Origin of the sequence: Paenibacillus sp. FSL H7-0350, from assembly GCF_038593195.1 — a bacterium.
Taxonomy (GTDB): Bacteria; Bacillota; Bacilli; order Paenibacillales; family Paenibacillaceae; genus Paenibacillus_AQ.
In genome coordinates this window covers 5,996,379-6,111,721 of record NZ_CP151972.1, presented here as the reverse complement: position 1 = coordinate 6,111,721, position 115,343 = coordinate 5,996,379, and the positions used below count along the sequence as shown (strand labels likewise).

The window sequence follows — 115,343 nt, the reverse complement described above, 5'->3', positions numbered from 1 at the left end:
AATTCGCTGCTGGGGGCCATCGGGGCTTCTGAATTCACGCACGCGCTAATCGTTGATGGCCTCATCGGCGGTGTAGGCGGCGTGCTCGTATTTGTTCCACAGATCTTCATCCTGTTCCTGATGATCTCCTTCCTGGAGGATTCCGGGTATATGGCCCGTGTCTGCCTGCTGATGGACAGCACGATGGAACGGATGGGACTGAACGGCAAGGCCTTCATTCCGTTCATTATCGGCTTCGGCTGCAACGTACCGGCGATTATGGCAGCCCGGAGCATTGAACAGCCCAAGGACCGGCTGCTGACAACACTGCTAATGCCGCTGATGTCCTGTTCTGCCCGGCTTCCGGTATATCTGCTGTTCGCAGCGGTCTTCTTCCCTGCCCAGCAAGCCACAGCTGTACTCTCTATGTATGTATTGGGTGTTGTATTTGCACTGATTCTGTGTAAGTTCTTCTCCAAGTACCTGTTCAAAAATGAGACGTCTATCTTCATTATTGAACTGCCTCCTTACCGGATGCCGCAGTTCAAGACACTGAGCCGCAGCACCTGGGAAAAGGGCAAAGGCTTCCTGCGCAAAGCAGGGACCATCATCCTGGCCGGCTCGGTTCTGATCTGGCTGATGTCCTATGCCGGTCCTGGCGGTCTCAATGTGGACATGGATCACTCCTTCCTGGCCAAATTCGGCGGCTTCATCGCCCCGCTGCTGCATCCGCTCGGCTTCGGAACATGGCAGGCCGGTTCTACCCTGGTGCCCGGCTTCCTCGCGAAAGAGGTTGTGGTCTCCACCATGAACATCATCTACCATGCCCCGGATGCAGCAGGACTGGAAGGGCAAATTGCTTCAGTCTTTACACCGCTTAGCTCGATCAGCTTCATGGCCTTTATCCTGCTCTACATTCCTTGCCTGGCCACTGTCGGCGTTATCAAGAAGGAGACTGCATCCTGGAAATGGACATTCTTCTCCATGGGTTACTCTCTGGTATTAGCTTATGCGGTGTCACTGGTGATCTATCAAGGAGGACGTTTGCTCGGATGGTCGTAGCCCCGTAGCAAGTCCAAGTTATTTTGAGAGGAAGCGATGACAGCAATGATCGTTAATATTGTGATCGTGACGTTAATATTCGGATATTCCGGCTGGATGATCTACCGCCATGTGCAGAAGGGCAAGCAGGGGGCCTGTGCGGGCTGTGACAAGGGCAAGACCTGTCCTGCAGCAGCGATGGATTCCCCTCTGTCCTGTGGCAGTGCTACACTGGGCAGCAAGCGCTAGGATGCAGTTCTACCTGATACAGATTGGTATTCTTTCGTTTAGAAACCTTGGCATGCGGGTATGTTAGTTATAAGCTTTTAACAACCAGACTAGTGCCAAGGAGGAATAACCATGAACACCAAGAAGACTCTGTTTACAACGGTAGCCTTGGGAGCCGCCTACTTGCTGAAGAATAAGAATACACGGGATAAGATTATGAATGGCGTCCAATCCCTGACTGCCCAGATGAAGGCCCGTAAATAGGCTGTCATTCCGCAGTTATGAGAAGCAGGATTCCAAATACACAAAGAGCCGCAGGTCTCAGGGGACTGCACCCTGTTTGTGAGACAGGGGTCAAAACACCTTGCAAGTTTAAGCAGCCAGTCGCCGAAAATCCACCGGCGACTGGTTATTTAGTTTCGCCTGAATCCGAATTGAGTTATAGTAGGTGATGTAGTCTCGAACGGTCCGTTCAACGATTGCTGTCGTTGTACACATGAGATCTTCGAGGTAGAACGTTTCAGACTTTAGGGTGGAATGAAACGATTCGATGGGGGCATTATCCGCGGGCGTTCCTTTACGGGACATGCTCATGGTAATGCCTTTTTCTTTGACTGCCGCCTGGTACGCCTGAGACGTATACACACTGCCCTGATCGCTGTGGAGCAGCATGTTGGCCCGCTCTGGAAGTTGGCCCAGCGTATCCAATACAAAGGACGTGTCCTGCTTGTCCGCTATACTGTAAGCGACAATTTCTCCGTTGTACAGATCCAAAATACTTGAAAGGTACAACATCTTGCCGCCAAACGGCAAATACGTAATATCTGTGACCAGTTTTTGCAAGGGAGCTGCTGCATGAAATTGCCGCTTTAACAGATGTTCTGCAGGTTGTGCCGGTTGCCCCGTAGTCTTTCGTTTCTTCATCCTCACACGGCACTGTAATCCCTCACGCTGCATGATACGCTGGACCCGTTTATGGTTTATAGGCTCTTCTGCCCGAAGGAGTGCCGTGATTTTACGGTAACCGTACCGGAATTTGTGCAGAGTGCAAAGCTGCCTTATCTTTTCCACCATCCGATCTGTACGTTGAGTCCTGGCAGCCTTCCAGCGGTAGTAGGTAGCTCTCGCGACCCCAAGCCACGCACAAGCCTCCGACACCTTCACTTCTGCCCGAATGGATTCGATCCAGGCAACGACAACTTCTGGTTCCACCCCCTTTCCAGTTCCTTGTACTTTTTTAGCAGGTCCAATTGTTGCTTCAGGAATCGATTCTCTGCCTTTAGTCTCTCCAGCTCCGTAGTGGCTTCCGGACCTTTTCCAAGGCTGTATTGCTTACCTACAGGTTGCTCCATGCGATGAATTTCGCCTTCGCGATACCATTTCATCCAGACTTTTAGTTGTGTCCTATTTCGTATGCCCAACTGTCTCATAACATCGCTCACGGGTACTCCTGCCAATCTCATTTCTATAGCTTTCATCTTTATTTCTACGGGGTAACTCACTCTGGTTGCCAACGCAAAAAACACCTCCAAGGATATCTCCCTATCTTACGACAGAGTTTCATTCTCTTGAAGGTGTTTTGATTTGTCTCACATTAGGGGGTCAGTCCCCAGGAAACTGAGATTCTGCGGCTCTTTGTCTGTCAGGACGATTCGGGTTAGGCTTCAGGGGAGCGGTAATCCGGTTCAGCCGCAGCGCTCAGCAGATATTCCAGCAAGGTGCGGACCATTACGCCCGTGGCCCCCTTAGGATTCATTCCACGTTCCGCTGACAGAAAAGCAGTCCCTGCAATATCGAGATGCACCCACGGCAGTCCTTCGGCGAATTCTCCAATGAACAGCCCCGCCGTGCTGGCAGCTCCATACCGCCCGGCAGCATTGCGGAGATCCGCAACCTCGCTTGTCAGCATTTCCCGGAATTCAGGATAGACGGGCAACGGCCAGATCTGCTCCCCCGACAGCCTTGAGGCTGCCAAAAGTTCTTCCAGGAATGCTTGATCATTCGTTACTGCCCCTGTAGCCACATCTCCCAGTATCGACACCACAGCTCCTGTCAGCGTGGCTACGTCAATGATCCGCTGCACCCCCCACTCCCGGGCATAGGTAAGCGCATCTCCCAGAATGATCCGGCCCTCCGCATCGGTATTGATAATTTCAATTGTTCTTCCACTGAGAGTAGTAATGATATCACCCGGTTTAAAAGCATTCGCTGCAGGCATATTCTCTGCCGCCGGAATCAGCATGACCACATTGATCTTGGGACGCAAATGCCCCAGCGCATCCATGACCGCCAGAACGGCTGCGGCACCGGCCATATCGCTGTGCATGCTCTCCATGCCCGGTGCCCGCTTCAGAGAGATGCCTCCGGTATCGAAAGTAATTCCTTTGCCGACTATACCTACTGCGTTCTCCCATTGGTTCGTTCCCTGATAGCGGATAACAATCATGCGGGGAGCATTCACACTGCCGCTGCCGACCGCAAGCAATCCGCCCATTCCCTTAAGCTCCAGCTCCCGTTCATCCAACACTTCAGCGGGAAGTCCGTGCCGTTCAGCGATTTCTATAGCGGCCATCGCAAGCCCCGACGGAGTCAGCAGATTCCCCGGACGGTTGGTCAAATCACGGGCAAGGTTGGCAGCCTCCCCGAAAGCCTTCCCCCGCTTGATCCCTTGTCTCCAGGCTTCCCCTTCTGCTGCTTCGCTCTTGCCTTGCATACGCAGAAGTACCGTCTCAATACCTGCGTAGGCTGCCTGTTCCAGTTTATATTGTCTTCTGCGGTACGACCCCAGGACCAGCCCTTCCGCGATGGCCTGGCCGGCCTGCTCTGCCTTCAGATCCCCAGCACGCCCGCCTAGTGCCGACGGTACCTGCACAACGAGCGCAGCAGCCTTCAGCCTGTAAGCCGCCTTGGCAGTCTGTGCCATCAGCTGCCGCAGCTCGTGCATACCCATCTGGCCTTTTCCGCTTCCGGCCAGAATGACCACAGGCTGCTCGGGTTGCTCCATTACGGGCATGATATACAGTTGCCCCTGTTTGCCACTGAACAGCCCCGCTGCGGACAATAGGCGGACTCGCGCGGCCCAGTCCGCCGGAAGTCCTTCTCCCTGTGCCTGTGCCTCTGAGATCATTAGACATACAGCCTCTCCTCGGGCCATGGCTTGACTGGCATCACTGCTCCATTCAATAATCAAAATTCATCCCTCCGACAGACGCAGATAAGGCTGATCTCCCGCACTTGTTCGTGCATTGCAGGAATCAGCCCTTACATATTGATTATAACCCGTATGCACTCCACCGAGAACAACGGGCTTAAAATAAGCATTAATGAGTAAGCGGAAGTGAAATGACGAATCGGGTTCCTTCATTCAGCCGGCTGCTGACCGAGATGCAGCCGCCATGATTCTTGATGATCCGGTCACTGACGGAGAGTCCAAGTCCCGTCCCATTCTCCTTCGTGGTGAAGAACGGATTGAACAGTCTGTCAAGCGTGCAGATATCCATTCCCTTGCCGTTGTCAGAGATGAAGATGCGCACCTCTGTTCCTTCTTTACGTGCGCCTACCTCAATTCGCCCTACAGAATCATCCACCCGCTCCGAGATTGCTTCCATCGCATTTCTGATCATATTCAGCACAACCTGCTTCATTTGCTTAATATCCCCTGAGATGGCCAGGTCCTCCTGGAGCACCTGCAAGTTGATCTGGCAGCCCTTCATCAGCGCCTCGCTCTCTGTCAGCAGGACTACTTCCTTCAGTAATGCAGAGACAGGAATCATGCTGATCTGCGGCACAGAAGGCTTAGAGGAAGTCAGAAATTCATGAATAATGTCATTGGCACGGTCAATCTCCGCTAATATAATCTTCGCATATTCTTCTTTGCCGAGCAGATGCAGATGGGGATGAAGCAATTGGATGAACCCCCGGATAGCCGTCAGGGGATTGCGGATCTCATGGGCGATGGATGCCGATAACCGGCCCAACATGGCCAGGCTGTCATTCTGGTAAGCTGTCTGTTCAATTAGCTTGTAGTCGGAGATCTCTTTGAATGTGAACAGGTAGCTGCCCTTCATTTCCTCTCCGCTGGACAGGGTTGCGCGCCAGTACCGTCCATATTCATCCACAAATTCATAGCTTGGCTTACCTTTGAGCACCATTTCACGGTAACTCCTGAGCACCTGCTTCTTCTTGAAGCGGCTAAGCTGAATATGGGATAACAGATGATGCAAGGTGCAACCCAGAAGAGAGTGACGGTTAAGCTCAAGAATGCCATACATCTGCTTGTTGACAAAAGTTAGCACACCCTCATCATCAAAAAGCAGAATCCCGCTGTCGATGTGCTCCAGCACATCCTCAAATGTGGTATCCATCGGACCAGATTGAAACGTTCTTGCCGATAATAGCAAGCTTTCCTGATATTGGCTTATCACGATACGAAGTTCCCCCTTTTACTGCAATTGACGAAGACGCTTAAGCGACATCAAATTACTATGTATCTGAGTATATGACGAAGCCGCCAGAACATTCGAAAATCGTATTGTATTATCCAACCGTTTCAACTATATTCCAATCATATCCAAGAGAAGAAGACAACGCAATCAGAGAATCTGTCGAATGACAAAAATATTCCTAAAATGATTCTAAAGACACATTTAAGTAGGAGGGGAATGATTTATTTCCTGCAAATACATTGAAAAGAGCCCCCGCCATATGGCGGGAGCTCACTAATTTATAACATGATGGTGGCAGGAGCTAGACAGATATTCAAGCCTTCTGCTGGAGCCGGAGACGCCGCTGGCTCATGACAGCCAGACGCTTCTTCAGCTCACGTTCCCATTTGGAGTCGCCGATCTGTTTAGCAACTGCCAGCAGGTCCAGCGACATATCGATCTGGCTGCGTATGATCGCGAGCGGGTCCTCGCTCTCCATATTGATGACGTTCTCGAAGATCGCTTCCTCTTCCTCCATCACATAATCCTGGAAATCCACATCCGTGACGCCGTCGCCATGGGCATATTCCGCCAGAATTTCATATTCATTCTCGACTTTGTAATGTACCTCTACCCGGTGGCATACCGGACAAAAAAGCAGGGGAACATTATGGACTTGCGTGCGATAATGCTTTAGGGTCCCCTTCGTTCCAACCATACTCGCTCCACAGCAAAAGCTCATTTTTGTTCACCCTCCTTGAGTGTTGTCGTTGATTTGAATTCCTATTAGTATATTACAAAGCAGCGGGAGAGATTCCTCCCCTTACAAGCTATATATTAACCTTTATGCCCATTTTCAAACGCCTGCCCTTATCTCAAGTGGAAACGGTTTTGCCGTCCTTTTAAAGGACGGTACCGTTCCAGCGAGAACGATAAGGATAATTATAGCGCGAAGCATATACATTCTTATCTTTTTGCAAAAAACCTCCTTGAAGGGAATAATACTTCCCGCAAGGAGGTCCTCTTAGTATATCAAAGATCGCGGCTCATGAGGCCCGGAAGCTTACAGGTTCTTGTCGCCTGGTTTCCAGTTCATAGCGCACAGCCCGCCGGATTGGAGAGCCTGCAGCACACGCAATGTCTCTTCAACACTGCGGCCTACATCATTATGGTTAACAACCTGATACTTCAGTTCACCTTCAGGATCGATGATGAACAGTCCGCGCAGCGCAATGCCTTCTTCTTCAATCAGGACGCCATAATCACTGGCAACCTTCTTCGTGATATCAGAGGCCAGCGGGAAGTTGATCTGGCCAAGACCGTTCATATCCTTAGGTGTAGACAACCAAGCCTTGTGGCTATGGATGGAGTCGATGCTCACACCGAGAATTTCTGTATCCAGCTCTGCGAAATCAGCAGCTGCATCACTCAACGCTGTAATTTCTGTTGGACATACGAAGGTGAAATCAAGCGGATAGAAGAAGAATACAAGCCATTTGCCGCGATAGTCGGACAAGCTTACCTTACCGAAATCCTTACCGTCTCCTGTTACTGTCTCCATGAAGAAGTCAGGAGCGGGTTTACCTACCAAACGTTCTGCCATTGCTTAAATCCTCCTTTTGATTATGTAAGAAAAACAGCTACGGACCGTTGCCGGATGCAATATGCTTTTCTTGATTTTATGGGATGGTTACATTCTTACGGGTACAGACCAAATGTTATCATCGTACAAAATCAAAGTCAATATTACATTGATTACTTTTTTATAATAATTATAAATAAGCAACATTTTGTGAAGTTTTTCTCCGTTCTGCGTCAAAAGGGATACATGTGGTAGAACTAGGCTTTGCGGATAGCGGCTACAATCAGGTCACCCATCTCTGTGGTGCTGATCGCCTTGCTCTTATCAACTGCGATATCACTGGTGCGGTGACCGGCATCCAGTACCTCTGCAACTGCGGCTTCAATGGCAGCGGCTGCATTCTCGTAGCCGAAGGTCATGCGGAACATCAGTGCAAGCGACAGGATCGTGGCGATCGGGTTCGCCAGTCCTTGTCCGGCAATATCAGGCGCGGAGCCGTGAACCGGCTCATAGAGGCCATAGCTGCCTTCTCCCAGTGAAGCGGAGGCCAGCATACCAATCGAGCCTGTCAGCATCGCTGCTTCATCGCTCAGGATATCGCCGAACATATTCTCGGTCACGATGACATCGAAGCTCGAAGGACGGCGCAGCAGCTGCATCGCACAGTTATCCACCAGCACATGCTCAACCTCAACCTGCGGATATTCCGGCGCCACTCTGTTCACCACTTCACGCCACAGACGGGAGGTCTCCAGTACATTGGCTTTGTCTACGCTCGCCAGCTTACCCCGGCGCTTCCCGGCAATCTCGAACGCCTGGCGTACAATCCGCTCAACCTCCATGACATTATAGACACAAGTGTCTACCGCTTCTTCTCCATGCTCGCCTTGACGGCGCAGCTTGTCCCCGAAGTAGATCCCGCCTGTCAATTCACGTACGACCATCAGGTCTGTTCCTTCCAGTACCTCCGGCTTCAGCGTCGAAGCATCCTTCAGACAATCGAAGACCACTGCCGGTCGCAGATTGGAGAATAGACCAAGCGCCTTGCGGATACCCAGCAGTCCAGTCTCCGGACGCAGCTCCTTCGGATTGTTATCCCACTTCGGTCCGCCTACGGCTCCAAGCAATACAGCATCGGCGCTGCGGCAGATCGCAAGCGTATCCTCAGGCAGCGGAGTTCCGCGTTCATCAATGGCGATTCCGCCGAACAGGGCGTGCTCCGTTTCAAATGTATACCCGAACAACTCTTCCGTTCTCTTCAATACCTTTTCTGCTTCTGCCACAACTTCAGGTCCGATACCGTCCCCGGCAATTACGGCGATTTTTTTGACCTCGCTCATTCCTGTCACTCCTTAGGTAGTCCTGCTGGTCGCAGACATAGTTCTTCTGTATATTGTTGTATCATAACGAAGGACAAAGGACAAAGATATAGATTCTATCACGTTCATAGATATAGCCTATAAGTGAAGCGGAGCGTGAATTTGCCCTTGTCCCGCCAATTGATTACAATTAATGGGCAGGTGAAATTATCGGATCTCTAATCATATGGAAGAGGAGTGATCTTAAGATGCAATACGCGAAGCTTGGCAAGTCTGGTATGAAGGTAAGCCGCCTCTGTCTGGGAACGATGAACTTCGGTCCCATCACCGACGAGAAGGAAGCCTTCCGCATTATGGATGCAGCGCTGGACGCGGGAGTCCAATTTTTTGATACCGCCAATGTGTATGGCTGGGGTGAGAACTCGGGTCTGACCGAGACCATTATCGGCCGCTGGTTCAAGCAGGGCGGCGGACGCCGTGAGAAGGTTGTCCTGGCGACCAAGGTCTACGGGGCGATGAGCGACAAGCTGGATGGACCCAATGATGAAGGCGGCCTCTCTTCCTACATTATCCGCCGTCATCTAGAGGGCTCCTTGCAGCGTCTGCAGACCGATCACATCGAACTCTACCAGATGCACCATATCGACCGTAACGTGTCCTGGGACGAGCTGTGGGGCGCCTTTGAGCTTGCGGTCAGCCAAGGCAAGATCGGCTACACCGGCTCCAGCAACTTCGCCGGCTGGGATATTGCCGTTGCCCAGCAGGAGGCGAAGGCCCGCGGGTTCCTCGGACTGGTATCCGAGCAACATAAATACAGCCTGACCTGCCGTCTGCCAGAGCTTGAAGTTCTGCCTGCGGCGCAGCATCTGGGCCTAGGCATTATTCCTTGGAGTCCGCTTGACGGAGGACTGCTTGGCCGCAATGCGTTGAAAAAGATTGAGGGCAGCCGCAGCGGCGGCAACGCGGAGCGGGTAGAGCAGCACAAGAAGCAGCTTGAGGCCTTTGCGGAGCTGAGCCTGGAGCTGGGTGAGCCGCAGGATAATATCGCTCTAGCCTGGCTGCTGGCGAATCCTGCCGTCACAGCTCCAATAATCGGACCGCGTACCCTGGAGCAATTCGAGAGCGCGCTGCGCAGCCTGGAGGTTGTTCTGGACGAATCCGTGCTGAAGCGTCTGGACGAGATTTTCCCCGGACCCGGCGGCGCAGCTCCGAAGGCATATGCATGGTAATCGGGACTAACTGGCTGCAGCCCGCATAATCTCCCGGAAATCATTCCTTCTCTTACAATAAAGAGCTGTTCACCGGCATAATGTTACCGGTGAACAGCTCTTTGTGCTTGATGTCTTTTATTGCGCCGTATCCACTGTTATAGAACCATTGCTGGTGGACAAGGTGACCTCATGGGTGCCTTTGCCAAGTACAGCCGTTCCATGGTCCTCATCGTCGCCGCCCCAGTCCACATCGCCTTTAAGCGATCCGTTACTGGTATCTGCCGTAATCTTGGCATCCGTTACCGCAGGAAGGCCTAAGACAATCTTGCCGTTGCTGGATTTCAGCTCCCATGCACCCGTGATTGCCGAGTTCACTGTTATCTTGCCGTTACTGCTTCTGGCCGACACAGCGCCGTCAATATTCCCGAGCGTAATCGCACCGTTCGAGCTAACCAGATCTGCTCCGCCCTGTACATTCTTTACCGTCAGCGTGCCATTGCTGCTATGAGCCTTCACACCTCCAGAGACATCATGGATATCCATCGTTCCGTTGCTCGTATCCACATTAATGCCTGCGGCCAGTCCCCCGGCTTCGATGGAACCGTCACTGGTCTCTACCTGAGCGGCCAGATTCTGCGGAATGCTGACATTCAGATATGGCGCATTGTTGTTGAAGCCGATCTGGATATTGGAGAGCCAGCCTGAATCTCCCTCAAGCGCCATCACAAGCGTGTCGCCCTCGGTCGTCACTTTCCATTTACGCTCCAGAGCACTTGCCGCTTCATTGTCTGTATTGCCCGGCAGCTCCAGCTTCCCTTCATACGCCAGCGTGTTCCCATCCACACCCTGAAGCTTAACCTTGCCTTGGGGCAGATTAATCCGCACGTTCTTAATATCCTGCTGCACTTCTACCTTCCCGTTCACCGGCACCAGCTTGGTATTGCCGAAGATACTGCTCAGCGATCCTCCAGCCAACACCGTCTGTGCCCCGCTTGCCGCTATAAGCACAATGATCAGCAGAATGGCCCAGCCGCTTACCCGGCTTTTGACATCGGATTTGATGAAGAGCCTAAGCAGCATCTCCAGGCCGAACAGGATAAGCAGGGCCGGCCAGATATAGCCCAGCACATCGTACGTGATTGCACCATACTGAGCCATGACTACAATAACGCCTACTATTATGCACCCTATTGCGGCGGTAAAGCTGCCGATTTTCCATCTCCCCATCCTTCAATTCCCCATTTCACTATACTTTTGAATTATTCTTCAGCATCCTGAATCCATACCCGATCAAGGCAAGCGACAGTAGAATCGCTCCGATATTCATATCGCTCAGAATTTCCCACAAAGCGGGAAATGCAGTGATAAGCAGCAGCAGGATGCCCGCGATAACACACCCTATACCGACCCACACCGGATTCACATCATCATGCGGGTACATCGGGGGCGCAGACATTCCCATCGACCAGGGTGCTCCAAAGCTGTCCGGATGGAACATCATCCGCTCATGCTCGGCAGCCGATACCTTCATCCAAGCCGCCTTTTGCAGCGCATCGAATAATTGATAGAACCAGAGCGCAGCAAGCGCGAACGGAAACACGGCGGGCATTGACGGAATGAATATAATACAGAGCGATGCTCCAATCATATACTCCAGACCCAATTTTTTAAAGCCCAGATACATGTGGCCCAGTCCTGGAACCATAGCCAGGAGAAACGTGAGCCAGCGTCTTTTCTTAATCATATGTTACCCTCCCAAAAGTTTTGTTGAAATAAAATAGATAACCGGCGAAGCCGCTATGGATTTATTTATTGTTACCTTGCGGGCCGAACCAGGAACTGACCGATGTGGACATATGCCCGTTGATTTCAGTAATGCCATAGGCCAAATTCTCAAATACGCCAAGCTGCAGCAGGAGAAACGTCAGACCAACTGCCACACCGTAATGCATCCAGGAGGTTCCCCGGGTCGTGCGCCGTCTGGTCATGGTGGATTTCACGATTCGTTCTCTGCGCCCGTTCTCCAGCTGGCCGATCCTTGCCATAACATCCCCGGTCAAATCAGGGAAGTCATGCGGCAACACGGGCTCCTGCCCGTTAAGATCAAGCCCGGCTTCCATATCGCTCCACATCGCCGCAAGCCCGCGCGCCTCCTCCAGCCATTCCGCGCAGCCGGGGCAGGTCAGGGTATGCAGATAGATGGCCTGCTGGGCCTCTGGTGACAACTGTCCATCTATATAATGCGGCATCCACTCTTTTACTGTTGAACAATTCATCGCCATTCCTCCCCGCTTTTGCGCATCATCTGTCTGGCCCGATAGAGCTGCGATTCAACCGTTTTAACTGAAATCCCTTTTTGTTCAGCAATCTCCTGATACGAGTGTCGCTGAAAATAGTACAGCTGCACAACCGACCGGTACGGTTCCGCCAGACTATTCAGGTTCTCACCCAGCTCACGGGAGGCCTCCTTGCGAAGCACTGCCTGTTCAGGTGTCTGTGAAGTCACCCAGTCATTCTCTGTGTAATCTGCCGTACTCCGGTGCCGCCATTCCCGGTCATTGGCCCGTTTCCAGTCCAGACAGGTGCGGTAAGCAATCCGGTACAGCCAGGTGGAGAAGGAAGACTGTCCTCTGAAGGTGGGAAGAGCTTTATAGGCTTTGATGAAGACTTCCTGAGCCATATCCTTGGCAGACTCGGCTTCTCCTGTAATTTTGATACACACACTATATACCATGCCTTGATAACGGGTCACCAGATTCCCGAAGGTCTGATGCTCACCGCTTAGCACAGCACTGATCCACTCCGTCTCTTCCAAGTCTTTCTTCCCTCCTTCAGCTACATAACGTTAGACGCCTGGCTTTAAGGTTCCACTGCATGGTTTTTTAATTTATTTTAGAATAACAGTATTTCTATTCAAAAATCAGCCTCAAGCGCAAGCTTAGAGGGAGGATAACCCGCATCCTTGTCGAATTATCCTTAAACAGCCTATGACAAGACAACATTCCTTAATGAAGTGGTGGGATAGATATGATTCAGGCCTTGCTGGTAGATGATGAACGGCTTGCTCTTATGAAGCTGAAAAAGATGCTGGAAGAACTGACAACTATAAATGTAATCGCTGCTTATACTGATCCCTCCGAGGCGGTCAATGCAGCTCCGCTGCTACGCCCTGATGTGATTTTTCTCGACATTGATATGCCTGAGATGAATGGCGTCCAGGCTGCGGAGGCCATGCAAAGGCTGTGCCCGCAGGCAAGCATCGTATTTGTGACTGCCCATAACAGCTACGCCATCGAAGCGTTCGAGCTTTATGCGCTTGACTATGTTCTTAAGCCTGTACAGCGGGGCCGTCTGCTGAAGACCATTGAGCGGCTGGAGGAGCGTGTCAGCCAGGCACAGGATGATTCCCGCAAGCCTGCGCAGACGGTCATGATCCGCAGCTTCCAGTCACTAAGATTCGAACGCAGCGGCCAGCCGCTGCCCAATATCCGCTGGCGCACCACCAAGGCACAGGAATTATTCGCTTATTTATTTCATAACCGCAACCGGTTCGTAAGCAAAGATACCTTAACCGATCTGCTGTGGCCCGATTTCAATCTCAAGAAGGCCTCCACTCATCTTTATACAACGATTTATCAGGTTCGGCAATCCCTGAAGCAGGCAGAGATCGATCTGCAGATCAGCAATGCCAGCGGGGGAGAAGGCTACACCCTGGAGACCGGCAGCCTGCTGATAGATAACTACGAATGGGAGAAGGGCATTCTGACTCAAGATGCCATCAATAAGGACAACTATGAGGAGCATCAGCGGTTGTTCGATTTCTATTCGGGCGACTATCTGAACGATTACGATTACCTCTGGGCTGAAGGGGAACGGCAGCGTCTACGGACCATCTGGCTGCATCACGCAATGAATATCGCCGAATTCTATGTCGACAGCGGCCGGATACCGGAAGCAGTTACCGTGTACCAGAGGGTGGTGCAACTCCAGCCTTATTTTGAACAGGGGCATCTCGGGCTGATGAAGGTCTACGACAGCATCGGGGAGCGTTCAGCGGTAGAGGAGCAATATCATATTCTGACGGATTTACTGAAGCGGGAGCTCGGCGTGAAGCCGCCCGCGAGTATTAAGCGCTGGTATGACGAATGGAAGCATCTTAACCTCAGAAGTATGTGATTCTCCATAATAGAAACGGCAATGCCGACCTTTCAGGGGACGGTATTATTTCAGCGACTTTATATTTGTTACAGCAAAGACACCCGCAACCTGCTGCGGGTGTCTTTGTCTATACTGCCATATTAGCTGTTAATGCTTGATAAGGTGTTCTCTCCTACATTTTCTTGCGGGCATTGAATCTTCTGGACAGTATAACTCCCAGAATAATCAAGCCGCCGCCAGTCAGATACAGCGGGAGAGGACTTTCTTCTCCGGTCTGTGGAAGCTTGCCGGGAAGTCCGCTGTTGTTGCCTTTGTCAGTTGGCTCAGTAACCGTGCCCTTAGGCACTTCATCGACGCCAACTTCAATTGTAATCTCTTCCTCATTGCCGTCTTCATCTGTAACGACAATCGTGAATTTATCCTTGCCGGTGTAGCCTGGATCTGGAGTATACGTCCATTTGCCATCCGGTGTAATAGTTACTGTACCATGCGCCGGCTCATCACTGATGCTAGGGATTCCCCCCAGCGGAATCTCACCATCGATAGGCACTTCCTCAATCGTAGTCACCTGTGTAGCTTGCGGCGTTGGAGTGCTAACCGTTCCAGGCTGGGCCGGTGTGGCTGCTGGCGTAACTGCCGGTGTAATTACAGGTGTTGCTGTAACCCCAGGAGTACTTGAAGCATCCGGAGTCACGGTTGGTGCCGGTGTTACCGACGGTGTCGGTGTTGATGTAACAACTACTCCAGGAACACTTGATGTTTCAGGTGTAGGTGTGTAGTATACCGGCGGTGATGTTGGTACCGTTGTCGGTTCTGTTGTTGGCGCCGTAGTCGGTGCTGTCGTTGGCGCCGTTGTCGGTTCTGCCGTTGGCGCCGTAGTCGGTGCTGTTGTTGGCGCCGTAGTCGGTGCTGTTGTTGGCGCCGTAGTCGGTGCTGTCGTTGGCGCCGTAGTCGGTGCTGTCGTTGGCGCCGTAGTCGGTGCTGTTGTTGGCGCCGTTGTTGGCGCCGTTGTCGGTGCTGTTGTTGGCGCCGTAGTTGGTGTTGCTGTTGGCGCCGGTGTTGGTGTTGCTGTTGGCGCCGGTGTTGCTGTCGGCACCGGTGTTGGCGTTGCTATCTTCTGGTTTTTCACAGTCACAGTCGTTTCCAGTGTAGAATTAAAAGTTACTGGATAACGAGTAGGATTAAGGCTATAACCGGCTGGTGCAGTAATTTCCTGCAATGTATATGTCCCCGGCCATAGATTATTAAAGTTTATTTCCCCTTTAGAATCGGTAGTGAGTGTGTTAAAGGCAGCTTCAGTTCCTCCAGCTTTGCGATAAAGTGTAAACGTAGCACCACTTAACTTAAGTGAAGATTGGGCAGAATCCTCTTTAACAACCTTCAGGTTTTTTCTACTGCCTGTTCCTACGCCGTCTGCATCTGACAGTGCAACTGGAACATCCTTGCTGGTTTGCTTGGTGAACGTTGTAGAATTTTCTCCGCTTATTTTCACACTATTGGAAACTGTATCCCCATCGTTGGCCACAATCAGTGACTCATACTCCAAAATATAAGGTTTCTCTATAGGAGCCTTGAAACTGAGTACAAACTGTTGTTTACCAAGATCAGGGTCAGTAGTGATGACCAGATCATAATCCGTTCCCTTAGTTAGCGGCGTAGCCACCTTATTAACAGTACCTCCTGAATTAACTGTAGTACCATACAGTTTGAACGAGTCTGGAAGAAGGATTTGATTGTTACTTGGATCATCTACTATTTTAGCTGACTCAATGTATGACTGATTGTGGTTAATATTCACAGTCCATTTAATGTTCAAATTATTCTGTGTTCCCGACTTTGTAACATATTCGCCGGCTTTGGGAATCGTCACTGAAGCCTTGAGGTCTTTGGACTCCGGTTTTGTACCACTATACAGGTTAGCAGTGTTGTTCAACGTTGATGTATTAGTCAATTGGCCTTTAAGACTTGTTTTAAAAGTAATAACATAACCCGTTGTAATTGTTTTTGTGAAATCTATTTGCAGCAGTTTACTCACTTCATTATAGCTAACATTATAATCTGTACCCGGAGCAAGCTTAATTGATCCTTTGGAGTAACCACCATCTCCATTGACATTCATAGTGTGAATTTCTACAGAAGAAGGCACGAATTTTTGATTATCCAGAAGTACGTCTGTTACTTTAGCATTTGCTAGTGTATGCCGGTTAAAATTCACACCAACTGTCCAAGTGATCTCCTTTTCTTTTGCATTGTAGCTTCCACTCTTATAACCGTTGGCTTTCTCTGCAGAAACAAGATCAAAGTTTGCAGTTACAGTTTTTGTTTTAAGTTCCGTGGAGTTAGGATTATTCCATTCCACCGTCGCTTGATTTACGAAATCAGCATCCTTTGTAAGCCAATCATAATTCAGCCTTTTATTATCAAAATAAGTATCATAACTTATCGTATAAGGTCCACTAATTGGTGAACTAAATACAACATTAAAACCTGTAGTATTGACTAGATTCTCAATAGTATAACCTGTGGTAATCGTTGATGTACCTTGTTTAACAACAATAGTTTCGGGAATAATCTCCAGACCTTTATTGGTGAAAATATCCTTAACCACTACATTCTCCATCGGATAACTGTCACCATTAATAGCCACTGTCCAAGTAACCTTTTTACTGTTGTAGTTTACACTTGCAGACTTATTAATAATCACTTGATCAATAGTTCTTACTCCAGGTACAGTTGTAGATCCGGATGTAACCGAGTTGTTAATAGTCTCAGGTCCCTCAACTCGCTTGATCGCCTTTGTCTGATACTGAATTTGGTACGCACTGTTGATGTTTTCATTGAATTTCAGTTCAAATCCGTTCTTCTCAGGCTGGGTTGCAGGATTAACCGTATAATTACTAACCTCAGTGCTTCCAACAGTTCCAGCCGCATCTGTCAGGAAGTTTACCGGAAATACCTTTACGGAACCCTTTACCAATTCCTGTGAGTCATCAAAATAATCCTTTAACACGGCATCATCTTTAAGAACCGATGACTCGTTATAGTTATAATTGATCTCCCAGTAGGTTACCTGGGTTGCAGAATGATAATCAGATGATTTTTTGCTCAGATAAGCTCCTCTAGTAACATTGACTGTTGCCGATGCAGGGACAGCCTGTAAGTTTGTTCCACTGAAAGAAGCATTATTTGTAAAGTTTGTTTTGGTTGCATCAGTAATATCGGTAGTGAACTGAATCCGATAAGCGCCAATAATTGGCGATTCATTAAATGCGACATTCAGATTACCCGAAGGAGTTGTAACCGAATACCTGGAGTTTGAAATTTCTGACCCTTGTGTAACTGACCCGTTAAGTTTAACATTCAGATCATATACTTTAACATCCAGTGGATTAGTCAAAGTAAGACCTGCAGGAATAGTATCAAGGAGATTAGCTCCATAGACGCTATCCAATACTTTATTAACGTCGACACTCCAAACAATTTGTTTCGCATTTAGATTACCTGAGTTAGTTCCTTTAGGAACACCGCTTTTGGAGATTGTCAAGTCTACCTTAGGCTTGAAAGTAATTGTAACTGTCTGATTTCCGCCGTCAATAGGGAAGACAATCGTCTGTACTGTTGTTTCGGTGAATTTGCTCATATCAAAAGAGGTTTTAATTGTAAAGGAACCATGCACTCCGAAAAACTTATCTACATCATTGCCCAACGTCATTACAACCTTATTCGGGCTGCCTTTAATTACATCAAAGTATCCCAAATTCATTCCATCCGCCACAAGTGCCACATTTTTAATATCTGAAGCGAGCACAAATTTGTCAGGCAAATCAAAGGAGTAAGTATCTCCCCCTTTAAAATTATGGTTATCGGGAAGCTCCCAGTTATAAGTCAGCTTGACCTCAGCCCCCTGCTTGTAGACAACATCCGTTACAGGAACACCATTATCGTAGACTGACATAGTCACACTCGTAATTAGTGGATCTGTTATCTCCGTCCCATCCGCCTTAACCTTCGTCATGAACCCGAAACCGCTGGCAAACTGTGTAATCAGCATTACAACAACCAGCCAGGCGCCTATCGTCTTTTTCTTCATATAATTATAACCTCTCTCTTTAGCAAAATGATTGTTCCAGCGTCGCCATTACCCGTTCCCGCCTGCTTCTTCCCGATCGTCCCCCTGTCGCTAGTATGTATGTGGGCCTTCAATTTCGCTTGTACTGTACTTTCGTAACTTTACTTCCCGCCTCTGAACAATTTCTGAACAGATTATGAGATAAATCATAGATAACTTAAAAATAAAATATTTTTTATGACAAAAAGAGCGTTTCAAACGCAGGATATGAGGAATCCACACTGGGTTATGAACTTTTTTTCATCTTTCCGACTCATCTTGTTCATTCTTTTCATTCAAAAACTTGTTTCAAATCCTCTTCAGCTGGATTCAAAACCAAAATTCTCAGCGCAAAAAAATTTCTACAGATTTTTGAACAAAAAAAGAAGCCTCCCCGGACCAATCGTACTGGTCCGGGGAAGCTTCTTTTAAATAATTGAATTAGAGATTGGCATGCTCACGCTTGGTGTAGGTCTTGCGCTTCTCAATCAGCTTGTTCAGTGCATCCAGGTAGGCTCTGGCACTCGCTTCAAGAATATCGGTGCTAAGTCCGCGGCCCTGCGCAGCAACCTCGCCTTGCGAGAGCACCACATGTACCTCACCCTGAGCATCTTTACCTCTGCTGACGGCTTTAATCGAGTAATCGCCAAGTGTGACTTCTTCCCCTGTAGCCTGGTCAATGGCATTGTAGATTGCGTCTACCGAGCCGTTGCCTTCGGCAACCGCCACAATCGGCTGCGGGTCCTGGCCGTGAATGATTACCTTAGCGGTTGGAGTAGCCTCATTGCCATACGTAACATAGATCGTCTGCAAGCTGAAGGTCTCCGGCGTATCGATCAGCTTCTCTTCCAGAAGCGCAAGGATATCCTCGTCCGAGACTTCTTTTTTCTTATCGGCGAGATCCTTGAACTTGGCAAAAGCGGCATTGACCTCTTCCTCAGAGATGTCATAGCCCAGATCACTCAGCTTATCGCGGAAAGCGTGACGGCCCGAATGCTTGCCGAGCACCAGCTTGCTTTCTTTGAGACCGATCGTTTCCGGTGTCATAATCTCGTAAGTCGTCTTCTCCTTCAGCATGCCATCCTGATGAATCCCGGATTCATGGGCGAAGGCATTGGCGCCGACAATCGCCTTGTTGCCCGGCACTACCATCCCTGTCAGCTTGCTGACGAGACGGCTGGTACGGGAGATTTCAGACAGGACCAGAGAGGTCTTAGCACCGAAATACTCACTGCGGGTCTCAAGCGCCAGAGCGACCTCTTCAATCGCTGTATTGCCGGCACGTTCCCCGATCCCGTTAATCGTACCCTCAATCTGGTCTGCACCATTCTGAATGGCAGCGAGGGTATTGGCAGTAGCCATCCCCAGATCATTATGACAATGGGCGCTAAGCTGTACCCGCTCGATATCAGGCACCGTATCCTTCAGGAATTTGAAGATGTCTCCGTATTCCGCAGGATTCAGGTAACCGACCGTATCTGGAATATTCACCACATTCGCACCCTCGCGGATCGCCATCGCCACCATTTCGGCCATGAAATCACGTTCGGTACGGCCGGCGTCCTCCAGGGAGAATTCCAGCTTGGGAAAATACTTCTTGGCATAGCGGATCGCCGATTGTGCCGTTTCCAGCACCTGTGACTTCTCCATGCGCAGCTTATGCTGACGGTGTATCGGCGAGGTTGCCAGGAAAATATGAATACAAGGGTCCTGTGCCCCCTGCAGCGCTTCCTTGACCGCATCAATATCGCTCTCTCTGGAACGGGACAGACCGATTACAGTGACATTCTTAACCGCTCTGGCCACTGCGTTCACCGCAGCCAGATCTCCCGGCGAAGCGGCAGGGAAGCCTGCCTCCATCCGGTCAATTCCCAGCTTTTCCAGCTGATAAGCGATTTCTACCTTCTCACGCGTATTGAGGTTCACACCCGGCGACTGCTCCCCGTCACGCAGCGTCGTGTCGAACACATAAATTTTCCGCATGCTGAGCACCTCCTGAAGATTGTCCATAAACCCTCAAATGCGGCCCGCAAAATTACGGCCGCATCTGAGGGTTACCTATGGTTCATTGCAATTGTAAGTATACGACCTATTTCTTAATCCAGTGCATCATTTCACGCAGCTGGCTGCCGACTACTTCTACCGGATGAGCAGCTTCGTTGCGGCGGGTAGCGGTCAGGAAGGCACGACCGGATTGGTTCTCAAGGATAAAGTCGCGGGCGAATTTACCTTGCTGAATATCAGACAGTACTTCTTTCATAGCTTTCTTAGTCTCAGCAGTAATGATGCGTGGTCCAGTTACATAGTCACCGTATTCCGCAGTGTTACTGATGGAATCGCGCATGCTGGACAATCCGCCTTCATATACCATGTCAACGATCAGCTTCAGCTCATGCAAGCACTCGAAGTAAGCCATCTCAGGAGCATATCCGGCTTCAGTCAATGTCTCGAAGCCAGCCTTGATCAGTTCGGACACACCGCCGCAGAGGACAGCCTGTTCACCGAACAGATCCGTTTCAGTCTCTTCACGGAAGGAGGTTTCGATAACTCCCGCACGAGTACAGCCGATGCCTTTGGCATACGCCAGACCGATAGCCTTGGCATTGCCGGTTGCATCCTGTTCAATAGCGATCAGGCCGGGAACGCCGAAGCCTTCAACATAAGTACGGCGTACCATGTGTCCCGGGGATTTAGGAGCTACCAGCAGCACATCGGCATCCTTAGGAGCTACGATTTGTCCGAAATGTACATTGAAGCCGTGGGAGAACATCAGAGCCGCACCATTCTTAAGGTTCGGTTCGATATCGTTCTTATATACAGATGCCTGTGTTTCGTCCGGCATAAGGATTTGTACCACATCTGCACGGGATACCGCTTCTGCTACAGACAATACTTCAAAGCCGTCATTCTTGGCAGTATCAAATGATTTACCTTCACGCAGACCGATAACCACCTGAAGACCACTGTCACGCAGGTTCTGTGCCTGGGCATGTCCTTGGCTACCGTACCCGATTACCGCAATTGTCTTTCCTTTCAATACGCTAAGCTCTGCATCCTGTTCATAGTACGTTGTAACTGCCATTGTCAAAATCCTCCTTTAATTTGGGACCCATCGTAAAGAGCGGGTGCTTCAAAAACACGTTGCATATTAGTCTTACTATATAATGACGCGTTCCTCAAGCCCCCGCTCTTTCGCGGGCAAGTCTAAGCTAATCTTAATAAATTAATGCACGCAAGCAGTAATTCGTTAAAGCTGTAAAATGTGACGATTAGGCATTCCCGCGAATCATCGCCGTTACTCCAGTCCGGGACAGCTCCTTTATACCATAAGGCTTCAGCAGCTCGATCATTGCATCAATCTTGGTGGTATCTCCAACTACCTGTACTAGCAGGCTGGTTGAGCCAATATCTACTACAGAAGCACGGAAGGTTTCGACTACGCCCATAATCTCCGGCCGTTCTGACGGCTCTGCCTTCACCTTAATCAGTGCCAGCTCCCGGGCTACCATTGGTTTTGCGCCCAGATCAACTACCTTGATTACATCGATCAGCTTGTACAACTGCTTCTCAATCTGCTCCAGGGTATGCTGGTCGCCCAGTGTTACAATTACCATCCGGGACAATCCGACCTCTTCGGATTGTCCAACCGTAATACTCTCAATATTGAAGCCGCGGCGGCCGAATAATCCGGATACCCGCTGCAACACACCAGGCTGGTCATTTACGAGCACAGCAATCGTATGTCTCATCACTGTTATTCATCCCCCATCAGCATTTGATCAATGGTAGAGCCTTGAGTTACCATCGGGTAGACATTCTCATCCTTTGGAACAACGAATTCTACCAGGACGGGTCCAGGTGTTTCCATGGCTTCTTTCCAGGCCGCGCTGGCTTCTTCCTTGTTGGTTGCCCGCAGTCCCTTCACGCCGTAAGCTTCAGCCAGCTTTACAAAATCCGGGCTTCCCGCGAGATCAGTATAGCTGTAACGCTTCTCATAGATCAGGTTCTGCCACTGGCGGACCATTCCGAGCACCTGATTGTTGATGACAACAATTTTGACCGGAATCTTATTGATCGCACAGATGGCAAGCTCCTGGGAACACATCTGCATTCCGCCGTCACCATTAATGGAGACTACGAGCCGCTGCGGATGGGCCATTTGCGCCCCAATCGCCGACGGGAAACCGAAGCCCATAGTTCCAAGGCCCCCCGAAGTAATCCATGAACGCGGATGGTTGAACTTGTAATATTGGGCAGCCCACATCTGATGCTGGCCTACATCTGTAGTCACAATCGCTTCACCATTAGTGGTGTCATTAATCATCTGGATAACCCATTGCGGCTTCAGCTCTGTCTCCGAATCCTTGTAGCGATACGGCTGGTCCAGCTTCCACTGGGCAATCTGTGTTCTCCAGGCATCGGCCTTCGAGGCGCGCTTCACATCCGGGATCAGCATTTCCAGAACAGTCTTCACATCGCCGACAATGGGGATATCAGTTGCAACATTCTTGCCGATCTCGGCAGGATCAATATCAATATGCACGATCTTCGCTTTGGGAGCGAAGCCGTCCAGCTTGCCGGTTACGCGGTCATCGAACCGGGCACCGATGTTAATCAGCAGATCGCATTGCTGAATGGCATTATTGGCTGTGTACGTGCCGTGCATCCCCGGCATTCCCATCCATAACTCTTCGCCGCTCGGGTAACACCCCAAGCCCAGCAATGTAGTTGTAATTGGAATCTCCGTGCGTTTCACGAATTCATACATAGACTCATGCGCTCCAGAGTAGATGACTCCGCCGCCTGCAATAATAATCGGACGCTCCGCTGCATCGATAGCCTTCACCAGCTTATCCAGCTGCAGCTTATTGGGAACCGTGCGCGGATTGTAGCCGCGAAGGTTAACCCCCTGCTGTTCTGCCGGAGTGAACAATGTCATCGCCGCCGATACATCCTTTGGAATATCGATCAGTACCGGACCTTTACGTCCTGTATTGGCAATATGGAAGGCTTCATGAATAATCCGCGGCAGGTCCTCAACATCCCGTACCAGATAGCTGTGCTTCGTAATCGGCATCGTAATCCCGGTAATATCCGCTTCCTGGAAAGCATCTGTACCGATCAGGCTGGAAAATACGTTACCGGTGATCACTACCAGCGGCACGGAGTCCATAAACGCTGTAGCTATTCCAGTCACCAGATTGGTTGCTCCCGGACCTGAAGTGGCAATACATACGCCAACCTTACCGCTTGCTCTGGCATACCCGTCAGCCGCATGGATCGCTCCCTGCTCATGGCGGGTCAGAATATGGTTGAAATCATCGAATCCATAAAGCGCATCATAGATATAGAGTACAGCCCCGCCGGGGTATCCGAATACAGTATCTACACCTTCCAGTACAAGACTGCGCAGGAGGACTTCGGAACCCGAAACCACCTCTGGATTTTTCCATTTCTCACGTAACTGTTCTATCGACCGCACTTCTTCCGGTAATTGCGCGCTCATCAGTATTCCTCCCTTCGATCATTCACATGCATTATTTAGAGTGACAGGACGCCCTTATCAACAACCTTTAATATTAGCGAACAGGCCGTATTTTCTCCCTATTCAACAAAAAAACCTTTCGCCTCCCACGCGCAGAAGAAGCGCGTGAGGGACGAAAGGTTTAGCTTCCGTGGTACCACCCATGTTTGCATTACATCTCGCGATGAAATGCCTTATCAGGATACAAAAATCCATCGATGTAGGCAGGGCCCAAATCTTCGTAACCTGAAGTCCCTAACGCGGACCAAACGATTCCCCCTAATAATTCCACCGCTCTTGCTGATGGACCTTTCAGGAAAACAGCTCCGAGGTGAGCTCGTATATAAGGGATTCTGGTGGAGGTTGCAGCAATTCCTCTCACTCTCTGAACAAAAGAGCCCTTAAAACTTCGTCCTCATCATCGCCGATACATGTATGCTCGTTAAATGTTTAGACACATTATATGATTCCTCACACGGTTAGTCAATACCCCTTCGCAGGTTATACATTAAATTCTTCATAAAATCCTGTTCTATTCTTGCCGGAACGCCCACACCGCCCGGGGCATATGATGTACAACAATGCGTGGAAAGGGGGCAGTATTTATGATTCGTTACCGCAGACCCAGGCAGGATGACACGATTATTTATGACTTGATTGAAAAGCAGCTTGTCCCGTTATCTCATCTTCCGCAGACGATCATTAATCAGGTCAGGAAGGATCTGCCGCGCCGCCTGGGACAGGGAGTCACACTTGTTGCTTGTCCCGACTACGACAGCGATCCGCTGGGGTTCGTGCATTTTCTGCTGCATGGCGATCTGTTATACATTGATATGCTCGCTATTGCCCCGGGAGCAAGGCGTAAGCGCTACGGTAATATGCTTATGGATAGAGCGGAGCGGTTTGCACTATCCCGTGCATGCCATAGAGCGAAGGTCTCTGTAGATACCGGAAATACCGCCGGTTTGGCTTTTTATGAAAAACTGGGCTACAGCGTAGCCCGTTATCAACCGCAAAATTACTGTTATGAGCTTGAAAAGCAGTTCCGCTGATGGAGCAGGCAAGCTCTATGGCTTAAAAAAATCCAATCGGCGGAATGCCATAACCAGGACCTGGACCGTAGCCGCCATATGGACCAGGAACAGGGCCAGGGCCAGGTCCATGGCCATAACCGTAACCGCCCCCATACGGGTTACCACCGTAGCCTCCGCCATAACCCCCGCCGTAAGCGTAAGGGGCCGTACCGATGGCCAGCAAATCAAACAACACGAGCGGAATCAGTGCCTTGGTTTGTACTTTTTTACCACTGATGCGCTGCAGGATTAACCGGTTGCCTGAGATGCGGACCAGTTTGCCCGTCACTCTGGACCCGTCTTTTTTTACCGCCACGATATGTTTACCTATCAGTTTGATCACCTGTTGTTTCGTTACCGGGTGTGCCATAATATCCCTCCTATATTTGTTTCTTAACAGTCTATTCGCCTCACCCGGTAATTGCCTGTACATCCGCCCGCCTCCGGACTGGAAGTATCCGCAGCAGCAGCCTGCATATTTGCAAAAAGAGCGCATTCCCGGAATCCGGAAATGCGCTCTGTCTGTAATGCACTAGAAATGGTATTGCTGATCACCCTAGCGTTTGCTCGGGTCGTAAGGCTCACCAAGCGCCTTAGGTGCCGAGGAGCGGCCTACTGCACTCACCAGAACAATAATGGTTAGCACATAAGGAATCATGAAGATGAACTCCTGCGGAATGCTCTTGGACCATTCAAACAATTGTACATAGTTGCGGATCGCCTGAGAGAAGCCGAAGAATACAGCTGCCCCGAATGCACCAAGCGGGTTCCACTTTCCGAAGATCATCGCCGCAATGGCAATGAAGCCTTGGCCCGAGATCGTATTGTGGGCAAACGTACCGGTAGTGGTCAACGTAATGGTAGCTCCGCCGATACCCGCCAGAAGTCCGCTCAGCATGACACCGATATATCTCATCTTGTTAACGTTGACCCCCAGGGTGTCAGCCGCACTCGGATGTTCTCCGACTGCGCGCAGACGAAGCCCAAACGGAGTTTTGAACAGGATGAAATAAATGACAATGACTAAGATAATCGCCAGATAAGTGGTTGGATAGGAGTTAAATATCCCCTCTCCGATGACCGGAATCTTGGAGAGGCCAGGAATAGCCACTTTGCTGAAGCCGTCGATCAGTGGAGTTTCGCCTGATCCTTCGAAGAACAGCTTAACCATGTAGAGCGTGCTGCCTGCAGCCAGGAAGTTAATAACCGTACCACTTATCGTCTGATCCGCCTTGAAGGTAATCGCAGCCACAGCATGGATCAGTGAACCGATTATGCCTACAGCCATGGCACAAAGCACACCAACCCAAGGAGCCCATTCGCCCATACCTGCATCTTGAGCATAATAACCGCCTACGGCAGCTGCAAAGGCACCAAACATCATTAAGCCTTCAAGTCCGATGTTCACGACACCGGATCGTTCAGAGAAGATGCCACCGAGGGAGGCAAATATTAGCGCTGTGGAAAAAACAAGCGTCGTATTGAGCAGTTGGCCTAAGACTACGAAGTCCATCTATAACACCTTCTCTTTCTTGCGCTTGAAGTAAAACGGTTTGAGCACCCAGCGTACAATGCCTTGCGCAGCAATGAAGAATATAATCGAACCGATTACAATACGGATCAGCTCCGGCGGCACATCCGCACCAAAGCTCATCCCTGCCGAGCCGTACGTCAGCGTGCCGTATAGAATGGCAGCAAGAATGACACCCAGCGGATGGGTCAGTCCGAGCAAGGCAACAGCGATACCGTCGAATCCATAACCAGGTGAAGCTGCGAATACCGATTGATAATGGAATACGCCCAGCACTTCACCGGCGCCTGCGAGGCCTGCGAACACGCCGCTGATGAACATGGCCTTCACCACATTGCGTCCGACATTCATTCCCGCATATTCGGCAGCATGCGGATTTAAGCCTACTGCACGCATTTCGTAACCCTGCTTGGTCTTCCACAGATAGACATAGAAGAAGGTGGCTGCCGCCAGGGCAATCACAGTTCCCCAGTGCAAGCGGGCATTATCAAAGGTGGAGAAGAGGAAGGTCATGGAGAGAGAAGCCGGATTATCCTCCGACCGGTTCTGCCCTTGGAGAAGCAGGAAGGTCCGGACAATATAATTCGACAGGAAGAGCGCAATCCAGTTCAACATGATCGTTGTAATAACTTCATTAATTCCGCGCTTGGCCTTCAGATATCCGGCAATACCGGCCCATAGCCCGCCGCATACAGCAGCCGCTATGACCGCAAGCGGGACTAACAGGAAGCTCGGTAATACCCCGCCAAGCTTAATGCCGACAACAGATGCAGCCGTCATCCCGATCATGACCTGTCCGTCCGCACCGATGTTAAACATCCCTGAACGGAAGGCAAAGGCTACGGCCAGACCCGTAAGCATCAGCGGAGTCATCTCGCGGATCGCCTCACCGAAATCGTACGGGCTGCCGAACACACGCTTGAACAGCGCAGAGTAGGCTGCGATAGGATCGTAACCGCCAAACAGCATGACAATAGCACCCACCAGGAAGCCCATTAGAATCGCTACAAGCGGAACGATATAGACGTCTGTTGCGAATATTTTCCGGAGTCTAGACATCCGCATGACCTCCCCGCTTCAAACTGCCCGCCATCATCAGACCCAGTTCCTGGTCATTCGTATCCTGCGGGAATACTTCTCCGACAATCTGGCCTTCATAAATAACTGCAATCCGGTCAGACACATTCATGATTTCATCCAATTCAAAAGAAATAAGCAACACAGCCTTGCCTTGGTCCCGCTGGGCAATAAGCTGCTTTTGTACAAATTCAATCGCCCCGACATCCAGACCGCGTGTTGGCTGTGCGGCAATCAGAAGAGTCGGATTCTTGTCTATTTCCCGCGCAATAATCGCTTTTTGTTGATTACCGCCGGATAAGGAGCGGGCTTTGTTCTCTATGGACGGTGTACGCACATCGAACTGCCTTACCAGGTCTTCAGCATGCTTGTTAATCACATCTGTGTTCAAGAATCCGTTCTGGTTATATGGACTCTTATAATACGTCTCCAGAACCATGTTCTCACTCACAGTGAAGTCGAGCACCAGACCATGCTTGTGACGGTCCTCCGGAATATGGGAGACATTCATTTCAGATACCTTACGCGGTGACAGATTAGCAATCTCCTTGCCGGAGACCTGGATCGAACCCGAGTCAATCTTGCGCAGCCCGGTAATGGCCTGAATCAGCTCACTCTGGCCGTTACCGTCCACTCCGGCGATTCCGAGTATCTCCCCTGCCTTCACTTCGAAGCTCAGGCCATTCAGCACAGGCACGCCATCCTTGCTCTTGCTGCTCACATTAGACAGCTTCAGGATGCTCTCGCCAATGTGAGGTGTCTGCTTGTCCACTTTGAACGTAACCCCGCGTCCGACCATCTTCTCAGCCAGCTCATTAGGATTGGTCTCGGAGGTCTTCACAGTATCAATTACCTTGCCGCGCCGGATAATGGTGACACGGTCGGAGATCTGCATAATTTCCTTCAGCTTATGCGTGATCAGGATAATGGATTTACCTTCAGCAACGAGCCGCTTCATAATCGCCATCAGTTCCGTAATTTCCTGCGGCGTAAGTACAGCGGTAGGCTCGTCGAATATAAGTATATCCGCTCCGCGGTACAGGGTTTTCATAATTTCTACCCGTTGCTGCATGCCTACCGAAATGTCATGAATTTTGGCATTTGGATTGACTTGGAGCCCGTACTGCTCAGATAGCTTACGAACCTGCTCCGCAGCGGATTTATAGTCAATTTTAAGACCTTTCTTCGGTTCCATACCCAAAACAATGTTCTCGGTGACCGTAAAAGGATCAACAAGCTTGAAATGCTGGTGAACCATACCAATGCCAAGCTCAATAGCTTTATTGGGGTTATCAATAATAACCGGTTTCCCGTCGATTTCGATGCTGCCTTCATCGGGCTGGTACAGTCCGAATACGATATTCATTAAGGTTGATTTGCCTGCCCCGTTCTCACCAAGCAGCGCATGGATCTCCCCTTTTTCCAGCGTCAGACTAATAGAGTCGTTCGCAACGATACCGGGAAAGCGTTTTGTGATTTGCTTCAACTCTACGACAGGAGCCGCAGCACTCATGGAATCACCCTCATCACAGAATAGATATAATATTGCCTTCAAGACACGGCTGTACCGCCCCACACAAGGACGGTACAGTTGTGATTGTCTATAACAGATGCTGACAGAGAACAAGGCCAGTACTTGAACCGGCCCTGCTTCGTCGTTATGTTAAATCGGGTAAAGCTGAAGCAATGAATTACTCGGCAGGAACAACGATTGTTCCATCAATGATTTGCTTGCTGTATTCGTCAACCTTAGCCAGAATATCTGCGCTAACGTTAGCTTTGGATGTTTCAGGAAGGCCTACACCGTTGTCTTTCAGACTAAGAACAGTTGTAGTACCGCCTTTGAAAGTACCATCAACAACCTGCTGGGAAACCTTCTTAACCGCTTCGTCAACACGTTTGATCATGGAAGTCAGCGTTACATCATCACCGAATTCCAGGGATTGGTCTTTGTCAACGCCGATAACCCATACTTTGGAACCGCCGGCTTTGTTGCGGGACTTCGCTTCGTTAAATACGCCGTTGCCTGTTGCGCCTGCAGCAGGGAAGATGATGTCATTGCCATCATTATACAGGGTAGCTGCCAAGGATTTACCAGTATCAGGCTTGTCATACGCACCTGCATAAGTGATTTTCACAGTTGCATTAGGGTTAACCGCTTCTACGCCGGCTTTGAAGCCCACTTCGAAACGTTTGATAACCGGGCTTTCCATACCGCCGATGAAGCCTACTTTGTTGGTTTTGGTTGTCAGACCTGCAACTACACCTACCAGGAAGGAGCCTTCGTTCTCGGCAAAGGTTACAGATTCAACGTTAGGGGCATCTACTACACTGTCGATGATCGCAAGGTTAGCATTCGGGTTCTCTTTGGCAACCTTCAGCACTGCATCGCCAAGGTCGAAGCCGATTCCCCAAGTCAGGTCATAGCCGCCTTTAACGAACTGGTTAAGGTTAGGCTCATAATCTGCATTGGATTTACTCTGCAGGTATTTGATCTCAGCGCCAAATTCCTTCTCCATAGCCTGCAGTGCTTCCCAAGAAGACTGGTTAAAGGACTTATCGTTAACTCCGCCTACGTCAGTTACAAGGCCCAGCTTGACAGCCTTAGGAGCCTCGGTTGGTGCCGGTGCTTCTGTTGCAGCTGCGTCTGTTGGTGCATTAGTTGCTGTTCCAGCATTGGAGCCGGAGTTAGCGCTGTTATTGTTACCGCATCCTGCCAGAATGACAGTGAAGGCCATAACCATAACCAAAGATAGTTGGTAAAACTTCTTCATCGAAAGTGATCCCCCTTAGTAAATTGGATGTCTTCTGTGTTCTGCTTTGGACATACCATTAGTACAAATTATACCTGCAAAAAAAGCTAAAATCCAGTCTATTAATGACCTCAGGTCAATAATAATTTGCATTTTTCAACAAGAAATCGCTTACCTTGACACGATATGTCACTTTTATGTCTGTTATGTGTTAGAAAACCTAAAAATGTAGCTTATGGCTCCAAGTGCATTAACATTATTATTGCACAGGGAAGGCTTTTCTATTATCATGTATGATTACATCTTGTACGCAAAGGGAGTTACTGAAAATGGAACAAGAACACACACCACAAGCTGCACCCGACTTCAAATACTGTCACGAATCCCGCGTATTCAAAACCGGCCGTGTCTTCCCCAATGATGTGAACAATCACAAGACACTGTTCGGCGGCAAGCTGATGAGCACCATTGATGAAGTGGCCTCCATCTCGGCTATGCGCCACTGCCGGGTCAACGTGGTAACAGCCTCCGCTGACTCTGTAGACTTCCTCCTGCCGATCCGGCCGACGGACTCCGTCTGCTTCGAATCCTTTGTCTCCTGGACGGGCCGCACCAGCATCGAGGTATTCGTCAAGATTATCTCTGAGAATCTCTATACAGGCGAACGCGCCGTTGCCGCTACTTCCTTCTTGACCTTCGTAGCCATGAATGAAGACGGCACTACAGCCCCTGTTCCGGCCATCGTGGCCCAGACCGACGAAGAGAAGTTGATCTGCCAGTCTGCGGACGAGCGGTCCGCCTTGCGCAAGCTGAGACGCTCCAGCAGCAAGAAGCTCGCTTCGCTGCTCAGCACTACGAAATACTGGGAATAGCTGTCCATCCTGCGGTTCCCACCGCGCAAAAAAGCACCGTCACACGGGAGAACCCGCAGGCGGTGCTTTTCGATTTATATCGTCTTACGCGTTGATCTTCTCTTTGGCAACTACAGCCAGGGAGTTGAAGGCGTTCAGATCGTTCACTGCCAGATCAGCCAGCATCTTACGGTTCACTTCTACACCAGCCAATTTCAGGCCGTATACAAGCTTGCTGTAAGACAGACCGTTCAAACGGGCTGCAGCATTAATACGAACGATCCACAGTCTGCGGAAGTTACGTTTAGTCTGACGACGGTCACGGTATGCGTAAACCATCGATTTCATTACTTGCTCTTTAGCTGTTTTGAAAATGCGGTGCTTGGAACCGAAGTAACCCTTTGCCAGCTTCAATACTTTTTTATGTCTACGACGAACTACAAATCCGCCTTTAACTCTTGCCATATTAATAAACCTCCCAAAAATGTGTGATTAACTATTTCAAGTTAGCGAGTCCTTGTTTCAAACGTCTTACATCCCCTGGGGCCATTACCGGATTGCCGTTCAATACGCGTTTTGCACGTTTCGATTTGTGGGACAGCAAGTGGTTCTTGTGAGCTTTGTAACGCAATACTTTACCAGTTCCAGTGATCTTGAAGCGGCCTTTCAGGCTGCTATGTGTTTTCATTTTAGGCATGGTGTTTCCTCCTTGAATATTATGCGGCGCCAGATTGCTATGCAAGTGACTCCAGGATTATTGGGGCTTCGGAGCCAGAATCATAATCATGCTGCGGCCTTCCAGCTTAGGCTGGCGCTCTACAACAGCAATTTCTTCTACTTCGCTCTTCACGCGCTCCAGGATCTTCTGGCCGATACTAGCGTGGGTAATCTCACGGCCGCGGAAACGGACGGAGCACTTCACTTTATCGCCTTCACCCAGGAACTTGATTACATTGCGGAACTTGGTCTGATAATCATGTTCCTCAATGTTTGCACGGAACCAGACTTCCTTGAGATCCACGATCTTCTGGTTCTTACGGGCTTCTTTCTCTTTCTTCTGCGTTTCATAACGGAACTTGCCGTAATCCATGATGCGGCATACCGGCGGCTTCGCCTGCGGTGCTACGTTGACTAAATCCAGATTAAGATCGATCGCCATTTGTAACGCCTCGCGGATCGGCTTGATCCCGATTTGTTCACCCTCTGCTCCGACCAGCCGAACCTCTTTGGCACGAATTTCATCATTGATCATATGTTCCTTACTGATAATCCTCCACCTCCGAATAATTTTCAGATAATATATTACGGTTCTCCATAAAAAAGGGATGCCGGTAATTCCCCGACACCCCGTTTGATCAACGTTCATGAATTGTAACCATTCATAAAGCATTGAGATCAAAACCAGCAGGCTGTTAGCCAGTCAGGTGAGAAGCCGGTGCTTCTGCTTGCAATCCCTATGTTTTGCACACTTGAATACTATACATCATCAGACCGAAGGTGTCAACACTTTCGGAAATTATTAATTTACAGTGCGAATTATGAAACCTGCTTGCTCTGTACTTCTTCCAGCCGGACTACGCGCGTATGTTTGGTATGACTCCACTGCTTGTTGTTCTGCGTGAAGAACGCATAGAACGTAATGGGATACCACGAGAGCAGATAGACCGGGAATACCAGCAGGTACAGATAGACCTTCTTGAACTTCACCCGCTCCAGCGCCATAGCCAGCAGGAAGGTCAGAATGTTCGCCCCAACCGCAAAGTACCCGAGCCACAGTGGCAGATGTCCGTAAATATTCGCAATATGCGGACCGTCGAACACAGCATTATCCACAAACATTACGGCAGTCATCAGGAACGTAAGCAACACAATGTATACGTTCGCTCCGTACAGTGCCAGGTCGAACTTCGTCAGGCTGCGCTCCTTGATCCCCTGCCACAGCAGCGGGAAGAAGTAACGGCGGGCCACGGTGAAATGACCCTGCATCCAGCGCAGACGCTGTCTGGAGGAAGCCTTGAAGGTAAGCGGCTTCTCATCGAATACTTTGGCATCATAATTAAATCTTGGATATACGCCTTTGGAGGCGCTGCGCATGGTGAACTCCAAATCCTCCACCAGACTGGTTGCGCCCCAGCCCATTTCCTTCAGCAGGTTCGTCTCGAAGCACATGCCTGTTCCGCCGAGGAAGTTAGCCATCTTCAGATTATGGCGCGACAGCTGCCACAGCCGGTTGATGTACCAATAGGATACGCCGTAAGCAGCCGTGATCCACGAATCCTCCGGGTTCTTCGTATCGATGTACCCTTGAATGACCTGTCCGCCTGAACACAGATCGTTGTTCATCTCTGTCAGGAACTCTGTATGTGCAAGGTTGTCGGCATCGAACATGACAACAGCGTCATACTGGCGCGGCAGCGCCCACAGTTCCTTCAGCATCCACTCGATAGCATAGCCTTTACCGCGCAGGTTACTGTTGGTACGTACACAGGCATTCATGCCGTGCTCCCGTACAATCGCAGCTGTATTATCCGTGCAATTGTCACAGATGACAAATACATCGTACAGTTCCTGGGGATAATTAAGCTGCTTCAGGTTTTCCATCAGGGCGCCGACCACTTCTTCTTCGTTATGCGCGGCAACCAGCACGGCAAATGACTTCTGCGGCGCATGCTTAACCTTATTCTTCTTCTTGCGCAGTCCAAACAGTGAGAATGCAAACTGATAAACTGCAATTGCCGCCAAGATCACTTGGAGCGAAACAAATAATGCGTCTGTCATGATCTTTTGATGCCCCCTTTTTCCAAGTCTAGATGTTCTTTCTCTCTCTGGCTTGTTAACGTTCTATCTGACCCTTTTGTTGCATCCCTTACTGTAGACTTAGGAATTTCCCCTTAGTTTCGGGCAGGATTCCGATTTTGTTATGTCACGTTACACAAGATATGAATATGGATTCCAGTGTACTGGCTGGCTCCTTATTTCTCTGTTACCTTATAAACGCGATCTTCCTGCTTGAATCATTGTAGTCGCTTTGGGGCTCCCAAGTCAAAAGAGACATTTTTCGAGCGGACCTGAGCTTTTTCTTGAACGGGCTACCTTAAAAAAGTATGATAAAGACAGCTTCAGGCCGTGAAATCTGCTGCTTAAGCTGCGCCAGAACTCTTTTAGCCGGACTATCGGAGGGACATGATATGAGACCTTTATTCAAGAAACTGCATCTCCTGGAGCAGCGGGTGTTTCAATGGATTAACGGACGGATGCATAATCCGTTTCTGAACTTCTGGCTCTTCTACCTCACTCATCTCGGAGGTGCAACAAGTGCGATCGGTATCAATCTTCTGGTCTGGGCAATATGCCCGCAGCCATGGAGAACTACAGGACTGCAAGCGCTGGCCGCGCTGGCGATAAGCCATGTGCCCGTCGCTATCGCCAAAAAGCTCTACCCGCGCCTGCGGCCTTATCTGGCCCTGCCGGACACCAATACGTTCCGTAATCCGCTTAAGGATCATTCTTTTCCTTCAGGCCATACGACCGCTATCTTCGCCTCAACGGTTCCTTATATGATAGCCTACCCTGTCCTGACTGCGGTTCTGCTTCCTCTGGCCTGCACAGTCGGCTTCTCCCGGATCTACCTCGGGCTGCATTATCCGTCTGATGTCCTGGCTGGAGCGGTCATTGGGTCTGGAGTCGCAGCCGGTACGCTTGCCCTCTGGATATGATGCCTGAGGGGCGTCCGGCTAGTGAATACCTCTAGGGAACAGGTGAACTATACATTGCGCAAAAAAAGAATATTATTGCTGTCGGAGGGCTTCGGTGCCGGGCATACCCAGGCTGCATATGCGCTGTCGAGCAGCCTGCGGAAGCTGTCTCCGTAGGTGCAGACCAAGGTGCTGGAGCTGGGAAGCTTCCTGAATCCCAAGGTGGCCCCGCTCATTGTCTCGGCCTACCGCAAGACGGTCACCTCCCAGCCCCGGCTGATGGGCTACGTGTACCGTCACCAGAAATCATTCAATCGTCTTACCACACTTGCCCTGCACCACTTGTTTTATACGCATGCCCAAAATATTGTAAAGCAGCTGAAGCCGGACATTATCGTCTGTACCCACTTCATTCCCGGCGCTGTTATCTCACGCCTGAAGCGGCTTCATCCGTCGCTGAAGGCCCCGCTGATTACGGTTATTACGGATTATGACGCCCATGCCAGCTGGATCAGCCCGCAGGTGGACCGCTATCTGGTATCCACCCCTGAGGTCAAGGCGAAGCTGCGCCGCCGCGGCGTTGCCGCCTTCAAGATCCGGGTAACCGGCATCCCGGTGCACCCGAACTTCTGGGAGCAGCACGGCCGGGAAGACATTCAAGAGCAGTTCAAGCTGCTGCGTATTCCGACGGTCATGGTCATGGGTGGTGGATGGGGCATGATGAACGACGAAGTAGTGAACGCAGCTCTCGCCGGATGGCGGGACAAGGTGCAGATTGTGTTCTGCCTCGGCCAGAATGACAAGCTGTTGCAGCTGATGAAGCAAGATACGCGGTTCAGGCACCCTAACATCCGGCTGCTGGGCTTCACCCGGGAGATTGACAAGCTGATGGAGGTATCCGACCTGCTGGTGACCAAGCCGGGCGGCATGACCTGCAGCGAAGGCTTGGCCAAGGGCATTCCAATGCTCTTCCACTCTCCCCTGCCGGGCCAGGAAGAAGAGAACTGCCGGTACTTCACTGCCGCCGGCTTGGGGGAGCCGATCAGCTCCCTCGAAGTAGTTGACCGGTGGATGGAGCGGCTGCTGAATGATTATGGGAATGTCCGTGCGGCGCGCAAGGCTCATCTGGAGGCCATCTCCAGGTACAACCCGCTGCAAAGCGCCCAAAGCATTATTGATATGCTGGATAAACCGCGCGCAGAACAGGGAAAGTAGAGAACTCAAGTTAGAACGCAAAAGGCAGTCCGGTATGAACGAACCGGACTGCCTTTTGCTGTAATAACCGGTAATGCAGTCTAGAGCCGGTACTTGTCCAGACGGGTGGCCTGATATTGCTTCAGCGCCTCATCTCCGACAATCGCCTCGCAGCGGTGAATGTTCACGCCGCGTCCATAGAACTTGGTCTCGTATTCGGTCATTACATGCTCTTCGTTGATCACGCCGCCCTCATGCAGGTCAAGGGAAATATTCTTCATCTGCAGACCGTAGTCCGCAAAGGCATTAAGCGAGAATTCAAACAGGCTGCGGGAATCCGTCTTCAAATGGATTTCGCCGAGCGGACTGAGCAGTCCGCGGTATTTATCAAGAAAACGCGGATGCGTCAGACGGCGGCGGGCATGCTTGCTTTTCGGCCAGGGATCACTGAAGTTGAGATAGATCCGTTCCAGCTCCCCCGGAGCAAACACTTCCTCTGCGTAATCGATATTGGCCAGCGCCACTCTCACGTTCGGCGGTGTCTCTTTGCCTGCCGGCTCCCATACATTCCGGGCCTTCTCGGCTGCGCGCCGTACCAGCTCGTCATACATATCTACGCCGATGAAATTAATCTCCGGGTATTTGAAGCTCATTTGACTGATAAACTGCCCCTTGCCCATTCCGAATTCCACATGAATCGGATGGTCATTGCCGAACAATTCGGACCAGCGCCCCTTCAGGCTGCGTGGTTCCAGGATGACCAGATCGGTCTGCTCCTCAAGACTTTCACGTATTCCTTTTCTTCCGCGTAAACGCATAGGTATTCCTCCGCTTATCTCTTATTGCCTTATCTGTGAATAGGATAAATGCCACTTGCAATATTGTGCCGAACTTACCGGCAAAAGTAAAGGGATTTCAGCAAAAGAAAAGGAACTTCCGTCCCGCCCCTGTTAGGACTGGTCGAAAGTTCCGTGCGTGTTGTATCTGCATTACCGGCCCGCCGTTCAGCGGACTGCCATTTATTTATCGAACTCGAAGGTCTTCTCGAACGCATTGCGGATCTTCCGCTGCGCTTCTGTCTTGATCTTGTGGTTGCCGTTGAATTCTACGCCTGTCAGGGCGAGAGCTTCATCGGGAGTCAGCTGCACATCAATCGAACCTTTGTTATCAGCAAATACCGTTGGAGAATTCATCGTTATCACCTCTAAGGTTTAGTATGGACCGGACGACACGAAATTATGAATTCAAGCATATGATTGTGGTTGCTGCAGCGGCTTTTTTAACACTTTAAATATAACATAATGTGTAAGCATTTTCAAGCCAAATGGCGGTAATTCACAGCCTATTTTCAGTTTTTTTTCGGCGGATTTCCGGGAGGGATTGTTACGTTCATCACGGATTTTTGATACAATGGGAAGGTTAATGAAAGGAGCTGCACATGTCTAATCTTCAACAGGCCTCCTCTCCGCTTCTGTGGGGGGATAAACGGTTCCATACCTGGAACTACGAAATGCGCGGGCAGATGGATACCAAGGTGTTCAAGGTCATGCTCGATGCGGGCTTCACCTGTCCGAACCGTGACGGTACCATCGCCAAAGGAGGCTGTACGTTCTGCAGTGCCAGAGGGTCAGGCGATTTCGCCGGAAGCCGCCGGGATGATCTGGTCACCCAATTCAACCATATCCGCGACCGCCAGCATCAGAAATGGCCGAATGCCAAATATATCGGCTACTTCCAGGCCTATACCAATACGTATGCTCCCGTCGAGGAGCTAAGGGAATATTATGAAGTCATTTTGCAGCAGCCCGGGGTTGTCGGCCTGGCCATTGCCACCCGGCCGGACTGCCTCCCGGATGATGTAGTCGAGTATCTCGCGGAGTTGAACCAGCGCACGTATCTATGGGTGGAGATGGGGCTTCAGACCATTCATCAGTCTACCTCGGATCTGATTAACCGCGCACATGATACCGCCTGCTATACTGAAGCTGTTGCCAAGCTCCGGCGGCACGGCATCCGTGTGTGTACCCACATCATTCACGGGCTTCCGCAGGAAACGCATGAGATGATGCTGGAGACTGTAGCTGCTGTAGCTAATATGGGGGTTCAGGGAATCAAAATCCACCTGCTTCACCTCATGCGCAAAACGCCGATGGTGAAGCAGTACGAAGCCGGGTTGCTAAGGTTCCTGGAGCAGGATGAATATGTGAAGCTCATCGCCGATTCGCTGGAAATTCTGCCGCCGGACATGATCGTCCACCGGCTGACTGGTGATGCCCCGCGCGATGCCCTGATCGGCCCGATGTGGAGCCTCAAGAAATGGGAAGTGCTGAATGCCATTGACCAGGAACTGGTTGCCAGGGACACCTGGCAGGGTAAGTACTGGAGGAAGGGCTGATGGGCTTCCTGTCTGTCCTTAGCTTCGCCCATAAGCTGACCGCTGAGCGACTCTCGACGGGCGGACTGGCTATAGACGCCACCGTGGGAACCGGCGCCGACACCCTGTTCCTCGCCAAGGCGGCCGGGCCGCGCGGCGGGGTGTACGGGTTCGACATCCAGCCGCAGGCGCTGGCTCTTGCCGGCGAGCGCCTGCGGCTGGCCCGGGAGGAAGCGCCGGCTGCGCTGGCTCCCGTGACGCTGCTGCTGCAGAGCCATGCAGCCATGGCTGAAGCCGTTCCGCCAGCCTGGCGCGGAACGGTTGCGGCGGTGATGTTCAACCTCGGCTATCTGCCTGCAGGCGATGCCGATAAGACCATCATCACCGAGCCGCAGAGCACGCTGGCCGCGCTGGAGGCGGCGCTTGCGCTGCTTCGCCCGGGCGGGATCATCACGGCCGTGCTGTATCCCGGCCACGAAGGCGGCGGCAGCGAAGCCGCCGCTGTCGAAGCCTGGGCCGCCGGACTGGCCCAGCAGGACGCGCAGACCATCGTGTACCGGCAGCTTCAGCGCGAGTCTGCACCATATGTTGTAGCTGTAGAGAAGAGACAAAGGGGCTAACACCTGAAGACAGTGAGCCCCTTGTAACTGAAGATCATCTTATTATCAGGAAGGAAGATGTTGTAATGACGAAACCATATCCTCTGAAATTTCAGCCGGAGTTCAAAGAACGTGTCTGGGGAGGCCGGGCGCTGGAGAAATTCGGCCTGGATCTGCCGCAAGGCCATATCGGCGAAGGCTGGATGATTGCCGATCATCCGAACGGCACCTCCTCTGTAGTCAACGGCGAGCTGGCCGGACAAGGCCTTGATGCCATCCGTGAGCAGTTCGGGCACGAGTGGTTCGGCAGCAAGGGAATTACGGAAGAAGGCGGAAGATTCCCGCTGCTGATCAAGCTGCTGGATTGCAACGATAACCTCTCCGTACAGGTTCACCCTACGGATGATTATGCCGGACTTCCCAAGGGAGAGCTGGGCAAAACCGAAATGTGGTACGTGCTGGACGCCAAGCCGGGCGCCAAAATCATCTACGGCCTGAAGGAAGGCGTCACCCGCGAGATGCTGAAGGACGCGCTGGAGAATGGAACGGTTATGGACAGCCTGCAGGAAGTGACTGTAGCTGCCGGTGACTCCTTCTATATCCCTGCCGGGACTGTACATGCATTGTGTGCAGGAGTCGTTGTAGCAGAGATCCAGCAGAACTCTGACACTACATACCGGATTTACGATTATGACCGTCCGGGTCTGGACGGGAAGCCGCGCGAGCTGCATATCGAGGATTCCCTGAATGTGACTGCCTATGAGGGAGCAGGCGCGACTTCGATGAAGACAGATGGTGCTGTGGCCGGGGAATGGCTTAGAATTGCCTCCTCGCCTTATTTTATCGTGGAAAAAGGACTGGTGTCCGGCGAATGGCAGCTCGCCACCACGGATGACAGCTTCACCATTCTGGTAATCTGCGAGGGCAGCGGCCATTTGATCTGGGAGGGCGGCTCCCAGCCATATGCAGCGGGCGAATGCTATCTGCTTCCGTCCAGCCTCGGCGCTTACAGCATTGAAGGACAATCCACCGTGCTGCGCTCTTATCTGCCTTAAGCAGCCGGACTGCGTTACTTGGATCAGAAGCAACAGGTACTCTTTACGCTAAGAATGCTGAATTTCACTTTCAGGAGGACAGGCGATGACTGAGAACACTTTTACCATGACTGATCCCTTAGATGTCAAAATCCATGTCTATGAATGGCTTCCAGAGCCAGGAGCGGAGATCCGGGGGATTGTGCAGATCGCACACGGTATGTGTGAGACGGCTGCACGGTATGCCCGGTTCGCTTCGGCGCTCACCGCAGCCGGTTATGCCGTATATGCCAATGACCACCGGGGACATGGCCTTACTGCCGGCAGAGTCAACCTGCTCGGCGACAGCGGGGAGAACGGCTTCTACTGGATGCGGCGCAATCTCCTTGAGCTTGCAGAGCTCGCCTGCTCCCGGCATGAGCATGTGCCCATCTTCCTGTTCGCGCACAGCATGGGCTCATTTCTGGCTCAGAAGCTGATGTGCGAGGAAGGCCACGAGATCTATAGCGGCTTCATCCTCAGCGGCACCAACGGTCCCCGGAGTATGCTGCGGCTGGCGGAGTCCCTGTCGAAGGTGCAGTTAAGGCTCCAGGGAGATCACCACCGCAGCGTGTTGCTGAACGGAATGGTCTTCGGTACGTATAACCGCTCCTTTTCTCCGGTCCGGACAGCTTTTGACTGGCTCAGCAGCGACCCGGAGGAGGTGGACCACTTCATTGCCGACCCGTACTGCGGGGCGATCTGCACTACCCGCTTCTTCCGTGATTTCTTCCATATGCTGCGGGAGCTTCATACCAGGTCCACTCTTCAGCACTTATGCAGCGACAAGCCGGTCTACCTGTTCGCGGGTGAGAAGGACCCTGTGGGATCGAATGGTCAAGGGGTGAAGCGTCTGGCTGAGTTATATCGGAAGCAGGGGCTTCAGGATGTAGAATGCAAGCTATATCCGGGAGGCCGGCATGAGATGCTGAACGAGGTCAACCGGGATGAGGTCACGGCCGATGTGCTGGACTGGCTCGCCCGCCACCTGCCTGCCGAATCCATGTGGCTTCAGCCTACGGCGGATTGATTTTTACAGTCCCCACCAGGTTCAATGGCATAGAACACAATGTATGCTGTTTTTCACATATATTTGGGCCGAGTGCCTGCTTGCGAGCGTAATGTATGCTGTTTTCCACTTCCACATACATTTGGTCCATATGCCTTGTACCAGCCATTGTATTCAGTTGTAAGCACCGCCTTTTAAAGGGCGGTACCGTTTCAGCGGGAAATAGAAGGATAAGTTGTCGTGTGAAACATAGAAATTCTATATCTTAACCAAAGAGAGGCACTCCGTCAGATACGGGATGCCTCTCTTTATATTGTGCGTGCTAAGAACCTGCAGGGGGATTACACCAGGCGGCCAGCCTATCCTTTAAAACTTGCTTATAGGCCTCCAGCGCATATGCAGAATTATTTACTTTTATCTTATTCAAGCTTAACAGGTTATATATGTTATCTTCCAGCTTGCTTCTGCTCTTAAGTACCTCCAGCGTACCTTTTAGGCCCCGGTGTCCTGCGTCAGGCCATATCCCTGTGAGGTGTAATATTGGATGAACCCTTCCGACCACTCCATGGGTCTCTCGCGGACAGCTTTGCGGAAAGCCAGCTCCAGATCGTCCTGTTCAATAACAATCAGCAGCGGGTTCAATGGCTTAATAATGGCCTCCAGCTCCTGAATGTAGCTTATCATGTACTCCTCGGCTGCATCGTGCCTGATCATCCCCATAGTCACAGGATTCTGGATAAAACAGCAATCAAATACATACGTATCCGGCCCTGTCAAGGCACTCTCCGTAAACTGCCTCCACCTTGCTGTAATCAGCTTCCTGTGCTGAGCCAGCGGCAGTTCATATACATCCTTTCGGGTCAATCTGTCCATCCATTCCTTCGGAAGGAGAGGACCGTAAGCATTTATTATTTTCCGGTATCCGACCAGATAATTGTTGTCTTGACAGGTAGTGTGCGCGCTTAATTCTTCCCCCGAATTCCCGCCGCAGATTCTCGACAGCTCATCATATTCTGCTTGGGTAAGGCAAGCTACTCCCTCATAATCAGCGGGATGATCCAGATTCCCTTCCAGGACAAGCTGAGTGCCCGTATTCATCTCCGTAAGAATTTCGTAAACCAGCTGTGCCGCTGTGGATTTGCCGAAGCCGGGCAGACCCTCGATTAAGACTAATTTCGGTTGTTTCATATATCTTTCCCCCGTTCACTCATTAGGAGGATAGGCAGGTAAAGAGCCATAGAGATGCGGTTTCCGGCAACAAAAAAGGATACCCAAAGGTATCCGCAGAAGTCGGTATACGAACCATTCACCCTGCATACCCTGTAAGTTGACAGAAAGACATGCCAAATAGCATAGTGATCCCCACTATTACCGGCCCGTCCTTCAGTTCATTCACACTTACAAAGTAATCCACATGATGGTGTTTATGCTCCTTTACTGGCATCTCTTTATTGATCGTAACACTGGAGAAGGATAAATACAATTAGGTGTTCACCCACACGGTTCCTCAGCAATTCCTTAGATTCCCAAAGCTTAGTTTCACCGGGAGGATAGACTCCACGATGAGCATCATAATCGCTCGCTAGCTCTGCAAGCCGCTCCAATGAATCATATTCAAAGGTTAAGTCAGGCTGCCATTAACATCCTACTGTGGTTCACCATGGCGGATAAGATAAAATTGCGTCACTTATATCCCCCCCAACTTTACATATATTCTACCAAGGAACCACTGTAAGCTCCGGCCATTTGGACTTCCATTTCTGCGTCTTCGCTTCGTAGATCTTCTCGCTGATCAGTGCTTTGTTGGGCCGTAGAATTAAATGAAATAAATCCTCCAGACCAAATGGGGCATAAATCTTCCATTCACCATTCAGCTCAAGCCTTGCTCCCAGCGAGGTCACTGTAGTCGGCCAACTGTCGATTGCTGCTTCCAGGGAGAGGTAGGGTGGGATTTCCACACCGAACTTCTGCGGATACCACAGATGAACGCGGGCCTGATTCTTGAGATCGACCGGAAGGGGAACGCCGTCAAAAAGCTCTCTGCCCTTCGCAACCACCTTATCCTCAGCAGCATAACTCAGATCAGCTGCATCATAGTAGATAATATCGATGTCACTGATTCCGTATCCCGGCGACCGTCCGGTAAATTCATTCCATATTGTTTGCACCAGGCATCCTGCGCCAATGTAGTAAGGAACTGGAGCCAGACCTTGGGCACGCTTGAACATATCCATTAGCAGTGTATCTCGGGTGAATAGCTCCATAAGACGGTTATGCAGTACATCCCCCTCATGCATCAGCAGAAGCCTCAACAGGCTCAGAGGATAGCCCATATTGCAAAATCAGCTGTGTTCCTTTGCTTCCGCTCCGCCGCAGACCATGATCCTGAAATCCGGCCCCAAGATATAGCTGACTGGCGGCGGTATTGCGTTCATTCACAGCCAGCACAATTTGCCGGGCTTCAGGGTAGTGGCGGCGGACAAGATCCGGCAGCAGCAACATTGCTGCTTTAGCGAACCCACGGCCCTGGCTGGCATGGTCCATCAGGAAAGCGCGCAGCAGAACTGCATCGGCATAGTCAGGAAAGAAATCGGCTATGCCCTCACCAGTGTGGAGGATGAAGAAGCCCACCGCCTGTTCTCCGCAGGCAATGACCACTCCCTCCTTACCGGTATCCTCCTTGATATCCTGAAGCGTCTCCTCCGGCAGTCCAGTGAACTGCAACTGCTCCGCTGGAAGCTTAAAGCCAAGTAACTGGTCCTTGAATTGCTCCCCATACTCGTCACCGTACCTAAACAATGATATGTGCTGCTCCTGACTCAACTGTATTCCCCCCGTAGGTAACTAACTCAGAAGTCCTTCTTTCCGCAAAAGTTCAGTTTGCGCAGGTTATCGGAACACGCACCTGTAATCTCGCTCATTGTATTCAGTTTTTTGATTACATTTGGACCACGTGCCCACGCAGCGCTGAATGTGGTCGGTTTTTCGCACACATCAGCCCATGTCCGGTGCAACCAGGGTCCCTAACCTACAAAGGCAAAGCGTAATACTGCGCCCGCTGGCTCTCGTCCTGCTGATACAGAATGACCAGCAGCGTGCGGCCATCGCTTGCCCCAGGGTGCGGATCGTTAAGGACCGCCGCTGGCACACCACCAGCCACTGCTGCCACAGTAGGCAGAAGATCTGCCTCAGCAGCGGCCACGCCGCCCGCTCCAGCTCCCCCGCGTTCTGCCGGGGCCGATGCTGTAACCGCCGCGTGTATCTCCCGGCCGTTCCCGTTCCCGTTCCCGTTCCCGGCATCAGCACCCGCTTCGGCACCCGCCTCAGCGCCAAGCTCCCCGTCATAGCGAAGCCCGCTGATCGATTCCAGCACCGGCGCAAGGCGGAACGGCAGCTCATCGAGCACGATGAACTTCTGGAGCTCCCGCTCGCTAAGTCCGGCTTCCGCCAGCTTGGCCGAGATCAGCTCCGGCTGACTGGCGATCTGCTTCAGGTGCTTCGCCCACTCCGCTTTATCAAGCACATCGTCCCACCAGATCTTGCGGGGCTTGTACTTGTGGGCGAGGAAGTAGTCCAGCTTCATCAGGCCGGTGACAATGTCCATGGAGGCCGTGCCCCGGTCCGTCAGGAAGTCCTGCAGCCGGGTGAACAGATCCTCGAGCTGATGCCCGATCTTCTGCCAGCCCCGTTCTTCCCAGTAGTCCCCGAACTCCTGGAAGAAGTCGAACGGAGACGGGAACACATGTCGGATCAAATACTTGACCGAATGAGCCAGCCGCTGGCTGTTCCAGTACTTCTCCAGCACATCCTCCAGCCGCTTGAGCCGGATAATATCGGCGAACGGCATAACATGGCTGCTGAGAATTTCGTATGGTGCATGCTCCATATACGTATAGTCATATTTGGCAGCCTGGGCGCGCAGCCCGGTACCGCGCAGCATTTTGAGGAAACCTAATTGCAGCTCCTCCGGCTCCATGGCGAAGACGTCATTGAAGGTCTTGCGGAAGGTGGCGTAATCCTCCATCGGCAGTCCGGCGATCAGATCAAGATGCTGGTCGATGTTGCCGCTGGCCTTAATCTTCATCACAGTGCGCGACAGCTTGGTGAAGTTCTGGCGGCGCTTGACCAGCTCATTGGTCTCATCATTCGTCGACTGAACGCCGATCTCGAAGCGGAAGACGCCCGGCGGGGCGTTTTTCGCCAGGAAATCCAGCACCTCGGGACGCATAATATCAGCGGTAATCTCGAACTGGAACACGCAGCCCTGATGATTGTCGATCAGGAACTGGAACATCTCCATCGCATAATTGCGGTTGATATTGAATGTGCGGTCCAGGAACTTGATCACCTTGGCCCCGCCCTCAATCAGATAGAGCAGATCGGACTTCACCCGTTCGATATCATAATAACGCACGCCCACCTCAATGCTGGACAGGCAGAATTGGCAGTTGAAGGGACAGCCCCGGCTCGTCTCAAAATAAACGATACGCTTGCTCAGCTCCGGCAGATCCTCCGCGAAGCGGTGCGGGGTCGGCAGAGTGTTGAGATCGCTTTTGGGACGGGGAGGATTGACGATCAGCTCTTCACCCTTGCGGTAAGCCGCACCATATACGAAATGGTACTTATGTTCATCCCGGATCTCCTGCAGCAGATGGTGGAAGGTCTCTTCCCCGTCACCGTTCACGACGAAGTCTACTCCGGCCTCCCGCTTCATCCAGTAGAGCGGCTCATAGGATACCTCCGGCCCGCCCAGCACAATCTTGACCTCCGGCATGACCTGCTTGAGAATTCCGACCAGCTTGATGGTCTCCTCGATGTTCCAGATATAACAGGAGAAGCCGATCACATCCGGCTGCTTCTGAAAAAGGTCAGACACGATATTCATCGCGGGATCTTTGATGGTATATTCCGCCAAAAGGATATCCTTGAACTCATGCTCGCTATACGCCTTCAGCAACCGGATCGCAAGCGACGTATGAATATATTTGGCATTTAATGTGGCCAGGATGATTCTCATGCCTTATAACCTTCTTTACATGTCATTTTGAAAAAACTCCAGGAAGGCCTTGCCGTACTTCCGGTACTTCACTTCACCGACACCCTTCACCCTCAGCATCTCCGATTCCGTCTGCGGACAGACCACGCTCATCTCACGCAGCGTCGCATCATTGAAAATGATGTACGACGGCACATGCTCGCGCCCCGCCAGCTCGCGGCGGATCAGGCGCAGCTGTTCGAACACCGTCTCATTGACCGCAGACGGTGAAGTATCACGCGAGCGGCTGCGGTCCCGCGTGCCGGAGGTGACCAGCGTGCGGGCTACGCGCTGATGCACCTGGCGCTGGCCGCGCAGCACCTCTGCTGCCAGCGGCTGCAGCCGGACCACCGGATACTGGCCTTCGGACAAGGCCAGATATCCTTCCGAGATCAGCATATTGATGATCTCGGTAATCTCCTTCTCACTGCGGCTGGACATAGCGCCGTGAGTTGGCAGCTGCTCGAAGCCGTATTGCAGCACCTTCTGGTTACGCGAGCCCTTCAGCACGGATGAGACCAGCGCCACGCCGTAACGCTCCCGCATCCGGTGGATGCAGGAGAAGATCTTCTGCGCTTCTACGGTGATATCCACCAGCTCACGCTCATCAGTACAGGAGCTGCAGATCCCGCAGTGATCATCGTCATGGCTCTCGCCGAAATAGTCGAGCTGTGCACTGCGCAGGCAGCGGGTGGTATAGCAGTATTCAATCATCTGCTGGAGCTTGCGGTATTCGTTGGCTTTGCGTTCCGGGTCCTGCGGGTTCTGCTCAATCAGGAATTTCTGGGTCATGATATCCTGCGCACTGAACAGCAGGATACAATCGCTCGGCTCCCCGTCACGCCCGGCACGGCCCGCCTCCTGAACATAGGCCTCCATGTTCTTCGGCATATTGTAATGAATGACATAACGCACGTTAGACTTGTCGATCCCCATCCCGAAGGCATTCGTAGCGACCATGACACGGATATCGTCATACAGGAAGCCTTCCTGGCTGTCCGCCCGCTCCTGGTCGTTCATTCCGGCATGATAGCGCCCCGCCGTGATGCCTGCGGCCTGGAGGCGCTGGTAGAGATCATCCACTTCCTTGCGGGTGGCGGCATACACGATGCCAGGCTGATGGGCATGCTGAGCCGCGTAATCCAGCACGAACTCTCGCTTGTTCTCTCCGCGCAGCACGGACATCGCCAGGTTGTCACGGCCAAGTCCGGTCATGAAGACGCCCGGCTCGCGCAGGCGTAGCAGCCGGACCATATCCTCCATAACCTCCGGGGTAGCCGTAGCGGTGAAGGCCGCCAGAATCGGACGCTGCGGCAGCTGCTCCACGAACGGGGAGACCGCCAGATAACTGGTGCGGAAGTCATGGCCCCACTGCGAGACGCAGTGCGCCTCATCGACAGCTACGCAGGAGATATTCAGTCCCGCCATCTCCAGGCGGAACCAGTCCAGCTCCAGACGCTCGGGAGCTACATAGAGCAGCTTCAAGTCGCCGCGGCGGGCCGCACGGATGCGCTCATTCACTTCTTTGCCGCTCAGGGTGCTGTTGATATAAGCAGCGGGAATCCCTGCTGTCGTAAGAGCATCCACCTGATCCTTCATCAGGGAGATCAGCGGGGAGACGACCAGGGTAAGCCCCGGATGCAGCAGCGCCGGAACCTGATAGCAGATGGACTTACCGCCTCCGGTAGGCAGAATGCCAAGCGTATCGCGGCCTTCCAGCAGATTGTTCACAATTTTTTTCTGGCCGTCCCGGAAATCGGGATAACCGTAATATTTTTGCAGCTCGGCCTGGGCCTGCTCCATTAATGATCCTTGCATCTCCATGTCTATTCAAACTCCTTAAGGCTTTCTACCTTTTAGTTTACTGGGCAACCGGCTGCCAAGCAACCGCCTGAAGCAGATATCATCGCTCTCCTGCCGGGACCCCATCCCTTCCGTAGTATTTCTTCACGGCCCATGGTATATTGAGGAGTAACCTATTAAAGGACGGAGAATGCGGTCATGAATACAAGAAGAACCAGAAATCAGGGGAACAGAACCTCTAACCATAAACAGGGAACAAGATCCGGAGCCCCGGCCAAGCCGGCAGCTGCACCCAAATCCTATACGGTAGCCGAACCTGCGGAGCTGCTTGCTTTTCTGCTGAAGACGATTACGAATAAGGGGCGCAACTCAATCAAATCCATGCTCTCCCGCGGACAGGTCGCTGTGAACGGCAAACCGGTGACCAAGCATAACCATCTGCTCCATCCAGGCCAGACCGTGACGATTGACCAGGAGAAGCCTGCTGAAGCCAAGGAGATGCTGGGACTGACCATTGTCCATGAGGATGACGATATTATCGTGATTCAGAAGGATGCGGGGCTCCTGTCCATCGCAACTGGAGAAGATAATGAACTGACGGCTTACCGCCAGCTGATGGAGCATGTCCGCCTGAGCAATCCGAAGAACCGCGTCTATGTGGTGCACCGGCTGGACCGTGATACCTCGGGCGTCATGATGTTTGCCAAAAGCGAGGCGATTCAGCAGTCCCTCCAGAACAGCTGGAAGGAGACCGTCAAGGAACGCTCCTACGTGGCTCTGGTGGAAGGCGCCGTTAAGAGATCCGAGGGCACGATCAGCTCCTGGCTGAAGGAGACCTCCACGCTGAAGATGTACTCCAGTCCGCATGAGGGAGACGGGCTCCATGCCGTAACCCGTTATAAGCTGATCCAGGCGAACCGCCACTTCTCCCTGCTGGAGGTGCATCTGGAGACCGGACGGAAGAATCAGATCCGTGTTCACATGTCCGACATCGGCCATCCGATTGCCGGGGACAAGAAGTACGGCGCAGAGACTAAGGCAGTCGGCCGTCTCGGTCTGCATGCCCGTGTGCTCTCATTCGTTCATCCGACCACAGGCGACATTCTGACGTTTGAGAGCGCGATTCCGAAGACTTTTCTGAAATACACAGCACCGGCACCTACGAACTAATCCCTAAGCTGTGAGTGCCGACAGCAGATCATAATATAATATAGAGAAACGATAGAAGGTGCCGCTCTTGTTCCACCCTACTGTTTTTGACAATATCAAAATCGCCCTGGAGAACCAGATCTATGACTACGACAATCTGGATGGGGTTCTAGTTGTAACAGACCGGTCTGATCTGCTCAATCTCGCGCTGATGTCGCGTGAATTCAGCCTCGCGTTCAAGCTGACCGGAGGCCTGAATGTGACGTCCGAGATTCTGCTCCAGTCTACAGTGAAGGACCTTGGCGATGAGATTCTGGAGACGCCGGGCAGCGATCCGGGATGCAGTCTTTTCATACGCTTTTATCTGGAGATTGAAGATGTGAATGAGCAGTGCCCCACAATTGAAGAGATTCTGACCCGAATCTGGGGACCTGAATTCCAGCCTGTGCAATCGCTCAGCTTCCGCTATGGACAGACGGGCGATACGTACAATAACTGTGTTGAACTGCAATTCAAACGGCAAATTACCGAAGAGCAAATGGAAGACCTTCCGAACCTCTTGAAGTTCCTGCTGCAGAGCGCCGAAGAACTGGAAGAGGTATGACGCTATACATGGGGTGAGCTGATAATGAATTTCCTGCCTCCTGCCCGGACGGGCCGCTGGCTGGCATGGTCTGCCGGTTACGCGCTGCTGCTATGGCTATTGCTGATTCTGCACCGGTATCTGTGGTTAGGTGAGCCTTTCAACTTTATTCTTGCCCTACGCTGGGCCCTCCTTGCCATTGTAATCTCCGGTATAGTCAACGGATTCGGCTGGTTGGGTGCGCAGCTTGTGTGGATTTTCTCAAGCGCTGGAACTGTGGCGGGACTCTTCCTGATGTACATGTACACTTACCGTGAAATGTCGGGCTTCGAGGATCTTGCAGGCTTTCTGTCCTTCGGCCTGTTTACAGCAGGCGGCTTCGCTCTGGGTCTTATCGCCGAGGGCGGCCGCCTGCTGATACACTATTGGCGCAAACGCTGATTCCTGTTAGGAGCTGATGACCCTTATGTCCAATTCCCTGCTGACCAAAAATGCGCTCGCACGCTCGCTCAAGGACCTGATGGCCCATCTTCCGCTGAACAAAATCTCCGTCCGGCATCTGGTTGAGGATTGCGGCGTGAACCGGCAGACCTTTTATTATCATTTTCAGGATATCTATGATTTGCTGGGCTGGATCTACAAGACGGAGGCTGTCGAGAGCATTGCCCAGTACCGCAGCTACAGCACGTGGACCGACGGATTCTACCGGATATTCTGCTACATCGAGAACAATAAGGCCTTCTGCTGCAACACCTTGGACTCCCTCGGACGGAGGCATCTGGATGCGTATCTGTATGAGGTGACGAGTGATCTCGTCATGGGCGTCATCAACGAGTTGGCCGCCGGGCTGAATGTCGGGACGCCGGATAAGCAGTTCATCGCCAACTTTTACACACTGGCCTTCACCGGACTGATCATTCAGTGGATGCAGGACGGGATGCAGGAGCCGCCTGGGCCGATGATTGAGAAGCTGAGCGTCCTGATTGAAGGGAACTTCCTGAAGGCGCTGCATAAATATGAGAACATTTTGTCGTAACCTCAGGGCTGCGGCTTTTTTTTCGCCCAAAAACGTTACACTTTGTTCCATATGTCCAAATTTTATACAGATCATGTGCTTTGATGATACCCTCCAGGGCGGGACTGGATTACACTCGGTTCAGGTCCAGTATTCAAGCAAATCTATGGAGGCGGTAATCAGTGAAAAAAGAGTACGGTAACGAGCAGGTATATTTCGTAGGCGGTGGCATTGCATCCCTTGCGGGTGCGGCCTATCTGGTTAGAGACTGCAATTTTCCCGGACAGAACATTCACATTATTGAAGAGATGAAGATCCTTGGCGGCAGCAATGACGGAGCCGGCGATGCAGAGCATGGATATGTCATTCGCGGCGGCCGCATGCTGAACGATGAGACCTATGAGAACCTGTGGGAGCTATTAAGTACCATTCCGTCCATTGACCAGCCGGGGATGACGCTGCGGGAAGAAATCGTTCAATTTGACGAGTCCAATCCAACCCGCGGCCAGGCACGGCTAATCAACAGCAAGGGTGAGGTTCTGGATGTCACCTCAATGGGCTTCGATATGGCAGACCGCCTGGCCATGGGCAAGCTGGTCATTACGCCGGAGCCAGCCCTGGGCACCTTGCGGATTAACGACTGGTTCGGACCGCATTTCTTCACGACGAACTTCTGGTACATGTGGGCAACCACCTTTGCTTTCCAGCCTTGGCATAGTGCGGTTGAGTTCAAGCGGTATATGCTCCGCTTCATGCACGAGTTCCCTAGAATTCAAACGCTTGAAGGCGTAACCCGCACCCCATACAACCAATATGATTCGATTATTCTGCCGCTGCATCAATATCTGGAGCCGCTGGGCGTAGATTTCACCTTGAAATGTACGGTAACCGATCTGGAATTCAAAGATGGCGACGGCATTACAGTAACCGCGATGAAGGTCGTCCGCGATGGCGTGGAGGATGTCATTACTGTCAATGAAGGTGACCGGGTCATTGTGACGAACGGCTCGATGACCGAAGGCTCCAGCCTCGGATCAATGACCTCCGCTCCCGGGATGAACGGTAAGGGCAGCTCATGGAAGCTGTGGGAGACGATCGCCGCGAAGAAGCCAGGTCTCGGTAATCCTTCTTCCTTCGACGATCATGTGGATGAATCCAAATGGGAATCCTTCACGGTGACCTTCCAGGACTCGAAGTTCTTCGACCTGATGGAGAAGTTCACCCGCAACCGGGCCGGTACCGGCGCACTCGTAACGTTCAAGGATTCCAGTTGGTTCATGTCGGTCGTGCTGGCCTTCCAGCCACATTTCCGCAACCAGCCGGAGCATGTCAAAGTCTTCTGGGGATATGGCCTGTACCCGGACAAGGTCGGCGATTATGTACACAAAAAAATGTGCGACTGTACCGGCGAAGAAATTATGGAGGAGCTGATCGGACATCTGCACTTCGAGGCGCATAAGGAAGAGATCATGGCTACCGCCAACTGTATTCCTTGCATGATGCCATATATCACCTCCCAGTTCATGCCGCGCCTGAATAGCGACCGGCCGCAGGTAGTGCCTGAAGGCTCCACCAACCTGGCCTTTATCAGCCAATACTGCGAGATCCCGGACGATATCGTTTTCACGGAAGAATATTCAGTCCGTGCCGCCCGTATCGCCGTCTACACCTTGTTCGGCGTGAACCGCCCGGTAGAGCCGATCAATGCGTACCAGAACGATGTCCGCACACTGTTCTCCAGTCTAATAACCTCATTCCGGTAACGGCCTGATCCAGCTACTGCGGTGTTGCCCGCCCGGACGTTGAGCCCGCCCTCTGAGGACGGCGGGCTGGGCGCGCGGACTGGCAGCCGGATTCACACATGTACAGCCGCGGCGGTCCAAATATGTTCGGTTTTCCGCATACATTTGGACCACTTGCCCACGTAGCTGCGATTGTGTTCGGTTTCCCGCGCCAGGCCTGTGGTCTCTGTAAGCAACAAAAACCCCTGCTGCATGAATTTCATGCGGCGGGGGTTTCGTGCGTCCATTTGTTGCAACCTTGCTAAGAAGGTCCAGTGACGGCGGGAATTCCATATTTTACAGCCTTTTCCGATTAGCCGAAGCCTCCTGACTGGATGGATCACGTTACACAGACTCCAGCGGCGGACTCCAGTGCGCTTATTTGTACCAAATCATCTTTTGCGGCAGCGTTGCGGACACAAGTGCGCTTAAGTGCCGAATATCCTGCAATTTTGCTTAAAAAACCTCTGCATAGCGTCCTCAGTGCTCTTCTGTCAATAAAGTGGACGCCCAATTAAACGACTGTCTGGTAGTAAAGTTGCTCAAAACGCACTGGCGACATGTATCCCAGAGTACTGTTGGAACGCTTACGGTTGTAAAACAACTCCAAATACCAGTATAGCTTTTGGTATGCCTCTTCCATGGTTTTAAACTTTGGATGACTGTAAATCAACTCGCGCTTCAGAATGCTGTGGAACGCTTCTATACAAGCATTATCGTAGCAGTTGCCCCTGCGGCTCATACTCGCTTTCATACGATAGGTTTGGAGCTGTTTCCGGTAATCCTTGGAGGCATACTGAGATCCTCGGTCGGAGTGGTGTATCAGGTCCTTCCCAGGCTTTTTCGCCTTGTAGGCCTGCTTGAGGGCGTCTAGAACCAGATCTGTGGTCATCCGGTCACTGAGCTTCCACCCCACAATCTGTTTCGTATACAGGTCCAGAATACTCGCCAAATAGAGTTTGCCTTGGCGACATGGAATGTACGTAATATCGGCCACCCATTTTTCATTTGGCCTTGTGGCCGAAAAGTCTTGCTTCAGTTCATTGGGCGCGATCGGCAGATTGTGATTCGAATCCGTGGTCGTGACCCGATATTTACGGGCCATACACGAACGTATCCCTTGCTCGCGCATGAACAGGCCGACGGTACGCTCGGAGACCTTCCAGCCCTCCTTTTGGAGTTCCCGATGAATCCTTGGGCTGCCGTAGGTGCCCCCTGAATCCTGGTGATACCACCGAATACGCTGAATCAGCTTCTCTTTTCGCTCGAGGCGTACCGGCTGCTCTGCCGCACGCCATTTGTAGTACCCGCTTCGGGATACCTTTAGGACCTTGCACATCTTCTCCAATCGAAAATCCGAGCGGTGATCTTCGATAAACTGGAACCTTAGTTCTTTTCTTTGCTGAAGATGTGCAGCGCCTTTTTTAGAATGGCCAGTTCTTCTTTCAGGTCCTCGATTTCACGTTCTTTGCGGTGATTCTCCGCTTCGGCATCCTTAAGCGTCTGTTCAATCTGACGCATTTTCTCCGGATGGTGAATGGCCTCCTGCTCGAATTGGCGGTACTGAGAGATCCATTGGTGAATTGTACTCTTGGGGATATTCAGCTCCTCACAGATATCCCCTATACTCTTGGTCTGCTCCTGCACATATTTCACCGTCTGCTTCTTAAATTCTTCATTGTATCGTTGCCGTCGTTCCCCCACATTGGACACCTTCCTTCGTTAAGCCTATTATCCAGTGTCTCTTAACGTGGCGTCCACTTTTTATTCTAATTGCACAGAGTCCGGCAAGCTGCCCAAAATGGCCTTTTGGCGCGATTAGCGGAACTGTAGTCCGTAACCAGACTCGTTCGTCCAGGCACAGCACGCAGCAACGCTTACTTCAAGCCTGCCTCTGATCACAATCAGATGCTGCAGGAGCCGTCATCGCAGCCGTCATCAGACGGTGCAGCCCCGGATTTCGGCTGGCCGACCACCTGAAGCTCTGGACCCTTCTGCTCCTCCGCCCATACCGTGTCCAGCACTTCAGTAAAGACCGGACCCGGCTGTGCGCCGGATACTGCGTACTTATTATTGAAGACGAAGAACGGAACGCCGGTGATGTTCAGCTGCCGGGCAGCTTCAATGTCAGCCTCTACCCGGTCGCCATAAGCCTCACTGTCGAGCACCTCAGCCACTTTGGCCTGATCCAGTCCGGCCTCGGCAGCCAGCTCAGCCAGCACTTGGCGGTCACCCAGATTCAATGAATCGGTGAAGTACGCACGCAGCAGCCGTTCGGTCATCTGCGGAGCCTTGCCCTGAGTAGCAGCATAATGGCTCAAGCGGTGAGCGTCAAAGGTATTCGTGGACTGAATTGTATCGAAATTGAACTCCAGACCCACACCCTGCGCCTGCTCGGCCAGCTGTGCGTTCATCTCCTTGGCCTTGTCACGGGTCATGCCGTATTTACCGGCCAGCAGCTCATGGATATCTCTCGTCTCATCGGTGCGTGCATTCGGGTCCAGCTGGAAGCTGCGGAACACGACCTCTACCTGGTCACGGCCGGGGAATTGGCTCAGCGCGTGCTCCAGCCGTCTTTTGCCGATATAGCAGAACGGGCAGGCATAATCAGACCATATATCTATTCTCATGGGAATTCCTCCTGAATGGTAATGGTATTTGTATTGCTATTCACTTACTATTATATAGTTAAAAACCGAAAATTACAAACAAACTTTCTGAACAATTCTTGCTCGCTAAATGCCCCGCACACTCTCTCCTCTGCTGGCTTCCGGGAGAAAAGTAAACGAAAGAGGTATATACGTCCGCCCGGGCGGACAGGTAAAATTAGAGCAACTAAGAAGTCCCGAAAGGAGTCAACGGTATGCATGACCTGTCTATAGTCATTCCCACGCGTAACCGGATCAGCGATCTGACCCTCTGCATTGAATCCATCGGCGCGCAGACCGGCCTGGAGGATGTCTCCATCGAACTGCTGATCGTGGACGACGGCGAGATCGAAGAACGGGTGCTGGAGTATTTCCGTGAGGTGCTCGGGCGTCTTCCAGATGCCAGCCTGTGTTATTACCGCAAAACCAAGCCCGGCGTCTGGCTCTCCCGCTACGAGGCCCTCGGGCTCATCGACGGGGAGATTCTGCTCAGCTTCGATGACGATGCGGAGCTGGACGATTCGTTCTATATCCGCCGGATGCTCGATACCTATGCCTCAGACCCGTCCATTGTCGGGGTCGGCGGAATCGCCAAGGGTCTCTCCAGCAGCAAATCGGGCAAGCTGCTCGGCAGGCTGACCTGCCAAATGTCGGCTTCGCCAGGCAGACTGTCGGCAAGCACACTGGCCGGGTCTCTTCTCTTATGGGGGGAGACGGAGAATATTTTTGAGACGGACTTCTTCCATGGCTGCAATATGTCCTTCCGCAGCTCGGCGCTGCGGGATATGAAGCCGTACCCCTGGATGACCAGCTACGCAGTAGCAGACGATATCTATATGTGCCATCTGGCGAGCAGATACGGCAAGCTGGTGATTAACCCGGAGCTGAAAATCATGCATCATGAATCGCCCAGCTCGCGCGACAAGGCAGGCCGGGTCGCACGGGCGACCGCAGTCAATCATTATTATCTGCTGAATCTGCGCAAAGCACCCGTGAAGAATTATGCAGCTCTGCTCTGGACCTTGTCTTACCTCGCCGTCAAATCTACGCTCAAGCGGAACTTCAATGCCGTCTCCGGCTACGCCAGCGGCATTCTGTTCGTGCTTAATCCCCGCAAGAATAAATACAGGGAATTTATGCTGGACTAGGCACAGAACTCCACGAAAAACCGCTAGTGTGCACAGAACCAAACAGTTAAAGGATGTATGAGGCCCTGTGCCCCATACATCCGGTTCATACACCTTCTGGTCAGCACATTACTTCGTATTCGGTTTTCCGCATACATTCGCCCCATTTCCCTCGCCACCTCTCATTACTCCTTATCCGAATGATAAATCGCAAAAAGGGTGCCCCCGAAGCAGCTTAGTGCTGCCCCGATGACACCCTTTTACCTACTTGGTTCTTAGGCCGTATACCCGAAGCCCAGGATGGTGAAGCACTTCTCCTGATCCTCCGGCGCCATCCGGATCTCCACCACATGCTCCACGCTCTGCTCATTCTTATACAGAATCACAGCGTTGCAGTGGGTCCAGCTATTCACATGCGGATCTGCCGTCAGAACCAGCTTGCCGTCCACATAGACCTCCGCCTTGCCCACATCCGGGCTGCCCGAATCCTTGAAGACCAGGATCAGATTCTTGCTGGTGATTGTCAGCCTGAAGCGATCCTCACCAGACGCAGCCGTGTGCATCCAGTTATGCGGGAATTGCGGAGTGCCGAACGGATTGGCATCCATCTCCACCTGCTGCAGCTCCTCATCCGTACCGTCGAAGCCGCCTGCTTCAATAGCAATCGCAGCACCTGTACTGCCCAGATCACTTATGCGGTCCAGCAGCCGGACATGGGCAAAATCATTGCCGAGCACAGGCGCTCCCGTCAGCGTATCCTCGCCCTCTTCATCCATCCCCGCCCGGGCGGTTTCGGAGAACAGGTAGCCCAGGGCATCCGCCATTACGCGGTGCCCATCATTCGTAGGGTGATAAATATCGTAGAAGAATTGCCGCTTGGAGATGATATTTCCTTCGGCCTTGCTCAGCCGGAACTGCTCTGTTACTGCATCTTTGACACTGACCATCGGGAGATTATAGCGTCGGCCTACCGGGGAGAGGCGGTCCTGCAGGTTCCAGTCATTCACGAAGACACTGAACAGCAGGATGACAGCAGGATGGTTCGGGGCAGACAGAATTTTGAGACAGAGGCTCTCGAAGCAGTTACCCTTCGTCTCGTCCCCTTCATCATTCACAGCAAATTCCACCACTACGATGTCAGGAGCGGCTGCACCATCCCTCAGCACATCCCGCTCATAGCGGATCATCCCCAGCTCGGAGGGCGTCCCGCCAACCCCGGCCTTGATGAAATGAATATTCTCTCCACCGTCCTTGCCGAATAGCTCCTTAAATCTCAAGTACGACTGATAAGCATAGCATTCTGTATGGATCGGCTTGGCTCCTGCACCCTGTGTGATGGAACCGCCAATATAAGCAATCGTCACATCCTCGCCGCTTGCAGCCTTGTCCATAGCCCGCTTCAACCGCCGGTTATTGCCCGTATGCAGCAGAGACTTCGCAATCATTGCACGATAAGCAGACGAATCGAAGTCTACGGGAGGTTCCGCTGTCAGCTCAGGTGCCGTGTACCCGTCATTAAGGTAGAGAACGATGCTCGCTGTCGCCAGTTCCCCCTCGTTGTTGAACTCAAAGGCATATTTGCCGGGAGCCACATCCTCCTCAGACCATTCGGTCTCCTCCAGTTTCACTAGGATTTCCGTTCCATCGCCAGGGCAGGGGACCCGCAGCTGCGTGCCAGTCTCATATTTGCTGGTTCTGCCCCAATTCTGCAGGAGAAAAGTGACCCCTGTCCCTTCCTCCCCCGTCTTCACAGATACACCAATGCTGTGCACCAGCTTGCGGAAGCCGGTCCAGTCTCTAAGCATCGCCAGCATCTGCTCATCCGTAACCCCGCCTATGTATTTGGCTTTATCGATCAGATAATTGCCTTCCAGATAGACCTCCTGCGAGGGCTTGCCCTCCGCCCGGGCGGTTGCCTCAATCGCCGTCTCGAACATGACGAAGAAGCCGTCCCGGCGCTCCACTGGATCTTGGGGTGCCGCCGGACCCTCCTGCCCGCCAAGCCCGGTACTGTTGCTATACTTTTCCATATCCATCAGCCTCACTTTGTCTGAAGGCGCTCTCACTCATCAGGAGCAGGACAGCTCTCATCCGCCGCCATGCCCGCTCTTGACTTCAGCTGCGCCATAATAGTCTGCATTAACGATTTCATTATAGCCTGGGGTCTGGAGCAGCTCAACGTACAACCTGAAACTCTGTTTAGTTATTACAACAATTCGTTAGTTTGTCTCTATTGCAGCATTCCGGTGGAGATGAACAGAATCATATGCTCTTTGATCTTGTTCTGATCCAGCGGCTCATGGGATTTGTTCCATTCCGTAGTCAGCGCCAGATACATCCGCAGAATCATAAACGCCGCCACACTGGCATCGCAGGCCTTCACTTCTCCGTTCCCGATGGCCTCCTCGATCTGCTGCTGCAGGAACTCCAGCGCATAACCCTCCATCCGCTTCACGCCTTCGAGCGCCTGGGCCGTACCGATATCACGTACCTCCTGCGCCAGCTTCACGAACAGCTCATGGTCCAGGCGGAACTCCAGAATGGAGTCCAGCAGATGAAGCAGCTTATGCACGAAGGAAGTTTGCTGCGCAGCCACACGGCTCATCACCGATGTTAATTCAGCTGTGGCCTTGCCCAGAATTTCCTCGAACAGTTCTTCCTTGGTTTTGAAAAAGGTATAGATCGTGCCCTTGCCCACATTGGCGATTCTGGATACCTGATCCATCGTCGTAGCTTTATAGCCGAATTGTACAAAGGACAGGGTTGCAGCCTGCAGGATTAAAGCTTTACGGTCAATAGACATAGGTCATGCTCCTTTACTGTAAACAAGTGGAAACCGCTTTGCCGTCCTTTTAAGGAACGGTACCGTTTCAGCGGGAAATAGAAGGATAATGTATAGCCTTATCTTTTGAAAATATCACAAGCCTCCCCCTTCGGCAAGCCGCGCTTTCGCACAAAATGTCATCAAATGAGTATCCATTGCTGTTCTTTCTGGGGTATGATAGTAAGGATGCAACCACGAAACTAATTGTATGGATGGTGGAATATGTCTGAAATCAAAAAAACATCTAAGAACAAAAAAACCGTTGTAATTCTGGCCGCGCTCGTCGTTGTTATCGCTGCGGCTGTGGTAATCTGGCTTACAGTAGGCAACAATAAGAGTGAAGACAGTCCTGCTGCTACTGGAACCGGCGATACGAAATCCCTGGAACAGACATTTTATATTTATGACACCGTCGTGAATATCAAGGTGTTCGGCGATACAGTGAAGCAGAAGAATATGGACGACATTCAGGCCATGCTGGAACGGATGGACATTGAGTTCAGCCGCACCAAGACGAACGGGGAATTGTACGCAGTGAATCAGGCCGCCGGTAAGCAAGCTGTTGCTGTGTCTGACGAAACGCTGGATATCGTGAAGCTCTCCCTCAAATATGCAGAGGAAATGGACGGGCTTTACGATCCGACCATCGGGCCGCTGGTCGACCTCTGGGCCATCGGCGAAGGCGGAGAGCGCGTGCCGGACCAGGCAGCGATTGACAAGGCGCGCAGCTTGACCAACTATAAGGATGTTATTGTAGATGAAGCCGCGAAGACGGTGAAGTTAGCCAAAGAAGGCATGGTGCTGGACATGGGCGGAATCGGCAAGGGCTATGCGGCTGACCGGATCGCCGACTATCTCAAGGCTCAGGGCCTGAACAGCGCGATGATTAATCTCGGGGGCAGCAGCATTATCGCCCTTGGCAATAAGCCAAATGGTTCCCAGTGGAATATCGGCCTGCAAGACCCCGATCAGAGCCGGGGCACCCAGCTCGGCACGATTAAAATTACCGATGAGGTCATTGATGCTTCCGGGGTGTATGAGCGCTTCTTCATGCAGGACGGGGTGCGTTACCACCATATCCTCGACCCCCGCACGGGCTTCCCTTCCCAGAACGGGCTGAAGAGTATCACTATCATGAGCCCCAATGCGACAGATGCGGACGCTCTTTCCACTGGTGTGTTCCTCATGGGCCTGGAAGAAGGCATGAAGTATCTCGAAGCGCTGCCGGAGAAGGTTGAGGCCTTCTTCATTACGAACGATAACAAGATCTATGCCACCTCTGAGCTGAAGAAGCGGCTGAATCTGACCGATCCGACTTATAGCTTCGCTAATTAACGGAGTCTGGTGCTGATCTAGCTAAGTAGCTTCCAGGTAAAATAAACAAAAAGGTGCCTTCTACTCACGGAGGGCACCTTTTCTGTATGAATATCACACCAGCGGCAGCTCGCTGAACTCTTTATAATTCGTGAAAATATGGCTTGGCCTATGATCCGTCCCCGGCTCTCGCCCGCGCGGATTGTACCAGCATACCTTCCAGCCCGCAGCCAGCGCCCCGACCACATCGTTGGCCCAGGTATCGCCCACATAGAGGCTGTTCTCCGGCACCGTTCCCGTCACACGGTTAACATGAGCGAAGATGGCCGGGTCCGGCTTTGCCAGACCGACCGCATCCGAGATGAAGATCATCTCCGGCGGAATGATCCGGTCGATCCCCAGCCCGCGCAGCTTGCCCATCTGGTGCTCCTGCGGACCGTTCGTGATAATGCCTACCGGGTGCCCTTGGCTAATGAACCGCTGCAATTGCTCCGCTACGCCTTCAATCATCTCAATCGTATATTGGCGGGCAATGTAGGAGGCCTGTATCTGCACCGCCTGCTCCCGGGAGAGCGGCAAGCCAAATTCGTCAAAAGCCAGCTCCAGCCGCATCACCCGCGTCTCCTCCAGCTCCATCTCCCCGCGCAGATACTTCGGCCACAGCAAATCACTGTGATGTCTTACCGTGTAGAACAGCTCTGCGTAATCCAGCTTGTCCTCCTCAGGGGCCAACACCTCACGTACGGCTTCCCGGAAGGGAAGCAGGTGGTCATACAGCGTATCATCCAGATCAAAAAACACAGCCAGCTTACCATTTGTCTCCGTCACACTAACTCTCCTAACCCTGCTTTAGAAATATAAATAATAATTGTAAAAGCTCTCGTCCCGCACATATCCATGGGCTTCGTATAAACGCTGTGCACCGGTGTTGTCCATCATGGTGGACAGCGTCAGGCCTTTGGCTCCTGTCCCCTGGGCGAAGCCCTTCACGCCTTCAAGCAGCAATGAGCCCAGTCCTTGTCCCCGCTGCTTCTGCGTCACGAACAGATCATTCAGAATCCATACCGGCTGGAGCGTAACGGAAGAGAACGAAGGATATAACTGCGCCAATCCATGAACCTGCCTGTCTTCACCCTCACCGGCAACCGCCATGAAGACAACCGATTCCTCATGCTGCAGTCTTGCCGTCAGGAACTCCCGGGCAGCTTCCAGGTCGGCAGCTTGGCCGTAAAAGCTGCGGTAGTCATTAAATACCGGTGCAAGCTCCTCCACATCCTCAAGACCCGCACGTTCAAAGCGAAAATTCAGCAAAGGTACGCCCCCTTATTCCCTGGAATCGTAAAAGACATGACGGGCGGTAATTGTACCGTCCTCAATATCCATCAGACCAAACGAATACTGCTTCTCCCGGCGTTTGTCCGTAGGCGAGCCCGGATTGAACAGCAGAATCCCGTTCTCCCGGCGCATCAGCGGCTGATGGGAATGGCCAAAGAGGATGCAGTCCACATCCTGGCCTTCAAAGGCCAGCAGCGCATTCCCATCCGTTCCTTTGCGGGAATATGGCGCGTGTCCGTGAATCATTCCAATGCGCATGCCCTCTAACGTAAGAATCTTACTCTCGCCGAAGCGCTCAATAATATCATAGCCATCATTGTTTCCGGCAATCCCCTCCACCGGGGCAAGCTCGGACAGCATGTCATAGATCTCCGGCGACACCCAGTCTCCCAAATGCAGAATGATATCCACCTGGCGGAATTCTTCCATAAGCACGGACGGCAAGCCCTTGGCCCTGCTTGAGAGATGGGTATCCGACACAACTCCAATCTTCATCTGCCTTCTCCTCCTTATTCAAAATGGCTAAGAAGCGCGGTAAACTGCGGTTCCCAGCCATTGTTATGTTCAAATCCAAGTTTACGTTCTATCATTGTACGATGCCCTGAAGAGGGAATGCAAGCGGGAGGCCCGGCTTCCGCCGCCGCTTCGCCTTGCCCGGCAAGGCGCTTTTCTTCTGCATTTGCGAACCCTATAATGAATGAACGCACCTTTAATTCAGAAAGGAGCGATAGTGCGTATGGACTACTATTTGCTCGAACCGCAATATCCCCGCAGCGGATTTATCAGCGGCGGCACAACCTTTATTCCTGAACTGGACACCAACTATATAGCTGTAGACGGCCCGCTGCCCGTTGATACAAAAGCTGAAGTCGAGCTTATGTCATCAGTCCGCAGCTTGAAGGTGGACTATTTCGAGACGGTCACGGGCACAAGAGTGGTATCAGATGCATTCAAAGCGCTACTGGAGCAAACCGACACAAACGTGCAGTTTATTCCCGCCGTTGTCCGCTATCATCATGGCCTCCCGGTTGAACGGACCTACTGGATCGCGCATCTGCCGGACCGGGTGGATGGCTTCGATTACGAACGATCAGAATACGGACGCAAAGCGGTGATCGCTGCTTCTGAGCACCAGCCGCCGCGCAAGCCCGTCAAGGTAATTTCCAGGCTCGTTCTCGATTCCGGCAAAATTGCCGGGCGGGAATTTTTCTTGCTGGCACACGTGTACGTGATGCAGCCTATCATCTCTGGTGAATTCTACGCCCTATGCCAAAAGCACAAATTGAAGCTACAGGTCATCGCCATCTGATGCTGACTTGTATCTTGCCGGGAAGCGCTGTAAACTGCGGCTCTTGGACATTATCCTGTATTGCGATCCTCACTCCGTCCAGTTCCACAGCCGCACTTCCCCCACCTGGAGGTGACTCACCCATGAAGCCTCGCGCAGCTTCAGCAGTTCCTTGACCGGTCCGGTGACAACGGCCCCATAGAGCTTCACCCCGTTCTTCTCCAGATAAGCCACAGAGGTGTCTAACTGATTGATATACGCCGCTCTGCCCGCGAGTGTCTGATGCTGCTGCAGCAGCTTAAGGGTCTTGATGAAATTGGCATCCCGCAACGCGCCGCTCCCGTAAGACTCAACGGAAGGCGACACGCTGCTGAATGAGGATACGGAGCTGAACCAGCCTGTTTTTTCCTTGGTGACCTCTGATCTCTTCATATCATCCGCGTGCCACATAGGCTGATAGGGGAAGCCAAGCGGGTGTACGACCACATCGTTATCCCTCTCCCAAGGCCCGGTATCTGCTCCGAACCAGACAGGTTGAAGGTTCAGCGGCTCCAGCTGCTTCAGCAGCTCATCTGTGGTATATAAATGGCTGAGTGACAAATACGCCTCGGCAACCGTACCTTCAGGAAGCTTTGCAAGCCTCTTCCACTGATTATTGTCATCTCCTCCCCTGGCAGTCCCCTCCGCAGACGGATAATAGAACACTTTTCCAGACCCATTCCGCTCATCCGTCCAATTAAACTTACTAATATTAGCTAGTCCCAGATGGAGATCTTGGGTATAGCTGCCCACCTGAATACTCTCGCTGCCCACCTGCTTCAGCAGATTCCCGGATAACTCCAGCCGGAAAAAATAATGTACATCCGCTGAAAGCCGTACCGTGGTGTTAGGACGGGTAACAGCAATCGCTGATTCTACCACATCACGGTAGGTATTCATACGGTCGCCGGTGTTGTAGAAGACTGTTGTAATGATGCTGGTGATAACCGTAAAGATCAGGAACGCCGAAAATACAGTAAGTGTATTGTTAATCCGCGCCTTCCATTTGCCCCGGCGAATAATGGACTTCTCTCTTCGCTTCTTCTTCGCCTTTTTGAACCCTGGAGCTTGCGTATCCGTCTTGGTCCAGCTCCCAGTGGCCTGCCCGTCCTGCTCTTCCCGTTCCATCTGCTCCTCCAGATACAGCTGATACGCCTCAAGCTTCACAAGCTCACTCTCCAGCTCCTCACGCTCTTCCTCCGGGAGGGTGCCCTCACTGTACCTGCGTAGCTTCTCTTTAAATTCCTCACTCATGCTCATTCCTCCTCCGATCCGCCTCACGCAGCTTCTGCCTGGCGCGGAATACGAGTATCTTGTATTGGGACAAGCCTACCTCCATAATGTCAGCGGCTTCCTTATAGCTCAGCCCGTGCACATCGTGCAGCAGCAGGGCATGACGCTGCCCCTCCGGCAACTGGCTGAGTGCCCGCGCTGCTTCCTCCCAGCGTTCCTGCTTCAGCAGAGTGCCTTCCGTCGTCTCCGGGTGGGGCAGGCTGCTGAAATAAGCGCCTTCCTTCGCCACACTCCGCTTCTCCTTGCGCGTATAATCCACGAATGCATTATATGCAACCCGGAACAGCCACGGCTTAATCCGCTCCTCCCGGCAATCCTCCAGATACAGATACGCCCGGTAAAAGGTATCCTGCATCAAATCTTCAGCCGCATGATGGTCCTGGCAGAGGGAGCGCAGATAGCGGTAGATGTCGTCAACATATTGTTCATATAGTTCATCCAGCGAATTCGGCTCCATCTCCTCCCCCCTTACTCCATCCACGTATGAGCACGCGAAAAGTTACACTTTTGCAGGAAATTCCCTTAATACATTGGAACCCTAAACAAGTTTGCTCTAACGTGTGAACCATAGGTAGCATGGATACGCTTATTTAGAATGTGATCGGTTTTTCGATTACATTTGGTCGATGCGCCTCCCCGTCATCATTTCCTGGACATTACGAACAAAAAGGAGCCTCACGGCTCCCTCAAGTACTTGCTATTCCGCCTCTGTTCCCCGGCGGCTCAATAAAATCCAATGCTGGACGAAGCGTCCTTCATCCATTCCCGTTTGCGGCCCTTGTCCAGCTCGCCGCGCATACCGCGCACCAGAAGCTCCACATCTGCCGTGCCGTTCTCATGCCATTCCAGTGCGGCACTGACATACAGCTCGCCGAGCTGGGTCAGGGAGAAATCCCCGGTCAGACGCGCAGCGGTGGCCGTGCCTTCCTCACCTGCGAAGGCGGAGAAGCCGCGCAGCTGCAGATATTCAAGGCGCAGTGCCTCGCTTGGCATCTTGATCTCGTAGGCCCGGTCGAAGCGCCCGGCGCGGTTCATGAGACCCGGGTCGATTTTATCCGGGTAATTGGTCGTGCCGATCAGGAAGATCCCCTCCTTGGAGGTCGCCCCGTCCAGCGTGTTCAGGAAGAAGGAGCGCACCTCCTGCGGCATGGAGTCGATGTCCTCAATCACCAGCACCATCGGCGCCAGCCGGGCTGCAGCCTCGAACACCTCATTCACCGATTCGCTGCTCGTATACTCCGTAATCTGCCAATAGAGCACCGGTCCCGGCACGCTTCCGGCAATGGATTTGACCAGAGTGGTCTTGCCGTTGCCCGGATGCCCGTAGAGCAGAATCCCCCGCTTGTACGGGATATCATAGGTGACATAGAAGCTGCGGTCGCTGTCGAAGAACTGGTCGAGCGAGCGGTAGATCTCTTTTTTGATACCGGCATCCAAAATCACCTCTTCGCGCCTAACCGCACGCGTAATCGGCTCATCCTCACGGGAAATCCCGTTGCGCCGGTCGGTGAACACCGTCACCTTGTTGATATTCTGCTCCCGCTGGCGCTTGCGCACATTGCCAAGGAAGAACTGCAACTGAGCATCCGATGCGGCAAACACATAATCCTGAAAGTTAATCCCGTTCTCCTGAAACACCGGAACCCGTGCCAGCGCAATGCCCATCGCCGGATAAGCGAGCACATTATTGCGGACCGACAGATGGATATGATACTCCGGCTGTTCCTTCTCATCATCGAACACGAAGGTCCGGTCCTCCAGACGGTCAAAAATCCGCGCCACATGCTCCACACCATCATTCCCGCTCTGCACATCGTTCTCCAGCAGCTTCCAGTATTCGCTGTTGGGATCATCGCTGGCATACAGCTCGTAACGGACACCGTACCGGGTGTAGAGGGCTTCAAGGATGCCGTCCACCAGACGGGCGTACACATCGTAGCCTTTGATAATTCCGGCTCTCTCTTCATCATATTCATAGATTACAGCCGGTTTCTTGTTCTCCTGCTCCATCCTTATTTCGTCCCCTTTATCGCTGCGAGCGGCTTGCACTTGGCCACCACGGCAGCCAGGCCGGCGCCCGTAACGCTTTCTATGATCTCATCTACATTCTTATAGGCTTGGGGAGATTCGTCAATAATAGATTCCAGGGAATGCTGGTTCACAACAATCTCATCTTCCGTTCCTACCTTCATCGACCGGGAGAATTCCTGGACACTCACCAGCCGCTTGGTGGCCGAGCGGGAACGGATACGTCCTGCACCATGGCAGATGGAATAATAATTCTCTTCCCCGCCGGGCTGGCCGACCATGATATAGGATGCGGTGCCCATCGAGCCGGGAATCAGCGCCGGATGTCCAGTCGCTGCATAAGGGCGCGGATTATCCGCATGCTCTGCCGGCAGAGCGCGGGTAGCCCCCTTACGGTGGACGAACTTGCTGCCTGAGGAAGTCTTCTCTTCCCAGGCGTAATTGTGCATCAGATCGTAAAGGGTACGCAGCTCGCACTTCGTGCCGAAGACATCCCGGAAGCCCTCACGGACTCCATAAGCAATCAGGTGACGGTTCACAACCGCATAGTTCAGTGCCGAGTACATCAGATTAACATAGCGCTGAGCCTGAGGATGCGCCAGAGGTGCATAGATCAGGCGCGGATCAGCGCTGCCCAGCCCCAGCTGGCCCATGACCTTGGCGAACGCCGGGGTGCAGAACTGATTGACCATACCGCCCCAGGCCCGTGAGCCGGAGTGGATCATAACGGCAATCTGCCCATCCTTCAGCCCCCAGGCTTCGGCTACTTCCCGCTGCTCCTCTGCGATCTCAATTGCCTGAATCTCCACGAAATGATTGCCGCCGCCAAGAGTTCCAAGCTGGCGGTGGCCCCGGTGCCAGGCAATGTCCGGCAGCTCATTCAGAATCTCTTCATCGAAGCCGAGCTTGCTGATCTCCACATGGGACAGCGCACTTGATTTCTTCGGCGTGTAGCTGTCCGGGATATATTTGTTCGACAGGCCGTGCAGCCCCTTGCGTACGATATTCTCCAGCCGGATATCACTGTAGTGGCCGCGCTGCTGGGCCTCCATCGGCAGATATTTCTCAATGGCGCGGACCAGCTTGCGGCGCAGCTTCACTTCACGCAGATCATCCATATGCAGGTTGGTCAGATGCACGCGCATCCCGCAGCCGATGTCACTGCCCACAATGGACGGCGACACATAGCCTGATTGGGCATCCCAGACAGCGGTTGTACCGATGCAGGTTCCGACGCCTACATGCACATCCGGCGTATAACTCATATATTCGATGCCGGGAATCTGCAGATTATTGTTAGCCATCTCCAGGACCTTGTAATCCAGCGTACCGAATAATTGCTCACTTGCGTAGATTTTGAGGCCGCCGCCCGGAAGGGCCACCTCATGTTTATAGCGGGACATTTCCTCCGCTTGGTGCTCCATGCTATTCATATCTATTTTCATTTCCTCTCAGGTTGGGTTTCTGGTTAGGTTTCCATAGGGGTTCAGCAAATTCCGAGTTTCCAGGTACACAAAAAGAGCCGCAGACCAGTTCTGATCATGCGGCTCCCGGCGCGCTAAGTGCAGCTTCCCGTTGAAGCTTGCACCCGTTCAAAGCACACCTGTATTCAGTTCAGACATCAGCAGCAATACCCTGCATATTATGTCTTCCGGACGAAGGCGATGAGATCAGATCGTACATATGCGGTTGTGAGGTGATCCTGCTGTCTGTTCCGTTTATTTGTTCCAATCATGACTCATCAGCCTCCCTTCTCTAAATGATAAACCCAATAATATATGGCCTTGCAGCAGATTGTCAACCCTTATTCTGGTAAAGAATTATTTTACTTAAATTTGGACCAGTCCTGATTGCTGTTCTCCAGCAGATGGCCGAAATCATTTTCCAGCCGCTTCTGCTCCGCCTTCCGCTTATCCTCGGCTGCCTTTAGGACAGCCTCCTTCTTGTTCTGTTCTTCTGCCTTGAGCGCATCGGACTGCGCCTTTAGCTTCTCCAGCACCTCGCCGCTCAGCATATCCTTCAGGGTTGCCGGGGCATCCGTTGCCGCAGGGCGCGGGGCCGGTGTATTCTTCTTCTTTTTTGCCATGGGAATCATCCTTTCATGCAGCTATAATCCTTCAAATTTGTTTTAGGTACAGGGAAATTCGTTTATAATGTACAGTAAGAGGTGAGCCTAATGAAATACACAGAGTTATGTCCAAGATTACAAAAAAGCATGGATATTATCGGCAGACGCTGGACGGGCTTAATCATCTATCAGCTGCTCCAGGGCCCCCAGCGCTTCGGGGAAATCGAGTCCTCACTGCCTGTCAGCGGCAGGCTGCTGTCTGAACGGCTGAAGGAGCTGGAGCAGGAAGGCATCGTGCTGCGCGAGGTGTTCCCGGATACCCCCGTCCGCATCCAATATTCGCTTACAGGCAAAGGCCGGGCGCTGGAATCCGTCATTCGCGATCTTCAGGTCTGGTCGGAATCATGGATTACGGAAGAGGAATGCCGTTCCGCCTTCAGCCCTCCTACACAACCTCAATAAGGCCTGTCTATTTATATATTTACAGCTTGCGGCCAATGATGACCAGATCGCGCGGGATGCCGTCAAGCACTGCGACTCCAGGCAGCAGCCCCCATTCCTTGAAGCCGAACTTCCGCAGCAGGCCGAGGCTGGGCTCATTATGGCCGAATACGAACCCGACCAGATTCTGCAGCCCAAGGCGCGGACATTCCTCCACTGCCTTGGCGAGCAGAATACTTCCCGCACCGCTGCCGCGGAATTTCTCATTTACATAGACGCTAATCTCTGCTGTTCCATTATAAGCCGGACGTCCGTAGAATGACTGGAAGCTGAACCAGGCCGCAATCTCGCCGCCCTGTCTCAGTACCCACAGCGGCCGGTGATGGCTGCTATGCTCATGGAACCATCCCACCCGCTCCTCCACGCTAACCGGTTCAAGATCCGCAGTTACCACTCTTCCGGCAACCGTCGAATTATAGATCTCCACAATCGCTCCCAAATCCTCAATTCGTGCATCCTCTATGGTATAAGCCTGCCATTCCATGCTCTATTTCCTCCTAATTGTGGTATAAGCATACGTACCGTAATTATACTCCAAGCCGGTCCTATTACGCAGCAGTTCCACAGTTTCAGCAATGCTGAAGCAACCCTACTGAAACGGCTTTACTAAAGCCCCGTCTGATCCAGACTCCACTTCCATAATCGTGCGGCCGCTTCTGTATCCTCCGCCCGTGGCGTCAGCTCCTTGATCTTGCGGCGGTAATAATATTGCCCGCTTACCCCGTCCAGCTCCGGCGCAGTTGCCAGATAGATGGCTGTATCCGCTCCCTGCTCTGGAGTGAGGAAGAAGTAGGACATCAGCTTCAGAACCCTGCGTCCGAAGCCAGTCTCCCGGTTCACGCCGATGCTCGTTCCTACTGCACCCGGATGCAGGCTGTTCACCGTCACCTGCGTTCCCTTCAAGCGTTCCGCCAGCTCACGGGTGAACAGAATATTCGCCAGCTTGGAGCGGGCGTACGCCTTGGCGGGATTGAAGCCACGGGATAACGTATGATCCTCCAGATAGAGCTTGCCGATCTTATAGGCTCCCGAAGCCACAACCACAATCCGGCCCTGCTCAGCAGCCTTGAGGTTATCCAGCAGCAGGCGGGTCAACAGGAAATGCCCCAGATGATTCACGCCCAGATCCAGCTCGTAGCCATCTGCTGTCAGCTCACGCTTCAGCGCGACCACCCCTGCGTTATTGATCAGAACATCCAGTACCGGATATTCGGCAGTGAACTCCCCGGCAAAAGCGCGAATGCTATCGAAGGAAGCGAGATCGCACAGCATCAGCCGGATCTGGCTGGAGCCGCTCTGCCGCACCGCTTCGGCAAGCGCCTCTTCCCCCCGCTTAAGGCTGCGGCAGGCCATAATGACAGTTGCTCCCCTGCGGGCCATTTCTACGGTTGTAGCCAGTCCCATCCCGGAGTTCGCACCGGTGATCAGTACGGTTGTGCCTTGCATGGACTTCCTCCCCTTCCTCGCCGGCCGGCACAGCTCAAACACCGGCCTAACTTACTCCATATCCAGTATATGCGCTAAGCTCATGTTACATCATTTCAGAGAGTTAACATAGTCTTCGTCCGGGATGTGCAGGCTTCAGGATTATGAATTATAATAGGAACATTGCTGTTCAAGCGTGTAGATGAAAGGGGAACTATTGAAATGAATGCAGCTCTGCAACAACTGGAGCAGGACATGGCGGCCGCAAGCCTGGATGCCCTGCTCGTAACCGATCCTAAGCATGTGTACTATCTGACGGGCTTTGCCAGCAACCCGCATGAACGTTTTCTGGGCCTGCTGCTGATCCGGGGTGAAGAACCGGTGCTGATCGTTCCGGCGCTGGACGCCGAAGCCGCGCATGCCGCCTCCTTGGTGAAGACAATTCTGACACACAGCGACACGGACAACCCGTACGCTCTGCTGAAGTCACGCTTCGGCAGTGTTACTCTGGGCAGCATCGGCATCGAGAAGGAACACTTCTCCGTCAGCCGGTATGAGCTCCTCGCAGAGGCGGTCGCCGCAGGTTCCTATCAGGATATCGGCCATCTGCTCCGGGCCATGCGCGCGGTCAAGACCCCGGAGGAAGTACGTATCATGAAGCATGCCGCCGAGCTGGTGGAGGAGGTTCTCCGCCAGGGTCTGGCGCATGTCAAAGCCGGAGTCAGCGAGATTGAACTGGTAGCAGAGCTGGAGTATCTGATGAAAAAAGTCGGCGCCTCCGGCCCCTCCTTCGACACGATGGTGCTGTCCGGTTCGAACACGGCCCTGCCTCACGGCGTACCGGGCGAACGCCTTATTCAGCCGGGCGACCTGTTAATGTTCGACCTCGGTGTATATGCCGGTGGCTATGCTTCCGATATCACCCGCACCTTCGCGGTGGGAGAAACGGACAGCAGACTGCGTGATATATATAGTACTGTGCTTGCCGCCAATGAAGCGGGCATTGCCGCCTCCGTGGCCGGAGCGTCCTTCGGTTCTGTCGACAAGGCCGCACGTGATGTGATTGACGCCGCAGGTTACGGGGAGTACTTCATGCACCGTGTCGGACACGGACTGGGCATGGACACCCATGAGTACCCTTCGCTGCACGGACTGAATACAGATATTATCCAGAACGGCAACGTCTTCACCGTAGAGCCGGGGATTTATGTGCCGGGTCTCGGCGGTGTGCGTATTGAGGACGATGTGCTGGTCACCGCCGAAGGTCCGCAGACGCTGACCAGCTTCCCTAAAGAATGGACCGTGCTTAACCTGTAATTCAGCTGAACGCAGGAAGTTTCAAGTTAGTGCACGAGCCTACTGTACTTCACGGCACACAAAAGCCCCAGTCACCCGGATCTTCGGGGGCTGGGGCTTTATGATGGGAAGGCTTACTCCCGGATAGCAGGCTTCTGCTCTTCCTCGGCAAATTTGAAGGAACGGCCCAGATACAGCACCGGCGTGCCGGCGGCCGTGAGGATGAACTTGGACAGGTAGGTGGTCAGCAGAATCTCGGTCCACACCTTCATGTCATAGGTTCCGGCAAAAGCAATCGTACAGAAGATCAGCGTATCGACAAAGGAGCTGATCATCGTGCTGCCATTCGAGCGGATCCATAGCTGCTTAGAGCTGCCGTAATACTTCCGGATCCAGGCGTAGAGCCGTACATCCAGGAACTGGCTGATAAAATAAGCGGTCAGACTGCCCAGCGCCAGTCTCGGCATCAGGCCGAATATCGTCTGCAGCGCGGATTGGGCAATGTCCGTCTCCTGCGGCTTGAATACCAGCACCATCTGCATAATGACGGTCGTCATCAGCAGCGTGAAGAAGCCGAACCACACAGCACTCCGGGCTTCAGCCCGGCCGTACCGCTCATTGAGCAGGTCACTGGTCATATAGAGCGTGACATACATCGTATTGCCCAGCGTCATCACGATATCGAACGGCATTGCAATGGTCTTGGCGACCTGGATATTAGCGACTACAGTCGCCATACCGACCCAGGCGTAGAGCCCTTTTTTACCGAATAAGCGGTAGCACAGCAGAAAAAACACAAAATTAACGACAACAAAACAAACGCCCCACAACAAGTTAAACATAATACCTGGTATTCCTCCTAGTTTTGGTTACGCGGGATGGTTACGAACCGCGGATCACAATAGTCAAGAAACAAAACATAACCACTCTATCACATACAAAGCTAACATGCTATGAAATTTTAAATTTTCAGAAAAGCAGCAATTCCTTGCTTCTTTTTGCCGAAATAGTGATAGAGTCATTAAATATTCAGGTATTTCTGAAAATAATGCAGCATATAGCAATTTTTCACTATTCAACCGGAGGTTAATTCTATAGAATATGGAGATTAAGATGCATTTCACGTAAAAAGGAGCGAATGCCATGTTTGGCTTCAAAAAATCAATTAGTCGCAAGTTCACGCTGTTGCTGTTCGTCGTTCTGCTACTCACTTCTCTTACGTTGAGTATCAGCTTCTACCTTATATCTATCGGCACCATTAACAGCTATGTCATTCCGCAGATCGACAAGTCTCTGAGTGCCGCCGCCCAGGATGCTTATAAGAACCTGAATGCAACCAGTGCGCAGCAGACCCTGAACAAGAATGAGCAGGCTAGGACCAATGTCGAATTCTATCTGGAGGATAAGCGTAAAAAGCTGGATGTGGATACTATCTTCCTCATCAATCTGAAGGATGGCCAGGCCACTGTCCTGACCGCAGATCATGGTGCCAAGCTCAAACCGGATGAAGTAATAGAAGTATCTCCTGCCATGGAGCAAGCCTCCAAAGGAAAAACTGGACTTAGTGAAATGTATAGTGATAGCCATGGTATACATAAAAGTGCCTATGTCGGCGTTCCCGGAACGACCATGATTGTAGCTGCAAGCGCAGATATGGACTTCGTCAAAGACAAGATGAGCAGCATCCTATGGACAAGCGCAGGAATTACCCTGCTGGCACTGCTGGTAGGGGTCACTGCCGCAGGCTTCATGAGCCGCAGAATCACCCGTCCGATCACTAAGCTTGCTGCCTACAGCAACAAGCTGGCAAGCGGCGACTTCACCGAAGCGCTGACTCTGGAGGGTACCGATGAAGTTGGACAGCTCTCCGAGAGCTTCCGCATCATGAGTGAGCGCCTGAAGGAGATGATCGGACATGTACTGGATACCTCCGGGACAGTAGTAGCCGATTCCAATGATCTGAAAACGCGTGTCCAGATCCTTAATGAGATGGCTGAACATTCAGCGGTCTCTGTGGAGGAGATCGGCAAGGGCAGTACCATGATTGCCAGCAGTGCCATGGATAACTCCCGGGCCATGGATGAGATCAATATGGGTATCCAGCATATTGCTTCCGCCGCCGGTGAGGTCACCGAGCAGATCAGCGAGGCTTCCACCGAGGCCCAGAGCGGCAATGATATTGCCCAGAGTGCAGTGGAGCAGATGCGCCAGGTAGAGCAGGCCTCCGAACAGTCGCTGGAGCAGTTCCGCTTGATGAACGAACGCTCGCTGATGATTGGGGAGGTCGTACAGGGGATTACCGAGATTACCAAGCAGATTCAAATGCTGTCGCTTAATGCTTCCATTGAGGCCGCCCGTGCCGGGGAGCATGGCCGCGGATTCGCTGTGGTGGCCGGGGAAGTGCGCAAGCTGTCCGAGCAGTCCAAGGAATCCAACGAGCAGATCCGCGAATTCCTGCTGAGTCTGCAGGCAGATATGACTCAGTCCGTATCCGAAATGAACCATGTCAATGCGGAAGTGGCTTCCGGAATGAACAAGGTGGCCGAAGCCGGTAATGCTTTTAACCACCTGCTGATCCTCATTCAGAGCATCAATCACAGTATTCAGTCCGTCTCTGCTGCCACTCAGCAGATCTCGGCAGGCACCGAGGAAGTCAGTGCCTCTGTAGAAGAAACGGCGCAGATTACCGCCAAGTCGCAGCAGAACGCAGACACACTTGCCGACAACTCGGCACGCCAGCACGAGGAGCTGGAAGGCCACGCGCTGACCGTCGAGCACCTCTACCAACAGGCCGTGAAGCTGCAAAAAGCCGCTCAGCAGTTTAAGATTTGAGGGCGCTAAGCGCTACTTAACTAAATTAACTAATAGAAAAAGCAGTTCCCGAGGCGATGCGGCCTTTGGAACTGCTTTTTCTTGGGGAAAAGTGAAGAAAGTTGCTCAGTGCCTGGGCGCCCATAAAATGACGGATACCCCGATGACGCAGATGCCGGCTCCGATCCAGTCGTAGAGATCCGGCGTCTTACGGTCCACCAGCCAGCCCCACAGTACAGCCAGCACGACGAATACTCCGCCATAAGCAGCGTATACCCGGCCAAACGAAGGGAATTTCTGCAGGGTCGGGATTATACCATAGGCGATCAGGATAACCGCGCCTGCTAATCCATACCATACCGGGCGCGATTCCCGCAACCAGAGCCAGACGAGGTATCCGCCGCCGATCTCAGCGAGACCAGCTATGACAAACAGCAGCACAGCAAGCAGCATCGCTATTCTCCCCCTCCCGGCAGGCCCATAATTGCATATACCGCAGCCATATTCAAATGGGACTCTACAGCATCTGCCAGCCGGTCGAATTCCTGCTCACGGAGTGCAGCAGCCGAGAAGGTGGCGGGTAGCGGTGCCAGTCCCTTGGAGATACGCAGTCCGTTCAGCCAGCTCCGGCGCAGAGCATCATTGTGGAACAGCCCGTGCAGATAGCTGCCCCAGACTCTGCCGTCCCGGGTCCCCCAGCCCTCCGGCACTGCCTGCCCTTCCGATGCGGCCAGTGTAAACAGGCTGAGCACGGAAGACGGGTCATGGTTCGTGGTTGTTCCCATATGTATCTCATAACCGGCGACAGGCAATGTTTCCGGTGTTACGCCAGTGGCTGCGTCGCTTAACTGCAGGGGATGATCCGCAGCCAGCCCGCCGCTCACCCGCACCGTAGTCTTGTGCTGGAGAAACGCTGTCGAGAGCGGCAGATAGCCCAGCCCCTCGCTCTCTCCCGGTTCCGCACTCTCTACGGCATGGGGATCAAGCAGCTTCAAGCCCAGCATCTGATACCCGCCGCAGATCCCGGCAAGCTGTTGCGTTCCCCGCTCCAGCGCACGCTCGATTGCGGCCGGGAACCCCTGCTCGCGAAGATATTGCAGGTCAGCAGCGGTGTTTTTCGTGCCCGGCAGGATAATCACATCCGGTGTTCCAAGCTCATCTGCCGACTGCACATAACGTACGGCAGCATCCGGCTCCTCCTGAAGCGGATCGAAGTCGGTGAAGTTGGAGATCCGCGGATAACGGATGACGGCGATATCTAGCTCCTTCGCGGGCTCCTCCCGCTGGCGGCCGGACGTTCCTTCCAGTACTACGGAATCCTCCGCCTCAATCCGCAGCTGCGGCAGGAACGGCAGCACCCCGAGTACCGGGATGCCTGTGCGCTCCTCCAGCCAGTACAGTCCGGGCTGTAACAGGGAGACATCCCCGCGGAATTTATTGATGATGAAGCCTTTGACCCGGGCGCGTTCATGCGGCTCCAGCAGCTCCAGGGTGCCGACGATGAAGGCGAAGACCCCGCCCCGGTCAATGTCGGCGACCAGCAGCACGGGTGCATCTGCCCATCCGGCCAGATTCATATTGACGATATCCCGGCTCTTGAGATTGATCTCCGCCGGACTGCCCGCGCCTTCCATCAGCACAATATCATAGGCCTCCCGCAGCCGTCCGAGTGCATCCATTACGGTACCCTTGGCTTCCGGGAGGAACTTCTCGCGGTATTCCCTCGCGCTGAGCGCAGCATGCGGCACCCCGTGCACAACAATCTGCGCACTCATCTCCCCGGAGGGCTTCAGCAGAATCGGATTCATATCGCTGGTAGCCGTAATGCCGAAGGCTTCCGCCTGCATCCCCTGGGCACGGCCGATTTCCTTGCCGTCCGCTGTGACATAGGAATTCAGCGCCATATTCTGCGACTTGAACGGGGCAGTCCGGTAGCCGTCCCGGGTCATTATCCGCCCTATGGCGGCGGTGACCAGGCTTTTGCCGACATCGGAGGCTGTCCCCTGGATCATCAGCACAGCGCCGGGCCGACTCTGACCGGCTTCCGCTGCCCGGGCTGCGCCTGTGTATGCGGCTGTATCTTCCATGTTCATCTTCCTCGCTTTCTTGCTGCTCCCGGCGCTTGGCGGCGGTGCAGGTGTTGGCCGCCGGGCGTGGTGCGGCGTATAGGTGTAGGGCTGGCGCACATGAGCTGGACGGCACAGCCGGTTCTTGCGCCGGGCGAAGCGGTGCACATGGGCTGGACGGCGCAACGAGGACCACTGGCACAACACCTGCTAATTGTGTTCGGTTTTCCGCATACATCGGGCCCCGCACACCCTACCTACACATTGTATGTTGTTTTCAGCATACATTCGAGCCACAAACACCCCTACCTGCACATTGTATGCTGTTTTCCGCATACATTCGAGCCACAAACACCCCTACCTGCACATTGTATGCTGTTTTCCGCATAGATTGGCCCAAGGATTTCATATTTAGTCCTTTTAAGGTTCATCATGCCCACCCGCTAGTGTAAATCTGATGATGCATTAGTCTTCAGCAGATTTTCACCTGTGAGCATTACTGTAACTCGTCGCTTGCTGAAATTTCGCCGTCCCCCGGTTAGGGTGTAGAGGGTGGCTTAAACGCAGCTTGTACAACTAAATCGTTTGGTCTGCCGCCGAATCTCCGTTTAGCTGTATTTCGTGCATTTAAACAGCCTCTATATCAGGATTTTCGCCCATTCAGGTAAATTTAGTTGTACAGACTACAGTTACAAGAAGAAAGCCTGCCGTTTCACTGTTTTTTAATTGCACAGAATACATGTATCACTGATTGTTCGCTACGGGCGCAGCGCGAAGCGACGCATAAATGCTGCGTAGGTACGGCGCATTATTCAGACGGACGCGGGCAGGTGGCTCGCGGCCCGCTAAGGCAGGTTGTGCTGGAGCAGTACCAGCACAAGCAGGACCACCGTCTCCAGCAGCTCGCCCAGCGCGCCGTAGACGTCGCCGGTGAGCCCGCCGAGCCGGCTGTTGATCCGCCGCGCAGCGAGCCTGCCGCAGGCCGCCGCGGCCAGCGGTGTCAGGATGGCCGCAGCCGCCAGCAGCGGCCAGGCCCCGCTGCCCGCGCCCAGCGCCAGAGGCGCAGCAGCTGCGGCCAGCGTCAGCAGCGCGGCGCTCAGGCCCGCGCGCCGCTCCTGCCGGGCAGGCAGCCCGCCGAAGGTGGCGGCCAGCCCTTCATTGCCGCGGGCCAGGGGATAGCGGGCCATCGCCCGCACCATGTACCAGCGGCCCCAGACCGGCGGCAGCAGGAGCAGCGGCAGCAGGCTGAAGCTGCCGCCTTCGAGCCATGCCGCCAGCAGCGAGGCCTTCAGCAGCAGGAGCAGCACGCAGGCCAACACGCCCATAGCGCCGACACGGCTGTCCTTCATGATCTCCAGCATCCGCTCCCTGGAGCGGTAGCTGAGCAGCGCATCGGCGCTGTCCATCCAGCCGTCCAGGTGCAGCCCGCCGGTCAGTCCTACCCACAGGATGAGGGTGATGACAGCGGCAGGCCAGGCCGGCAGCAGCCAGCCTGCTGCGGCGGCGCCAAGTAGGGTGCTAAGGCCGATGGCTGCCCCGACGAGCGGATAATAGACCACGCTCGCGCGCAGCAGCTCCGGCGAGAAATCTTCCTTGGTGCGGACCGGAAACCGCGTCAGGAACTGAAACGCAGCCGCGGCATTTCCCCGCGCGCTCACAGCAGATACTCCCGGCTTCTCAGCTCAACCGGGATTCCGGCAGTCACGAGAAAGACCTGCCCGCACCGGGAAGCCAGCCTGGCGTTCATTCTTCCGGCCAAATCACGGTACAGCCGCCCCAGCGCATATTCCGGCACAATGCCGCCGCCCACTTCATTCGTAACCAGAATCAGCGTTCCCTTGAAGCCGGAGACGGCCTGCTCCAGTTCGGCAATTGCAGCCTCTGCTAATTCCTGCCTGTCGCTCCTCTCCTCCACAGCCAGCAGCTGATTCGACAGCCAGAGCGTCAGGCAGTCCACCAGCACAGTCTGGCTGCTGCCGGAGAGCCGCTCCAGCAATGCTGCGAGCTTAAGCGGCTCCTCCAGCGTCTCCCACTGAAAGCCGTCCGCCTGCCGCTGCTGCCGGTGCAACGCAATCCGCGCCTCCATCTCCGCATCAAAAGCCTGTCCGGTTGCCACATAGACCGCCTGCTGCGTGTCAGCCAGCTTGCGGGTCAGACGCTCGGCGAAGCCGCTTTTACCGCTGCGTGCCCCGCCCGTGACCAGAATGCTCATACGCTCTCCGAGCCGGAGACGCCCGCACTTTCGAAGGTCGCCATCTCACGCATAATCCGGCAGACCGCTTCGATAAAATGTAGACATAGCGCGCCCCCGGTGCCTTCGCCCAGCCGCAGGCCCATATCAATCAGCGCTTCCAGACCGAGGCGGTCCAGCATCAGCTTATGCCCCTGCTCACCAGAGACATGGGAAGCGATCATGTACGCTGTGGATTCCGGTGCCAGTGCCCGGGCGATCAGAGCTGCCGCACCGGAGATGAAGCCGTCCAGAATGACCGGAATCCGCAGCGCCGCCGCACCGAGAATCAGCCCGGCCAGCCCGGCAATCTCGAGCCCTCCGACCTTGGCGAGCACATCAACCGGATCAGCGGGGTCGGGGTTATTTACCTGGAGGGCACGTTCGATTACCGAAATTTTGTGCTGAAGCCGCTCATCGTTAATGCCTGTCCCGCGTCCTGCCGCCGTCTCTGCCGGAATGCCCTCAAGTGCGCACAAGACCGCCGCACTGGCTGTCGTATTCCCGATGCCCATCTCCCCGGTAATAAAAATCTCCGTGCCGTTCTTCACCGCCTCCTGCGCCACATGAACTCCGGCCAGAATCGCGCGCAGCGCATCCTCCCGGCTCATCGCCGGACCTGCTGCCATATTGTCTGTGCCCCGGCGGACCTTGCGGTTAATCAGCTGCGGGTGGTCGATATCGCCGTTGATCCCGATATCCACGAATTGTACCTCAGCACCGCCTTGACGGGCCAGGACATTCACAGCCGCCCCGCCGCTGAGGAAGTTATAGGCCATCTGCATGGTCACCTCCTGCGGAAAAGCACTGACGCCTTCACAGCAGACCCCATGGTCTGCGGCCATAACCACAACCGTTCGTTTGCTGTAGCAGGGCTGCTCTACTTTGGAGATTCCGGCCAGCCGGACAGCCAGCGCCTCCAGCCGCCCGAGGCTTCCGGGCGGCTTGGTCAGACTGTTCAGGCGGAGCACCGCGCGTAGTGTAGCTTTTTCGTCAGGCGGAGCGATCCGTCCGGTTACTTCTTGAATGGCTGAGATCATGATATTGCCTCCTATTAGATAGTGCGAAAGCGGACTCCCGCTGCAAGAATACATCTGTGTCTGCTGATCAGGTTACGTTGAAGCTGTTTATCAGTCATTGAAGTTTAAATCCGCAAGTATTGCAGGTTATGCCGCTCACTAGCGCACTGAAGAGTCTAAGCCTGCCTGTATTAGAAGGATAAATTTAGTCAAATTGCTGCTGTGGAGGTAGTCCACTGTATGAGCATGCTGTGTAAAAGTTGCAAGGTGCGGGGGCAGGTGTGCAGGGTTGGCGGAATGGTGCAACGCGGGGTAGGCCAAGTTAGCCGAAATCAAGTGCACTAATGCACCTCATCTAACCGTCGAGCCTCATTTCACTGAAATCAGGTGCACTAATACCCCTCATTCGATCGCCTGGCCCCATTTCGCCAAATTCAGGTGCACTTATGCACCTCAGCACAATAGGATCAAAAGGATTTACCCTTCTCATTTCCTCACCAGCCTAATTTCCGCCACCATCAAAGGGATTTCTCCCTCTCTTTCCTCCCATCAGCCCACTTCGACCACAATCAAAGGGATTTCTCCCCCTTATTCCTCCCGCCAGCCTACATCCCGCCACAGTTACCTAGTTAGCTGCTAACCGTCTACCTGCCCGCCAACTTTCAGCACCATCAAGCTCACACCGGCTCCCCAGCCTTACCCCATTACAAGCCCAAAAGCCCCCTCCAAATGAAGAAGGGGGCTTCCTGATCCGGCGGCGGGCCGGAATGCTGTTTCAATCTCCCTATTTCTTCCTTTAAGGATTATAGGTGATATGAAATCATCTTACAATTACATTTTTACCTGCAAAACTATGCAGCATTGTCATCTTCATGAAGCCTTCCAGCCGCTCCAGCGCTTCGGTCAGCTTCGCCGTAGAAGCGGCGTAGGAGCAGCGGATGTAGCCTTCCCCTCCAGCTCCGAACACATGACCCGGTACCACGGCAACCCCTGCCTCCTGCAGCAGGCGCATGGCGAACTCTTCTGAACTGAGCCCGGTGCGGCTGATCGAAGCGAAGGCATAGAAGGCCCCCTGCGGCATATGGCAGGACAATCCGGCGGACCGCAGGCCCTCCACGATCAGCGAGCGTCGTTCTTTGAAGCACGCCTTCATCCGCTCCATATCCGGGAGCGCACTGCGCAGCGCTTCGACCGCAGCAATCTGCCCCGGCAGCGGTGCGCACATGGCGGTGTATTGATGAATCTTCAGCATGGCCGAGAGCAGCTCGCGGTTCCCGCAGGCATAGCCTACCCGCCAGCCCGTCATGGCAAAAGCCTTCGAGAACCCGCTGATCACCACCGTCCGCTCCATCATCCCAGGCAGAGAGGCAATGCTGACATGCTTGCTGTCATAAGTCAGCTCGGCATAGATCTCATCAGAAATGACAATCAGGCCATGCTCCTTCACCACTTCAGCAACCGGCAGCCAGTCCTCATAAGTCATAACCGCTCCCGTAGGATTGCTTGGAAAATTCACCATCAACAGCTTGGAACGTGAAGTAATCGCTCGGCGCAAGGCTGCTGCTGTAAGCTTGAAGCCTTCCTCTGCCGTTGTCTCCACTGGTGCCAATGTCCCGCCGTTCAGGTGAGCGATAGGCGCATAGGCGACATAACCCGGAGAAGGAATCAGGATCTCATCCCCGGGAGCCATGAATGCCCGCAGTGCCAGATCCACCGCTTCACTGCTTCCCACCGTAACCAGAATTTCATCCGCAGGATCATAGCGCAATCCGAAGCCCGCCTCCAAATAGCCGGCAATTTCTTCCCGCAGCTCCGGCAGTCCGCTGTTCGAGGTATACCCCGTCTCCCCGCGGTCGAGCGCACGGATACAGGCTGCTCTTACCTGCTTGGGTGTAGCGAAGTCCGGCTCGCCTACTCCTAGTGAGATAATATCGTTGTTACCCGCAGCCAGATCAAAAAAAGCCCGAATGCCCGAAGGCGGAATCTCTTGTAACCGCGGATTAATAATATGACTGTGCATAGGGCTGCTGACTCTATCTACAGGCAATGCAGCATTGTCCCTTCTCATCGTACTCATAGCCTGACACCTCCAGATTCTACAGGCTGCGCTTGAGGGGCTTGAGGGACATGATGTGCATGATGGGTATGATTGGAATAACCGGCTTGCTGCGCATCCTTGACTTGCCCCTGCGGCTTAACTCCTGCATCCACATCCGTCCGTGCTCCCTCGCCAAATGCACCTTTCAAGCCCCCGCGCTCCCGCAGCGATCCGGTAATAATCTCATCCAGCAAGCTGCTGAAATCCATCCCGGCTGCCGCTGCACTCTGAGGCAACAGGCTGGTTGCCGTCATTCCGGGCAATGTATTCACCTCCAGCACATAAGGGATGCCATCCTTCAGCAGCATATCCACCCGTGCATACACTGCGCATTTAAGCGCCCGGTAGCAGGTTAACGCCGCCGTCCGTACCTGTTCCTGCACCGCATCCGGCAGCCGGATAATCTGCTCCTCCGCTCCGCCCTGTTCGTATTTGGCCTCATAATCGAACCAGTCTGCACCCAGCGATTGAATCCCGATGACCGGCAGCAACTCTCCCCCCAGGATGGAGCAGGTAATCTCCTGTCCCGGGATGTATTGTTCAATCAGCACCGCTCCTCCATCCGCACTAGCAAAAGCCTTATCCACCGCCGCCCGCAGCCCCTCTGGCCCTCTTACCTTGGTCATCCCGATGCTGGACCCGCCGGAATTCGGCTTCACCATCACCGGATAACCGAGCCGTTCCACGGCTTCCGGGGCATAGTCGTCCATGCTGTCCCAACACAGCCAGTCGGGTGTGGGAATGCTTTTGCTGCGGATGATCGTCTTGGCCAGCCCTTTATCCATACACAAGCTGCTTGCGAGCACCCCGCTCCCGGAATACGGAATTCCGAGCGTCTCCAGGGTTCCCTGCACTGTACCATCTTCCCCGTAAGCCCCATGCAGGGCGAGCAGAGCGAAGTCCAGTCCCGTCGCCCCTTCAAGCAGCTCTTTACGCGAGGTAATGTGTACCGGAATTCCTGTGTATTTTGCCGGATCAAGCGCCTTCAGCATCTCTCTGCCAGTCTTCAGCGACACCTCATATTCGGACGATACCCCGCCCATAATCACACCTACTCTTAGCATATCCGCACCTCATTCTCCCATTAATGTCCGTGCTGTCTTCCCGATGATTGCAATGCCCCGCACAATATCCTCATCCGCCACCCTGGAGAAGCCCAACCGCAGCGTATTCTGTCCTGCACCGTCTGTGAAGAAGATGTCTCCCGCCGTAAAAATAACCCCCCGCGCGTGGCAAGCCGCCAGCAATTCCCTTGTATTGAAGCCTTCCGCGAACGTTACGAACAGATGCAGCCCCCCATCACCCGACAAGGAGGCATATGGTATATGCTCCTTACAGCAGGCCAGGGTCAGCTCGTATTTGCGTTTATACTCCAGCCGGGCTTTTTTGAGATATTTCTCCAGGTTGCCGCCCAGCAGATATTGATACAGAATGGACTGGTCAAGCGTCGAGGTATGAATGGTCCGCGCCCGCTTAACACTCTCCAGATAATAGATCAGCTCCTCATCCGCCAGCACCCAGCCTACCCGCAGCCCGGGGAACAGGACCTTGGAAAAGCTACCGAGATACACCACGCCGTTCCCGCCGCCCGCCGCCGCAATTAACGGAGCCACATGGGCGCCAGAATAGCGCAGTTCTTCATTGAACCCGTCCTCAATCACCGGCACGTTGTAGTCCTGCATCAGCTTCATTAGCCCTTGTCTTTTCTCGGGGGACATGACGATGCCGGTGGGATTATGGTAGGAGGGAACCAGATAAGCACAGTCATATGGCCGCGCCTCCAGCGCCTGCTTCAGCTCCCCGAGGTGGATGCCGTCCCGCTCCATCGTGACCCCGTGAATTCCGAAGCCGTGCAGCTTCAGATTCTTGATTGCCGTATGATGCGTCGGATTCTCGCAGACCACTGCGCCATGCCGCTTGCCGAGAGCCGACAGCACCAGGTCGAAGCCCTCCGTGAACCCGTTCGTAATCAGCATATCCTTGCCGCGCAGATCCACGCCTTTATGCTCCATATATTGCTTGAGATAGTCTATTAACGGCTTATAGCCTTTGGCATATCCATAATTCAGCAGAACGTTGCCCTCTACGGACATACGCTCCAGGAACGCTCTGCGGACATGATCCAGCTCGAAGAGACGCTCATCCGGGGCGATGCTGGTAAAAGAAATCGTGCCCTTCTCCGCGCGTATCCCCCGCTTCATAATGTCCAGCTCCTCTGCAAGCAGCGCCTGCCCGCTAAGCCGTTCCTTCCAGTCCATCGTCCATGAGGCGGCTTCCGCACCGTTCTGCGCTGCCGCGCCTTGGGCGACATAACTGCCTTGACCCTGTACGGTATAGGCGAAGCCATCGTCCTCCAGACCCTCATAAGCCGAGATCACCGAGTTCCGGCTGACCTTCAGCAGGCTGCTGAGTTCGCGTGTCGAGGGGAGCTTTTGGCCGCCTTGGAGCGCGCTTTTGATGATGAGATGCTTCATATAATCCTTCACCTGGATCGATACCGGACGCCCGGTAATGAGCTTGAAATCCTTAAACATCCTGCGATCGCCTCCATAGCTATCATGGCACAGACTTTGCCGTAAAAAAAGAACCACCGCCCCGGGATTTTCTGCCGGACGTGGTTCTGTGGGGGATGAGGGGCGGGAATGTGGAGCTAATATTGCTTATACATGCGTCTTCTCAGCATACCGGTAATGGGGAATACCTGATGCGGGCGGATGCGGACGGGTTGTGATTATCGGGTATTTTCGTGTATTGCCCGGGCACTAATTGAGCGCTCTCCTGAGGTTTCTATTGTATTTTGTACAGTCAGTTTAGCGTATATTGGCCGCTTTTCGCGTTCTGCTGCATTATGTACATTAGAAATTTGGATTTTGCCTATTATCGGGCTAATTGCTGCAATTCTGTTGCAGGAAATACAGCAGAATGAGTTATGGATACGTTTTTTGGATCATTCTGATGTACAAAGTGCAATCACCCGTTAGCATTCTCCGCCGCCATCTGCCAGCTTCCTCCAACCTTCAGCAGACGCAGGACCGTAACCTCACCAGGAGCCGGTGCTGCTGCGGTATAGAATGTCTGGCCTTCAATGATCTGCGCCAGCAGCTGCCGGATGACGCCGCCATGGGTCACCAGTAATATACGGGATGCATCGGGAGCCTGCACCTCCCGCAGAAGCTCTATCCAGAAATGATCAACCCGGGCAGCGAATTGCGCCCACGCCTCCCCTTCCGGGGGCGTTGCCGACCCGGGGTTGTCAATCCAGCTCCGGTACAGCGGATTATCCTTAAGTTGATCATACGTGTAGCCCTCCCACGCCCCGAAGTCCACCTCCCGTAGCCGGGAATCATAGACTGCCTGCGGCATCAGGTGCGGAAGCAAGGCCGCTAGAGTTTCCCGGCATCTGCGCAGGTCACTGCAATAGACACTGCGGAACTCCCCGCCAAGCGGTGGCTGTGTCCGTAGCTTCTCAAGCCGCTCTGCCTCTCCCGGCACAAGCGGCAAATCGGTACTGCCCAGATAACGGTGTTCCTTATTCCACTGGGTATAGCCATGTCGGACTAAAACCACTTCCAGCTCCGGCTGCGCAGGGTTGGTCTGAGGTGACTGTGTACTCTGCAACTTTTGAGCCTTCTGACTGCCCCAGGTTTCCTGTGTATTCTGTGTATTCTGAGCATTCTGAGTTTTTCGAGCATTCTGAACCTTCTGAGCTTTCTGGATTGCCGGAGAAGACTCCCCCGCACCCAATGCTTGAACTTTCTTCAATCTGCTCAACCCCCGATCCCATGCCATAGCAGGGCAACGGCTGCACAGATGCAGACAAATATAGCCGAGGACCACATCATCATCCGCGAGGTCACAATAATATCCTCCGGCTCCATCGTCCGCAGCGGATCACCCATGTAAGCGCGAAAGGAAGTTATGCCATGGTATACATTCTCACCGCCAAGCCGGATGCCAAGCGCCCCGGCTACTGCCGATTCGGGATACCCGCTGTTCGGGCTGGGATGCAGGCGGGCATCCCGGCGAACCGTGTGCCAGCATCTGCGCCAGTCCAGCCGCAGAAGTGCCGCACATAAGGTTAAGAGCAGCGCAGTCATCCGCGCCGGTATGTAGTTGGCGACATCATCCAGGCGGGCCGATGCCCAGCCGAGATCGCGGTATTTATCATTCTTGTAGCCGACCATGGAATCCAGCGTGTTCACTGCACGATAAGCCATAGCCAGCGGTGCGCCGCCCAGTAAGGCGAAGAACAGCGGCGAGATGATCGCATCGACGATATTCTCCGCGACCGTCTCCACCGTACCGCGCACAATCTCCGGGCTATCCAGATGGTCTGTATCGCGGCCAACGATCATCCCGAGCGCCCGGCGGGCGGCGGGCAGATCCCCCGAGCGCAGCTCGGCGTAAACTGCCATGCCCGCATCCTTCAGCCCTTTGGAGGCAATGGTGGTGGAGATCAGCCACACTTCGGCTGCTCCGGCCAGCCAGGGCGATAGCCGGTAGAGCAGCATGACAACCAGCGCTGTCAGCGCCCATGCGCCGCCTGCTACCAGCAGAGGAAGAAGAATTCCCGCCCGCTTCAGAGCATTGGGCGTTGCAGCGAAGCGGCGAATCCCCCGCTCCAGGGCACTAATCGCCTTCCCCATATAAATAACGGGATGGGGAAGCTTGCGCGGGTCGCCGGCTATCCGGTCCACAATATAAGCAAAGAGCAGGATGATAGCAAGCTTCACCTTGGATCACCCCGCCGCTCTGTATAGTAGTCCGTGTTCGTCATTCCCGGCCGCCGCTCTGAGAGACACGTGGTGGCAGAGAATGTGGTGCCTGTGGCGCTGCTGCGTCGACTCCTTGCAGAGCCTGCAATTCTTCTGCGTGTACCCCGTGCACAGCCTGTAACGCTTCCGCGTCTACTCCTCGCACTGCCTGTGATGCTTCCGCATCTACCCTCCGCGCAGCCTGTGATGCTCCCGCGTCTCCCCCGTGCGCAGCCTGCAATGCTTCCGCCTGCGCGCTGCTCACAGATTTCGCTGCCTTCACTGAGCGCAGGCTCTCCGTCACCGTGCTGTACACCAGTCTGCCGATGGCTCCGCCGAGGTCAGTCGCCGTCCCGGCATACACATGCTCCGCAGCATAGCGGCGGCTTCCGCTCACCGCAAGCACGATAGCATCCGTAGTGGTGCCGGTCGCAATGAGGCCATTCTCGGAATCCGTGATTCCGAGGTCTGCCAATGCCGCAGCCTTTGCTTCGGTAGCCGTCATCACAGCGTTAACCATGGCTGACTGGGACAACCAGCCATCAATCCCAATCATGATGTTGATCGTGCCTGGACGGTAGGCTGCCAGCACACTACGCTGTGATCCCGCCCGGGCCGCGTTGCCCGCAGCCGCTGTTACGCAGCAGAATATGCCCGCTGATCCGGTATCCTCCTCAGCAACGGCGGCGTGCTCCAGCGGAACTGCCGTCATCAGGCCCGCGCAGCCTTCCAGCGGGTAGCCCCACTCCTGAAGCTTGTTTTCCAGATCCTGCACCGGATTGCTGCATTCGTAGTCCCGGCTGACGTATTGATTCACCGCACGCTTCAGACGCCCCGCGCCTCCGCCATATACCGCACTTGATATACTGTCCGCTTCAGCCGGAAATTCCAGCAGCAGATGGCCCTCCCGCCATTCAAGCGCCACCCCGGGCCACACCTTACTCTGGTACGTCTTCACTCCGTCTTCAAGATTAAAAGGCAGACTAACCTCGATCTCATCCACGTATCACCGACTCCTTTCTTTAGTGACTCTCAAAATCTCCTGATTGCGGATGCCTCACACCCCCGTCCAGATCAGCTCCCCCATCTGCTGCAGCAGACGGTCATTGTCCGCGCGGCCCTTCACCGCTACGCGGATGTGTCCCGGCTCAAGGCCGGGGTACATCGCGCAGCTGCGGACGAGGATGCCGCCCGCGCCCAGCCGCTGCTGCATCTCCTGCGCGCTCCACGGAGCGGGCAGCCGCAGCAGCAGGAAGTTCGCTTCGCCCGGCGGCACGCCGCAGCCGAGCTCAAGCAAGCCCTCCCGCAGCCGCTGCCGCTCGGCTGCGATCAGCGCACGCGTCTCCTGCCCGTAGCCGTCGCCGCAGCGCAGGCAAGCTTCCCCGGCCAGCAGCGCCAGGCCGTTCACGCTCCAGGTCACCTGCTTGCCCGTCATGGCCGCGGCAAGCGCCGGATGCGCGGCAGTGAAGCCCAGCCGCAGCCCCGGAATGGCAAAAAACTTCGTCATCGAGCGCACCAGCACCGTATGACGATAAGCCCCCAGCTCCGGCAGCAGGGATTGCCGGTCCGCCTCCGGGATGAAGTCGATGAACGCTTCATCCACCGCCAGCACCGTCCCGCAGGCCTCCGCCTGCTGCGCGAGCTGCCGCAGCGCGTCCAGCGGATACTGGACGCCGTTCGGATTATTCGGCTGGCCGAGGAACAGCAGATCGACCTGCTCCAGCAGGCCGGAGATACCGTCCACGTCAGCCCGGTAATCCGTCCGGCTGCTCCCCTGAACGGACAAGACCTCCGCGCCGAACTGCTCCGCGAGCTGGCGGTACTCGGAGAAGCACGGCTCCACGATGCCCACCCGGCACGGAGCCACCGCCAGCAGCAGCAGCGCCATCGACTCTGCCGCCCCGTTCGCCACGGTAATCCACTCCGTGCCGAGACCCAGCTCCTCCGCCAGCAGCGCCTTCAGCCTCCGGTGGCCCGGATCGGGGTACGCTGTGATTGCGGAGACCGCATCCCGCAGCAGCGCCAGCACACCGGGCGGCGGCCCCAGCGGGTTAATATTCGCGCTGAAATCCAGAAACCCGCCGTTGCTATCGCCGTATAATTCAGCTGCGGTCAGCAGATCACCGCCATGTCCATATTTTTCAAGCATATGTATATCCCCCATGTTTATATTTCGCCATCATATATCCCCCGTGTCCATGTTTCCATCCTATATCCTCTCTGTCCACACTATTAATGATTTATCAATGCTACATCAGGCAGTTACCTTCTGTGTAATATGTAAGTCTCACTTCACTATCCGTAGTTATATCACCATTCTCCCAATTATTGGCCAATTGCCGGAAATCCGTCAATGCTATATCACCCATTTCCCTGCCTCCACCCGCCATTCCCGTTCCGTTTTGTAGAAATCTCTCTTTTAGTTTAGAATAAGTACAGCAGTTTACTATGGTTAACGGAGGAATCACGAATGCTTTTTATTGATAATACCGGCATTACAGACGCATCGATCAATCTGGCCATTGAGGAATTTGCGCTCAAAAACCTCCCGATGGACGAGAGCTACCTGCTCTTCTATATCAACAGCCCGTCGATTATTATCGGCAAGCATCAGAATACGATCGAGGAGATCAACCAGGAGTATGTGAAGGAGCATAACATCCAGGTCGTGCGGCGGCTATCCGGCGGCGGTGCAGTGTATCATGATCTCGGCAACCTCAACTTCAGCTTCATTACCAAGGATGACGGCCAGTCCTTCCATAATTTCCTGAAATTCACCCAGCCGGTCATCGACTATCTGCAGTCTATGGGCGTGAACGCCGAGCTCAGCGGACGCAACGACCTTCAGGTTGGGGAGCAGAAAATCTCCGGCAACGCCCAATTCTCCTCGCGTGGACGTATGTTCAGCCACGGCACCCTGATGTTTGATTTGAATCTGGATGATGTCCAGGCTTCCCTGAACGTGAATCCCGAGAAGTTCAAGTCGAAGAGCACCAAGTCGGTCCGCAGCCGGGTCGCCAATATCAAGGAGCTGCTGGGCAATCCTGATATGACCATTGAACAATTCCGCGAAGGGCTGCTGCGTTCGATCTTCGGCATGGAGGCCGCTGATGTGCCTCAGTACAAGCTGACAATGGACGACTGGGTGCGGATCAATGAAATCTCCAAGGAGCATTACCAGAACTGGGACTGGAACTACGGTCTCTCGCCTAAGAGCAACGTGAAGCACACCCGCAAATTCCCGGCCGGACTCGTGGATATCCGCATGGATATTGAAGATTCGGTCATCCGGGAGATCAAAATCTACGGCGACTTCTTCGGCGTGGGCGATGTGGCAGATGTGGAGAACGCGCTGCGCGGCAAGCGTTATGAGGAGGCAGAGGTCCGCCAGGCGCTGGCTGATCTCGATCTGAAGCATTACTTCGGCCGCATTGAACCGGAGGACTTCATCGGACTTGTGTTTCTTGAGGAATAGCAGCTGCATATAAAAGAACCCCGCTAACCTTGCCGCATCCTGCGCAGAGCTAGTGGGGTTCTTTGTCTTCGTATCCTTGCCGGGTTCGCTGCTATACAAGCACGAACACATACACAACGAGCGCCAGCGTAAGCATCACGCATACTTTCTCCACCGCGTTGCCCTTCTTGGTGCCGGTGCTCATCAGCTTCAAGCGCAGCTTGAAGGGAATCGGAGGCAGCGGGGTAATCCCGCGCTGAGTCAGGGAGTCGGCGAGGAGATGCAGTCCGTAGGACAGGCCCCCGGCAATCCACAGACTGCCGCCGTCATTCATGTCAAGGGAGACGAAGTACAGCAGCGCGCCCCATCCGGCCACGGCATACAGCGTATGTGTGATTCCCCGGTGTGGAACTATGGAAGCTACGACCAGCACACAGGCTGCGATATAGTTCCATGGATCATAGGCATCGGCAAAAGCAAACAAGGCCAGCGCAATCAGCAGCATCACCAGATGCCGCAGCCTGCGGCTGGGCAGGAAGGATACGCTGCCGACCAGCAGCGCCAGTGCGATATTCCAGGGCGGCTCCGCTATCCCGGCAAAATAAAGATAAATGCCCGCTCCAATCAGCGCTACCTGCAGAATACGCAGCAAAAACTCCGGCACGGCCTTGCGTACCAGCATGGAATTCGGCTCGTCGATATCGGGCAGCAGTGAGCTGACCACGGCGACGGCAACAGCCGGAAGGGTAATGGCATGCCCTAGCAAGCTCATGGCGGACAGGGTAACCCCGGTGCTGATAACTAAATGGGATTTGCCCATCATGGTGAATCCGCTCCTTAGATGAAAGTGTAAATGCTTCTGGATGTCCCGAAATAAGAACAGGTGTGCGGTTACCGAAGTATACCAAGGCTTTCCTTTTTTGTCCAGCTTATATGTAGTTTCCAGGCTCCTCAGGCCCGCGGGGCCAAGGAAGCCGTACAGTTTCGGCTTGTCCTGCCCCCTGTTTTAGGATACAATTTGGACAACTCAACTGGCCCCGAAAGGATGACACCCTGTGAATCGCTCCCGAATCGCCGATCTCAGTCTCCTCCTGGTGGCGATGATGTGGGGATGCACGTTTCTGATCGTGCAGTCCGCCGTGCGGGTGCTGCCGCCGCTTGCTTTTAACAGCATCCGGTTTACAGGTGCCGCCGTGCTGCTGGCCTTGATTACCGCTGTCTTCTACCGCCAGGAATGGCGTAAGCTGAGCTTGCGCATGGTGATGCATGCCCTGCTGCTGGGCCTCTTCCTGTTCCTCGGCTATGGCTTCCAGACCGTGGGGCTGCTGTACACCACCACCTCCAACACGGGATTTATTACCGGGCTGTCGGTGGTGCTCGTGCCGTTCCTGTCTCTGGCGCTGCTGAAGACGGCCATTTCCAGATATACCTGGCTGAGCGCCGGTCTTGCAGCAGGCGGCTTGTATCTACTGACCTTTACCGGCTCTGCCTTCTCCCTGAATAAGGGCGATGGCCTAATTCTGCTCTGCGCCGTGGCTTTTGCGCTGCAGATCGCGTATACCGGCAGATACGCACCGCGTTATCCGGCCCTGCCGTTGGCGGCGCTTCAGCTCGGCTTCGTAGGCCTGCTCAGCATTGTTGCCTCCCTGCTTGTGGATGGAAGCGGCCCGCTGCTGCACAGCGGAGAGCTGCTCCGCCAGCCGGAGGTGCTCTCTGCGATGCTGATCTCCATCGGGCCAACCAGCGCCTTCGCCTTCTGGATTCAGACGGCCTGCCAGAAATACACCACCCCGTCCCGGGTGGCGATCATCTATGCCATGGAGCCGGTGTTCGCTGCCGTCACCGGCCTGCTCTTCGGCGGAGAGACGCTGGGCGCATCTGCACTGCTCGGCTGCGGCTGCATTCTTGCCGCCATGCTGCTGGCAGAGCTCAACCCCGCACCGTCCGGAACGCAGGCGGAGGGCTGAACCGGAATCCGCGAACCCTTTTACCAGACTTAAAGTTCATATGTTCCATTGCTACAGACAGAAAGCCGTGCTTCCGTTCCCCTTGCTATAGAAGTGATAGCGGATAGCCGGACTACAAACCACACTTAGGAGAGAACCCAAATGTACAAATTGATTGCCATTGATATTGACGATACCTTGATTAACGACGATAAGGAAGTGACCCCGGCCACCCAGACCGCGCTGGAGCAGGCTGTAGCCGCAGGCGTTGTGGTTACCCTCGCTACCGGACGCGCTTATGCTTCCGCCCAGGCGATTGCCCGCCAGACCGGACTGAATGTTCCGATCATCACCTACCAAGGGGCGCTGGTAAAGAACCTGCTCGATGAAGAGGTCCTGTATGAGCGTTATGTGCCGCAGGACGCGGTGCGCAAGCTTTTCCAGTATTGTGTAGAGCATGATCTGCACCTGCAGACTTATATTGACGACAAGCTGTATGCCCGTGAAGAGAATCAGAAGCTGATTGACTATTCCACTCTGAATGGAACGCAGTACTACATCGAACCGGACTGGGAAGCCAAGCTGGTTCCGCAAAAAACACCAAAAATGCTCATTATCGACGATCCCGACTTCCTCGATGAGCTGTCTCCGATCCTGCGCCGCCTGCTCGGCGATTCGGTTCATATCACGAAGTCCAAGCCACATTTCCTGGAGATTATGCATCATGAAGGCACCAAGGGTCTGGCCCTGGAATTCCTGGCTGCGCACTTTGGCTGCGAGTTGTCCGAGACGATGGCTGTCGGCGATTCCTGGAATGATCATGAGATGCTTGAAGCTGCGGGTCTCGGTGTGGCCATGGCGAATGCCATTCCTGCGCTTAAGGATATCGCTGATTTCGTTACACTCAGCAACAATGAGGACGGCGTGAAATACGCTATTGATAAGTTCATTCTTAACGCTGGCCAAGAAGCATAAGCTGCTACAACACCAGCAGAACATCTCATGCTAAATAACCCCACAAAGTGGGGCTTTAGCTTCGATGTATATTCAGATACTTTGCGGGGACCCCAGAACATCTAAATTATCTTTCCAAAAAGGGAGGCACCCCGCAGATTCATGGTATGAACTGCGGTGCGCCACCCTTTTATACTAAATAGAAAGGAAGTGTGCCTTCATGGAAGAGATATCAAATGAGGAACAACTGCAATCCATAGCCTCTATGCAATCGACAATCCGTAAGCTTGAGAGTGCCTTAACCCAGATGACGAATAGCGGCACCAATACTACTCTGGTTCAGAAACGCCTGAACGCCATGCACATCGGGTTAGCAGTTCTGGACAACGTTTGGAATCAGAAGCCGCTCTCTTGTAACCCTGCCGAGCTGGCAGAAGCCCGCCATGTTCTTCTCGGGTTAACCCCCTCCGTAGAATCCAGTTATGCTAAATCTAAGGCTGGGAGCCCGCAGCGGACACTTTTGGACAGAAGATTGAAGGCGCTGGGACAGATCATTCAGGCAATGGACACTCTCTAAGAAGCTAGGCGATAGGGGCTAACAATTCCTCCTTCGCCTCCTGCTCAAGCTGTGAATGGTACAGATCCGAGTAGCGCCCCTCTGCCTCAAGCAGCTCTTCATGTCCGCCCCGCTCCACGATTTCCCCGTTCTCCATCACCAGGATGACATCGGCATTCTGGATCGTTGAGAGCCGGTGGGCGATCACAAGCGTTGTCTTATCCTTCATCAGCTTACGGATGGCCTGCTGGACCATTCGCTCTGACTCATTGTCGAGGGCAGCCGTAGCTTCATCAAGCAGCAGAATCGGCGCATTTTTGAGCATCGCTCTGGCAATGGACAGCCGCTGTCTCTGACCGCCGGACAACCGGGAGCCATGCTCACCGATATCCGTGTGTATGCCTTCCGCCAGCTCCGTCACGAACTCGTACGCATTCGCCTGCCGCAGCGCCTCGATAACCTCTTCGTCTGACGCACCGGGCTTGCCGCTCTCAATATTGTCCCGGATGCTCCCGGAATACAGTCCCGACTCCTGAGGCACATAGGCGAAGTAGCTCCGCAGCTCTGCAAGCGGTATTCCGCTGATCGGACGGCCGTTGATCGCAACCTCACCCGCATCCGTCTGATAGAAACCAAGCAGCAGCTTGAACAGGGTGGATTTCCCCCCGCCGCTCGGACCTACTACGGCCATTTGCTGGCCGCGTGCCAGCTCCAGACTGACCTTGTTAAGGCTCTGCTTCTCACTGCCCGGATAGCTAAATGACACCTCTGCAAGCCGTAGCTCCCCGAACCCCGGCAGCTCCGCCCTGACTTCAGGCAGCACCTCAACTTCAGCAGGCGCATCCATCACCTCGAAGATCCGCTCCGCTGCACCCAGCGACTGCTGCATGGAAGCGACCAGGCCCGGCAGGGATGAGAACGGACCCACCAGATAGTTCATCAACTGAATGAAGGCAATCATCGCCCCGACCTCAAGTCTTCCATTCGCCACGAACCACCCGGCAATCACCAGAGCCAGCAGGAAGGTCAGATTCCCCAGCAAGGAGGAGATCGCTCCGGTTGCGCCTTCGATTCTCGCTTTCTTTTTCTCCCCTAAGGCAATATCCTCACTGTAGCCTACATACTGCTTCTGCAGCCTGCGCTCCATGGAGAATGCCTTGAACACCATGCTGCTGCCCAGAATATCGTTCAGAAAAGCCGTAGTCCGGCTCATACTTTCCTGCACCCGGACACTGTTGATGCGCATGGCATTACCGAAGATTTTACCGGTCAGGAACAGCAGCGGCCCGATGGACAGGCAAATCAGCGCCAGCAGCCAGTTAATATAGAGCAGATAGCCGAAGGAGGCTACCGCCAGCAGCGGGTTGCGCAGCAGATCCAGTATTACCTGCCCGCACGCTTCCCCCACCGACTGATTGTCATTCGTGAACCGGGACAACAAATCACCCGAATGATTGCGGTCGAAATAAGACTGCGGCAAGGCCAGTGTATGTCCCATCATATCCTGGCGCAGCTCATTTCTGATTTTGGCTGATACATTGGTCTTGAGATACGCACTGACGAAGGTATTCAATCCCGTAACCAGCAAGAATAGAATCCCGAACCAGGCCAGCCCCTTGAACGACTCCACATCCAGCCGGACGGCCGCATCCGTAATCCGGGCCAGGAACCAGGCCATCGTAAGATCGAGCACAATACTGAATAACGTCACCAAGAGCAATACGGCATAAATCAGCTTATGTCTAAGCATGTATGTACTTAATCTGGCAAAAGCACCTTTTTTCTTTTTCACAACCTCATCTCCTCTTTAAAATTCCAGCCCCTACGGCACTAACAGTTTCTTCCTAACCCCTGGCACATCGTTATAGTATAGTCCCTCCTTCCCTTTTTGAAAATAAAGAAATATACGCATCATATACATAAAACTGGAAAGCGGACTCGTAGTGGGCCCACTCTCTGCGGCTCCGATGCCTTTAGTTTACTAGACCCCAGGCAAGGGGCCCAGCGACGGCAGACGGATTCCCTTGTCGGTCTTGGGGATGAAAAGCATAGTAAAAACTCCCCATACAGCAGCAGTAATCAAACCTGTCTGCTTTATGGGGAGCGTATTTTAATCGATATGACTGTGCGTGAATAGTCGGCTGACACGGATTATAAACTTCTGTCGTGGTGATGGACCGGCTTTATTTCTCCCAAAGCTCAACCAGCCGCCCGTCAGGGTCTGTAATCCAAACAAATTGTCCGAATTCGCTGCTCTCTTTGTTCTTGGCAAGCGGTACGCCTATCTGTTCCAGATGCTTGATAACCTCGTCCAGATCATGGACCTGGAAATTCAACATTACCTGTTGCTCTGCCGGGAAATAAGAGTCATGCTCAGTGAAGAAGGACAAGATCGTCTCATTGCCTGACCCGGGTCTGATTACAGTCCCGTTCCAACTGTCGATTTCAAGCTTCAGCGCCTCACTGTACCATTTCTTCACCGCTTCAAGATTTCCGGTCCTCCAGAAGATACCTCCGAAACCTTTGATCATCACAACCAGCTCCTCTCGGCAATCCAACTCACTGCATCAAATTGCACACATCCTAAGTGACACACACAAGTCCCGCACTGCTATGCTGCTCAGATCTCCTCCCGGCACAGCGGAAGCCTCATTCCCGTAACGGCAAGCGTAACCTTCTCCGGCAGAATATAATCCTTCTCCAGATTGATGTCATGCGACATATGTGTGTAGACCGCACGGCGCGGCTGAACGGTCTCCAGCAGGTCGGCGGCTTCGGTCATATCATACACAGAGCGGGTGGACAATTCAGCTGCCTCGTAATAAAAGCTGGTTCCCAGCACCAGCAGGTCCGCTCCATGCATACGCCTGGTTTCCTCCGTGGTCAGAGAGATCGAGTCCGGGCAGTACACCCAGGCATATTCCTCCTTCTCCAGTCTGTAGGCGTAGGAATAACCATTCTTGCCATGGTTGACCCGCCACGTCGAAATCTGCCAGCCGTCCAGTGTGATGCCGTCATCGCAAGGAATCATATCGATATGCCCGGTGAGCCACGGGTATTGCCGCTGAATGACAGGAATAACCTCTGCCGGAGCATACAGCTCTCCCCGGAAGCCCATCCAGCGGCAGCTGTCCGCCCATTCCGGAAGCCCGCCGATATGATCGAAATGCGCATGTGTCACGAGCAGACGCTTCATGGTACGGTGCCCCTGCAGCTCCATCTGCCGCCGCCAGTCCGGTCCGCAGTCGATCGCCAGGAAGCCGCTGCCGTTATCTATAAGCACAGAAGAACGCAGGCGGTTGTTGCGCCCGGTGGTTCTCGCTTCCGTGCAGGTCTCACAATCACAGTAGACCCGGGGTACGCCCATGGCATCCCCTGTTCCGAGGAACACTAATGTATCCATTTGCTTGCCCACCTCATCGTCCTTTTTCTCAAATATCCGTCAGTTCATTATAGAACAGGAGCCACTCCTTTGCACACCGGCCTGCAAGAACGGCAAAGAGCCGTCCTTCGGCCTCATCCGGCCATAGAACAGCTCTCTTCCTCATACGCACCTCAACTCAGAACCTGCCTTTAACTGCCTAGATCCCGGCCAGCACCTGATACCATATGCCCCGCTTGGAGTATAGCGTCGTGCGTACTTCCTCCCAGCCGCCAAGATAGCTGATGTCGAACAGTCCGGCAGGAACCGGATATTGGCTCTCATGAGCCGCATAGACCTGCTGGCTCACGGGACGAAAGCCGAACTTGGCGAATATCTCCTGCGCCTGCGGCGTCGTCAGATAATCTACAAGCGCATCTGCGGCCGCACGGGTACCATGCTTATCCGCGTATTTATCCACCACAGCCGCAGGATTCTCGATCAGAATCGTATTCTTAGGGATGACCACCTCATACTTCACACCCTCGGCAATCCGCGCCAGCAGCTCATTCTCATAAGTGACGATCACATCGCCCACCCCGTACTCGAAGGCAGCCATCGACGCCCGTCCGCTTTTATCCAGAGATTCGACGTTCCTGTGTATACTCTCAAGGAAGGCCTTGGCAGCCGCAGGGTCCTTCGCCCCCTCCTGCTCCTCAGAACGCTTCAGGCCGGCCCCGTAGATCGCGTTGATGTCCCACTGGGCACCGCCGGAGGTCTTCGGATTAGGGTAGAGTACCTTCACCCCCGGCTTCGCCAGATCGGCAAAATCATGAATCCCCTTCGGATTGCCCTCCCGCGTTCCCAGGGCCACAACCGACCGCGTCACCATGCCCGCCTCGCCGCCTCGCTTCTTCCAGTCCTTCTCCACCAGACCCGCCTTGACCAGCTTCCCGACATCGCCTTCCATGGCAAGCAGCGTGACATCCGCCTCGAAGCCGCCGGCAATCGCCCTCGCCTGGGTTCCGGAAGCCTCATAGGACTGCTGGAATACGATCGATTGACCGGTATCCGCCTTCCACTTCTCAGCGAACCTGGGAAGAATCTCGCCCATGGCATCCTTCACCACGCTATAGGCACCCACCACAAGCGTTAGATCTCCCTGCGGCGGTGCACCTGCCTCTCCTGCAGCCTGTTGCTCATTCCCGCAACCGGCAGCGGTCAGGGTGAACACCGCCAGCAGTAAGACCGTCAGCCATCCGTGCAGTTGTCTGCTCCTTCTGATAAGCCTCATACCGGCGACACATCCCACATCATTTATTTTTTAGATAAATACAGGCATCGGATCTTTCTTAAGCCCATTCTCCTGAATCCAGCTCCGCTCCTCATTGAACAGGTAAGCGCGGTGTACCAGCACGGATATCTCCTGGCCCGGAGTGAGCGTTTCTTTCTCCAGGGAGCGGTAGGTGACCAGCTTATGTCCTTTTACCTCAACCTCCACGAGCCATTCACTTCCGCGGAAATGCAGATGCTTGACCGTACCCTGCTCCGTGGCTGAAGCCATTCTGAATTCATGCAGGTAGCCTACCTCAATGTACTCGGGACGGATCAGCGCCTTGGTCGGCTTGCCGTCGCCTGCGCCCTCGAAGCCCTTCAGCTCGGAAGCGCTCCCGATCAGCGTGGATTCCCCGATGAAGGTGGCCACGAACGGTGTCTTCGGCTCTTTATAGATATCCCAAGGCGTACCCTTCTGCTCCAGCCGCCCCTGGTTAATGATCATAATCTCATCCGCTACTTCAATCGCCTCATCCTGGTCGTGGGTGACGAAGATCGAGGTGATCCCGACACGTTCGATCAGCTCCCGCAGCCAGGAACGCAGCTCCTGACGGATCTTCGCATCAATCGCGGCGAACGGCTCATCCAGCAGCAGCAGCTGCGGCTCAGGGGCCAGCGCCCGGGCAAAAGCCACCCGCTGGCGCTGCCCCCCGGACAGCTGATGCGGATACCGGTTCTCGAAGCCCTTCAGCCCGGTAAGCTCCACCAGCTCGGTGACGCGGTCACGGATGACAGACTTACTGGCTTTTTTGACTTTCAGGCCGAAGGCGATATTCTCGAACACCGTCATATGCTTGAACAGCGCATAGTTCTGGAAGACAAAGCCGATCTCACGCTCCTGCGGCGGAAGATGGTTCACCGCCCGGCCGTGGAAAATAATCTCGCCGCTGTCCGGCGTCTCAAGGCCCGCCAGCATCCGCAGGATCGAGGTTTTGCCGCCGCCGCTTGGGCCGAGCAGCCCGATCAGATGGCCTTTGGTAATGCCGAAATGGACATCCTTCACCGCATGAAAATCGCCAAAATGCTTATCGAGTCCCCGGACCTCTACATGCATAATTAGTGCCCTCCCTTTCTTCTCTTGCTCCATTCCATAAGCAGCAGCAGTCCTGCGGAGAATGCGGCCAGCACCAGTGCTATCCCGCCCGCAGCCGTAACATTGAAATTCTCGACATCCTGATAGACCAGTGTGGTGGCCGTCTGGGTCCGGTTCATAATATTGCCTGAGACAACGAGCACCGCACCGAACTCACCCAACGAGCGGGCCACCGTAAGAATCACTCCATAGATGACCGCCCAGCGGATAGAAGGCCAGGTTACCTTCCAGAAGGTCGTCCAGCCATATGCGCCGAGTGTGGACGCGGCCTCTTCCTGCTGGGACCCGATCTCTTGCAGCACCGGCATCACCTCACGCACCATTAGCGGGAACGTCACGAACAGGGTAGCAATCACCATTCCCGGAAAAGCGTACACAATCTTCACTCCGATTTGCTCAAACAACGCGCCCAGCGCACTATCCGGCCCGAGCAGCAGAACGATCATCAGCCCGCCGATAACCGGCGATACCGCATAAGGCAGATCCACGATGCTGTTCAGCAGGCTTTTGAGACGCCGCCCCAGCCAATTCGCCCGTACCAGATACAGGGCCGTCATGATGCCAAACAGCGTATTCAGCAGCGTCACAACCACCACAACGTATCCCGTCATCAGCAGCGCATGCAGCGCCTCGGGCCGGGTCAGGGCGTTCCAGAATCCGCTCCAGCCTTCGCTGAAGGCCCCCATTGTCATCCTGCCAAGCGGAGCTGCGATCAGGATGAAGAACACGAGATAGGTCAGTCCAATCCACAATCTTCTCATGATCTTCTCCCCCGCATCTGCATGAGGCTGATCAGCCAGAGAATCAGGAAGGATAAGGTCAGCAGAATGATCGACACCGCTGCGGCTCCCGCCGGATTATCACTTTCGACCTCTCCGAAAATAAATACGGAAGACACCAGCGTGCGCCCCGGAATATTGCCTGCCACGAGAACTACCGCACCGAATTCAGCGAGCGCCCGCGAAAAGGCCAGCATCCCGCCGCCGATCATGCCAGGTGCCATAGACGGAAGAATGACCTGGAGGAAGACCCGGCTCGGCTTCGCTCCCATCGTATAGGCTGCCTCTTCTTCCGAAGCATCCAGCTCCTCCAGTAGCGGCTGCACCGCCCGGATGACGAAGGGGAATGTGACGAAGACCATCGCAATCACAATCGCAGGCTGGTGAAAAACAATCGTGAAGCCCAGGGATTCCGCAAGGCCTCCGATCAGGCTTCCCGGACCCAGCAGCAGCAGAATCATCAGTCCGCCAACCGCAGTTGGCAGGGCAAACGGGAGATCGACAAGGCTGTTCAGCAGCGCCCTGCCCCGGAACTTATAACGGATAAGGACCCAGGCGATCATCGTACCCAGCAGCACATTCGTAAGCGCCGCAATGACCGCCAGCTTGAGTGTTAACAGGACCGACTTCCAGGCAATCGGATCGCTCACACTTTCAGTGAAGCTTCCTAGCCCGGATGAGAATGAATTGTAATAGACCCCGAGGATCGGCAGCACAATCAGTATGACAAAATAAAGTACAACCGTTGATCTAAATCCCCAGGTCCAGCCCTTGTGCCTGATCAGCGAATTCAATGGTCACCCTCCCACCTCCGGATAACCGGTCGGTATACTCGACTTTAAGGTTTGATTATTCCTATTAATATACTTGGTTTAAAGTTATTCCTACTTTACCAAATACCGCTTGCCGCCGTCAATTACTTTGTTAGTTTTTGGGTTAAAGTATAAGTAGCACTTGTTGCATCCAAATCAGAGAGGGGCTGTTCATGATGCTGCATACTATGGAGATCACCACCAGCAAACGGGATGAAATGCGGGATATTACCCGTGAGGTTCAAGCTTATGTGAAGAATAGCGGAGTACTTAACGGACTGCTAATTGTCTATTGCCCGCACACCACCGCAGGGATTGCGATTAACGAGAACGCCGATCCTGATGTGAAGCGTGATGTGTTGATGCGTCTGGATGAGGTCTATCCTTGGGAGCATCCCAAATACCGCCATGCTGAGGGCAATACGGCTTCCCACCTGAAGTCCATTACGGCCGGTCCTTCGCAGACTCTTATCATTCATGAAGGGGCTGTGCTGCTGGGCCGCTGGCAGGGCATCTATTTTTGCGAGTTCGATGGTCCAAGGCAACGCCAGTGCCACCTCAAAATTATAGAAGGCTAGCACTGCCTGCCCTTGTAGAAGAGCAGCAACGCATGAACCGCGAAGCTGCTCTCTATACAATTTATAGTTCCTGTAACACTTTCACCATGCAAAGTTATACCAATGCAACGCTCTAAAGTACGAGCCGTTAAAAAAAACAGCTTTTTATAAACTGCGGCTTAATACCTTGACATGTGTCAAGGCAGCTTGCTTCACATCTTCGAACAACACTTTATCCTGAATATAATACGAAATGAATCCGTGAGCAGATAAGAATAAGGTCAGCGGCACGTTCTGCCAGTCCTCCGATACATATCCCTCTTCCTTCATATGACGGCGGACAATGCTTGCAAATAACTCGAAACACCGGCCCTGTTCTGCCCGGCAATAAGCCAGCAGCTCTTCGTCTCGAATCATGAACATGATCTCATACTGATACGGATGGTCCAGCCCGAACCGGATGAACTCCATAATCAGCTGCTCTACCCGGGTCATTCCCTCTTGAGGCGGAGTGGTCATAGCTTGATTCAGAAGTGAAGCCACATGATTGAAATCCTCAACGACAATGGCGTAGAAAAGTTCGGCCTTCTCTTTGAAATGGTAATATAGGGAGCCGTGGCTGTAACCCAGGTGCTGGCCAATGCTGCGCATCGAAATGGCACGGTACCCTTTGGTGATGAAAAGATGCCTCGCCGCCTCCAGAATTCTTTCTCTCGACAACTCCTGTTCCACTGCTCTTCTTGCCATAATCTATTCCCCTTCGCTGTAGTAAAGCCGCCGCCCTTCCGTAACCAGGGATTGCCCCTCCGTAAGATCGGTTATCCATGCGATAAATGCGTCACCTTCATCATTGCGCGGAAGACACAGCAGTGTAACTTTATCCGTAAACAAAGTCTCTCCGGTCTGGATATTACGCCCCCGCAGTGCATTCTCCACCTTGCCCAGCCAAGTGTACTCGATTTCCACGAATACCTCCCGTCTCAGCACACGTGTAATGACCTCTCCGGCCGCGAGCGCCAGTACAGCACCATCGGTATAGGCCCGGATCAGCCCGCCTGCACCCAGCATAATGCCTCCGAAATAACGGGTAACTACAATAGCGACATTCTTCACCTGTTGGCTGCGGATTACTTCCAAAATCGGTTTCCCGGCCGTTCCACTCGGTTCCCCGTCATCCGACTGTCTCTGGATCTCATCCCTCTCCCCGATCATATAAGCAGAGCAGTTATGCGTAGCATTCCAGTGCTGCTTCTTGATCGAATCGATAAATTGCACAGCTTCTTCCTCGTTCTCCACCGGCATAACATGCCCGATAAAGCGTGATTTACGGATTACGACCTCCAGCGAGCCAGAGGTACGTACCGTCCGGTATTGTTCCAGCATTGTTGTCCATTCCTTACTCTACATGTGATAACTTGATATATATTAGGAGCAGCCCTGGTAGTGGTTACCTATGGACTGCTCCCTGATGACTTAACTTACTATGAATGATCTGCGGTTAGAGTGGGACTATTCGGTAAGTCTGGCTTCCAGCTCAGCCTTTTCTTTCTCGTAGCCTGGTTTGCCCAGCAGTGCGAACATGTTCTTCTTGTAGGCTTCAACACCCGGCTGGTCGAACGGATTCACACCCAGCAGGTATCCGCTGATCCCGCAAGCCTTCTCGAAGAAGTACACCAGATAGCCGAAAGTATAAGGCGTCTGGTCAGGAATGGTAACGATCAGGTTCGGCACCTGTCCGTCGGTATGCGCCAGCATAGTTCCCTGGAACGCCTTCTTATTAACGAAATCCATCGTCTGGCCGGTCAGGAAGTTGAGGCCGTCCAGATCATCTGGATCATTCTCGATCGTTACATGGTGCTGTACCTTCTCCACTTGAATAACCGTCTCAAAGATGTTGCGGTTACCCTCCTGAATGAATTGGCCCATGGAGTGCAGGTCCGTCGAGAAGTCCACTGAGGACGGATAGATTCCCTTGAAGTCCTTGCCTTCGCTTTCGCCGTACAGCTGCTTCCACCATTCAGAGACAAAGTGCAGGGACGGCTCGTAGTTCACGAGGATTTCTGTCGTCTTGCCTTTGCGGTAGAGCGCGTTACGTACTGCAGCATATTGATAGCTCTGGTTCGTAGCCACATCTGGATTGTTGAACTCATCGGCTGCGGCTGCGGCCCCCTGCATCATTTCTTCAATGTTAATTCCCGCTACGGCGATAGGCAGAAGGCCTACCGGTGTCAGTACGGAATAACGTCCGCCTACATCATCTGGGATAATGAACGACTCATAGCCTTCTTCGTTAGCCAGTTTCTTGAGTGCGCCCTTCTCCTTGTCTGTTGTAGCGTAGATCCGTTTGCGTGCTTCTTCCTTGCCGTATTTCTTCTCCAGTGCTGCACGGAAGATACGGAAAGCAATGGCAGGCTCGGTAGTTGTACCGGATTTGGAGATTACGTTCACGGAGAAGTCTTTGCCTTCTACCAGGTCAAGCAGATGCGTGATGTAGGTAGAGCTGATGTTATTACCGGCAAAATAAACCTCCGGTGTCTTGCGCTTGTCCTTGGACAGGTTATTGTAGAAAGAATGCGACAACGCCTCAATAGCTGCGCGTGCCCCCAGGTAAGATCCGCCGATACCAATAACGATCAGCACTTCGGAGTCGCTCTGGATTTTCTTGGCAGCCTGCTGAATACTGGCGAATTCTTCCTTGTCATACGCTGTAGGGAGATCAATCCAGCCCAGGTAATCGGAGCCGGCTCCGCTCTTGTTATGCAATTGTTCGTGGGCCAGCTTCACCGGAGCGGCGAAGTAGTCGATCTCGGTCTGGCTGAAGAAGGAAAGGGCTTTGGTGTAGTCAAAATTAATCTTCTTGGACATCGGTAATGGTAGCCTCCTGTTTATCTCTTTAGATTTGACACCGTGTGTTGCAACATTATAATCTAGAATACTTTAATTTGCCTTGACTGGCAAGGTCTTAAGGCATATCCCCGGCTTTCCGAACCCTGTTTATGAAAAAAACACTGAAAGCGGTTACCAAGCAAACAAGCAAACCTGTTCTGTGGAACATGCTGTAACCTTCTGATAGAATGAAGGCAAACTTAGTTTCTATAATATGATCTCAGGAGAGCAAAGGTGGAATTGAAATGAAGCACATCGGCTTTATCGGACTCGGAACAATGGGAGCACCTATGGCGTCGAATCTGCTGCGAAGCGGCTTTGAGGTTACGGTGTACAACCGTACAGCAGCGAAATGCAAACCTCTGGAACAGGAAGGCGCGAAGACAGCCGCCACTCCGCAGGCAGCAGCAGAAGGCAAGGATGTTATTATCACCATGATCAGCAACGATGATTCGATCCGTGAAGTCTTCTACGGTGACGATGGTATTCTCGCTACCCTTCAGCCGGGAACAACTGTGATTGATTCCAGCACCATCTCCCCCGGCCTTGCAAAAGAGATCGCCGCTGAAGTTGAAGCGCGGGGCGGCAGCTTCCTTGATGCCCCTGTAACCGGCAGCAAGCCGGCAGCTATAGACGGCACACTGGTCTTCATGGTCGGCGGACATGCCGAAGTGATTGAGAAGCACCGGGATCTCTTCGACTCCATGGGCCGCCTGCTGCTGCATATGGGCGCTAACGGCAGCGGCGCTGTAGCCAAGCTGGCTCACAATGCCATGGTCGGCATTCACAATGTCGCGCTCGCCGAGGGCTTCTCCATTGCGGTGAAATCCGGAGTACCCGCAGACAAGTTCCTGGAGCTGGTGAAGAACGGCTCAGCCGGCAGCAAGCAGGCCGAGCTGAAGGGCCAGAAGATCATCGAAGGCGACTTCAGCAACCAGTTCTCTCTTGCCCTGATGCTCAAGGATCTCAAGCTGGCCTCCTCGCTCAGTGATTCCACCGGCGTCCCTTCCCCTATGCTCGGCGTAGCCAAGAGCATGTTCCAGGCAGGCTTCAACCACGGCTACGGCGACGAGGACCTCTCCGCGGTGGTCAAATCCTACGAAGACTGGATCGGGAAGAAGATCGGCGAAGGTAACTAATGTAACGGCGGCTTTTCCAGAATCTGTTTATGATGGTGTTACACACTATTGTAAACAGGGGAGGAAATTTCAATGCTGACCTTTGAACTCGCCCGGCCACAAGATGCGGCCATGTTGGCGGATGTACAGAAAAGAACCTTCGACGATGATGCCCGCCGTTATCAGGGTAAAGAAGAGGATGGCCCTCCGGGCTATGATTCTGTGCCCTGGCAAGCGGAACAGATGCAGCAGGGCCATTACTACAAGCTTCTGAAAGACGGTGAAATTGTCGGCGGGATGATAATCATCCCGTCATCTTCAGAAGAGGAATGTCATCTGGGCCGCATCTTTATCGATCCGCTCTGCCAGAATCAAGGCTTCGGACATGAAGCTTTGCATTTCCTATTTGTACAGTACCCTGCTGCGAAGCGCTGGACGCTGGATACTCCCTCTTGGGCCGTCCGGAATCATCACTTCTATGAGAAGCACGGCTTCATTCGTACCGGAGAAATCTATGATGCGGAGAGCAGCCAGAGCATCTGGGAATATGAGCGGACACATCCGCTGACAAAGGCAGGCTGTTTAGAGCAGAATTAGCCTATCGGGTGAACCACCCGATATTTTATGCCGCACCTAAGAATGTATTCGGTTTAATACGAAAATAAAAATATCGGAAAATGCGCCGCAGACTGGGTTTTTGACAAAAAAAGACCCATCGCCCCAAAAAAACGTTTCGTTTTTTTGAAAAAGGGAAGACTATGGGATAGGATTCAATTGAACACTATATCCTAACTGCTGGATATATTTCACGTACCTATCTAACGTGTTTTTCTTGGACGTCTCATCGCCTAGTGAGACGTCTATTTCTTGGTATGACCTCTTCTCCCGCATCAGGGCATGGAGGATTCGAATCAGCAAATGCGCGGTGGCGACGTTTGCTTTTTTATCGCCTCGTCTCTTACGAATTCGTCGAAAGAATTGTCCGATCCGATTCGAGGAGCGAGAGTTTGCCCAAGCCGCCTGACACAAGGCCCCTTTCAGATGCTTGTTCCCTTGCATCGTTTTTGACTTTCTTCGCTTTCCAGCGCTTTCGTTGTTCCCTGGACACACCCCCGCCCATGAAGCAAACTGCGCATCACTCGGGAACATTTCCGCGACATGCGGCCCCACTTCGGCAAAGATGGTCACGGCAGACGTCCGCTCAATTCCTGGAATGGAGTCAATTTGTTCAATCTTCTCCAGGTACGGTTCTGCCTTTGCCTCGATTCGAGCTTCCAGTTCCGTGATCCTTTTCTCCAAATAGACCAAGTGGTCCCAGTGGTCTCGAATCATCTCGCGATGATGACGGCGCAGCTTGCCATTGAGCGCGTCTAGCAACTGCGGAACTTTCCTTTTTAAACGGGTTTTGACCAGGTTCTTAACGGTCCCTTCGTCGATGACCTCGCCGTCCATGATCTTCTGGAGCAGGCCCCGCCCTGAAACCCCATATAGATCGGACATAAAGGTGGTTAGCTTGATGTTGGCATCCTGCAGGATTTTGTGAATGCGGTTTTTCTCCGCCGTCACCGCCTGCACCATCTTACTCCGGTAACGGGTCAAGTCTCGCAAATCCCGAATGTCCTGTTCGGGCACCATACTGCCTTCAATGAGCCCGCAACGGTGCAATTGCGCTAACCAGCGCGCATCTTGCATGTCACTTTTTCGACCCGGCGTATTCTTTACCCGCTGGGCGTTGGCCAAGACCAGATCACAACTGCCCTCTAAGATGTTCCATACCGGTTTCCATAACACGCCCGTGCTCTCCATCACCACCTCCCGGCAGCCGTGTTCACTCAGCCAATCTTGCAGGCCTAGCAATTCTTTGGTTGTCGTCCCAAAGGTTTTCAGGTGACATTGTGGTTTCTGTTCGATCGGTCCTTTCAACACGCAGGCCACAACGGTTTCCTGGTGCACGTCCAGACCGGCGCAACACATACGTACAGCATCCATTCCAACCATCCTCCATCGTCAGTTTACAAATCATGCGCTCGAGTGAGTGTAATTTAATACACGTACTTTTGGGGCTACAATAGGCGATGCTCGAAAAGCGCAATAGAACGGTTTTTCGCACGGGGTGTATCCCAGTAACCGTTTCCGCCCTTTGATTTGTATATGTAGTGTTGACGACTACAGCCTCATTTAGAATGGTTGCGACGGATGCCACCCACTTATTTTCATTCCTGGGGGTGACAAGGCCTCTGTCTTGTCATGCCTGTTTTTCGATTACATTTTGACCACGGGTCAACGCCCAGCCTATTGTGTTCGGTTTTCCGCATACATTCAGCCCGCATCCCATAGAAAAAGGTGCCCTGGAATTCCAGGGCACCTTTCTTTGCATTCATGGCAAGGCCGTCTAATTAGGGCGAGAACGCAAAAATACCGATGATTTCATCACCGGTACGAGAAGTTTATTTTACAGTACATATACAAAAAAACATACGTTTTCCTTGCGTTAACTATAAAATTAATATAGCACAGAAATGTCAACATAACAAGCATTTTTATGGAAAATGAAGAAAATAAATGATTCTCCCCCTGTCAGCCGGGCAGCAAGGATCAAGAAGGCCTCCGACGCGGCTGTCCCCCTCTCCTCCCCTAATGATATGATCTTCTGCGCGAAGGAGGCGACTGATATGCAAATCAGACTGAGAGATATCCGCAAAAGCTTCAAGGTGTACAAACGGCCCGAAGGAAAGTGGGGGCTACTGAGAGGAGCGTTTATGCGGAATGTTACCCGGGTGGACGCGCTCGGCGGCATCAGCTTTGATATTGAAGAGGGTGAACTGGTAGGTTATATTGGCCCGAACGGCGCCGGCAAATCCACCTCCGTCAAGATAATGAGCGGCATCCTGACACCCGACAGCGGAGAATGCACCATCTTGGGCAAGATTCCATGGAAGCACCGCGTAGAGCATGTATCCAAGATCGGCGTTGTGTTTGGCCAGCGCTCACAGTTATGGTGGGATGTTCCGGTGGCAGACTCTTTTGATGTACTAAAGGATATTTATGCGATCCCCCCAGGAGACTACCGCTTAAGACTATCCGAGTTATCGGCAACACTTGGTGTGGAAGCGCTCTTAAGGACCCCGGTGAGACAGCTTTCGCTCGGGCAGCGGATGCGCTGTGAGCTGGTAGCTGCGCTGCTGCACCGGCCGAAGCTTCTCTTTCTGGATGAGCCAACCATCGGACTCGATGCGGTATCCAAGCTGGCTTTGCGCAATTTTCTAAAGGAAGAGAACCGTAAGTACGGGATTACGATGCTGCTGACCACACACGATATGGACGATATTGAGGCATTATGCCAGCGGGTCATGGTGATCGGGCACGGACAACTGCTCTATGACGGGCAGCTATCAGGTCTGCAGCAGAAATATGCGCCGGAGGTCGTCATGAAAGTGAACACGGATGCGATGATTGCGGCTATGTACAATGACTTGGCTTTGGGTTAAGCCCATCAGCCCATCAGGAGGTGCACAATGAACTTTAGAAATACATGCCGGGCCTGCAGCTCCCTCTTCCGAATCCGCATGGCTGAAGGGCTCCAGTACCGGGTGTCCGCCATATCAGGCACGATGGTCAGTGTGTTCTGGGCGCTTATAGAATGTGTGCTGTTCACCGTGTTCTATACATACAGCGACAATGGCTCCTGGAACAATAACGGACTCAGCCTTCCTCAGGCCATATCCTATGTTTGGCTGGCCCAGGGTCTGTTTGTACTCCAGAGTATGAACATCGACAGCGAAATTATGGGAAAAATCAACAACGGCGACGTCGGTATTGAGCTGTGCCGGCCCATGAACCTGTACACCCACTGGTTTGTTAAAAGCTCGGCCGGCAAGCTCGGCACCAGTTGGATGAGGGGGCTGGCTACCATAATGGCCGGCCTCCTGATGCCTGCCGGATATGCCCTAGGTGGACCCGCCTCCCTGCCTGCACTATTCTATTTCCTGCTGTCGGTGGTTATGGCGTTTGTGCTGTGCTCGGCCTTCGCTATGTTTGTGACTGCGATCCGGCTGAATATCACTTGGGGGGATGGACCGACCTATATGCTTCTTCTGCTAAGCGGCATACTGTCCGGCACCTATCTTCCCCTGCGTCTCTGGCCTGATTTCATGCAGACCTTCCTGTACCTGCAGCCGTTTGGCGGATTCGCCGACATCCCTCTGCAGCTATATATAGGCAGCGTGGCTCCTGCTGCCGCATTGCCCGGCATCGGCTTACAGCTCCTCTGGAGCCTTATCTTTATCGCGGCGGGCCGGATGATCATGAAGCGCAGACTGCATAACATTATCGTCCAGGGAGGGTGAGAATAACGAATGCTTGCTGAAGGTAAAATTTATTGCAAATACTTGCGGATGCATCTGCTGTCCGGCATGGAATATAAGGGCTGGTGGCTGATGCTGATTCAGGTGCTCACCGTGGTAGTCACTGATCCCATCGCCACCGTCTTGTTGTTCTCCCGCTTTGGTAATGTGGGCGAATGGACCGTGGCCCATATCATTCTGGTCTACTCACTGGCGGTAGCCTCCTTCGGACTTGCCGAGAGTCTATGCCGCGGCTTTGATTATTTCCCTTGGCATCTGCTGCGCTCCGGCGATTTCGACCGGCTGCTGCTCCGTCCACGGTCCCTGTTCGTGCAGGTTGCCGCCTCCAGATTCCATCTGCACCGGCTGGTCCGGCCGTTTACAGGGATCTGTGCGGCGGGCTGGGCGCTGGGACAGCTCGGCGTTCCCCTGACGCCCGGAAGGCTCGGCATTCTGGCGATGGCGCTGACCGGAGGCTGTCTGATGTACTGCGGAGTGTTCGTGCTAACCTCAGGGCTAGCTTTTTTCACTATCAAAGGGCTGGACTGGATCTTTCTGCTGACCAACGCCAGCTACCAGATTACCCGCTGCCCGGAGCCTTATATGCCGCGGATGCTAAAATCCTTGTTCAGCTTTGTGCTCCCCATGCTGTTCATCAGCTTCTATCCGGCGGCCACCGTCTGCGGCTGGAATTATCCCCGCTGGCTGGGCTTCCTCTCGCTCCCCTCCGGAGCTGCCTTCCTCGGAGTGTCTCTGCTGGTCTGGCGCATAGGCGTGAGGCATTACAAAAGCACGGGGAGCTGACAATACAAAAAAAGCACCCCAAGGTTATCCGAAGCCACTGAAAACTAACTTTTCATAGACAAAGTAAAAAACGCATCAAAAAGACGACGCTATTCGGTTCCTCCGAATGGATGTCGTCTTTTTTACCTATTTCTTCAACTTTGGTTACTCCATGAGTTTCAATATTCGTTTTAAATATCTATGCTCGGCGTAGCCAAGAGCATGTTCCAGGCAGGCTTCAACCACGGCTACGGCGACGTGGACCTCTCCGCTGTGGTCAAATCCTACAAAGACTGGATCGGCCGGAAGATCGGCGGCTCTGGGGATAAGGAATAGATGATATACCAGATTGCATGATTGCCCAGGCACAGCCGGATTTATCGGCTGTGCCTTTGTGTTGCAGTAGCGCACTGGTGCAGGATTACAGAGTACCCTCAGCAGCCTCAGGCTGCTCTTCTTCTGGTAATCCGCTATCGGTTGCCGGGATTGAATTCTCTGCCTTCTCAGGCCATGTAATCGTTACTTTACGTCCGTCTATCCACCAGTCCCCGCCCGGAGCAGAAGCCCGCAGCCAGGTCCCATATCTTCCCGATATCGCCATAGTCTGCGGATCGATGAAGGTCACTTTCGGTGAGTAAGCATCCGGATATTGATAAGCCGGTATACGATTGCTCCAGCTGGCATTCGCCGAGATTTGCTCAATTACAGCGAGCTTTCCGGGAGATGGATGAATCCATCCCAGGCCCTCCGCTGCCTGAACCTGATACCAGTCACCCTTCCGGGCAATAACATGAAGCTTTTGCGGTAGAATACGTGTACCTCCAGCAGAAGCCCCTATATTCGCGTACAGTTCTGTTTCAGCCAGCAGATCCATGGATTCTTGAAGATATTGTGCCTTCTGCTTAGCCAGCCATAACGAATAGGATTGTCCGGCAGAATATAAGCCAACCGCTTTATTCTCGGACCAGATGCCATTGAACTGTTTCAAGGGAACGCTGCCTTCCCCCGCATAGCTTGCAATCTCAATGGTGAACCCCGGACGGCGGTACTCCTGGATGAACCAATCCTTATATCCGCCACCCGAAGGATTCTTCTCGGGAGCTACCAGAGAATAACCGGTCAGACCGGTAAGGGATCTGGCTATCGTTTTGTCCCGGTTCAGACTGCTATTAATCGTATTGAAATGCCAAAAAATAATCTCCCCGGAGCTATGATAGGAAATAGTCACCTCCGGATCAATCCGCTCTGTGAAATTCATCATCATCTGCACTTCCGCAGCCTCTCCCGGCTTCTTCCCCTTATAATTCTGATACCACGGGTATGAGCTGGCATTCTTTATGCCCTTCCAGTTCGCCGGATATTGACGGTTTAGGTCAAGGCCTTGCATGTTCGCCTTCCAACGGTTGAAATTGCTGCTGTTTCCGTTATATTGACGCAGCATTTGAGCCACATCTGCTGACAGTCCTGCTGTACCCTGCTGGGACAGGGTAACTCCATCCGGATTGACCATCGGCACGAACCAGATGCTGACTTCATCCAGTAAACGGCGTACGTTATAACCGCCTATCGTCTCATTGTTATCATAGGCCTGGGCGTACGAATCTATCATTTTCATCAAAAGACTGCTGGTCATCCATTCTCTGGCATGGTGAGAACCGTTAAGGAACAGCGCCGATTCTCCCCGCCCCAGCTTCACTGCCCATAGCTGCCGCCCATAAGCAGTCGCTCCCAGCGATTCGGATGATACCAGATCAGGGTATCGCGTCACTAGACTCTCAATATCCCTTTGCATAACAGTATAGGAATAGACCTGATTTGGATTCACTATATTTGCCGATGCATAGGTCATTCCTGCAGGTACAAATAACAGCACTAATAGTATTAAACAACCGAACCATAACAACGTAAGCTTATGTATTTCCTTGCAAAAGCTTGACTTTCCCAACCTCTCATCTCCTCTATCATTCCTAGCAGAATGTGCCAGTTCCCCAAATGGATAGTGGAAGTATATGAGAATATACCTATTTCGTCAATAATAGATTAAATAGCTTCATCTTTTGTCGAATTGTGTATTTGTGCTCCCGCGTCTTAAGGAATGATGGTCTGTCTACAAAAAAATCCCCCGGCAGCCGAAGCTGCCAGGGGATTCCTTCGTTCCAATTCTTTATTTTATACAATCGGGTAAGAACAGCAATAATCAGTTAATACGAATACTTCCAGGGCAAATTTGGAGTTGCCGGGAACATGGAAGGTCTCCGCTCCGTCAATGTCCTTCCACACTTCAGTGCCGGGAAGCAGCACCTTGAGCTTGCCGGAGAGAATCTCCATCGTCTCGGGGCCCTCTGTGCCGAATTCGTATACGCCAGGCAGCATAATGCCGAGTGTCACCTTAGTGCCGTCTTCCAGAGTAACTGTACGGCTGGTCACTTTTCCGTCGTAATAAATATTGGCTGCTTTTTGAATTGTCGCGTTGGTGAACTGACTCATCTGCTTATTCTCCCCTTTGTTCAAATATAAGAATTTATAGGTTTCACACTATAAATTATCCTTCTATTTCTCGCTGAAACGGTACCGTCCTTTAGAAAGGACGGCAAAGCCGTTTCAACTTGTTAGATCCGTCTATTATAGCAGCGCTTTTACACGGCTGACTACATTTTCTACAGTGAAGCCATATTCTCTGATTACAGTGTCGCCAGGGGCGGAAGCGCCGAAGGTAGTGATTCCCAGAATGTCGCCCTGATCGCCTGTATAACGTTCCCAGCCGAAGGATTGCGCCATTTCGATGGCCAGGCGGGCCTTCACTTCAGGCAGGATAACGGAATCGCGGTATGCCTTATCCTGCTTCTCGAACAGATCCCAGCTCGGCAAGCTGATTACACGAACATCAATGCCTTCTTCGGCAAGCGCAGCCTGAGCCTTAACCGCCAGCTGTACTTCAGAGCCTGTAGCAATGATCTGTGCCTGCGGAGTGCCGTTCTTGGAATCAGATACCACATATCCGCCGCGTTTGATGTTATCGCGCACACCGTCTACGGTTCCAGCCAGGATCGGCAGGTTCTGACGGGTCAGTACCAGTGCTACCGGATTAGCGGTGTTCTCCATAGCGTATGCCCAAGCTGCTGAGGTTTCGTTGGCGTCAGCCGGACGAATGACCGTAAGACCTGGAATGATACGCAGGGAAGCAAGCTGTTCAATCGGCTCATGGGTAGGACCGTCTTCACCCACAGCAATACTGTCATGAGTAAGCACATAGGTTACCGGCAGCTTCATAATGGAAGCCAGACGGACAGCCGGACGCAGGTAATCTGTGAATACGAAGAACGTACCGCCGAATACCTTAAGACCGCTGTGCAGTGCAATACCATTCATAGCTGCGGCCATACCGAATTCACGTACGCCGAAGTAGATATTACGGCCGTCATAGGATTCAGAGGTGAACTGGGACAGACCGTTCAAGTGCGTCATGGTCGAGCTCTCCAGATCGGCAGAACCCCCAACCAACTGCGGGATACCGCCAGTCAGTCCGTTCAGTGCATTACCGGAAGCCACACGGGTAGATACAGCTTTGTCTTCTGCTTTGTAGAAGGGCAGATTAGCATCCCAGCCTGCAGGAAGCTCACCGTTCAGTGCAGTTTCGAGCTGTGCAGCAAGCTCAGGGTATGCTTTTTTGTAGGCTGCAAATTTATCGTCCCATGCCTTGTTGGCGGCGATTCCTTTGGCCTTCACTTCAGCAAAGCTGGCGCGGACTTCATCCGGTACATAGAAATCTTCTTCATATACCCATTTGTAGTATGCCTTCGTCAGCTTCGTTTCATCAGCACCCAGCGGGGAGCCATGAGTACCGCCGTGGCCGCCTTTACCTTGCTTGTTCGGGCTGCCGTAGCCGATGACAGTCTTCACTTCGATCAGTGTCGGTTTGCTGCTGTCTGCCTGAGCCTCTTCAAGAGCCTTAGCCAGTGCAGGAAGATCGTTACCGTCTTCTACGCGCAGGACCTGCCAGCCGTAAGCTTCGAACCGCTTGGCAACATTCTCGGAGAATGAAAGGTTCAGCTTGCCGTCGAGAGAGATATCATTCGAATCGTACATTACAATCAGCTTGCCCAGCTTCAGGTGACCGGCAAGTGAAGCAGACTCGGAAGAGATCCCTTCCATCAAATCGCCGTCGCCGCAGATGGCGTACGTATAATGGTCAATCACGTTATGTTCATCTTTATTGTAAGTGGCACCCAGCTGAGCTTCAGCCATTGCCATACCTACAGCCATACCGATACCTTGTCCAAGCGGACCGGTTGTCGCATCTACACCGGCAGTGTGGCCAACTTCCGGATGTCCCGGAGTTAAGCTGCCCCATTGGCGGAACTGCTTCAATTCTTCCATAGGCAGATCATAGCCGCTTAGGTGCAGCAAACTGTAGAGGAGCATGGAGCCATGTCCGGCAGACAACACGAAACGGTCACGGTTGACCCAAGTCGGGTGGTCCGGGTTATGATTCATCGTCTTGGCGAACAATTGGTACCCCATAGGTGCGGAGCCCATCGGCATACCCGGATGTCCGGAGTTTGCCTTTTCAATGGCATCAATGGCAAGTGTACGGATTGTAGTGATGGCCAGGTTGTCCACCGTTGAGTTTTCTTCTTTATGAATGGCTTGATCTTTTGCTTGTTCAGTCATTACAATAATCCTCCTCGAATCAAGAATGTCATTTTGACTATTATTGTATCACGGAAGTGGAAGCATTTCCAATTGTTTTTGCTGTAGCTTATGTTTAGCGGCTTCTGCCGGGTCTATACACTCCTAAGCCAGATTTACGGCGCTCTTGAAGATGCACGACAGGAATGCAGAGACTTAGCCTTAAGTCTAGTTACTAATTAAGACTAAAGTTTGTTTTACAAAGCGGGTTTATACAGTAAGATGGAAGTACCTCAGCGGAATTTTATCCGAATTATCCATAATTTCCAGAAGGAAGGAAGTCGGAAGATGACTACAAACAGAGATATTTATATTGTGCTGACCGGAACAGGCACGGCCTTCAG

The 115,343-nt window shown here is 53.2% G+C and carries 108 protein-coding genes and 2 pseudogenes (2 of these 110 cut by a window edge); 36 read left to right on the top strand and 74 right to left on the bottom strand.

All coding sequences use genetic code 11. The features are described 5' to 3' along the window. From feoB to NYE24_RS27615, 3 genes are all read left to right on the top strand, one after another. Positions 1 to 1,041: the 3' portion of a ferrous iron transport protein B gene (feoB, locus tag NYE24_RS27625; protein ID WP_036696153.1), read on the top strand. It extends 972 nt beyond the left edge of the window; only the last 1,041 of its 2,013 coding nucleotides appear in the window; its start codon lies off the left edge, out of view; the stop codon is at positions 1,039 to 1,041. Between the two features lie 36 nt (positions 1,042 to 1,077). Next, positions 1,078 to 1,269 carry a FeoB-associated Cys-rich membrane protein gene (locus NYE24_RS27620; protein WP_235218462.1) on the top strand — a complete coding sequence of 64 codons (192 nt, stop codon included), beginning with the start codon at positions 1,078 to 1,080 and terminating at the stop codon, positions 1,267 to 1,269. A 111-nt stretch (positions 1,270 to 1,380) separates the two neighbouring features. Then, complete coding sequence (locus NYE24_RS27615) at positions 1,381 to 1,512, top strand: hypothetical protein (RefSeq protein WP_256707444.1); 132 nt, start codon at positions 1,381 to 1,383, stop codon at positions 1,510 to 1,512. Between the two features lie 108 nt (positions 1,513 to 1,620). Here the strand turns inward: NYE24_RS27615 and NYE24_RS27610 are convergent. The 6 genes from NYE24_RS27610 to leuB all read right to left on the bottom strand — a co-directional run bounded on the left by NYE24_RS27610 (position 1,621) and on the right by leuB (position 8,594). Next, positions 1,621 to 2,762, bottom strand: a protein-coding gene (locus NYE24_RS27610; RefSeq protein WP_342476556.1) for an IS3 family transposase whose coding sequence is annotated in 2 segments (ribosomal slippage) — positions 1,621 to 2,489 and positions 2,489 to 2,762 — 1,143 coding nt in all. Because the reading frame shifts where the segments join, the coding sequence is not laid out codon by codon here. Between the two features lie 143 nt (positions 2,763 to 2,905). Further along, positions 2,906 to 4,438, bottom strand: coding sequence for a leucyl aminopeptidase (locus tag NYE24_RS27605; protein ID WP_342477140.1), 1,533 nt, complete (start codon positions 4,436 to 4,438; stop codon positions 2,906 to 2,908). Positions 4,439 to 4,568: 130 nt separating this feature from the next. Continuing rightward, positions 4,569 to 5,672, bottom strand: a complete 1,104-nt coding sequence (locus NYE24_RS27600) for an ATP-binding protein (RefSeq protein WP_036696151.1) — start codon at positions 5,670 to 5,672, stop codon at positions 4,569 to 4,571. 334 nt (positions 5,673 to 6,006) lie between these two features. Then, entirely contained in the window at positions 6,007 to 6,414 is a 408-nt protein-coding gene (locus NYE24_RS27595) for a hypothetical protein (protein WP_036696149.1), read from the bottom strand. Positions 6,415 to 6,735: 321 nt separating this feature from the next. Beyond that, positions 6,736 to 7,275 carry a peroxiredoxin gene (locus tag NYE24_RS27590; protein ID WP_036727686.1) on the bottom strand — a complete coding sequence of 180 codons (540 nt, stop codon included), beginning with the start codon at positions 7,273 to 7,275 and terminating at the stop codon, positions 6,736 to 6,738. Positions 7,276 to 7,511: 236 nt separating this feature from the next. Continuing rightward, positions 7,512 to 8,594 carry a 3-isopropylmalate dehydrogenase gene (gene leuB / locus NYE24_RS27585; protein ID WP_036696145.1) on the bottom strand — a complete coding sequence of 361 codons (1,083 nt, stop codon included), beginning with the start codon at positions 8,592 to 8,594 and terminating at the stop codon, positions 7,512 to 7,514. A gap of 227 nt (positions 8,595 to 8,821) precedes the next feature. Between leuB and NYE24_RS27580 the strand changes: the two genes are divergently transcribed. Then, entirely contained in the window at positions 8,822 to 9,802 is a 981-nt protein-coding gene (locus tag NYE24_RS27580) for an aldo/keto reductase (RefSeq protein ID WP_036696143.1), read from the top strand. Between the two features lie 117 nt (positions 9,803 to 9,919). Here the strand turns inward: NYE24_RS27580 and NYE24_RS27575 are convergent, their stop codons facing one another. The 4 genes from NYE24_RS27575 to NYE24_RS27560 form a co-directional block, all read right to left on the bottom strand. Further along, entirely contained in the window at positions 9,920 to 11,011 is a 1,092-nt protein-coding gene (locus NYE24_RS27575) for a DUF4097 family beta strand repeat-containing protein (protein ID WP_083678098.1), read from the bottom strand. A gap of 19 nt (positions 11,012 to 11,030) precedes the next feature. Next, positions 11,031 to 11,528 carry a hypothetical protein gene (locus tag NYE24_RS27570; protein WP_036696139.1) on the bottom strand — a complete coding sequence of 166 codons (498 nt, stop codon included), beginning with the start codon at positions 11,526 to 11,528 and terminating at the stop codon, positions 11,031 to 11,033. 61 nt (positions 11,529 to 11,589) lie between these two features. Continuing rightward, positions 11,590 to 12,060 (bottom strand): zf-HC2 domain-containing protein, encoded by a 471-nt coding sequence (locus tag NYE24_RS27565; RefSeq protein ID WP_036696137.1) that lies wholly within the window; start codon positions 12,058 to 12,060, stop codon positions 11,590 to 11,592. Next, positions 12,057 to 12,599, bottom strand: coding sequence for an RNA polymerase sigma factor (locus tag NYE24_RS27560; protein ID WP_036696135.1), 543 nt, complete (start codon positions 12,597 to 12,599; stop codon positions 12,057 to 12,059). Before NYE24_RS27560 ends, NYE24_RS27565 begins: the two co-directional genes overlap by 4 nt. 212 nt (positions 12,600 to 12,811) lie before the next feature. Between NYE24_RS27560 and NYE24_RS27555 the strand changes: the two genes are divergently transcribed. Then, the gene (locus NYE24_RS27555) at positions 12,812 to 13,960 is read left to right on the top strand and encodes a response regulator (protein WP_051493657.1); all 1,149 of its coding nucleotides are present in this window, start codon (positions 12,812 to 12,814) and stop codon (positions 13,958 to 13,960) included. A 154-nt stretch (positions 13,961 to 14,114) separates the two neighbouring features. Here NYE24_RS27555 and NYE24_RS27550 read toward each other — a convergent pair whose 3' ends face one another. The 5 genes from NYE24_RS27550 to ilvB all read right to left on the bottom strand — a co-directional run bounded on the left by NYE24_RS27550 (position 14,115) and on the right by ilvB (position 23,556). After that, positions 14,115 to 18,032: a collagen binding domain-containing protein gene (locus tag NYE24_RS27550; RefSeq protein WP_342477139.1), complete on the bottom strand. Its 3,918-nt coding sequence runs from the start codon at positions 18,030 to 18,032 to the stop codon at positions 14,115 to 14,117. Between the two features lie 459 nt (positions 18,033 to 18,491). Beyond that, positions 18,492 to 20,033, bottom strand: a complete 1,542-nt coding sequence (locus NYE24_RS27545) for a 2-isopropylmalate synthase (protein ID WP_036696128.1) — start codon at positions 20,031 to 20,033, stop codon at positions 18,492 to 18,494. A gap of 106 nt (positions 20,034 to 20,139) precedes the next feature. Continuing rightward, complete coding sequence (ilvC, locus tag NYE24_RS27540; protein ID WP_036696125.1) at positions 20,140 to 21,132, bottom strand: ketol-acid reductoisomerase; 993 nt, start codon at positions 21,130 to 21,132, stop codon at positions 20,140 to 20,142. A 187-nt stretch (positions 21,133 to 21,319) separates the two neighbouring features. Then, the gene (ilvN, locus tag NYE24_RS27535; protein WP_036696181.1) at positions 21,320 to 21,799 is read right to left on the bottom strand and encodes an acetolactate synthase small subunit; all 480 of its coding nucleotides are present in this window, start codon (positions 21,797 to 21,799) and stop codon (positions 21,320 to 21,322) included. Positions 21,800 to 21,804: 5 nt separating this feature from the next. Beyond that, positions 21,805 to 23,556 carry a biosynthetic-type acetolactate synthase large subunit gene (ilvB, locus tag NYE24_RS27530; protein WP_036696122.1) on the bottom strand — a complete coding sequence of 584 codons (1,752 nt, stop codon included), beginning with the start codon at positions 23,554 to 23,556 and terminating at the stop codon, positions 21,805 to 21,807. 623 nt (positions 23,557 to 24,179) lie between these two features. Between ilvB and NYE24_RS27525 the strand changes: the two genes are divergently transcribed. After that, positions 24,180 to 24,626, top strand: coding sequence for a GNAT family N-acetyltransferase (locus NYE24_RS27525; RefSeq protein WP_036696120.1), 447 nt, complete (start codon positions 24,180 to 24,182; stop codon positions 24,624 to 24,626). 22 nt (positions 24,627 to 24,648) lie between these two features. On the opposite strand, the gene NYE24_RS27520 is transcribed toward NYE24_RS27525, so the two are convergent. The 5 genes from NYE24_RS27520 to NYE24_RS27500 form a co-directional block, all read right to left on the bottom strand. Continuing rightward, entirely contained in the window at positions 24,649 to 25,017 is a 369-nt protein-coding gene (locus NYE24_RS27520; RefSeq protein ID WP_036696179.1) for a hypothetical protein, read from the bottom strand. Between the two features lie 186 nt (positions 25,018 to 25,203). Then, positions 25,204 to 26,160 carry an ABC transporter permease gene (locus NYE24_RS27515; protein ID WP_036696117.1) on the bottom strand — a complete coding sequence of 319 codons (957 nt, stop codon included), beginning with the start codon at positions 26,158 to 26,160 and terminating at the stop codon, positions 25,204 to 25,206. Beyond that, the gene (locus tag NYE24_RS27510; protein WP_036696116.1) at positions 26,161 to 27,237 is read right to left on the bottom strand and encodes an ABC transporter permease; all 1,077 of its coding nucleotides are present in this window, start codon (positions 27,235 to 27,237) and stop codon (positions 26,161 to 26,163) included. Continuing rightward, positions 27,230 to 28,768, bottom strand: a complete 1,539-nt coding sequence (locus NYE24_RS27505; protein ID WP_036696113.1) for an ABC transporter ATP-binding protein — start codon at positions 28,766 to 28,768, stop codon at positions 27,230 to 27,232. Before NYE24_RS27505 ends, NYE24_RS27510 begins: the two co-directional genes overlap by 8 nt. A gap of 178 nt (positions 28,769 to 28,946) precedes the next feature. Beyond that, positions 28,947 to 30,029, bottom strand: coding sequence for a BMP family ABC transporter substrate-binding protein (locus tag NYE24_RS27500; RefSeq protein ID WP_076160586.1), 1,083 nt, complete (start codon positions 30,027 to 30,029; stop codon positions 28,947 to 28,949). A 308-nt stretch (positions 30,030 to 30,337) separates the two neighbouring features. Between NYE24_RS27500 and NYE24_RS27495 the strand changes: the two genes are divergently transcribed. Continuing rightward, entirely contained in the window at positions 30,338 to 30,880 is a 543-nt protein-coding gene (locus NYE24_RS27495) for an acyl-CoA thioesterase (RefSeq protein WP_036696107.1), read from the top strand. Between the two features lie 84 nt (positions 30,881 to 30,964). On the opposite strand, the gene rplT is transcribed toward NYE24_RS27495, so the two are convergent. The 4 genes from rplT to NYE24_RS27475 form a co-directional block, all read right to left on the bottom strand. Next, positions 30,965 to 31,324 carry a 50S ribosomal protein L20 gene (gene rplT / locus NYE24_RS27490; RefSeq protein WP_036649386.1) on the bottom strand — a complete coding sequence of 120 codons (360 nt, stop codon included), beginning with the start codon at positions 31,322 to 31,324 and terminating at the stop codon, positions 30,965 to 30,967. 31 nt (positions 31,325 to 31,355) lie between these two features. After that, a complete protein-coding gene (rpmI, locus tag NYE24_RS27485; protein WP_036696104.1) occupies positions 31,356 to 31,556 on the bottom strand; it encodes a 50S ribosomal protein L35 in 201 nt (66 codons plus the stop codon). 57 nt (positions 31,557 to 31,613) lie between these two features. Further along, positions 31,614 to 32,111, bottom strand: coding sequence for a translation initiation factor IF-3 (infC, locus tag NYE24_RS27480; protein WP_036696103.1), 498 nt, complete (start codon positions 32,109 to 32,111; stop codon positions 31,614 to 31,616). A 284-nt stretch (positions 32,112 to 32,395) separates the two neighbouring features. Then, the gene (locus NYE24_RS27475) at positions 32,396 to 33,637 is read right to left on the bottom strand and encodes a glycosyltransferase family 2 protein (protein WP_036696100.1); all 1,242 of its coding nucleotides are present in this window, start codon (positions 33,635 to 33,637) and stop codon (positions 32,396 to 32,398) included. 410 nt (positions 33,638 to 34,047) lie between these two features. Between NYE24_RS27475 and NYE24_RS27470 the strand changes: the two genes are divergently transcribed. Continuing rightward, positions 34,048 to 34,575: a phosphatase PAP2 family protein gene (locus NYE24_RS27470; protein ID WP_341019361.1), complete on the top strand. Its 528-nt coding sequence runs from the start codon at positions 34,048 to 34,050 to the stop codon at positions 34,573 to 34,575. Between the two features lie 54 nt (positions 34,576 to 34,629). Beyond that, positions 34,630 to 35,769, top strand: a pseudogene (locus tag NYE24_RS27465) (glycosyltransferase). An 80-nt stretch (positions 35,770 to 35,849) separates the two neighbouring features. Here the strand turns inward: NYE24_RS27465 and trmB are convergent. Then, complete coding sequence (gene trmB, locus NYE24_RS27460; protein ID WP_342477138.1) at positions 35,850 to 36,566, bottom strand: tRNA (guanosine(46)-N7)-methyltransferase TrmB; 717 nt, start codon at positions 36,564 to 36,566, stop codon at positions 35,850 to 35,852. Positions 36,567 to 36,767: 201 nt separating this feature from the next. Further along, positions 36,768 to 36,941 carry a hypothetical protein gene (locus NYE24_RS27455; protein WP_179090500.1) on the bottom strand — a complete coding sequence of 58 codons (174 nt, stop codon included), beginning with the start codon at positions 36,939 to 36,941 and terminating at the stop codon, positions 36,768 to 36,770. A gap of 245 nt (positions 36,942 to 37,186) precedes the next feature. On the opposite strand from NYE24_RS27455, the gene NYE24_RS27450 reads away from it, so the two are divergent. The 4 genes from NYE24_RS27450 to NYE24_RS27435 all read left to right on the top strand — a co-directional run bounded on the left by NYE24_RS27450 (position 37,187) and on the right by NYE24_RS27435 (position 40,824). Next, positions 37,187 to 38,143, top strand: a complete 957-nt coding sequence (locus NYE24_RS27450; protein WP_341187458.1) for a TIGR01212 family radical SAM protein — start codon at positions 37,187 to 37,189, stop codon at positions 38,141 to 38,143. Further along, complete coding sequence (locus NYE24_RS27445; protein ID WP_076160575.1) at positions 38,143 to 38,742, top strand: class I SAM-dependent methyltransferase; 600 nt, start codon at positions 38,143 to 38,145, stop codon at positions 38,740 to 38,742. The genes NYE24_RS27450 and NYE24_RS27445 overlap by 1 nt, the downstream gene beginning before the upstream one ends. A gap of 65 nt (positions 38,743 to 38,807) precedes the next feature. Continuing rightward, the gene (locus NYE24_RS27440) at positions 38,808 to 39,776 is read left to right on the top strand and encodes a type I phosphomannose isomerase catalytic subunit (protein WP_036696069.1); all 969 of its coding nucleotides are present in this window, start codon (positions 38,808 to 38,810) and stop codon (positions 39,774 to 39,776) included. 85 nt (positions 39,777 to 39,861) lie between these two features. Then, entirely contained in the window at positions 39,862 to 40,824 is a 963-nt protein-coding gene (locus NYE24_RS27435) for an alpha/beta hydrolase (RefSeq protein ID WP_342477137.1), read from the top strand. Positions 40,825 to 41,295: 471 nt separating this feature from the next. Here NYE24_RS27435 and NYE24_RS27430 read toward each other — a convergent pair whose 3' ends face one another. From NYE24_RS27430 to recQ, 5 genes are all read right to left on the bottom strand, one after another. Continuing rightward, the gene (locus NYE24_RS27430; protein WP_342477136.1) at positions 41,296 to 41,991 is read right to left on the bottom strand and encodes a hypothetical protein; all 696 of its coding nucleotides are present in this window, start codon (positions 41,989 to 41,991) and stop codon (positions 41,296 to 41,298) included. Between the two features lie 527 nt (positions 41,992 to 42,518). Next, positions 42,519 to 43,136: a nucleotidyltransferase family protein gene (locus tag NYE24_RS27425; protein WP_342477135.1), complete on the bottom strand. Its 618-nt coding sequence runs from the start codon at positions 43,134 to 43,136 to the stop codon at positions 42,519 to 42,521. After that, the gene (locus NYE24_RS27420; RefSeq protein WP_076160567.1) at positions 43,093 to 43,602 is read right to left on the bottom strand and encodes a GNAT family protein; all 510 of its coding nucleotides are present in this window, start codon (positions 43,600 to 43,602) and stop codon (positions 43,093 to 43,095) included. The genes NYE24_RS27425 and NYE24_RS27420 overlap by 44 nt, the downstream gene beginning before the upstream one ends. 229 nt (positions 43,603 to 43,831) lie before the next feature. Beyond that, positions 43,832 to 45,820: a B12-binding domain-containing radical SAM protein gene (locus NYE24_RS27415; RefSeq protein ID WP_342477134.1), complete on the bottom strand. Its 1,989-nt coding sequence runs from the start codon at positions 45,818 to 45,820 to the stop codon at positions 43,832 to 43,834. Between the two features lie 15 nt (positions 45,821 to 45,835). Further along, positions 45,836 to 47,662 carry a DNA helicase RecQ gene (gene recQ, locus NYE24_RS27410; RefSeq protein ID WP_036696060.1) on the bottom strand — a complete coding sequence of 609 codons (1,827 nt, stop codon included), beginning with the start codon at positions 47,660 to 47,662 and terminating at the stop codon, positions 45,836 to 45,838. A gap of 177 nt (positions 47,663 to 47,839) precedes the next feature. Between recQ and NYE24_RS27405 the strand changes: the two genes are divergently transcribed. From NYE24_RS27405 to NYE24_RS27385, 5 genes are all read left to right on the top strand, one after another. Continuing rightward, positions 47,840 to 48,811: an RluA family pseudouridine synthase gene (locus tag NYE24_RS27405; protein ID WP_076159189.1), complete on the top strand. Its 972-nt coding sequence runs from the start codon at positions 47,840 to 47,842 to the stop codon at positions 48,809 to 48,811. A gap of 58 nt (positions 48,812 to 48,869) precedes the next feature. After that, the gene (locus NYE24_RS27400; RefSeq protein ID WP_342477133.1) at positions 48,870 to 49,394 is read left to right on the top strand and encodes a hypothetical protein; all 525 of its coding nucleotides are present in this window, start codon (positions 48,870 to 48,872) and stop codon (positions 49,392 to 49,394) included. 24 nt (positions 49,395 to 49,418) lie between these two features. Further along, positions 49,419 to 49,814: a hypothetical protein gene (locus NYE24_RS27395; RefSeq protein ID WP_036696054.1), complete on the top strand. Its 396-nt coding sequence runs from the start codon at positions 49,419 to 49,421 to the stop codon at positions 49,812 to 49,814. Positions 49,815 to 49,839: 25 nt separating this feature from the next. Beyond that, a complete protein-coding gene (locus NYE24_RS27390) occupies positions 49,840 to 50,409 on the top strand; it encodes a TetR-like C-terminal domain-containing protein (protein WP_076159184.1) in 570 nt (189 codons plus the stop codon). A gap of 161 nt (positions 50,410 to 50,570) precedes the next feature. After that, positions 50,571 to 52,151, top strand: coding sequence for an oleate hydratase (locus NYE24_RS27385; RefSeq protein WP_076159182.1), 1,581 nt, complete (start codon positions 50,571 to 50,573; stop codon positions 52,149 to 52,151). A gap of 532 nt (positions 52,152 to 52,683) precedes the next feature. Here the strand turns inward: NYE24_RS27385 and NYE24_RS27380 are convergent. From NYE24_RS27380 to NYE24_RS27370, 3 genes are all read right to left on the bottom strand, one after another. Next, positions 52,684 to 53,544: an IS3 family transposase gene (locus tag NYE24_RS27380; protein WP_342479201.1), complete on the bottom strand. Its 861-nt coding sequence runs from the start codon at positions 53,542 to 53,544 to the stop codon at positions 52,684 to 52,686. 11 nt (positions 53,545 to 53,555) lie between these two features. Beyond that, complete coding sequence (locus tag NYE24_RS27375; protein ID WP_342477004.1) at positions 53,556 to 53,873, bottom strand: transposase; 318 nt, start codon at positions 53,871 to 53,873, stop codon at positions 53,556 to 53,558. 200 nt (positions 53,874 to 54,073) lie between these two features. Continuing rightward, positions 54,074 to 54,799, bottom strand: a complete 726-nt coding sequence (locus NYE24_RS27370; protein WP_036696047.1) for a DsbA family oxidoreductase — start codon at positions 54,797 to 54,799, stop codon at positions 54,074 to 54,076. A 233-nt stretch (positions 54,800 to 55,032) separates the two neighbouring features. On the opposite strand from NYE24_RS27370, the gene NYE24_RS27365 reads away from it, so the two are divergent. Beyond that, positions 55,033 to 55,965 carry a glycosyltransferase gene (locus tag NYE24_RS27365; RefSeq protein ID WP_342477132.1) on the top strand — a complete coding sequence of 311 codons (933 nt, stop codon included), beginning with the start codon at positions 55,033 to 55,035 and terminating at the stop codon, positions 55,963 to 55,965. A gap of 254 nt (positions 55,966 to 56,219) precedes the next feature. Here the strand turns inward: NYE24_RS27365 and NYE24_RS27360 are convergent, their stop codons facing one another. Beyond that, the gene (locus NYE24_RS27360) at positions 56,220 to 57,974 is read right to left on the bottom strand and encodes an SGNH/GDSL hydrolase family protein (RefSeq protein ID WP_342477131.1); all 1,755 of its coding nucleotides are present in this window, start codon (positions 57,972 to 57,974) and stop codon (positions 56,220 to 56,222) included. Positions 57,975 to 58,174: 200 nt separating this feature from the next. Continuing rightward, positions 58,175 to 58,747 (bottom strand): TetR/AcrR family transcriptional regulator, encoded by a 573-nt coding sequence (locus NYE24_RS27355; RefSeq protein WP_036696040.1) that lies wholly within the window; start codon positions 58,745 to 58,747, stop codon positions 58,175 to 58,177. Positions 58,748 to 58,990: 243 nt separating this feature from the next. On the opposite strand from NYE24_RS27355, the gene NYE24_RS27350 reads away from it, so the two are divergent. Beyond that, entirely contained in the window at positions 58,991 to 60,103 is a 1,113-nt protein-coding gene (locus tag NYE24_RS27350; RefSeq protein ID WP_342477130.1) for an FAD:protein FMN transferase, read from the top strand. Positions 60,104 to 60,196: 93 nt separating this feature from the next. Here the strand turns inward: NYE24_RS27350 and NYE24_RS27345 are convergent, their stop codons facing one another. The 3 genes from NYE24_RS27345 to NYE24_RS27335 are packed head-to-tail and all read right to left on the bottom strand — an operon-like array spanning position 60,197 to position 61,912. Further along, positions 60,197 to 60,910 carry an HAD family hydrolase gene (locus NYE24_RS27345; RefSeq protein ID WP_076159177.1) on the bottom strand — a complete coding sequence of 238 codons (714 nt, stop codon included), beginning with the start codon at positions 60,908 to 60,910 and terminating at the stop codon, positions 60,197 to 60,199. Between the two features lie 21 nt (positions 60,911 to 60,931). Continuing rightward, the gene (locus NYE24_RS27340; RefSeq protein ID WP_036696032.1) at positions 60,932 to 61,393 is read right to left on the bottom strand and encodes a GNAT family N-acetyltransferase; all 462 of its coding nucleotides are present in this window, start codon (positions 61,391 to 61,393) and stop codon (positions 60,932 to 60,934) included. A gap of 12 nt (positions 61,394 to 61,405) precedes the next feature. Then, positions 61,406 to 61,912, bottom strand: a complete 507-nt coding sequence (locus NYE24_RS27335; protein WP_036696029.1) for a metallophosphoesterase — start codon at positions 61,910 to 61,912, stop codon at positions 61,406 to 61,408. Positions 61,913 to 62,153: 241 nt separating this feature from the next. On the opposite strand from NYE24_RS27335, the gene NYE24_RS27330 reads away from it, so the two are divergent. Next, positions 62,154 to 62,726: a DUF1629 domain-containing protein gene (locus NYE24_RS27330; protein ID WP_342477129.1), complete on the top strand. Its 573-nt coding sequence runs from the start codon at positions 62,154 to 62,156 to the stop codon at positions 62,724 to 62,726. Between the two features lie 69 nt (positions 62,727 to 62,795). On the opposite strand, the gene NYE24_RS27325 is transcribed toward NYE24_RS27330, so the two are convergent. From NYE24_RS27325 to NYE24_RS27305, 5 genes are all read right to left on the bottom strand, one after another. Further along, positions 62,796 to 63,998: an anti-sigma factor gene (locus tag NYE24_RS27325; protein ID WP_076159174.1), complete on the bottom strand. Its 1,203-nt coding sequence runs from the start codon at positions 63,996 to 63,998 to the stop codon at positions 62,796 to 62,798. After that, positions 63,991 to 64,494: a sigma-70 family RNA polymerase sigma factor gene (locus tag NYE24_RS27320; RefSeq protein WP_341029345.1), complete on the bottom strand. Its 504-nt coding sequence runs from the start codon at positions 64,492 to 64,494 to the stop codon at positions 63,991 to 63,993. The genes NYE24_RS27325 and NYE24_RS27320 overlap by 8 nt, the downstream gene beginning before the upstream one ends. Before the next feature lie 266 nt (positions 64,495 to 64,760). Next, a complete protein-coding gene (locus NYE24_RS27315) occupies positions 64,761 to 66,047 on the bottom strand; it encodes an AAA family ATPase (RefSeq protein ID WP_036696021.1) in 1,287 nt (428 codons plus the stop codon). Between the two features lie 2 nt (positions 66,048 to 66,049). Then, the gene (locus NYE24_RS27310; RefSeq protein ID WP_342477128.1) at positions 66,050 to 67,498 is read right to left on the bottom strand and encodes an RtcB family protein; all 1,449 of its coding nucleotides are present in this window, start codon (positions 67,496 to 67,498) and stop codon (positions 66,050 to 66,052) included. A 392-nt stretch (positions 67,499 to 67,890) separates the two neighbouring features. After that, positions 67,891 to 68,151 (bottom strand): YqkE family protein, encoded by a 261-nt coding sequence (locus tag NYE24_RS27305; protein WP_036696017.1) that lies wholly within the window; start codon positions 68,149 to 68,151, stop codon positions 67,891 to 67,893. 90 nt (positions 68,152 to 68,241) lie between these two features. Here NYE24_RS27305 and NYE24_RS27300 point away from each other — a divergent pair, with 90 nt between their 5' ends. Next, positions 68,242 to 68,595 (top strand): helix-turn-helix domain-containing protein, encoded by a 354-nt coding sequence (locus NYE24_RS27300; RefSeq protein WP_036696016.1) that lies wholly within the window; start codon positions 68,242 to 68,244, stop codon positions 68,593 to 68,595. 19 nt (positions 68,596 to 68,614) lie between these two features. On the opposite strand, the gene NYE24_RS27295 is transcribed toward NYE24_RS27300, so the two are convergent. Both NYE24_RS27295 and NYE24_RS27290 read right to left on the bottom strand, forming a co-directional pair. Then, a complete protein-coding gene (locus NYE24_RS27295) occupies positions 68,615 to 69,118 on the bottom strand; it encodes a GNAT family N-acetyltransferase (protein WP_076159163.1) in 504 nt (167 codons plus the stop codon). A gap of 122 nt (positions 69,119 to 69,240) precedes the next feature. After that, entirely contained in the window at positions 69,241 to 70,080 is an 840-nt protein-coding gene (locus NYE24_RS27290; protein WP_342477127.1) for an SDR family oxidoreductase, read from the bottom strand. 201 nt (positions 70,081 to 70,281) lie between these two features. Here NYE24_RS27290 and NYE24_RS27285 point away from each other — a divergent pair, with 201 nt between their 5' ends. Beyond that, positions 70,282 to 71,376 (top strand): Xaa-Pro peptidase family protein, encoded by a 1,095-nt coding sequence (locus NYE24_RS27285; protein WP_036696011.1) that lies wholly within the window; start codon positions 70,282 to 70,284, stop codon positions 71,374 to 71,376. A 113-nt stretch (positions 71,377 to 71,489) separates the two neighbouring features. Here the strand turns inward: NYE24_RS27285 and NYE24_RS27280 are convergent, their stop codons facing one another. Continuing rightward, complete coding sequence (locus tag NYE24_RS27280; RefSeq protein ID WP_036696009.1) at positions 71,490 to 72,197, bottom strand: queuosine precursor transporter; 708 nt, start codon at positions 72,195 to 72,197, stop codon at positions 71,490 to 71,492. Positions 72,198 to 72,498: 301 nt separating this feature from the next. On the opposite strand from NYE24_RS27280, the gene NYE24_RS27275 reads away from it, so the two are divergent. After that, entirely contained in the window at positions 72,499 to 74,187 is a 1,689-nt protein-coding gene (locus tag NYE24_RS27275) for a methyl-accepting chemotaxis protein (RefSeq protein ID WP_036696006.1), read from the top strand. Positions 74,188 to 74,292: 105 nt separating this feature from the next. Here the strand turns inward: NYE24_RS27275 and NYE24_RS27270 are convergent, their stop codons facing one another. The 12 genes from NYE24_RS27270 to cobD all read right to left on the bottom strand — a co-directional run bounded on the left by NYE24_RS27270 (position 74,293) and on the right by cobD (position 88,482). Continuing rightward, complete coding sequence (locus NYE24_RS27270; protein WP_342477126.1) at positions 74,293 to 74,619, bottom strand: YnfA family protein; 327 nt, start codon at positions 74,617 to 74,619, stop codon at positions 74,293 to 74,295. 2 nt (positions 74,620 to 74,621) lie between these two features. Further along, entirely contained in the window at positions 74,622 to 76,178 is a 1,557-nt protein-coding gene (locus tag NYE24_RS27265; protein WP_342479306.1) for a cobyric acid synthase, read from the bottom strand. A gap of 899 nt (positions 76,179 to 77,077) precedes the next feature. Next, entirely contained in the window at positions 77,078 to 77,890 is an 813-nt protein-coding gene (gene cobS / locus NYE24_RS27260; protein ID WP_342477125.1) for an adenosylcobinamide-GDP ribazoletransferase, read from the bottom strand. Beyond that, positions 77,887 to 78,444, bottom strand: a complete 558-nt coding sequence (gene cobU, locus NYE24_RS27255; RefSeq protein ID WP_076159153.1) for a bifunctional adenosylcobinamide kinase/adenosylcobinamide-phosphate guanylyltransferase — start codon at positions 78,442 to 78,444, stop codon at positions 77,887 to 77,889. The genes cobS and cobU overlap by 4 nt, the downstream gene beginning before the upstream one ends. After that, on the bottom strand, positions 78,441 to 79,502 hold the full coding sequence (gene cobT, locus NYE24_RS27250; protein ID WP_342477124.1) for a nicotinate-nucleotide--dimethylbenzimidazole phosphoribosyltransferase: 1,062 nt from the start codon (positions 79,500 to 79,502) through the stop codon (positions 78,441 to 78,443). Before cobT ends, cobU begins: the two co-directional genes overlap by 4 nt. 799 nt (positions 79,503 to 80,301) lie before the next feature. Further along, the gene (locus NYE24_RS27245; protein ID WP_342479305.1) at positions 80,302 to 81,501 is read right to left on the bottom strand and encodes an aminotransferase class I/II-fold pyridoxal phosphate-dependent enzyme; all 1,200 of its coding nucleotides are present in this window, start codon (positions 81,499 to 81,501) and stop codon (positions 80,302 to 80,304) included. 53 nt (positions 81,502 to 81,554) lie between these two features. After that, a complete protein-coding gene (locus tag NYE24_RS27240; RefSeq protein ID WP_342477123.1) occupies positions 81,555 to 82,643 on the bottom strand; it encodes a D-alanine--D-alanine ligase in 1,089 nt (362 codons plus the stop codon). 9 nt (positions 82,644 to 82,652) lie between these two features. Beyond that, positions 82,653 to 84,113, bottom strand: coding sequence for a PLP-dependent aminotransferase family protein (locus NYE24_RS27235; RefSeq protein ID WP_342477122.1), 1,461 nt, complete (start codon positions 84,111 to 84,113; stop codon positions 82,653 to 82,655). A 436-nt stretch (positions 84,114 to 84,549) separates the two neighbouring features. Beyond that, positions 84,550 to 85,197, bottom strand: coding sequence for a histidine phosphatase family protein (locus NYE24_RS27230; protein WP_235218456.1), 648 nt, complete (start codon positions 85,195 to 85,197; stop codon positions 84,550 to 84,552). A gap of 149 nt (positions 85,198 to 85,346) precedes the next feature. Then, the gene (gene cbiB, locus NYE24_RS27225) at positions 85,347 to 86,312 is read right to left on the bottom strand and encodes an adenosylcobinamide-phosphate synthase CbiB (protein WP_076159145.1); all 966 of its coding nucleotides are present in this window, start codon (positions 86,310 to 86,312) and stop codon (positions 85,347 to 85,349) included. Positions 86,313 to 86,352: 40 nt separating this feature from the next. Next, positions 86,353 to 87,336, bottom strand: coding sequence for an adenosylcobinamide amidohydrolase (locus tag NYE24_RS27220; protein WP_235218559.1), 984 nt, complete (start codon positions 87,334 to 87,336; stop codon positions 86,353 to 86,355). Between the two features lie 54 nt (positions 87,337 to 87,390). Further along, complete coding sequence (gene cobD, locus NYE24_RS27215; protein WP_342477121.1) at positions 87,391 to 88,482, bottom strand: threonine-phosphate decarboxylase CobD; 1,092 nt, start codon at positions 88,480 to 88,482, stop codon at positions 87,391 to 87,393. Between the two features lie 321 nt (positions 88,483 to 88,803). On the opposite strand from cobD, the gene NYE24_RS27210 reads away from it, so the two are divergent. Beyond that, positions 88,804 to 89,808 carry a lipoate--protein ligase gene (locus tag NYE24_RS27210; RefSeq protein WP_036700449.1) on the top strand — a complete coding sequence of 335 codons (1,005 nt, stop codon included), beginning with the start codon at positions 88,804 to 88,806 and terminating at the stop codon, positions 89,806 to 89,808. A gap of 91 nt (positions 89,809 to 89,899) precedes the next feature. On the opposite strand, the gene NYE24_RS27205 is transcribed toward NYE24_RS27210, so the two are convergent. Next, positions 89,900 to 90,610, bottom strand: coding sequence for a metal-dependent hydrolase (locus NYE24_RS27205; RefSeq protein ID WP_036700452.1), 711 nt, complete (start codon positions 90,608 to 90,610; stop codon positions 89,900 to 89,902). Between the two features lie 232 nt (positions 90,611 to 90,842). Here NYE24_RS27205 and NYE24_RS27200 point away from each other — a divergent pair, with 232 nt between their 5' ends. From NYE24_RS27200 to NYE24_RS27190, 3 genes are all read left to right on the top strand, one after another. Next, positions 90,843 to 91,754, top strand: a complete 912-nt coding sequence (locus NYE24_RS27200; RefSeq protein WP_036700454.1) for a DMT family transporter — start codon at positions 90,843 to 90,845, stop codon at positions 91,752 to 91,754. A gap of 141 nt (positions 91,755 to 91,895) precedes the next feature. Further along, a complete protein-coding gene (locus tag NYE24_RS27195; protein ID WP_341029320.1) occupies positions 91,896 to 92,708 on the top strand; it encodes a Cof-type HAD-IIB family hydrolase in 813 nt (270 codons plus the stop codon). Positions 92,709 to 92,907: 199 nt separating this feature from the next. Beyond that, positions 92,908 to 93,264 carry a hypothetical protein gene (locus tag NYE24_RS27190; protein WP_076159139.1) on the top strand — a complete coding sequence of 119 codons (357 nt, stop codon included), beginning with the start codon at positions 92,908 to 92,910 and terminating at the stop codon, positions 93,262 to 93,264. Between the two features lie 4 nt (positions 93,265 to 93,268). On the opposite strand, the gene NYE24_RS27185 is transcribed toward NYE24_RS27190, so the two are convergent. The 7 genes from NYE24_RS27185 to cysT form a co-directional block, all read right to left on the bottom strand. Further along, the gene (locus NYE24_RS27185) at positions 93,269 to 95,035 is read right to left on the bottom strand and encodes an ABC transporter ATP-binding protein (protein ID WP_342477120.1); all 1,767 of its coding nucleotides are present in this window, start codon (positions 95,033 to 95,035) and stop codon (positions 93,269 to 93,271) included. A gap of 391 nt (positions 95,036 to 95,426) precedes the next feature. Next, on the bottom strand, positions 95,427 to 95,774 hold the full coding sequence (locus NYE24_RS27180) for a VOC family protein (protein WP_036700460.1): 348 nt from the start codon (positions 95,772 to 95,774) through the stop codon (positions 95,427 to 95,429). Between the two features lie 89 nt (positions 95,775 to 95,863). Further along, positions 95,864 to 96,646: an MBL fold metallo-hydrolase gene (locus NYE24_RS27175; RefSeq protein WP_341029318.1), complete on the bottom strand. Its 783-nt coding sequence runs from the start codon at positions 96,644 to 96,646 to the stop codon at positions 95,864 to 95,866. 178 nt (positions 96,647 to 96,824) lie between these two features. After that, entirely contained in the window at positions 96,825 to 97,898 is a 1,074-nt protein-coding gene (locus NYE24_RS27170; protein ID WP_036700464.1) for a sulfate ABC transporter substrate-binding protein, read from the bottom strand. 30 nt (positions 97,899 to 97,928) lie between these two features. Beyond that, positions 97,929 to 98,993 carry a sulfate ABC transporter ATP-binding protein gene (gene cysA, locus NYE24_RS27165; RefSeq protein WP_036700466.1) on the bottom strand — a complete coding sequence of 355 codons (1,065 nt, stop codon included), beginning with the start codon at positions 98,991 to 98,993 and terminating at the stop codon, positions 97,929 to 97,931. A 2-nt stretch (positions 98,994 to 98,995) separates the two neighbouring features. Continuing rightward, positions 98,996 to 99,793: a sulfate ABC transporter permease subunit gene (locus NYE24_RS27160; RefSeq protein WP_076159128.1), complete on the bottom strand. Its 798-nt coding sequence runs from the start codon at positions 99,791 to 99,793 to the stop codon at positions 98,996 to 98,998. After that, positions 99,790 to 100,605 (bottom strand): sulfate ABC transporter permease subunit CysT, encoded by an 816-nt coding sequence (cysT, locus tag NYE24_RS27155; protein ID WP_036700471.1) that lies wholly within the window; start codon positions 100,603 to 100,605, stop codon positions 99,790 to 99,792. The genes NYE24_RS27160 and cysT overlap by 4 nt, the downstream gene beginning before the upstream one ends. Positions 100,606 to 100,799: 194 nt before the next feature. Between cysT and NYE24_RS27150 the strand changes: the two genes are divergently transcribed. After that, a complete protein-coding gene (locus NYE24_RS27150; RefSeq protein ID WP_036700487.1) occupies positions 100,800 to 101,201 on the top strand; it encodes a secondary thiamine-phosphate synthase enzyme YjbQ in 402 nt (133 codons plus the stop codon). Positions 101,202 to 101,345: 144 nt separating this feature from the next. Here the strand turns inward: NYE24_RS27150 and NYE24_RS27145 are convergent, their stop codons facing one another. The 3 genes from NYE24_RS27145 to NYE24_RS27135 all read right to left on the bottom strand — a co-directional run bounded on the left by NYE24_RS27145 (position 101,346) and on the right by NYE24_RS27135 (position 104,045). After that, the gene (locus tag NYE24_RS27145; RefSeq protein WP_036700473.1) at positions 101,346 to 101,927 is read right to left on the bottom strand and encodes a TetR/AcrR family transcriptional regulator; all 582 of its coding nucleotides are present in this window, start codon (positions 101,925 to 101,927) and stop codon (positions 101,346 to 101,348) included. Between the two features lie 3 nt (positions 101,928 to 101,930). Further along, positions 101,931 to 102,563, bottom strand: a complete 633-nt coding sequence (locus NYE24_RS27140; RefSeq protein WP_036700475.1) for a YigZ family protein — start codon at positions 102,561 to 102,563, stop codon at positions 101,931 to 101,933. 126 nt (positions 102,564 to 102,689) lie between these two features. After that, the gene (locus NYE24_RS27135) at positions 102,690 to 104,045 is read right to left on the bottom strand and encodes a glucose-6-phosphate isomerase (RefSeq protein ID WP_342477119.1); all 1,356 of its coding nucleotides are present in this window, start codon (positions 104,043 to 104,045) and stop codon (positions 102,690 to 102,692) included. Between the two features lie 260 nt (positions 104,046 to 104,305). Here NYE24_RS27135 and NYE24_RS27130 point away from each other — a divergent pair, with 260 nt between their 5' ends. Continuing rightward, positions 104,306 to 105,205 carry an NAD(P)-dependent oxidoreductase gene (locus tag NYE24_RS27130; RefSeq protein ID WP_327196398.1) on the top strand — a complete coding sequence of 300 codons (900 nt, stop codon included), beginning with the start codon at positions 104,306 to 104,308 and terminating at the stop codon, positions 105,203 to 105,205. Between the two features lie 72 nt (positions 105,206 to 105,277). Beyond that, the gene (locus NYE24_RS27125; protein WP_342477118.1) at positions 105,278 to 105,781 is read left to right on the top strand and encodes a GNAT family N-acetyltransferase; all 504 of its coding nucleotides are present in this window, start codon (positions 105,278 to 105,280) and stop codon (positions 105,779 to 105,781) included. A gap of 159 nt (positions 105,782 to 105,940) precedes the next feature. On the opposite strand, the gene NYE24_RS27120 is transcribed toward NYE24_RS27125, so the two are convergent. After that, positions 105,941 to 107,173, bottom strand: a complete 1,233-nt coding sequence (locus tag NYE24_RS27120; protein WP_342476948.1) for an IS110 family transposase — start codon at positions 107,171 to 107,173, stop codon at positions 105,941 to 105,943. Positions 107,174 to 107,856: 683 nt separating this feature from the next. Between NYE24_RS27120 and NYE24_RS27115 the strand changes: the two genes are divergently transcribed. The 4 genes and pseudogenes from NYE24_RS27115 to NYE24_RS27100 form a co-directional block, all read left to right on the top strand. Then, complete coding sequence (locus NYE24_RS27115) at positions 107,857 to 108,672, top strand: ATP-binding cassette domain-containing protein (protein WP_235218478.1); 816 nt, start codon at positions 107,857 to 107,859, stop codon at positions 108,670 to 108,672. Positions 108,673 to 108,699: 27 nt separating this feature from the next. Then, on the top strand, positions 108,700 to 109,530 hold the full coding sequence (locus NYE24_RS27110; protein WP_036696915.1) for a hypothetical protein: 831 nt from the start codon (positions 108,700 to 108,702) through the stop codon (positions 109,528 to 109,530). Positions 109,531 to 109,539: 9 nt separating this feature from the next. Continuing rightward, a complete protein-coding gene (locus tag NYE24_RS27105; protein WP_342477117.1) occupies positions 109,540 to 110,331 on the top strand; it encodes an ABC-2 family transporter protein in 792 nt (263 codons plus the stop codon). 180 nt (positions 110,332 to 110,511) lie between these two features. Then, positions 110,512 to 110,646: pseudogene (locus NYE24_RS27100) on the top strand (NAD(P)-dependent oxidoreductase); the annotation flags it as partial. A gap of 85 nt (positions 110,647 to 110,731) precedes the next feature. Here the strand turns inward: NYE24_RS27100 and NYE24_RS27095 are convergent. From NYE24_RS27095 to tkt, 3 genes are all read right to left on the bottom strand, one after another. Then, positions 110,732 to 112,102 (bottom strand): M14 family metallocarboxypeptidase, encoded by a 1,371-nt coding sequence (locus tag NYE24_RS27095; protein ID WP_342477116.1) that lies wholly within the window; start codon positions 112,100 to 112,102, stop codon positions 110,732 to 110,734. A 377-nt stretch (positions 112,103 to 112,479) separates the two neighbouring features. Continuing rightward, positions 112,480 to 112,797 carry a pyrimidine/purine nucleoside phosphorylase gene (locus tag NYE24_RS27090; protein WP_036696917.1) on the bottom strand — a complete coding sequence of 106 codons (318 nt, stop codon included), beginning with the start codon at positions 112,795 to 112,797 and terminating at the stop codon, positions 112,480 to 112,482. 135 nt (positions 112,798 to 112,932) lie between these two features. Next, complete coding sequence (gene tkt, locus NYE24_RS27085; RefSeq protein ID WP_342477115.1) at positions 112,933 to 114,981, bottom strand: transketolase; 2,049 nt, start codon at positions 114,979 to 114,981, stop codon at positions 112,933 to 112,935. A 306-nt stretch (positions 114,982 to 115,287) separates the two neighbouring features. On the opposite strand from tkt, the gene NYE24_RS27080 reads away from it, so the two are divergent. Beyond that, on the top strand, positions 115,288 to 115,343 hold the beginning of the coding sequence (locus NYE24_RS27080; protein WP_342477114.1) for a hypothetical protein. It continues 589 nt past the right edge of the window; the window shows 56 of its 645 coding nt (coding positions 1–56); the start codon lies at positions 115,288 to 115,290; its stop codon lies beyond the right edge, outside the window.

Excerpts from the sequence above, each read along its gene's own strand:
- NYE24_RS27620 (WP_235218462.1), top strand. The coding sequence starts at position 1,078 with ATGACAGCAATGATCGTTAATATTGTGATCGTGACGTTAATATTCGGA.
- NYE24_RS27615 (WP_256707444.1), top strand. The coding sequence starts at position 1,381 with ATGAACACCAAGAAGACTCTGTTTACAACGGTAGCCTTGGGAGCCGCC.
- NYE24_RS27595 (WP_036696149.1), bottom strand. The coding sequence starts at position 6,414 with ATGAGCTTTTGCTGTGGAGCGAGTATGGTTGGAACGAAGGGGACCCTA.
- NYE24_RS27590 (WP_036727686.1), bottom strand. The coding sequence starts at position 7,275 with ATGGCAGAACGTTTGGTAGGTAAACCCGCTCCTGACTTCTTCATGGAG.
- leuB (WP_036696145.1), bottom strand. The coding sequence starts at position 8,594 with ATGAGCGAGGTCAAAAAAATCGCCGTAATTGCCGGGGACGGTATCGGA.
- NYE24_RS27580 (WP_036696143.1), top strand. The coding sequence starts at position 8,822 with ATGCAATACGCGAAGCTTGGCAAGTCTGGTATGAAGGTAAGCCGCCTC.
- NYE24_RS27575 (WP_083678098.1), bottom strand. The coding sequence starts at position 11,011 with ATGGGGAGATGGAAAATCGGCAGCTTTACCGCCGCAATAGGGTGCATA.
- NYE24_RS27570 (WP_036696139.1), bottom strand. The coding sequence starts at position 11,528 with ATGATTAAGAAAAGACGCTGGCTCACGTTTCTCCTGGCTATGGTTCCA.
- NYE24_RS27565 (WP_036696137.1), bottom strand. The coding sequence starts at position 12,060 with ATGAATTGTTCAACAGTAAAAGAGTGGATGCCGCATTATATAGATGGA.
- NYE24_RS27555 (WP_051493657.1), top strand. The coding sequence starts at position 12,812 with ATGATTCAGGCCTTGCTGGTAGATGATGAACGGCTTGCTCTTATGAAG.
- NYE24_RS27550 (WP_342477139.1), bottom strand. The coding sequence starts at position 18,032 with ATGAAGAAAAAGACGATAGGCGCCTGGCTGGTTGTTGTAATGCTGATT.
- NYE24_RS27545 (WP_036696128.1), bottom strand. The coding sequence starts at position 20,033 with ATGCGGAAAATTTATGTGTTCGACACGACGCTGCGTGACGGGGAGCAG.
- ilvC (WP_036696125.1), bottom strand. The coding sequence starts at position 21,132 with ATGGCAGTTACAACGTACTATGAACAGGATGCAGAGCTTAGCGTATTG.
- ilvN (WP_036696181.1), bottom strand. The coding sequence starts at position 21,799 with ATGAGACATACGATTGCTGTGCTCGTAAATGACCAGCCTGGTGTGTTG.
- ilvB (WP_036696122.1), bottom strand. The coding sequence starts at position 23,556 with ATGAGCGCGCAATTACCGGAAGAAGTGCGGTCGATAGAACAGTTACGT.
- NYE24_RS27525 (WP_036696120.1), top strand. The coding sequence starts at position 24,180 with ATGATTCGTTACCGCAGACCCAGGCAGGATGACACGATTATTTATGAC.
- NYE24_RS27520 (WP_036696179.1), bottom strand. The coding sequence starts at position 25,017 with ATGGCACACCCGGTAACGAAACAACAGGTGATCAAACTGATAGGTAAA.
- NYE24_RS27515 (WP_036696117.1), bottom strand. The coding sequence starts at position 26,160 with ATGGACTTCGTAGTCTTAGGCCAACTGCTCAATACGACGCTTGTTTTT.
- NYE24_RS27510 (WP_036696116.1), bottom strand. The coding sequence starts at position 27,237 with ATGTCTAGACTCCGGAAAATATTCGCAACAGACGTCTATATCGTTCCG.
- NYE24_RS27505 (WP_036696113.1), bottom strand. The coding sequence starts at position 28,768 with ATGAGTGCTGCGGCTCCTGTCGTAGAGTTGAAGCAAATCACAAAACGC.
- NYE24_RS27500 (WP_076160586.1), bottom strand. The coding sequence starts at position 30,029 with ATGAAGAAGTTTTACCAACTATCTTTGGTTATGGTTATGGCCTTCACT.
- NYE24_RS27495 (WP_036696107.1), top strand. The coding sequence starts at position 30,338 with ATGGAACAAGAACACACACCACAAGCTGCACCCGACTTCAAATACTGT.
- rplT (WP_036649386.1), bottom strand. The coding sequence starts at position 31,324 with ATGGCAAGAGTTAAAGGCGGATTTGTAGTTCGTCGTAGACATAAAAAA.
- rpmI (WP_036696104.1), bottom strand. The coding sequence starts at position 31,556 with ATGCCTAAAATGAAAACACATAGCAGCCTGAAAGGCCGCTTCAAGATC.
- infC (WP_036696103.1), bottom strand. The coding sequence starts at position 32,111 with ATGATCAATGATGAAATTCGTGCCAAAGAGGTTCGGCTGGTCGGAGCA.
- NYE24_RS27475 (WP_036696100.1), bottom strand. The coding sequence starts at position 33,637 with ATGACAGACGCATTATTTGTTTCGCTCCAAGTGATCTTGGCGGCAATT.
- NYE24_RS27470 (WP_341019361.1), top strand. The coding sequence starts at position 34,048 with ATGAGACCTTTATTCAAGAAACTGCATCTCCTGGAGCAGCGGGTGTTT.
- trmB (WP_342477138.1), bottom strand. The coding sequence starts at position 36,566 with ATGCGTTTACGCGGAAGAAAAGGAATACGTGAAAGTCTTGAGGAGCAG.
- NYE24_RS27455 (WP_179090500.1), bottom strand. The coding sequence starts at position 36,941 with ATGAATTCTCCAACGGTATTTGCTGATAACAAAGGTTCGATTGATGTG.
- NYE24_RS27450 (WP_341187458.1), top strand. The coding sequence starts at position 37,187 with ATGTCTAATCTTCAACAGGCCTCCTCTCCGCTTCTGTGGGGGGATAAA.
- NYE24_RS27445 (WP_076160575.1), top strand. The coding sequence starts at position 38,143 with ATGGGCTTCCTGTCTGTCCTTAGCTTCGCCCATAAGCTGACCGCTGAG.
- NYE24_RS27440 (WP_036696069.1), top strand. The coding sequence starts at position 38,808 with ATGACGAAACCATATCCTCTGAAATTTCAGCCGGAGTTCAAAGAACGT.
- NYE24_RS27435 (WP_342477137.1), top strand. The coding sequence starts at position 39,862 with ATGACTGAGAACACTTTTACCATGACTGATCCCTTAGATGTCAAAATC.
- NYE24_RS27430 (WP_342477136.1), bottom strand. The coding sequence starts at position 41,991 with ATGAAACAACCGAAATTAGTCTTAATCGAGGGTCTGCCCGGCTTCGGC.
- NYE24_RS27425 (WP_342477135.1), bottom strand. The coding sequence starts at position 43,136 with ATGGGCTATCCTCTGAGCCTGTTGAGGCTTCTGCTGATGCATGAGGGG.
- NYE24_RS27415 (WP_342477134.1), bottom strand. The coding sequence starts at position 45,820 with ATGAGAATCATCCTGGCCACATTAAATGCCAAATATATTCATACGTCG.
- recQ (WP_036696060.1), bottom strand. The coding sequence starts at position 47,662 with ATGGAGATGCAAGGATCATTAATGGAGCAGGCCCAGGCCGAGCTGCAA.
- NYE24_RS27405 (WP_076159189.1), top strand. The coding sequence starts at position 47,840 with ATGAATACAAGAAGAACCAGAAATCAGGGGAACAGAACCTCTAACCAT.
- NYE24_RS27395 (WP_036696054.1), top strand. The coding sequence starts at position 49,419 with ATGAATTTCCTGCCTCCTGCCCGGACGGGCCGCTGGCTGGCATGGTCT.
- NYE24_RS27390 (WP_076159184.1), top strand. The coding sequence starts at position 49,840 with ATGTCCAATTCCCTGCTGACCAAAAATGCGCTCGCACGCTCGCTCAAG.
- NYE24_RS27370 (WP_036696047.1), bottom strand. The coding sequence starts at position 54,799 with ATGAGAATAGATATATGGTCTGATTATGCCTGCCCGTTCTGCTATATC.
- NYE24_RS27365 (WP_342477132.1), top strand. The coding sequence starts at position 55,033 with ATGCATGACCTGTCTATAGTCATTCCCACGCGTAACCGGATCAGCGAT.
- NYE24_RS27360 (WP_342477131.1), bottom strand. The coding sequence starts at position 57,974 with ATGGAAAAGTATAGCAACAGTACCGGGCTTGGCGGGCAGGAGGGTCCG.
- NYE24_RS27355 (WP_036696040.1), bottom strand. The coding sequence starts at position 58,747 with ATGTCTATTGACCGTAAAGCTTTAATCCTGCAGGCTGCAACCCTGTCC.
- NYE24_RS27350 (WP_342477130.1), top strand. The coding sequence starts at position 58,991 with ATGTCTGAAATCAAAAAAACATCTAAGAACAAAAAAACCGTTGTAATT.
- NYE24_RS27335 (WP_036696029.1), bottom strand. The coding sequence starts at position 61,912 with ATGAAGATTGGAGTTGTGTCGGATACCCATCTCTCAAGCAGGGCCAAG.
- NYE24_RS27330 (WP_342477129.1), top strand. The coding sequence starts at position 62,154 with ATGGACTACTATTTGCTCGAACCGCAATATCCCCGCAGCGGATTTATC.
- NYE24_RS27325 (WP_076159174.1), bottom strand. The coding sequence starts at position 63,998 with ATGAGTGAGGAATTTAAAGAGAAGCTACGCAGGTACAGTGAGGGCACC.
- NYE24_RS27320 (WP_341029345.1), bottom strand. The coding sequence starts at position 64,494 with ATGGAGCCGAATTCGCTGGATGAACTATATGAACAATATGTTGACGAC.
- NYE24_RS27315 (WP_036696021.1), bottom strand. The coding sequence starts at position 66,047 with ATGGAGCAGGAGAACAAGAAACCGGCTGTAATCTATGAATATGATGAA.
- NYE24_RS27310 (WP_342477128.1), bottom strand. The coding sequence starts at position 67,498 with ATGAATAGCATGGAGCACCAAGCGGAGGAAATGTCCCGCTATAAACAT.
- NYE24_RS27305 (WP_036696017.1), bottom strand. The coding sequence starts at position 68,151 with ATGGCAAAAAAGAAGAAGAATACACCGGCCCCGCGCCCTGCGGCAACG.
- NYE24_RS27300 (WP_036696016.1), top strand. The coding sequence starts at position 68,242 with ATGAAATACACAGAGTTATGTCCAAGATTACAAAAAAGCATGGATATT.
- NYE24_RS27295 (WP_076159163.1), bottom strand. The coding sequence starts at position 69,118 with ATGGAATGGCAGGCTTATACCATAGAGGATGCACGAATTGAGGATTTG.
- NYE24_RS27290 (WP_342477127.1), bottom strand. The coding sequence starts at position 70,080 with ATGCAAGGCACAACCGTACTGATCACCGGTGCGAACTCCGGGATGGGA.
- NYE24_RS27285 (WP_036696011.1), top strand. The coding sequence starts at position 70,282 with ATGAATGCAGCTCTGCAACAACTGGAGCAGGACATGGCGGCCGCAAGC.
- NYE24_RS27280 (WP_036696009.1), bottom strand. The coding sequence starts at position 72,197 with ATGTTTAACTTGTTGTGGGGCGTTTGTTTTGTTGTCGTTAATTTTGTG.
- NYE24_RS27275 (WP_036696006.1), top strand. The coding sequence starts at position 72,499 with ATGTTTGGCTTCAAAAAATCAATTAGTCGCAAGTTCACGCTGTTGCTG.
- NYE24_RS27270 (WP_342477126.1), bottom strand. The coding sequence starts at position 74,619 with ATGCTGCTTGCTGTGCTGCTGTTTGTCATAGCTGGTCTCGCTGAGATC.
- NYE24_RS27265 (WP_342479306.1), bottom strand. The coding sequence starts at position 76,178 with ATGATCCAGGGGACAGCCTCCGATGTCGGCAAAAGCCTGGTCACCGCC.
- cobU (WP_076159153.1), bottom strand. The coding sequence starts at position 78,444 with ATGAGCATTCTGGTCACGGGCGGGGCACGCAGCGGTAAAAGCGGCTTC.
- cobT (WP_342477124.1), bottom strand. The coding sequence starts at position 79,502 with ATGATCTCAGCCATTCAAGAAGTAACCGGACGGATCGCTCCGCCTGAC.
- NYE24_RS27245 (WP_342479305.1), bottom strand. The coding sequence starts at position 81,501 with ATGCACAGTCATATTATTAATCCGCGGTTACAAGAGATTCCGCCTTCG.
- NYE24_RS27240 (WP_342477123.1), bottom strand. The coding sequence starts at position 82,643 with ATGCTAAGAGTAGGTGTGATTATGGGCGGGGTATCGTCCGAATATGAG.
- NYE24_RS27235 (WP_342477122.1), bottom strand. The coding sequence starts at position 84,113 with ATGTTTAAGGATTTCAAGCTCATTACCGGGCGTCCGGTATCGATCCAG.
- cobD (WP_342477121.1), bottom strand. The coding sequence starts at position 88,482 with ATGCTTGAAAAATATGGACATGGCGGTGATCTGCTGACCGCAGCTGAA.
- NYE24_RS27210 (WP_036700449.1), top strand. The coding sequence starts at position 88,804 with ATGCTTTTTATTGATAATACCGGCATTACAGACGCATCGATCAATCTG.
- NYE24_RS27205 (WP_036700452.1), bottom strand. The coding sequence starts at position 90,610 with ATGATGGGCAAATCCCATTTAGTTATCAGCACCGGGGTTACCCTGTCC.
- NYE24_RS27195 (WP_341029320.1), top strand. The coding sequence starts at position 91,896 with ATGTACAAATTGATTGCCATTGATATTGACGATACCTTGATTAACGAC.
- NYE24_RS27190 (WP_076159139.1), top strand. The coding sequence starts at position 92,908 with ATGGAAGAGATATCAAATGAGGAACAACTGCAATCCATAGCCTCTATG.
- NYE24_RS27180 (WP_036700460.1), bottom strand. The coding sequence starts at position 95,774 with ATGATCAAAGGTTTCGGAGGTATCTTCTGGAGGACCGGAAATCTTGAA.
- NYE24_RS27175 (WP_341029318.1), bottom strand. The coding sequence starts at position 96,646 with ATGGATACATTAGTGTTCCTCGGAACAGGGGATGCCATGGGCGTACCC.
- NYE24_RS27170 (WP_036700464.1), bottom strand. The coding sequence starts at position 97,898 with ATGAGGCTTATCAGAAGGAGCAGACAACTGCACGGATGGCTGACGGTC.
- cysA (WP_036700466.1), bottom strand. The coding sequence starts at position 98,993 with ATGCATGTAGAGGTCCGGGGACTCGATAAGCATTTTGGCGATTTTCAT.
- NYE24_RS27160 (WP_076159128.1), bottom strand. The coding sequence starts at position 99,793 with ATGAGAAGATTGTGGATTGGACTGACCTATCTCGTGTTCTTCATCCTG.
- NYE24_RS27150 (WP_036700487.1), top strand. The coding sequence starts at position 100,800 with ATGCTGCATACTATGGAGATCACCACCAGCAAACGGGATGAAATGCGG.
- NYE24_RS27145 (WP_036700473.1), bottom strand. The coding sequence starts at position 101,927 with ATGGCAAGAAGAGCAGTGGAACAGGAGTTGTCGAGAGAAAGAATTCTG.
- NYE24_RS27140 (WP_036700475.1), bottom strand. The coding sequence starts at position 102,563 with ATGCTGGAACAATACCGGACGGTACGTACCTCTGGCTCGCTGGAGGTC.
- NYE24_RS27135 (WP_342477119.1), bottom strand. The coding sequence starts at position 104,045 with ATGTCCAAGAAGATTAATTTTGACTACACCAAAGCCCTTTCCTTCTTC.
- NYE24_RS27125 (WP_342477118.1), top strand. The coding sequence starts at position 105,278 with ATGCTGACCTTTGAACTCGCCCGGCCACAAGATGCGGCCATGTTGGCG.
- NYE24_RS27120 (WP_342476948.1), bottom strand. The coding sequence starts at position 107,173 with ATGGATGCTGTACGTATGTGTTGCGCCGGTCTGGACGTGCACCAGGAA.
- NYE24_RS27115 (WP_235218478.1), top strand. The coding sequence starts at position 107,857 with ATGCAAATCAGACTGAGAGATATCCGCAAAAGCTTCAAGGTGTACAAA.
- NYE24_RS27110 (WP_036696915.1), top strand. The coding sequence starts at position 108,700 with ATGAACTTTAGAAATACATGCCGGGCCTGCAGCTCCCTCTTCCGAATC.
- NYE24_RS27105 (WP_342477117.1), top strand. The coding sequence starts at position 109,540 with ATGCTTGCTGAAGGTAAAATTTATTGCAAATACTTGCGGATGCATCTG.
- NYE24_RS27095 (WP_342477116.1), bottom strand. The coding sequence starts at position 112,102 with ATGCAAAGGGATATTGAGAGTCTAGTGACGCGATACCCTGATCTGGTA.
- NYE24_RS27090 (WP_036696917.1), bottom strand. The coding sequence starts at position 112,797 with ATGAGTCAGTTCACCAACGCGACAATTCAAAAAGCAGCCAATATTTAT.
- tkt (WP_342477115.1), bottom strand. The coding sequence starts at position 114,981 with ATGACTGAACAAGCAAAAGATCAAGCCATTCATAAAGAAGAAAACTCA.